The sequence below is a fragment of the Streptomyces sp. NPDC055243 genome (genome assembly GCF_044544025.1).
Lineage (GTDB): Bacteria > Actinomycetota > Actinomycetes > Streptomycetales > Streptomycetaceae > Streptomyces.
On record NZ_JBITWR010000012.1, the window covers coordinates 158378 to 247951 of the forward strand.

The following is an 89574-nucleotide window of genomic DNA, read 5'->3' on the forward strand; positions in this document are numbered from 1 at the left end:
ACAAAGACGGTCGAGGTGTGTCCGATCTTCACCCTTGCGCTCTCCCTCACACCAGGTGAATACCCACCCAACAACATCGGAAAGCGGGCGGTTGTATCGTCGAAGTGTTCAACACCCGTCAGGGCTGGCCCGACTTGCGCTTGAGTCGGTTCGCTCGACGCAGCGATCGGCAGGAGAAATGACCGTGCAGAACGAGGCTGGGGCCGACCCCGAGGGCCGCGATCTCCTGGAGGTCTGGATCGACCAGGACCTCTGTACCGGAGACGGCATCTGCGCGCAGTACGCGCCCGAGGTCTTCGAGCTGGACATCGATGGTCTGGCCTATGTGAAGAGCGGGGACGACGAGCTCCTGCAGACGCCGGGCGCCACAACGCCCGTACCGTCGCAGCTTCTGCGCGACGTCGCGGACTCGGCCAAGGAGTGCCCCGGCGACTGCATCCACGTGCGTCGCGTTTCGGACAGCGTGGAGGTCTACGGCCCCGACGCGGCCTGAGAGCGCTAACTCGTCGACGAAGAAGGGCCTGTGCCCGCCGCTGGACGGCGCACACAGGCCCTTCTTCGTGTCGTGACGGTCACACGCTGTGCGCCCCGGCCGGGGTGGACCGTGCGAACGTGCCGTCCTTCCATTGCCACTTGGCCTCGTCCTCGATGTCCGGGCAGCAGCTGGGCACGTTCGGTGACGAGTAGCCGAGGAGCGTGGCCGTGATCACGCCGTCACGTACCGCGAAGTCGCTGACGTTCTGGCGGTCCTTCGGGTCGACGAGGGTGGCGACGACCCGGGGCTTGCCCTCCGTGGCGCGCGTGACCACGTACACGCCGTCGGGCGGTGTGCCCAATCCGGCGGCGCAGTGCACCACGGCGACGGTCTCGGGTCTGCCGTCCCCGTCGAGGTCCCCGGTGGCCTTCTTCTTGACGACGGGTTTCACGCTGCCGCAGGCGATGGGGTACGTGACGGTGGCCGGATCCGGGGCCTGTACGGGAGCGGGGGCCGCCGCCGTCTTGCTGGAGGGCTCGGAGCCCGGCTGGGCGGCGTTCGCGGGGTCGGGCTGGAGGAAGGCGGAGCCCGCGACGACGGCGGCGAGCGCGGCCGCGGTGGCCAGCCAGTGGATGGGGCGGGTGGTGGTGTGTGCCAGTTCCGGGACGGCGGGGTGCTGCACGAGGAGTGTCTCCTGTGAGGGCTGTGCCGGTGGGGGAGGTGGCCAGCATCGTGCCATACCTCACAGTGCGGCGGAACACCGGGGTCGACGCCGGGTCGCTCGGCTTTTGTGAACGGAAAGGCGCCGCCGCCGAGTTCCCCGGTCGAAGGGGGAACTCGGCGGCGGCGCCTGTGCGTTCAGCGGGTGGACGCGGATGCCTGCGCGGTCGGAGCCGTCAGTCCTCAGCGCGGGGCGTGCCGCCGCCGGCGTTCGGGCCGGTGTAGTCCTCGCCGTAGGCGCCCTTGGAGGGGCGGCGGCGGCGCATGGGCGGCTCGACGCCGTCCGCGAGGCGGCGGGCGGTGAGCAGGAAGCCGGTGTGGCCGATCATGCGGTGGTCGGGGCGGACGGCGAGGCCCTCGACGTGCCAGTTGCGGATCATCGATTCCCAGGCGGTCGGCTCGTTGAAGCCGCCGATCTCGCGGATGGACTCGACGGTCCTGGCGAGCTGGGTGGTGGTCGCGACGTAGCAGCAGAGGATGCCGCCGGGGACGAGCGCCTTGGAGACGACGTCCAGGCACTCCCAGGGAGCGAGCATGTCGAGGATGACGCGGTCGACCTCGGTGTCGCTCAGGTTGTCCTGGAGGTCGCCGACGGTGAGCTGCCAGGCGGGGTGCGGGGCGCCGAAGTAGCGCTCCACGTTCTGCTGGGCGATCTCGGCGAAGTCCTCGCGGCGCTCGTACGAGTGCAGCATCCCCTCGTCGCCGATGGCGCGCAGGAGGAAGCTGCTGAGCGAGCCGGAGCCCACACCCGCCTCGACGACGCGGGCGCCGGGGAAGATGTCCGCGAAGGCCAGGATCTGCCCCGCGTCCTTGGGGTAGACCACGGCGGCGCCGCGGGGCATGGACAGGACGTAGTCGGGGAGCAGGGGGCGCAGCGCGAGGTAGGCGACGTTTCCCGTGGTGCGGACAACGCTGCCCTCGGGAGCACCGATCAGCTCGTCGTGGGGGAAGGAACCCTTGTGGGTGTGGAAGTTCTTCCCGGCCTCGAGCGTGAACGTGTAGTGGCGGCCCTTGGGGTCGGTGAGCTGTACCTGGTCCCCGACCTTGAAGGGCCCGCGTCGGCGGGCGGCACCGGTCGGTTCGGACATGTGACCAGCCTACCGGCCCCCGCGCGGGCCGTGGACCAGGGTGGGCGTCAGCTGGGGCGGGCCATCGCCTTGACGAAGGCGCGCTCCACATCGGTGGCGGAGAGCACTCCGTAGATCTCGCCTGAGGCCTCGACCACGAGGTACTCCGTGGCGGGCGTCGCCCGCAGGGTGTCCAGGAGCTCCTCGCCGGCGAGCTCGGCGGAGATCCGCATGCCTTCGGTGATGTCCTGGGCCAGGCCGCTGACGGTGACCCAGGGGCGGCGGTGCTCGGGCACGCCGACGATGGCCGCCTCGCGGACCACCGACATCGGGTCGCCGTCGGCGTCGACCACGACGAGGGCGCGGGCTCCGGCGTCGTTGGCGCGGCGCAGCGCCTCGGAGAGCGGGGTGTGGCTCTCCACGGGGACGGCGCGGCGGGTCAGGGCGCGGGCGCGGAGTTCGGGCAGGTGCTCGCGGAGGCGGGCCATGCGCAGGCTGTTGCCCGCGCCGGTCCAGATGATCGCGGCGAGGATCGCGGCGAGCAGGGCGTCGGTGACGGTGTCCATGCCGCCGATGTCCTGGGTCTCGCCGCCCAGCGCGCCGGACTGGTTGAGGATCGGCAGGCCGATCAGGACGGAGATGGCGAGCGCGCGGCCGACCCAGGCGGCGGCGACCGTGCCGCTCATGGGCTTGCCGGTGATCTTCCAGACGACGGCGCGGAGCATGCGGCCGCCGTCCAGGGGCAGGCCCGGCAGGAGGTTGAAGGCGGCGACGATGAGGTTCGAGATCATCAGCCCGGCGAGCAGGACGCCGGGCACGGTGCCGGGCTCGACGGCTTTCATGCCCGCGTAGAAGACGCCCGCGAGGACGAGGGAGAGCAGCGGCCCGACGAAGGCGAGGATGAACTCGCGTCCCGGTGTCTCGGACTCCTTCTCGATCTCCGAGACGCCGCCGAAGAACTGCAGCTGGATGCGGCGCACCGGCAGCTTGAAGCGCAGGGCGGCGACCGTGTGGGCCAGCTCGTGGACGAGCACGGAGGCGTAGAAGGCGACGGCGAAGAAGAGGGAGACCAGGTAGCGGGCGTTGCCCAGTTCGGGCAGGACGCGGTCGAGCTGGCCGCCGAAGACCCAGGTGATGAGGGCGGCGACGAGGAACCAGCTGGGCGCCACGTACACCGGCACGCCGAACGGCCGCCCCATGAGCAGCCCTCCCCCGGGGCCCTTCTGGCCCTTGGGCGGGGTCGCCTTCGGGGCGGGGCCGTGGCTGGCGTGCGCGTACTCGGGGTGCGTGTCCTGCGGGGTCTTCTCGGGCGTGTCCCGCGGAGCCTTCGTGAGGCGGTCGCCGGGCCGCGGGGGTTCGCCCGCGGGCCGCGGGGCCTCCTCGGGGGCCTGGGGCCGGACGGTGTCGTCGGCGCTGTCCGTGCCGGAGGGGCCGGAAGTGCCGGACGTGCCGGAAGTGCCGGACGTGCCCTCGGCGCCCTTCGCGCCCTCGGAACCGCCCTGCGCGGGCCTCGCCGAGTCCGCCGTGTCCACCGGACGTGGCGACTCCGGGTGGCCGGTGTCTTCTGGGGCATTCGGCCGTCGGCCGTCCGTCCCGTCGGACCGCGGCCTGCCGCTCCCGCCGCTCTCGTCCACGATGTCCCCTCGTTCGAAGCGTCCCTCGCCCCTGTCCGGCGCGGTACACGCACGATCATGCAGGGCGAGAGGGTCTGTCGTCGATGGTATGCGGCCGTTGTCGGTGGCGGGTCGTAGGGTCTGTCCTCATGGAAACAAGCACCGACGGTGGCGTGACGGCCGTGCGTCCGGCGTCCCTGTCGCCGTCGCGCGCCAGCGACTTCATGCAGTGCCCGCTGCTCTACCGGTTCCGGGTGATCGACAAGCTGCCGGAGAAGCCGAGCGAGGCGGCGACCCGCGGCACGCTGGTGCACGCCGTCCTGGAGCGGCTCTTCGACGCGCCCGCGGGCGAGCGGACCGCGCCGCGTGCCAAGGCCCTGATCCCGGGCCAGTGGGACCGCCTGCGCGAGGCCAAGCCGGAGCTGACGGAGCTGTTCGCCGACGACGAGCACGGTGAGCGGCTCACGCGCTGGCTGGCGGACGCGGAGAAGCTGGTCGAGCGGTGGTTCACCCTGGAGGACCCCACACGCCTGGAGCCCGCCGAGCGGGAGCTGTTCGTGCAGGCGGAGCTGGAGTCGGGCCTGAAGCTGCGCGGCATCATCGACCGCGTGGACGTGGCGCCCACCGGCGAGGTGCGGATCGTCGACTACAAGACGGGCAAGGCCCCCCGCCCCGAGTACTCCGAGGGCGCGCTCTTCCAGATGAAGTTCTACGCCCTGGTGGTGTGGCGCCTGAAGGGCGTGGTCCCGCGCCGCCTCCAGCTCGTCTATCTGGGCAGCGGGGACGTCATCACGTACGACCCCAGGATCGAGGACCTCCAGCAGGTCGAGCGGAAGCTGCACGCGCTGTGGGAGGCGATCACGCTCGCCACCGAGACGGGTGAGTGGCGGCCGCGGCCGACGAAGCTCTGCGGCTGGTGCGACCACCAGGCCGTATGTCCGGAATTCGGCGGGACTCCCCCGCCGTACCCCCTTGCGGTGAGGGTGCCCGAGTCCGAAGAGGGCACGCAGGGCAGAATGGCCCCGGGCTAGCGAAGGAGAGTTACGTGGCGATCCGTGTCCTACTGGTCGACGACCAGCCACTGCTGCGCACGGGGTTCCGGATGATTCTGGAGGCCGAGCAGGACGTCGCGGTCGTCGGCGAGGCCGGAGACGGCCTGCAGGCTCTCGACCAGGTGCGGGCGCTGCAGCCGGATGTGGTCCTGATGGACATCCGCATGCCGCGGATGGACGGCGTCGAGGCGACCCGGCAGATCACCGGTCCTGGCCGGGACGGTCCTGCGAAGGTCCTGGTCCTGACCACCTTCGACCTCGACGAGTACGTGGTGGAGGCGCTGCGCGCCGGTGCCAGCGGCTTCCTGCTCAAGGACGCCCCGGCGAACGAACTGGTGCAGGCGATCCGCGTGGTCGCGTCGGGCGAGGCGATGCTCGCGCCGAGCATCACACGCAGGCTCCTCGACAAGTACGCGGGGCATCTGCCCTCGGGCGACGAGCCGGTGCCGGACACCCTGCACACGCTCACCGAGCGGGAGGTCGAGGTGCTCAAGCTGGTGGCGCGCGGCCTGTCGAACGCGGAGATCGCGGCGGACCTGTTCGTGAGCGAGACGACGGTCAAGACGCACGTGGGCCATGTGCTCACGAAGTTGGGGCTGCGCGACCGGGTGCAGGCGGCCGTGTACGCGTACGAGAGCGGTCTGGTGCGGCCGGGCGCCCAGTAGGAGGCAGTGCCGGCGCAGCCGGAAGAACGACGAAGGTGGCCGTCCCTCAAAGGGGCGGCCACCTTCGGTTGTCCGTGGGATCAGGCCTTGCTGAGCTCCCAGAAGCGGAACACGGTCGACGCGTCGAGGCACGACTCCACGCCGTACACGTCGTCGGAGATGACGGCGTACTGCTTGGCCTGCCACACCGGCAGGATCGGCAGCTCGTCGGCGACGATGTCCTGGAGCTTCGCGTAGTCCTCGTCGGTCCTGGTGCGGTCGGTCTCGCCCGCGGTGCCGGGGATGATCTTCCCGGTGATCTCGCTGTTCCGGTAGCTGTTGTCGAGGACGTTGCCCTTGCCGAAGAACGGCTGCGTGAAGTTGTCGGGGTCCGGGTAGTCCGGCACCCAGCCCTTGACGTAGACGCCGTACTTGCCGGACTTGATGTCCCGCTCGTACTGGCCGAATTCGATCGACTTCACGTCGGCGTCGAAGAGGCCGCTCGCGTTGAGCTGCTTGGCGATCGCCCTCAGCTCCTGGTCGGTCGCGGGGCCGTAGCGCGAGGGCGTGGACCAGAGCGTGAGCTTGACCTTGCCGCTCAGGCCCTCCTCACGCAGGGCGGCGGCGGCCTTGGAGCGCTGCGGGCGGGCGCCGTAGGTGTCGAAGAAGGCGGTGTTGTGGCCGCCGATCCCGGCCGGGACGATCGAGTACAGCGGCGTGGCCGTGTCCCGGTAGACGTCCTTGACCAGGGCGTCCCGGTCGAGCAGGTACGCCATGGCCTTGCGGACGCCCAGCTTGCCGGCGACCGGGTCCTTCATGTTGAAGACCAGGTGCTGCACCTCGGCGCTCGTGCCCTCGACGACGTCGATGTTCTGGCTCTTGTCGGAGGTGTCCTGCTCGATGTCCGCGATGTCGTTGGCGGCGAGGCCTCGGTAGGCGATGTCGATCTGGTCGTCCAGGAGCGCCTTCTTCAGGCCCTTCTGGTCGTCGTGGAAGAACTTGAGGGTGACGCCCTTGTTCTTCACCTTGGCGGTGCCCTTGTAGTCGGGGTTGACCGAGAACACCGCCTGCTCCTTGCCGAAGGAGTCGAGCTTGTACGGTCCCGAACCCGTGGCCTCGCCGTCCCCGCGCAGGCCGTCCATGTCGTACGACGCGTGGTCGACGATGGAACCGGCGCCGGAGGCGATCTTGCTGGGGAAGGTCGCGTCGGCGTACTTGAGCTTGAAGACGACCTTCTTGGAGTTCGGCGTCTCGACGCTGTCGAGCATCGGGAACATGATCGCCGGGCCGGCCTCGTCGTTGATCTTCATCATGCGGTCGAAGGAGAACTTGACGTCCTTCGAGGTCAGCGCGTTGCCGTTGCTGAACTTCAGTCCGTCGCGCAGCGTGCACGAGAAGACCTTGGTCTCCGTGTCCGTGAAGCCGCACTCCTTGGCGGCCTCGGGCTCCGGCTCCGTGGCCCCGTTCGGGAAGCTCATCAGGGACTGGAAGACGTTGTTGAACAGGAGCCACGACCCGGGGTCGTAGCCGGACGCCGGGTCGGTGGCCAGGACGTCGTCCGACATCCCCATCACCACCGAGTCGCCGTCCTCCCCCGCTCCGCCCGTCTCCGTACCGCAGCCGGTCAGCAGGGCGGCGGCCAGCCCTCCCGTGAGGGGAAGGGCCAGCCACTGGTTACGCAATTTCACGAACGTGCCTTGTCGTTGTTGTCCATCGGTGGAGCGAAGCCCGGCGGTTCCGTGTGCCGGTGTGCGCGGAGGTCAGCCGCTCACACCGCGGCCGAGCTCCCACAGCTGCAGGTTCGAGGAGGAGTTGAGGGCCCACTCGACACCCGTGATGTCGTCGCGGGCGGCGATGTACTGCTTGCCCTGCCAGAGGGGAAGCACCGGCACGTCCTCGGCGACGATGTCCTGGATCTTCTTGATGCTCTTGGAGGCGGTGAGCCGGTCCGCCTCACGGCGCGAGTGCGGGAGCAGCTCGTCGTTGATGGTGCTGTTCACGTACGGCGAGCCGAGGATGTTGTCCTTGTCCAGGAACGGCGTGAGGAAGTTGTCGGCGTCGGGGAAGTCGGGGAACCAGCCCATCCCGTAGACGTCGTACGCGCCCTTCTGCTCGGCGGGGCGGAAGGTGTTCCAGTCGGTGCCCTTGATGGACACGTCGAACAGGCCGCTCGCGTTGAGCTGCTTCTGCAGGACCTGGAACTCCTTCTTGGTGCCCGGGCCGTAGTGGTCCGTCGTGTAGTGCAGGGTGAGCTTCACCGGGGTGCTGATGTCGGCCTTCTGGAGCACGGTTCGGGCCTTGGCCGTGCTCGGGTTGCCGTACTGGTTGAAGAACGAGTTGGTGTGGCCCGTGATCGTGGCCGGCACCAGGGAGTAGAGCGGCTCGGCCGCGTCGCCGTAGACGCCGGACGCGAGGGCGCCGCGGTCGATGAGCTGCGCCATCGCCTGACGGACCGCCTTGGACTTGACGGTGGTGGCGTCCGTGTTGAAGCCGAGGTAGCGGATCTCCAGGCCGGGCGTCTCGACCAGCTCGATGTTGTTGCCCGGGTCCGCGTCGAGCTGCTTGATCTGCTCGGGCGACATGGTGCGCGTCATCATGTCGAGGTCGCCGCTCTTGAGTGCCTCGCCCATGGCGTCGGCGGACTCGTAGGTGCGCATCTCGATCTTGTCGCTCTTGGGCTTCAACACGCCCTTGTAGTTGGGGTTCTTGGAGAACACCGTCTTGACGAGGTCGTTGCCCTCGACCTCTTGCTTGGCCGTGTAGGGGCCCGAGCCGTCCAGGTCGAAGCCGTCGCGCAGCTTGTTCTTGGCGTAGTGGTCCGAGCTGATGATGCCCGCGATGGGCGTGGCCAGCTTGTACGGGAACGTCGCGTCGGGGCTCTTGAGGTGGAAGACGACGCCCCGGTCCCCCTTGGTCTCGATCGCGTCGACGTTGGACACCATGCCGGCGGAGCCGCTGGGGTCCTTGATCTTGATGTCCCGCACCCGCTCGATGGAGAACTTCACATCGGTGGCGGTCAGCGGCTCGCCGTCGGCGAACGTCAGGCCCTTGCGCAGCGTGCACTCGTAGCGCTCGTTGCCGGTGTCGGTGAAGCCGCATCTCTCGGCGGCGTCGGGCTCCGGCTCGCCGCCGCCGCGCGGAGCGGCCATCAGCGTCTGGACCGTCTGGCGCACGACGTTCCAGGAACCCGCGTCATAGGCGTACGCCGGGTCGAAGGGGGCCGGGATCTCGGGTGAGGTGGAGAACCGGTCCGTGGTGCCGACGGTGATCGCGTCGCCTCCCCCGCCGTCGCCCGCCCCGCCGCACGCCGCGAGCGCGGGAGCGAGCAGACCTATGACGGCCGGCAGCACCAAAGTCTTACGGTTCATGCTCGTCGTTCTCCAGAGCTGTTGGTCCCGTCCGGACCGGCAACGAGGGGTGGGGGAAGTCGGTCCGTGGGGGCAGGGCGATGTTCTCGCGACGACATTAGTCCGCACCACCAGGAGGGCCGGAAGGTACCGGAGTTGACCCTCAATCACGCAGCGAAACCGGGCGCGGACGCACCGATAACCCGACACGGGAAGGTTTCGTCAGGTTCCCCTCAATCGGGACACAACGCCACTCCACAACTCACCCAAATCGGAGGCCCGGCACAGCCGTGACCGACTGTCGACCCCCTATGAAGTGGGAAAGGTCACATCTTCAACTGTTCAGCGCTTTTCAGCCATCAGGCCGTGCAGGAAGGGCAGGTTGACGTGTTCGAGGGACGGGACGACGGTCCTGCCGGACGCCGCGGCGATGGGCGCGACGGAGGGTACGGCCACGACCCGGCAGCCCGCGGCCTCGGCCGCCGCGACGCCGGTCGCGGTGTCCTCGATGACGGCACATCTGGCCGGTTCCGCGCCGACCCCGGCCGCCGCGAGGAGGTACGGGTCGGGGTGCGGCTTGGTCCGGGTCACCTCGTCGCCCGCGACCGTGAGCGCGAAGTGGTGGGCCCCGATCGACTCGAGCACCCGGTCGATGATGCGCCGGTGCGACGCGGAGACCAGTGCCATCGGCACCTCGTGCGCCGCGAGTTCGGCCAGCAGCCTGGCGGCGCCCGGCATCAGCGGCAGGGCGCGGCCGATGCGGTTCTCGAAGCCGTCGTTGAGCAGCACGGTCAGCTCGGGGACCGTGATGTCGGCGCCGGTGGACGCGATGAGGAAGCCGGCGCTGCGCGTCATGGGACCGCCGACGACGACGTCACGCCAGGCCTCGTCGAGCGTATGTCCGAGTGCGGCGAAGACCTCGACCTCCGCGTCCCACCAGAACCCCTCGGTGTCCACGAGTGTTCCGTCCATGTCGAGGAGCACCGCCTGCAGGGCGGAGCCTTCGGCCGTTCGGGTACCGAGCGCGGGAACCGTACTGGTCATCCGGGCACACCTCCATGAGGGACGAGAAGGCCGGCTGCTCCCTTTTGACGGGGGAACAACCGGCCTGCGCTGGACCGACAAGTGTACGACTTGACCGCTTAGCGCGCGTTGAAGTATTTCGCCTCGGGGTGGTGGATGACGATCGCGTCCGTGGACTGCTCCGGGTGGAGCTGGAACTCCTCGGAGAGCTGCACGCCGATCCGCTCCGGCTCCAGGAGCTCGGCGATCTTCGCGCGGTCCTCCAGGTCGGGGCAGGCGCCGTAGCCGAGCGAGAAGCGCGCACCGCGGTACTTCAGGTCGAACATGTCCTCGACGGCGTCGGGGTCCTCGCCCCCGAAGCCCAGCTCGGCGCGGACACGCGCGTGCCAGTACTCGGCGAGCGCCTCGGCCAACTGCACGGACAGGCCGTGCAGTTCGAGGTAGTCGCGGTAGGAGTCGGCGGCGAACAGCTCGGCCGTGGCCTCGCCGATCTTCGAGCCGACGGTGACGACCTGCAGGCCGACCACGTCGGTCTCCCCCGACTCCTCCGGGCGGAAGAAGTCCGCCAGGCACAGGCGCCGTCCACGGCGCTGGCGCGGGAAGGAGAAGCGGGTGCGCTCGTTGCCCTGGTCGTCCAGGATGATCAGGTCGTCGCCCTTGGAGACACAGGGGAAGTAGCCGTAGACGACGGCCGCCTCCAGCATGTTCTTGGTGTGCAGCTCGTCCAGCCAGCCGCGCAGGTGGGGGCGTCCCTCGGTCTCGACGAGCTCCTCGTAGGTGGGCCCGTCGCCCTTGCGGGCCTGCTTGAGGCCCCACTGGCCCTTGAACAGGGCGCCCTCGTCCAGCCAGGAGGCGTACTCCTTGAGCTGGATGCCCTTGACCACGCGGGTGCCCCAGAACGGCGGGGTGGGCACGGGGTTGTCGACGGAGGTGTCCGAGCGGGCGGGGCCCTCGTCCTCGGTGACCTCCACGACGGGGGTGTCCCGCTTGGGCACGCGGCGCTGCTTCAGCTCGGGGAGGGTGGCGCCGGGGACTCCGCGCTTGACCGCGATGAGGGCGTCCATCAGCCGCAGGCCCTCGAACGCGTCGCGGGCGTAGCGGACCTCGCCCTCGTAGATCTCGTGCAGGTCCTGCTCGACGTAAGCCCGGGTGAGTGCCGCGCCGCCCAGGATCACCGGGAAGTCCGCGGCCATCTTGCGCTGGTTGAGCTCCTCCAGGTTCTCCTTCATGATCACGGTCGACTTGACCAGGAGGCCCGACATGCCGATCACGTCGGCGCTGTGCTCGGCCGCGGCGTCCAGGATGGCGGCGACCGGCTGCTTGATACCGAGGTTGACCACGTTGTAGCCGTTGTTGGACAGGATGATGTCGACGAGGTTCTTGCCGATGTCGTGGACGTCGCCGCGCACGGTGGCAAGGACGATGGTGCCCTTGCCCTCGGAGTCCGACTTCTCCATGTGCGGCTCCAGGTGGGCCACCGCGGTCTTCATCACCTCGGCGGACTGCAGCACGAACGGCAGCTGCATCTGGCCGGACCCGAAGAGCTCGCCGACGACCTTCATGCCCTCGAGCAGGGTGTCGTTGACGATGTCGAGCGCCGGGCGGGTCTGAAGGGCCTCGTCCAGGTCGGCCTCCAGCCCCTTCTTCTCGCCGTCGATGATGCGGCGCTGGAGACGCTCGTCCAGCGGGAGGGCCAGGAGTTCCTCGGCCTTGCCCTCCTTCATCGACTTCATGTTGACGCCCTCGAACAGCTCCATGAGCTTCTGGAGGGGGTCGTAGCCCTCGGCGCGGCGGTCGTAGATCAGGTCGTGGGCCGCCTTGACCTGCTCCTCGTCCAGGCGCGCGATCGGCAGGATCTTGGAGGCGTGCACGATCGCCGAGTCCAGGCCCGCCTTGACGCACTCGTCCAGGAAGACGGAGTTCAGCACGACGCGGGCGGCCGGGTTGAGGCCGAAGGAGATGTTCGACAGGCCCAGGGTGGTCTGCACGTCCGGGTGGCGGCGCTTGAGCTCGCGGATCGCCTCGATGGTGGCGATGCCGTCCTTGCGGGACTCCTCCTGGCCGGTGCAGATGGTGAAGGTCAGGGTGTCGATGAGGATGTCGGCCTCATGGATGCCCCAGTTGCCGGTCAGGTCGTCGATCAGGCGCTCGGCGATGGCCACCTTGTGCTCGACGGTGCGGGCCTGGCCCTCCTCGTCGATGGTCAGCGCGATCAGCGCGGCACCGTGCTCCTTGGCAAGGGCGGTGACCTTCGCGAACCGGGACTCGGGGCCGTCCCCGTCCTCGTAGTTGACCGAGTTGATGACCGCACGGCCGCCCAGCTTCTCCAACCCGGCCTGGATGACCGGCAGTTCGGTGGAGTCCAGGACGATCGGCAGGGTGGAGGCGGTGGCGAACCGGCCGGCCAGCTCGGCCATGTCCGCGACGCCGTCGCGGCCGACGTAGTCGACGCACAGGTCGAGCATGTGGGCGCCCTCGCGGATCTGGTCGCGGGCCATCTCCACACAGTCGTCCCAGCGGCCCTCCAGCATGGCCTCGCGGAACTTCTTCGAGCCGTTGGCGTTCGTCCGCTCGCCGATCGCCATGTAGGCGGTGTCCTGGCGGAACGGCACGGTCTGGTAGAGCGAGGCGGCGCCCGGCTCGGGGTGCGGCTCGCGGCGGGTGGTCTGCACGCCGCGCACCCGCTCCACCACCTGGCGCAGGTGCTCGGGCGTGGTGCCGCAGCAGCCGCCGACCAGGGACAGGCCGTACTCACGGACGAAGGTCTCCTGGGCGTCGGCCAGCTCCGCCTCGGTCAGCGGGTAGTGGGCGCCGTTCTTGCCGAGGACCGGCAGGCCCGCGTTGGGCATGCAGGAGATCGGCACGCGCGAGTGGCGGGCCAGGTAGCGCAGGTGCTCGCTCATCTCGGCCGGGCCCGTGGCGCAGTTCAGGCCGATCATGTCGATGCCCAGCGGCTCCAGCGCGGTGAGCGCCGCGCCGATCTCCGACCCGAGCAGCATCGTGCCGGTGGTCTCCACGGTCACCGAGCAGATCAGCGGCAGGTTGGTGCCGGTGGCCTCCAGGGCGCGGCGGGCGCCCAGGATCGCGGACTTGGTCTGCAGCAGGTCCTGGGTGGTCTCCACCAGGAGGGCGTCGGCGCCGCCGGCGATCATGCCTTCGGCGTTGATCTGGTAGGCGTCGCGCAGCGTCGTGTACGGGGCGTGGCCCAGGGTCGGCAGCTTGGTGCCCGGACCCATCGAGCCGAGCACCCAGCGCTGCTGACCGGTCTTCTCGGTGAACTCGTCGGCCACCTCGCGGGCGATGCGGGCACCGGCCTCGGAGAGCTCGAAGTTCCGCTCCGGGATGTCGTACTCGCTCAGGGCCGCGAAGTTCGTGCCGAACGTGTTCGTCTCCACGCAGTCGACCCCGACCGCGAAGTACTCCTCGTGGACCGAGCGGACGATGTCCGGGCGGGTCACGTTAAGGATCTCGTTACAGCCCTCGAGGTTCTGGAAGTCCTCGAGCGTGGGGTCCTGTGCCTGGAGCATCGTGCCCATCGCACCGTCGGCCACCACCACCCGGGTGGCTAGGGCTTCACGGAGGGCATCGGCTCGGGTTCCCTGCGAGGAACCGGACGAGGGGTTAGGCAACGAGGCCATGAAAGAGCTCCCTGAGGTGCGACGGCTGTCGGCTTTGCGCTTCGGTGGAAGGCGCACTCGGTCAGGGTAGCGGGACGAAGGTCCACAGCGTGCGAGTGTTCACGAGCCGGACGCCCGGCCCTGTCGGCGGTCCCTGTGAGGGCGTGTGGTGCGGGGCGCGATGGAGAGACGGCGAGAAACGGCGGGAAACGGCGAGCAACGACGAGAAACGGCGAGAAACACCGCCTGCCGCTCTGTCGCGGGAGGTCGACAACGACCGATAGTGTTCAGCATTGTCGAACGTTGGAGTCAGAGGGGACGGAGGAAGGGGCTGCGATGGCACGGAACATCCAGTCGCTCGAGCGGGCGGCCGCGATGCTGCGGCTGCTCGCGGGCGGAGAGCGACGGCTGGGCCTCTCGGAGATCGCGTCCGCCCTTGGCCTCGCCAAGGGCACGGCCCACGGCATTCTGCGCACCCTGCAGGCGGAGGGATTCGTCGAGCAGGACTCCGCGTCGGGCCGCTATCAGCTGGGCGCCGAACTGCTGCGCCTGGGCAACAGCTACCTGGACGTGCACGAGCTGCGGGCCCGCGCCCTGGTGTGGACCGACGACCTGGCCCGCTCCAGCGGCGAGAGCGTCTACCTCGGCGTGCTGCACCAGCAGGGCGTCCTGATCGTGCACCACGTCTTCCGGCCCGACGACAGCCGCCAGGTCCTGGAGGTCGGGGCGATGCAGCCGCTGCACTCCACGGCCCTGGGCAAGGTGCTCGCCGCCTACGACCCCGTGGCGCACAGCGAGGCCGCCGAGGCCGACTGGCAGACCTTCACCACGCGCACCGTCGTGGACCCCGAAGCCTTCGAGGACATCCTCGGCGTGACCCGCGCCCGTGGGTACGCCGCCGACGTCGAGGAGACCTGGGAGGGCATCGCCTCCGTGGCCGCCCCCATCCACGACCGGCGCCGCATGCCGGTCGGTGCGGTCGGCATCACCGGCGCGGTGGAACGGGTGCAGAAGGACGGGGAGCTGCGGCCCGATCTGATCGCGGCCGTACGGGACTGCGCCCGCGCCGTGTCGCGGGACCTGGGCGCCGGGCGCTTCTAGCCCTGCGCCGCCCCCCTCCTGCCCCCTCCTGCCCGCCCCTCCTGCCCTCCGCCGCACCTCCGCCGCCCTCCACCGTCTACGCCACATGCCCCCTGCTCAACATGCAGGGGGCACTCTTCTGCGCGACCATCGATGCACGTGTTTCACCCCGTGGCGACTCCTGCCGCTATCGATAACCCGGAACGATCAATAACGATCGTGTTTTCAATAACAGAGCTCTTGACGGGCAAGTAACCCCGGGGTGAGACTCGCGTCCATCGGTCGGCATTGTCGAACACCTACCGGCATTACGCGCTAGAGTGTGACAAGGCCAAGGGCCGGCAACGACCTCACCTGAGGTCGCGAACCACCGGTGGGACCCGGGGTTCGCCTTCCCCTGGACGAAGGACAAAGGAGTCGCGGGTGTCCAGCTCCGACATCTTCATCGGCGAGACCATCGGTACCGCCATACTCATCCTGCTCGGCGGCGGCGTGTGCGCCGCCGTCACGCTCAAGGCCTCGAAGGCCAAGGACGCAGGCTGGCTCGCGATCACCTTCGGGTGGGGCTTCGCGGTGCTGACCGGCGCCTACCTGGCGGGTGGCGTGTCAGGCGCCCACCTCAACCCGGCGGTCACCGTCGGGCTCGCCATCGAGGGCGGCACCAAGTGGAGCGACGTTCCGCTCTACCTCGGTTCGCAGCTGCTCGGCGCGATCATCGGCGCGATCCTGGTCTGGCTCACGTACATGGGCCAGTTCAAGGCGCACCTCACCGACCCGTCGATCCTCGCGGCGCAGCCGGCCGACGAGGGCCTCGTCGACCAGAAGGCCGCGCCCAAGGCCGGTCCGGTGCTCGGCATCTTCTCGACCGGTCCCGAGATCCGGAACTACGCGCAGAACGTGCTGACCGAGGTCATCGCGACCGTCGTGCTGGTTCTCGCCATCCTCACCCAGGGCCTGAACGACAACGGCAACGGCATCGGCGTCCTCGGTGCGCTGATCACCGCGCTCGTCGTCGTCGGCATCGGTCTCTCGCTCGGTGGCCCCACGGGCTACGCGATCAACCCGGTCCGTGACCTGGGTCCGCGCATCGTGCACTCCCTGCTCCCGCTGCCCAACAAGGGCGGCTCGGACTGGACCTACGCATGGGTGCCGATCGTCGGCCCGCTGATCGGCGGCGCCATCGCGGGCGGTATCTACAACATCGCGTTCAAGTAGGACCGCGACAGATACCGACGACCGCCCGAGACAGACCGCCGAGCAAGAAATCAGGAGCACACCGTGACCACGGACGCACACACCGCCGGCCCCTTCATCGCGGCCATCGACCAGGGCACCACCTCGAGCCGCTGCATCGTCTTCGACAAGGACGGCCGGATCGTCTCGGTCGACCAGAAGGAGCACGAGCAGATCTTCCCGAAGCCGGGCTGGGTCGAGCACGACGCGAGCGAGATCTGGACGAACGTCCAGGAGGTCGTCGCCAGCGCCATCTCCAAGGCCGGCATCACCCACGAGGACATCAAGGCGATCGGCATCACCAACCAGCGTGAGACCACGCTGCTCTGGGACAAGAACACCGGCGAGCCGGTGCACAACGCCATCGTCTGGCAGGACACCCGCACCGACGCCCTGTGCAAGGAGCTCGGCCGCAACGTCGGCCAGGACCGCTTCCGCCGTGAGACGGGCCTGCCGCTCGCCAGCTACTTCGCCGGTCCCAAGGCCCGCTGGCTGCTCGACAACGTCGAGGGCCTGCGCGAGCGCGCCGAGGCGGGCGACATCCTCTTCGGCACCATGGACTCCTGGGTCATCTGGAACCTGACGGGCGGTGTGAACGGCGGCCGGCACGTCACCGACGTCACCAACGCCTCCCGCACCATGCTGATGAACCTGCACACCATGAAGTGGGACGAGAAGATCGCCGAGTCCATCGGCGTCCCGATGTCGATGCTCCCCGAGATCCGCTCCTCCGCCGAGGTCTACGGCGAGGTCACCGGCGGCAAGCTCGGCGACATCCTGGGCGGCATCCCCGTCGCCTCCGCGCTCGGCGACCAGCAGGCCGCCCTCTTCGGGCAGACCTGTTTCGCCAAGGGCGAGGCCAAGTCGACGTACGGCACCGGCACCTTCATGCTGATGAACACCGGTGAGTCGGCCATCAACTCCTACTCGGGCCTGCTGACCACCGTCGGCTACCAGATCGGCGACCAGAAGCCGGTCTACGCCCTCGAGGGCTCCATCGCCGTCACCGGTTCGCTGGTGCAGTGGATGCGCGACCAGATGGGCCTGATCAACTCCGCCGCCGAGATCGAGACGCTCGCGTCGTCGGTCGAGGACAACGGCGGTGCCTACTTCGTACCGGCCTTCTCCGGCCTCTTCGCCCCGTACTGGCGTTCCGACGCCCGCGGTGTGATCGCCGGTCTCACCCGGTACGTCACCAAGGCGCACATCGCGCGCGCCGTCCTGGAGGCCACGGCCTGGCAGACCCGTGAGATCACCGACGCCATGACGAAGGACTCCGGCGTCGAGCTCACGGCCCTCAAGGTCGACGGCGGCATGACCTCCAACAACCTGCTGATGCAGACGCTCTCGAACTTCCTCGACGCGCCGGTGGTGCGCCCGATGGTGGCCGAGACGACCTGCCTCGGCGCCGCCTACGCCGCCGGCCTCGCCGTCGGCTTCTGGTCCGGCACCGACGAACTGCGCGCCAACTGGCGCCGGGCGGCGGAGTGGACCCCCCGCATGGACGCGGACACCCGCGCCCGTGAGTACAAGAGCTGGCTCAAGGCCGTCGAGCGGACCATGGGCTGGATCGAGGACGAGGAGTAAAGACATGACCACCCTGCAGAGCGTCCCTGCCCTCGGGACGCATCCGGCTGCCGGTTCCAACCCGAGCCGCGCCGAGACCCGGGAGCAGCTTTCCAAGGCGACGTACGACCTCCTGGTGATCGGCGGCGGAATCCTGGGCATCTCCACCGCCTGGCATGCCGCGCAGTCGGGACTGCGGGTGGCTCTGGTGGACGCCGGTGACTTCGCCGGCGCCACCTCCTCCGCCTCCTCCAAGCTTCTCCACGGCGGTCTGCGCTACCTGCAGACCGGCGCGGTGAAGCTGGTCGCGGAGAACCACTTCGAGCGTCGCGCGGTGTCGCGCCAGGTGGCCCCCCACCTGGCGAACCCGCTCACCTTCTACCTGCCCGTCTACAAGGGCGGCCCGCACGGCGCCGCCAAGCTGGGCGCGGGCGTCTTCGCCTACTCGGCGCTCTCCGCCTTCGGCGACGGCGTCGGCCACCTGCTCAGCCCCTCGAAGGCCGCGCAGGACGTGCCGGAGCTGCGCACGGACAACCTCAAGGCCGTCGCCGTGTACGGCGACGACCAGATGAACGACTCGCGCATGGCCCTGATGACGGTCCGCGCGGCGGTCGAGGCCGGCGCCGCCGTCCTCAACCACGCCGAGGTCACGGGCCTGCGCTTCACCAAGGGCCGGGTCACGGGCGCGGAGCTCAAGGACCGCATGGACGGCACCGAGTTCGGCGTCGACGCCCGCCTGGTGCTGAACGCGACCGGACCGTGGGTCGACCACCTGCGCAAGATGGAGAACCCCGACGCGGCCCCCTCCATCCGCCTCTCCAAGGGCGCGCACCTGGTCCTCAAGCGCACCGCCCCCTGGAAGGCCGCGCTGGCCACGCCGATCGACAAGTACCGCATCACGTTCGCCCTGCCCTGGGAGGACATGCTCCTGCTCGGCACGACCGACGAGGAGTTCGAGGGCGACCCGGCGGACGTCAAGGTCACCGAGGCCGACACCGCGCAGATCCTGGACGAGGCCGCGTTCTCCATCCGCGACCAGCAGCTGTCCCGCGATCTGATCACGTACTCCTTCGCGGGCCTGCGCGTGCTGCCCGGCGGTCCCGGCGACACCTCCAAGGCCAAGCGCGAGACGGTCGTCACCGAGGGCGCGCGCGGCATGCTCTCCGTCGCGGGCGGCAAGTGGACGACCTTCCGCCACATCGGCCGTACGGTGATGAAGAAGCTGGAGTCGCTGCCGGGCCACCCGCTGGGCGACGACTACGAGCCGATCTCGCAGCTCCAGAAGCGGCTGCCGCTGCCCGGCATCGCCAACCCGCGCGCGGTCGCCCACCGGCTGCTCGTCGACGGTCCGGCGCCCGGCCCGCGCATGGCCGCCGACACCGCCAAGCACCTGGCGACGCACTACGGCTCGCTCTCCTTCGACATCGCCCGCCTTGCGAACGAGAACCCGGCGCTGGCCGAGCGCGTCTCGCCGGACGCCCCGGAGATCTGGGCGCAGGTCGTCTACGCCCGCGACCACGAGTGGGCCGAGACGGCGGACGACGTCCTTCGCCGCCGTACGACGCTGACGATCCGCGGCCTGGCCACGGACGACGTCCGCGCCAAGGTCCAGGACGTGCTCGACGGCAAGTAGTCGCACCTGGTCACGTGCTGAAGGGCGGCTCCCCGCGGGGAGCCGCCCTTCGGCGTTCGCGGGGCGGCGCGTCCCGGTGCGCCGCCATGCCGCGTACATACGCGTGCAATACGGCACCGGGAGAGTGGGACCATGAAGTTCCAGGTCCTGTCGATCATCGGCCATGCGCCGCACCCCCTGACCGGCCAACTCGCCACGTCCGCCGACCGGTTGGCCGACGTCATCGAGGTCGGCGTGGCCGCCGAGCGGCTCGGCTACGACGCGTACGCCGTGGGCGAGCGGCACGCGGGCGCCTTCCTGTCGTCCAGCCCGACGGTCGTGCTCGGCGCGCTCGCCGCACGCACCACGCGCATCAAACTGCTCACCGGCGTCACCGTCGTGGCGATCCTCGACCCGGTGCGGGTCGCCGAGGACTACGCGACGCTCGATCAGATCTCGCGCGGCCGGATCGAGTTGGTGATCGGCAAGGGTGCGGAGGCCGGGCACTTCGACCTCTTCGGGCTCGACGAGGAGCGGCAGTGGGATCTGCAGAAGGAGAAGTACGAGCTGCTCCGCCGTCTGTGGAGCGAGGAGAACGTCGACTGGGAGGGCGAGTTCAGGCCCGCCCTGAAGGACGTGACGACGGTGCCGCGCCCGTACGCGGGCCCGCCGCGCATCTGGCACGGCTCGGCGACCTCCCTCAACTCCCCCGATCTGGCGGCCAAGCACGGTGACCCGCTCTTCACCGCCAACGCCATCCAGCCGCGTGCCGCGTACGCCAGGCTGATCGCGCACTACCGCGAGCGGTTCGAGGAGTACGGGCACGATCCGGCGGACGCCCGGGTGGCGGCCGGCTCGGGCGGCCTCCTCATCGCGGACTCCGCGGAGCAGGCGGTCTCGCGCTACCGCGAGCTGTACGAGGCGAAGGTGCGCCAGACCTTCAGGCCGCATCTGGAGGGGAAGGCGGGCTACAACACCCCCTTCCGCACCATCGAGGACGCGATCGCCGACGGGCCGCAGTTCATCGGCTCCCCGCAGCAGATCATCGACAAGATCCTGGGCTACCACGAGGTGTACGGGCACGACCTGCAGTCCATCACCGTGGACGGCTTCGGCCTGGAGCGGGGCGAACAGATCGAGACGCTCCAGCGGTTCGCCGAGGAGGTCGCGCCGGTGGTGCGCGAGGCGGCGCCGTCCACGCTGTGGGACACCGTGTGACGGGTCCGGGCCGCGGGCTACGATCCGAAGACATCCCTGACCTGCCCTGGAGTGATCGATGACCCTCCTGACGACCTGGCCGGAGTCCGGCCCCGAGACCGTCGTACGCCGCACCACGGACCCCGCGGAGATCGCCGCCGCGCTCGCGCCCGTCGGCGTGCGCTACGAGCAGTGGCCGGTGCGCGAGGACGTGCCCGCCGACGCCGACAGCGACACCGTCTTCGCCGCGTACCGCACGGAGATCGCCCAGCTCAACGCCGAAGAGGGCTTCCAGACGGTCGACGTGGTCGCGCTGCACCCCAGCGACGACCCCGAGTGGCCCGAGAAGGCCAAGGCGGCCCGGCAGAAGTTCCTCGCCGAGCACACGCACGACGACGATGACGAGGTGCGGTTCTTCGTCGCCGGCTCGGGGATCTTCTATCTGCACGTGGCCGGCGAAGTGCACGCGGTCTACTGCGAGAAGGGCGACCTGCTCGGGGTGCCGCGCGGCACGACGCACTGGTTCGACATGGGCACCTCCCCCGCGTTCACGGCGATCCGCTTCTTCCACGAGGAGGACGGCTGGATCGGCACGTTCACGGGCAGCCCGATCGCCGACCGCTTCCCGGACTTCGACGCGATCCACGCGGGATACACGGGGAACGTGGCGTGAGCGTCGGGTTCGACGCGAACTCCGTGGACGCGGTGGTGCTCGACATCGAGGGCACCACGAGCGCCACGGGGTTCGTGGTGGATGTGCTGTACCCCTACGCACGCGAGCGCTTCGGTGCGCTGCTCGCCTCGCGGGGCGATGAGCCGGAGGTGGCGCGGGCGGTCGCACAGGTGCGGGAGCTCGCGGGCGAGCCGGACGCGGACGCCGTCCAGGTCGAGAAGATCCTGGGCGCATGGGTCGACGCCGATCGCAAGGCGACGCCTCTGAAGACGCTCCAGGGGATTCTCTGGGCGGAGGGCTTCGCGCGGGGCGAGCTGGTCTCGCACTTCTACCCCGAGGTGATCGACGTGCTGCGGGGCTGGGCGGCGGACGGGACGCGGTTGTACGTGTACTCGTCCGGGTCCGTCGCGGCGCAGCGGGCCTGGTTCACGTACTCGCCCGAGGGTTCCCTGCTGGAGCTCGTGCGTGGCTTCTACGACACCGAGAACGCGGGCCCCAAGCAGGAGCCGGACTCCTACCGGAGCATTTCGGCCGCGATCGGCGTCCCCGCCGGGCGCACGCTCTTCCTCTCCGACCGGCTCGGGGAGCTGGACGCGGCGCGGGACGCCGGGTGGCTGACCGTGGGGGTACGGCGGGCCGGGGAGCCCTACTTCGCCGCCGGGGTCGGCGGGCATCCGGAGGCTGCGGCCTTCGACGAGATCAGCCTTGTCAGGAACTAGGAGCATGCGATGAGTGAGACCACTGCCGCCCTCGACCTGGAGGAGGCGGGCGCCGTCCTCGCGGCCGAGGCCGCGCGCTTCGCCTCGTTCGGATGGATGCGGGGTACGTCCGGGAACCTGTCCGTGGTCCTCTCGCGTACGCCGCTTCAGCTGGCGGTGACGGCGAGCGGGCGCGACAAGGGTGAACTCACGTCCTCGGACGTGGTGTTGACGGACGCGTCCGGCGCCGCGCTGGGCGCGGGGCGCCCCTCGGCGGAGGCGGCGCTGCACGCGCGGGTGGCCGCGCTGACCGGGGCCGGGGCCGTGGTACATGTGCACACCGTCGCTTCGGTGGCCATGGGGCATCGGAAGCCGGGGGGTGTGGCGTTCTCGGACCTGGAGATGCTGAAGGGGCTCGGGCACGGGACGCACGAGGTCGCCGTGACGCTGCCGGTGATCGAGAACAGCCAGGACATGGCGGTGCTGGGGGATCGGCTGGAGGCTGCGCTCTCGCCGGGGATGCCGGCGGTGGTCGTCGCCGGGCACGGGCTCTATGTCTGGGGGGCGAACCCTCGGGAGGCGCGGCATCGCACGGAGGTCGTGGAGTGGCTGCTGGAGCTGGAGCTGACGCGGGGCTAGTTTTTCCCCAACCCCGCCCCTTCCCACAAACCCGCTCGGCGCGGGGGCCTTGGTTGCCGTCATCACCGGCTTCGCCGAGTTCGTCCTCAAACGCCGGACGGGCTGGAGGTCCAGCCCTCCGGCAACTCCCCCGCAGCGACCTCCAGCACGCCCCGCTCCGTCACCAACCCCGTCACCAGCGAACCCGGCGTCACGTCGAAGGCCGGGTTGTGGCCGCGCGAGTTCGCCGGAGCGGTGCGGACTCCCGCCCACTCCAACACCTCGTCCTCACCCCGCAGTTCGATGTGGATCTCAGCACCGGTCGCCGTCGCGAGATCCACCGTCGTCGTGGGCGCGGCCACCACGAACGGGATTCCCGCGTACGCGCACGCCAGCGCGATCCCCACCGTGCCGACCTTGTTGGCCGTGTCGCCGTTCGCCGCGATCCGGTCCGCGCCGACGATCGCCGCGTCCACCTCGCCCCGCAGGATCGAGCCCGCCGCCGCGCCGTCCGCCTGGACGAAGTGCGGGATTCCCTCCTGGGCCAGCTCCCACGCGGTGAGCCGCGCGCCCTGGAGCAGGGGGCGGGTCTCGTCGGCGTACACCGTCTCCAGGCGTCCGCGGCCGTGCAGTTCGCGGATGACGCCCAGCGCCGTGCCCCAGCCCGCGGTGGCGAGCGCACCCGTGTTGCAGTGGGTGAGAATCCGCAGCGGTCGGTCCGCGGCCACGCGCTTCAGGAGCCAGTCGGCCCCGAACGCGCCCATCGCGTGGTTCGCCTCCAGGTCCTCCCGCACGATCGCGTCCGCCTCGGCGAGGACCGCGGGCAGACCCGCGTCGATGAGCGGCGCGACCCGGTCCACGCACACCATCAGGTTCACGGCGGTGGGCCGCGCCGCCCGCACCCGCGCGATCTCCGCGTCCAGGCGTGCCCGGTCCCAGCCCTCGCGCTCGCCCTGCGCCATGGCGAGCGCGACGCCGTAGCCGCCGGCCGCGCCGATCGCGGGAGCGCCGCGGACCACGAGCCGCACGATCGCGTCGATCAGCTGGTCGACGGTGGTGACGTCGAGGCGCTCCAGCGCGTGCGGGAGCGCGGTCTGGTCGATGAGGGAGAGGGAGGGCGCGGCGCCCTCCGCGGCCGCCGTCCACGTGACAGCGCGCAGGTCCTGGCTGCTCATGTGCTCAACTCCGGGAAAATAGGGGCGTTTCAGGCCATGCGGGGAGGGGTGCCGTCACCGTACCTGACGTGCTCGAACCATATTTCGAGACGTGCGGGCGGCTGTCCGAAATCCGGTGTTACTCTCACCGCCACCCAGGACGGATCGACCCACGGTGCGAGGAGGACGGCCATGAAGACCCAGCGGATCGCTGGCTCCGTGCGCCGCCCCGCCGTGACCGACGACCGGCGAATGTGCCGCTGCCGTCGCTGTTGTCGCTGTCGCTGTTGTCGCTGAGCGACACCGCTTCGCACGTCCGACCCTCCCCGCCACCGCCTGGGCTCCCAGGCTCCTTCGAGAAGGCGCTCCCGTATGTCCCTGCGCATGCCGCTTCGCATATCCCGTCGTACGTCCCTTCGGCTGTCCTCGCTCGCGGTCGGCGCCGCCCTGCTCGCCACCGGCTGCAACGCGGCGGCGAAGAAGGGCGGTTCGGACGGTGCCGAGGGAGCCAAGGCGTTCACGCTCGTCACGCCCGACCCGGTGGCCCAGAACGAGTTCCTCAAGCTGGCCGTCAGCGGGGTGAAGTCGGCGGCGAAGGCGCAGGGCGCCGGGGAGCCGAAGGTCTTCCAGAGCAGCGACACCTCCTCGCAGCAGCAGAACGTGCAGTCGGCCGTGGACTCCGCGCCCGACGTCATCGCACTCGTCGGCTTCGAGTTCGCCGACATCGCCGCCCAGCAGGCCGAGGCGCACCCGAAGCAGCAGTTCCTGCTGGTCGACGCGTGCACGAAGAAAGCGTTCAAGAACGTCACGTGCGCGGTCTTCCGCGAGCACGAGGCGGTGTACCTCGCGGGCGCCGAGGCCGGGCTGCTCACCAAGAGCAAGAAGGTGGGCGCCGTCGACGTCCTCGACAACACGCAGTTCCGCCGCTACAGCGAGCCGTTCGCGGCCGGTGCGAAGAAGGTGCGGACGGGGGTCAAGGCCCGCACGCTCTTCGTCGGCGGGCAGTCCCCGTTCAATGACGCGGCGCGCGCCAAGGACCAGGCGGCGACGCTCGGCTCGGGCGGGGTCGACCAGGTGATGGCGGCCGCGGCGGGCGGCAACACCGGTGTCTTCCAGGCGGCGAAGGACAAGGGCTTCGAGGCGTACGGCGTCGACGCGAACCAGTGCCTGGGCAGCCCGGGGGTCGTCGTCGACAACGTACTGAAGAAGACCGATGTGGCCGTCGAGGAGGGCATCGCGCAGATCCTGAAGGGCAAGGGCGGCACCACGGTGTCGTACGGCCTCAAGGAGGGCGGCATGTCGCTGACCGGCCTCGAGCCGGGCGTCGCGGACTCCAAGTGCCTGATCGCCGACCACAAGGACGTACTGAAGCGCGTCGAGTCGCTGCGGGACGAGATCGTCACCGGGAAGCTGAAGGTCAATGACCCGGCGGCCTGAGCCCTCCACCGCCGCCCCCGCCGTCGAACTCCGCGGCATCACCAAGGAGTTCCCCGGCACCCTCGCCAACGACCGGGTGGACCTGACCGTCGCGCGCGGTGAGATCCATGCGCTGATGGGCGAGAACGGCGCGGGCAAGTCGACGCTGATGTCCGTCCTCTACGGGCTGCAACGGCCGGACGCCGGGCAGATCCTGCTCGACGGTCGCGAGGTTGCGTTCGCGAGCCCCAGCGAGGCGATCGCGGCGGGCCTTGGCATGGTGCACCAGAGCTTCAAGCTCTTCCCGTCCTTCACGGTCGCCGAGAACGTCGTGTACGCCGCCGAGCCGCGCCGTTTCGGCTTGGTGGACCGGGCTCAGGCGCTGCGGCGGGTGGGTGCGCTCGCCGAGGAGCACGGCCTCGCGGTGGACCCGGCGGCGAAGGTCGGGGACCTGCCGGTGGGGGTGCGCCAGCGCGTGGAGATCCTCAAGCTCCTCCACCGCGGCGCTCGTACGCTGATCCTCGACGAGCCGACGGCGGTCCTGACCCCGTCGGAGGCCGATGCCCTGTTCGGTGTGCTGCGCTCCCTCGCGGACGACGGGTGCACGGTCCTCCTCGTCACGCACAAGCTGCGCGAGGTGATGGAGGGCAGCGACGCGGTGACGGTCCTGCGGGACGGCCGGGTCGCGGCGCGCATGCGGACCGCCGACACCAGCGCGGACGGGATCGCCGCGGCGATGACGGGGCGTGCGGTGGAGCTGGACCGCGTGCATCCGGCGGGTGTGCCGGGCGGCGAGGTCCTTTCGGTCGATTCCCTGTCGACGGACGCGGTGCGCGGGGTCACGCTCTCGGTCCGCGCGGGCGAGATCGTGGGCGTCGCGGGAGTCGCGGGCAACGGTCAGAGTGAACTGGTCGAGGCGATCGCGGGGTTGCGTCCGCTCTCCTCGGGGCGGGTCACGCTCGCCGGGCAGGACATCACGGACGCGTCGGCCGCGGATCGCCGCGCGGCGGGGCTCGCCTACGTCCCCGAGGACCGCGTGGCGGTCGGCACGGCGCCGGCCGCGACGGTCGCGGAGAACCTGGCGATGGGCCACCACCGGGGCCACGGCCTGCTGCGTCCGTCCTGGCTGCGCGAGCACGCACGTGTCCTGATCGAGCGCTTCGGCATCAAGGCGGCCTCGACCCGTCACACGGCGGGCTCGCTGTCGGGCGGCAATCTCCAGAAACTGGTGATCGGCCGCGAACTCGCCCACGCATCCCCCCTGTTGATCGTCGAGCAGCCCACCCGGGGTGTCGACATCGGCGCCATCCAGACCATCCACGACCAGCTGATCGCCCACCGGGACGCGGGCCACGCGGTCCTCCTGGTCTCCGCCGAGCTGAGCGAGATCCGCGGCCTGTCGGACCGTGTCCTGGTGATGTACGAGGGCCGGGTGGCCGCGGAGTTCGCCCGCGAGGACGCGGACGAGCGAGCACTCGGCCTCGCCATGGCGGGCGGCGCGGCCACCGCGGCCAAGGACGCCATGGCTGCCGGAACCGGCACAGCGGGCGCCACGAACGGGCCCGACGCCGGACCGCCGGCCGCCGCCCCGACCCCCGCCGCGACTTCGGCGGCTCCGGGAGCGGCTCCGACAGCCCCGGCCGATTCCGGCGACACCGTCCCGCCTCCCCGCGAGAGCGACGATCCCGCCCCCGTGAAGGAGGCACCCTGATGGCCGCCGACACCCCCGGCACCGCCGGGGCCGTCGCCGCGCGCGTGCTGCGCGCGCCCGCCCTGCACTCCGTCGTCGCCGCCGTTCTCGTCGGGGCGCTCTTCCTCCTCGGCACCGGGGCCGATCCCCTCGGGGCGTACGGCTCCGTGGTGACCGGTGCGCTCGGGCCCGACGGCATCGGGTCCACGCTCACCACCGGGACCGGCATCATCGGGCTCGCCCTGGCGCTCGCGATCCCCATGCGGGCGGGGCTGCTCAACCTCGGCGGGGACGGGCAGCTGGTGCTCGGCGGGATCGCCGCGGCGGTGACCGGGCTCTACTCGCCGCTGCCCGCGCCGCTGACCGTCGTCGCCGCGCTGCTCGCGGGGATGGCGGCCGGTGCCGCCTACGCCGCACTCGCCGCGGTGTGCCAGAACCGGTTCGGGGTGCCGCTGCTCGTCAGCAGTCTGCTGCTCGGGTATCCGGCGATGTCCTTCGCCTCCTACCTCGCGCGCTTCCCGCTCAAGGAGGACGGGTCGAGCCTTCCGCAGACCCGGCGGATGCCCGAGGGGGTCGAGCTGCCCGCCTTCGGGTCGTCGACCGTCACCGTCGGGCTGCTCCTCGTGGCCGTAGCGGTCGCCGTCTTCGTGTTCGCCGACGCCCGGACCGCCACCGGCTACGAGATCCGCATGACGGGGCTCAATCCGCGCTTCGCCGCGTACGCGGGGGTCGACAGGCCCCGGCTCACGCTGCGGCTCATGGCGCTCTCCGGCGCGGTGGCGGGTCTCGTCGGCGCCATCGGGGTGCTGAGTTTCCCCTATCGCTTCATCGACGGGTCGCTCACCGCGGCCGGGCACACCTGGACCGGCCTGACGGCCGCGCTCCTCGCCGCCGCGGCACCCCTCGGGACCGCCCTCGCGGCACTGTTCTTCGCGGCGCTCGAAGTGGGCGGGCTGGCGATGGAGCGGACCACCGAGGCGCCGCGCGAGCTGACGCAGGTCCTCCAGGCCGTCGTCATCGTCTTCCTGTCGGCCCGGCTCAACCTGACGTGGCGACGGGCCGGGAAGAAGCCCACCGCCGAGATCGAAGTGAAGGAAGTGAGCGTGCGATGAGCGTCGACTCCGCGCTGTTCCACTCGGCGCTCCTCGCCCTCACCCCGATCCTCCTCGCCGCACTCGGCGGCGCGATCTGCGAGCGCGCGGGCGTCTTCAACATCGGCCTCGAAGGCATGATGCTGATCGGCTGCTTCAGCGGCGTGGCGGGCAGCTGGTTCACCGGGAGCGCCTGGCTCGGTGTCCTGTTCGCCGCCCTCGCCTCTGCGGCGTACTCGATGATCCTGGCCGTCGGGACGATCTCGCTGCGCGGGGACGCAGTGGTGCTCGGCGTCGCGCTCAACCTCCTGGCGGTCGGCCTGACCGGGTTCCTGCTGCGTACGGTCTTCGGCGTGCAGGGCACCTTCTCCGACCCGGAGCTGGCCGGACTCGGCGGCATCGACATCCCCTTCGTCGGGGCGGTGTTCTCCGGGCACTCCGCGCTCGTGTACCTCTCGTGGGCCGCCGTCGCCGTGGCCGCGGTGTTCCTGGCCCGCCACCCGTGGGGCCTTCGGCTGCGCGGCGTGGGCGAGGCTCCCGACGCGGCGGCGACGCTGGGGGTCAGCCCCGCCAAGTATCAGTACGCGGCCGTCCTGACGTCAGGCGTCCTGTGCGGCCTCGCGGGAGCCCAACTCGCCCTGGGCAACGTCACGTTGTTCTCCGAGAACATGACCGCAGGGCGTGGCTGGATCGCCGTGGTGGCCGTGATGCTGGGCCGCGCCCTGCCGCTCGGCGTCCTGCTCGCCGGACTGCTCTTCGGCATCGCGGAGGCCGTCGGTTTCCGCCTCCAGGGGCTCGGCATGCCGCAGCAGGCGACCGACGCCGCGCCGTATGTGGTGACATTGGCCGCCCTCTTCCTTTCCACGGCGCGCAGGCGCCGCCGCAAGTCGACGCCCCTGGCAGGAGCATCCTCATGACGACCGACGCCCGTACGCCCACCGACGCGCTGCCCATCACCCGCGTCCCCCGCACCGGCCTGCCCACCCGCGCGGTCGTCGTCGGCGACCCGGCGCGCGCCACCGCCGTCGCCGATCTCCTGGACGACGCGAAGGAGGTGTCGTACCACCGCGAGTACCGCACCTTCACCGGCAGTTGGCAGGGCACCGAGGTCGTCGTCGCCTCGCACGGCGTCGGCGCCCCCGGCGCGATCCTGCTCTTCCAGGAGCTGGCGGAGGCGGGCGTCACCACCATCCTGCGGCTCGGCACGGCGGGCGCGATCCGCCCCGGCATCCGCGACGGCGACCTGGTCATCGCGGACGCGGCGGTGCGCGACGACGGCGTGACCCAGCAGCTGATCCCCGCCGAGTACCCGGCGTTCGCGACTCCGGAGGCGGTCATCGCGCTCCAGCGCGCGGCCCGCGCGGCCGAAGCGCCGTACCACCGGGGTGTGGTGTGGACGCGGGCCGCGTTCCAGCCGGGCTTCCTGCCGCTGCCCGGCGAGGCGTACGCGGCCGCCGGGATCGCGGCCATCGAGATGGAGCTCTCGGCGCTGTACGTCTTCGCGTCCACGCACGGCCTCGTCGCGGGCGGCGCGCTCGTCGTGGACGGCGCCAACGCCGATGAACTCGTCGACGAAGCAGCCCCTTTTTCGACAGGTGGCTACAACCCGCACCGGAACGTGGTGGCCGAAGGAGTCGACCGGGGCGCCCGGATAGCCTTGGACGCTCTGCGGCTCCTGGCCGCCACGGAGCACTGAGCAGCCACCCGAACGACCTTGTGGAGAACGGAACCGATGCACCCCACTGACCTGCCGGCCCAGGACCGGGGCGGCTCCATAGATCTCCTGGTCCACGGCGGCGACGTCCTCACCGTCGACGCGTCCGGCACGATCGTGAAGGACGGCGCCGTCGCCGTGCGCGACGGCCGGATCGTCGACGTCGGCCCGGCCGAGCGGCTGCGCGCCGCCCACGAAGCCGCCGACGAGCTCGACGCCCGCGGCTGTCTCGTCCTGCCGGGCCTCATCAACACGCACACGCACCTGGCGATGACCCTGTTCCGCGGCATCGCCGACGACGTGACGCTCCAGGGCTTCCTGGCCCGCGTGATCCCGGCCGAGGCGGAGCTGCTCTCGCCGGAGACGGCGACGGCCGGCATCAAGGGCGCGATCGCGGAGTCCGTGCGCGGCGGGGTCACCGCCGCGCTCGACATGTACTGGTTCCACGAGGCGGCCGAGGCCGTGGCCCGCGACGCCGGGTGGCGCCTCCTGACGGGCCCCACGTTCATGGACGTGCCGGGCCCGCCGGACGGCCGCCCCTACGCGGAGCGGCTCGGCTGGGCGGCGGCGGACCTGGCCGCCCGCACCCCGGCGCCGGGCACCCGCCCGGTGGTCTTCGCGCACTCCGCGTACACCCTCGGCCCCGAGCAGCTGACGGCGATCAGCGCGCTGGCCCGCGAGCACGGCGCGCTGCTGCACATCCACGCGGCCGAGAACGCGGGCGAGGTGGCGATGGTCACCGAGCAGCACGGCATGCGCCCCGTGGAGCTGCTCGACTCGCTCGGCGTGCTCGGCCCGGACACGCTGCTGGCGCACGCCGTGGACCTCACGGACGCGGAGATCGAGACCATCGCGCGCACCGGCACGGCCGTCGCGCACTGCCCGGTGTCGAACCTGAAGCTGGGCTGCGGCATAGCGCGCGTCCCCGACCTGCTCGACGCGGGGGTCACGGTGGGCCTCGGCACGGACGGCGCGGTGAGTTCCAACACGCTCGACCTGCTCGGCGCGGTGAAGCTGGCGGCGCTCGTGCACAAGGCGGGCGGTGACCCGACGGCGGTCGGCGCGGAGCAGGCCGTCCGGATGGCGACCATCGAGTCCGCGCGGGCCCTGGGCCTCGGCGACCAGCTGGGCTCCCTCGAACCGGGCAAGCGCGCGGACCTGATCGTCCTCGACCTCGCACGGCCGCACCTCACGCCGCGGCACGACCCGTGGTCGATGCTGGCGTACGCGGCAGCCTCCGGTGACGTACGGGACACGGTCGTCGACGGCCGGGTCCTGATGCGGGACCGTACGCTGGTGACCATGGACGAGCGGGGCGCGCTGCGCGCCCTCCAGGACGCGGCCGACTCCGCGGCGCTTGTCCCGACGAGCACGACCAGCACCTCCGAAGTGGCAAACACCGTATGACCATCGAACCCACCCGCGGCTTCACCGGCCGCGCCCGCGCCGCCGACCGCGACCCGCGACTGCCTCCCGGGCAGTACGACGCGGCCGACGGCTGGCCCGTCCTGTCCGCCGAGGTGACGCCGACGCTCACGGCCGCGGACTGGACGTTCCGCGTGGACGGGCTCGTCGCGTCGCCGCGCACCTGGACCTGGGACGAGGCGCGGGCGCTGCCCGCGTCCGAGTACCGCGGGGACATCCACTGCGTGACCAGCTGGTCCAAGTTCGGGGTGCGCTTCGGCGGGGCGAGCCTGGACGCGTTCCTGGCCGCCGCGGGGCCGCGCACGGAGGCCACGCACGTCGTCGCGTACTCCCACACCGGCTACACCACGAACCTGCCCCTCGCCGATGTGACGGGCGGCAAGGCGTGGATCGTCTGGGAGTACGAGGACGGGGAGCTGCCTCCCGAGCACGGCGGCCCGGCGCGCCTGATCGTCCCCCATCTCTACTTCTGGAAGAGCGTGAAGTGGGTCGCGGGGCTGCGGCTCCTGGACCACGACGAGCCGGGCTTCTGGGAGCAGAACGGCTACCACCACCGGGGAAATCCCTGGCGTGAGGAGCGTTACTCCGGTGACTGAGACGGTGCACGGGACTTTCGTGCCGCCGACGCGGTTCGCCGTGCCCGGGCGGATCGCGGTGAGCAATCGCGCGGCGGCCCTCTGGCAGCGGGCCGAGGTGGTGGCCGTCCGGCGCGAGAACGCGGCCGGGACGGTGTCGAGCTTTCGTTTGAGGGTGCCCGACTGGCAGGGACATCTGCCGGGCCAGCATCTGATGCTGCGGCTCACGGCCCCGGACGGGTACGTCGCCCAGCGCCACTACTCGATCGCGTCGGCCCCGGACGAGGGCGGCGAGATCGAGCTGACCCTGGACCACGTGCCGGGCGGCGAGGTGTCCGGTCATCTGCACACGGTCGCCCGCGTGGGCGACGTGGTGGAGGTGCGGGGGCCGCTCTCCGGGTTCTTCGCGTGGCCCGGGGACCGTCCCGCGCTGCTGCTCGGGGCGGGCTCCGGCGTGGTCCCGCTGATGTCGATGCTGCGGCACTGGCGGGGGGCCGGGCGTCCGGTGCCGCTGCGGCTTCTCGTCTCGGCGCGTACGCGCGAGGATCTGATCTACGCGGAGGAGTACGGCGACGAGACCACGGTCGTCCTCACGCGGACGGAGGGCCGGCTGAGCGCCGAGCACGTGGCCCCGCTCCTTGGCCCCGCGCAGCCCGACGGGGGCTGGGAGGCGTACATCTGCGGCTCGAACGGCTTCGCGGAGCATGCGTCGCGCCTGCTGGTGGCCGGGGGCCAGCCGGTCGACCGGATCCGGATCGAGCGGTTCGGGTAGGGCGGGTCCCTGTATGTCGCCAACGCCGGACGGGCTGGAGATCCAGCCCGTCCGGCGTTTTTGGACGAACTCGGCGGAGCCGGTGATGAGGGCGGCCAATGACCCCGCGGGGCCGTTAGAGCTCCCCCGGGCTACGGCGAAACCTCCTCCAGCCGCCGCCCCGCGGTCTCCTCCGCCCCCACGGCCGCCACCACGGCCCCCACCAGCGCAACCGCCCCCAGCATCACGAACACCGTCGACACGTTCCCACCCGCGTACACGACCCCCACCACGATCGGCCCGAGAATGACCCCGAGCCGGTTCATCGCCCCGCCCACACTGCTCCCGAGCGCCCGCATCCGCGTAGGAAAGAGCTCCGGCGTGTACAGATACAGGCAGATGTTGGAGCCGAAGAAGAAGACGGCCGCGAGCGAGGTCCACACCAGGACCTGCACCGGGGTACCCGCGCCGGCCGCCGCGAGCGCCACCAGCATCACCGCCGCCCCGCCCAGACACCCGGTGATGACCTTCCGCCGTCCCAGCCGGTCCACCGTCAGCGCGGCGACCAGGCAGCCGAGCAGACCCGCACAGGACGTGACCGTCGAGTAGAGGAGCGCGTCCGAGAGGGACAGGTCGTAGCGGTTCTGGTAGATCGTCGGGAGCCAGGACGTGATCCCGTAGTTGACGAAGTAGCCGGTGAACCAGAGCACACCGATGATCAGCGTCCGGCGCCGATAGCGGCCGCTGAACAAGCCGCGCAGCCCCGAAGCGCCCTCTCCGGGAGCCGGCGCCTCCACGGGAAGCGCCTCGGCGACGGGCGGCAGCGGTTTGCCCGTGATCCGTTCGACCTCCGTCTCGATGCCGGTCATCACGGCGGCCGCCTCGTCGGCCCTGCCGTGGTCCGCGAGCCACCGCGGCGACTCGGGGACCTTGCGCTGTACGAGGATGCAGAGCAGGCCCGGCAGCGCCGCGATGGCGTACATCCAGCGCCAGCCCAGGATCGGCACCACCCAGGCGGCGACCAGCGCGCCCACGGTCAGCCCGGCCGGGAACACCAGCTCGTAGAGGAGGACGAAGCGGCCCCGCTGGTGGCTGCGGGTGATCTCGGCGATGAAGGTCGCGGCCACCGGCACCTCGCCCCCGATCGCGAGCCCCTGGACGAACCGCAGGGCCATGAACGCGTCGGGCGACGTGGAAACGGACAGGGCCAGGTTGGCGACGCTGGACAGCGCGATGCACAGCGCGATGACCTTCACGCGGCCGATCCGGTCCGCGAGCCGCCCGGAGAGCAGCGCCCCGATCAGCATGCCGATCGAGCCGACGGTGAGCAGCAGCGTGGCGGCGGACGTGCTGAGGTCCCATTCCTGGCGCAGTCCGGGCAGGGCGTAGGCGATCAGGAGCTGGTCGAAGGCCTCGAAGAAGGTGACCGCGCCCACGATGAGCCGGACGGTGACGTGCCAGCGGCACAGGGGTAGCCGTTCGAAGCGGGCGGCTATGGCGGCCCGGACCGCTCGGTCCGGGGAAGCGTCGATCGTCATGCGGGAACTCCGCTGCTGAGGGGGCGGGGATGAGCGGGGGAACGCGACGGCCACGGAGTCTGGGGAAACTCAGGCCAAGAAGCGGGTAAGCGCAAAGTTTCTAAGCGCTTAAGTTGTACCGTCCCGGCACCGGAGCGCGTCAAGAGTCTCCGCAGGGGAAATCCATGAAGACTGCCGACGGACAGCTCTTGCGCTCCAGATATTTAAGCCCTTAGATTTCTAGCGCTTACCGAAGAGCGTCTGAAGTTCGCCCGGGGCCCGTCCCTCAAGTCCCGCTCGGCAGCGCTCCGTTCGACCACGTCCCGTCCCGCCAGGAGGCCCCCATGCCCCGCATCCCAGCCGACGAAGCGCTCATCGCGGGCGAGTGGCGACGCGGCGCGGGCGCCCCGGCCGACACCGTCGACCCGGCGACGGGCCGCGTCATCGCCACCGTCCACGCGGTCTCCCCCGACGAGGTCGCCGAAGCGGCCCGGGGGGCGGCCGACGCCGCCGCCGACCCGCGCTGGCGCGACCTGCTGCCCCACCGGCGCGCCCTGCTCCTGCACCGCATCGCCGAGCTGATCGAGGAGTCCACGGACGACCTCGCGGCCCTGCAGACCACCGACACCGGCAAGGCGCTCGCCGAGACCCGCGCCCTGGTCTCCAGCGCGGCGGCCACCTTCCGCTACACGGCCGCCGCCCTGGAGACCGCCGAGGAGGCGATCACGCCGTCGCGCGGCGACTACGTGACGCTGAGCGTGTACGAGCCGATCGGCGTCGTCGGCGCGATCAACCCCTGGAACTCCCCCGTCGCCAGCGACGCGCAGAAGCTCGCCCCGGCGCTCGCGGGCGGCAACGCGGTGCTGCTCAAGCCCGCCGAGTGGACCCCGCTGGTCTCCCTCGCGCTCGGCCGCCTCATCACCCGGGCCCTGGCCGAACACGGCCTGCCCGCCGGGCTGTTGTCCGTCCTCACCGGGCGCGGCAGCCTCGTGGGCGACGCGATCGTCCGCGATCCGCGCGTCGGCAAGGTCACCTTCACCGGCGGCACGAGCACGGGCCGTACGCTCGCGCACGCCGCCGCCGAGAAGCTGATGCCGGTCTCGCTCGAACTGGGCGGCAAGTCGCCGACGGTCGTCCTCGCCGACGCCGACGTCGAGCAGGCCCTGGCCGGCGTGATGTTCGGCGTCTTCTCCTCCAGCGGCCAGTCCTGCATCGCGGGGTCACGGCTCTTCGTCGCCCGCGAGCTGTACGAGGAATTCGTCGGCGAACTGGTCGCACGGGTGCGGACGTTGCGTGTCGGGCCCGGCACCGCCCCCGACACCCAGGTCGCGCCGCTCGTCCACCACAAGCACCGGGACTCCGTCGCCGCGTACGTCGATCTCGCCCGCGAGGAAGGCGCGCGAGTGCTGTGCGGCGGGGGCGTACCGGAGGGCGCGGAGTACCGGGACGGGGCGTACTACCTGCCCACCGTCCTGGACGGGCTGCCCAACTCCTCGCGCACCTGCCAGGAGGAGATCTTCGGGCCCGTCCTGGTCGCGCTGCCCTTCGACGACGAGGACGACCTGGTGCGGCAGGCCAACTCCAGCGTCTACGGCCTGGCCTGCGGCATCTGGACCCGCGACCACCGGGCCGCCTGGCGGATCGCGCGGCGCGTCGACGCGGGCACGGTCTGGATCAACACCTACAAGCAGTTCAGCATCGCCACGCCCTTCGGCGGCATGAAGGAAAGCGGCCTCGGCCGCGAGAAGGGCCGCGACGGCATCCGCGCCTATCAGCGCCAGAAGTCCCTGTACTGGGGCGTCGCCGACGCGCCTCTCCCCTGGGCCAACTGAACCCCGTACCTCTGGAGCAGGTCATGTCCCGACCCACCGTCGACCCACCCACCATCACCCCGCCCGCCGTCGCCCGTCCCCCGATCGCCCGGCTGCGCGCCCTGCGCTCCGTCGAACTGCGCACGCCCTCCTTCACCGAGGCCGCCGACTTCTACCAGGAGGTCTGGGGCCTGGAGACCGTCGAGCTGGAGCGGGGCGCGGCGGCCTGGCTGCGCGGCACCGGCGCCGAGCACCACGCACTCCAGCTCACCCGCGCCGACCGCATCGGTCTCGGCAGGCTCTCCTTCGCGGTGGGCACGCCCGCCGAGGTCGACGAGGCCGCCCGCAGGCTCCTGGCGCGCGGCATCACGCCGGTCGCCGGGCCCGGCCCCCTCGACCAGGTGGGCGGCGGCTACGGCCTGCGCTTCACCGACCCCGAGCACCGCCTGATCGAGATCAGCGCGGAGGTCCACGCGGTCGCGCCGCGCGGCCAGGACGGAGCCGTGCCGGTCGGCGTCACGCACGCGGTGCTCAACACGGCGGACATCGACGCCTCCGTCGCCTTCTACCGCGACGTCCTCGGCCTGCGCGTCTCCGACTGGTCCGAGCACCAGATGGCGTTCCTGCGCTGCAACGCCGACCACCACTGCATCGCGTTCAATCAGGCCCGGTGGGCCTCGCTCAACCACGTGGCGTACGAGATGACCTCGGTCGACCACTTCATGCGGGGCCTGGGCCGGCTCAGGCACCACGGCATCGACCCGCAGTGGGGTCCCGGACGGCACGGCCCCGGGAACAACACCTTCTCCTACTTCACCGACCCCTCCGGACTCGTCTGCGAGTACACCTCCGAGGTCGCGCAGATCGTCGAGGACGCGTGGATCGCCCGGGTCTGGCGGCGGGTGCCCGAGCTGTCCGACCTGTGGGGAACGGCCGGTCCGCCGTCGAAGGAGATCCGCTGCCACATGGCGGGGGCGCCCGACCCCGGCCCGCTGTCCGCCCAAGACACCCCGGAGGTTCAGGCATGACGCGCGTACGCAAGGTCGGCATCGTCGGCTGGGGTGCGATCGGCCGGGTCGTCGGCACCGCACTCGCCGAACAGCGCGTCACCGGCGCCGAGTTGACGTGCCTGGTCGACAACCGTCCGCTCGGCGAGAGCGCACCCGCCCCGCAGGTCTCCTTCGACGAGGCCATGGAGCGCTGCGACCTCATCGTGGAGGCGGCGGGCCAAGGGGTCGTACGGGAATGGGGCGAGCGCGTCCTGGCCTCCGGGACCGACCTGCTGATCGCCTCGACCGGCGCCCTCACCGACGAGGAGCTCTCCAAACGGCTCCTGTCCGCCGGCCCCGGCCGGGTCTACTTCACCGGGGGCGCGGTCGGCGGGCTCGACCTGCTCCAGGCGGTGCGGTCGCTCGGCCCGCTCGACGCGGTGCGGCTCACCACCACGAAGCTGCCGTCCACGCTCGAACAGCCCTGGATGGACGCGGAGTTGCTGACCCGGATACGGACGGCCACCGGGCCGGTCGTGGTGATGTCCGGGACCGCGCGCGACGTCCCCGTGAAGTTCCCCAAGTCGACGAACGTCGCGGCCTCGGTCGCCCTCGCCGTCGGCGACCTGGACGCCGTGCGGGTCCAGGTCGTCGCCGACCCCGGCGCCCACCACACGCGGCACGTCGTCGAGGCGTCCGGGGCGCACGGCTCGTACCGCTTCGAGGTCGCGCACCTGCCGGACCCGGGCAACCCGGCGACCAGCCAGGTCGTGCCGTACGCAGTCCTGCGCAGCCTCGCGGCGCTCGCCGGGCGGACGGGGCAGATCCTGTGACGGCCGTCCGCGTCGGGGCCGGCCATGTCGAGGCCGTCCACGTCGAGGAGGCGGGCACCGCCGGGCCGCTGCTGCTCTGCCTGCACGGCATCGGCTCCTCGTCCGCCGCCTTCGCCCCGCAGCTCGCCGAGCTGTCCGCGTACGTGCGGGTGGTGGCCTGGGACGCTCCCGGGTACGCCAAGTCCGCCGATCCGGAAGGGCCGTTGGACCTGGACGGCTTCGCGGACGCGGCGGCCGGCCTCATCCGGGAGCGCGGCGCGAGCGCCCACGTCCTCGGCGTGTCGTGGGGCGGGGTGATCGCGCTGCGGCTCGCGGCCCGCCACCCCGGCCTGGTCGACTCGCTGATCGTCGCGGACTCCAGTCCGGGTTCGGGCACCGATCCCGCCAAGGCCGAGGCCATGCGGCAGCGGGCCGCCGAGCTCGCGGAGCTCGGGCCGCGGGCGTTCGCCGAGCGGCGCGGGCCCCGGCTCGTCTCGCCGGACGCGCCCCCGCGGCTCGTCCGGCGGGTCGTCGACACCATGGCCGCGTCCGTGCGCCTGCCCGGATACGCGTACGCCGCCGAGTCCATGGCGAGCGCCGATCTGCGCCCCGAGATCCCCTCGATCGGCGCGCCCGCCCTCGTCCTCTGCGGCGACCAGGACCGGGTCACCGGCGTCGAGGCCTCGCAGGCCGTCGCCGGGGCCCTGCACAAGACCGCCTACGTGATCGTCAAGGACGCCGGTCACCTGGCCAACCAGGAGCGGCCCGAGGCGTTCAACGCCTGGGTCCTCTCCCACCTCCGCATCACCGCCCGCATCCCTGAGTAGGAGCCTTCCTCATGCCTCTGACCACCACCGAGTACGACAACGGCGGCGACCTCGGCACGTACACCGACTCGCTGATCGCCACCAAGGAGTCCCGTGTCGCAGACTTCAGCACGCTGTCCTTCCAGGAGAAGGCGGGCCCGCAGTACCGCCGCGGACAGATCCGCTACGTCGGCTCCGGCGCGACCGGCAACCACGAGAACGACAGCCGCATCCTGCCCTCCGGCGGCTTCACCTTCTCCAACATGCTGCTTCCGCCCGGCGCCGAGGGCCCCGAGCACACCCACCACGACGTCGAGGAGGCCTTCTTCGTCCTGGAGGGACAGGTCAAGGTGGGTATCCACCGGGGCGCCGACGAGGTCGAGTACCGCACGCTCGGCTACCGCGACATGATCGTCGTCCCGGCGGGCGTGGCGCGCTCGCTGAAGAACGAGGGCGACACCGACGCGCTGTTCTGCGTCGTCATCGGCACGCAGAAGCCGCAGGTGCCGACGTACCCGGAGCACTCGCCGATGCACGGCGTCACCCGTGACTGAGGCGTCACCCGTGACCGACGGCCGCACCGTCGTCATCACCGGCGCGGGCCGTGGCCTGGGACTGGCCATGGCCCGCCGGGTGGGCGATGACGGCTTCCGGGTCGTCGTCGCGGAGGTGGACGCCGCGCGGGGCCGGGAGGCCGTCGCGGAACTGCGCGCGGAGGGCCTCGATGCCCACTTCGTACGGTGCGATGTGGCGGACCCGGCGTCGGTCGATGAACTGGCGGATTCCGTACGTGACTTGGGGCCGCTGTACGGCCTGGTCAACAACGCCTCGCTGGCCAACGGCGTCGGCGGCAAGGAGTTCCAGGACATCGACGTCGAGGTGTGGGACCGCCTGATGGCGGTCAACGCCCGCAGCCCGTGGCTGGTCGCCAAGGCCCTGCACCCGCTCTTCCGCTCCCCCGGGCGGATCGTCAACATCGCTTCGGACGCGGCGCTCTACGGATCACCGCGCCTGGCCCACTACATCGCCTCCAAGGGCGCGGTGATCGCGCTGACCCGGGCGATGGCGCGGGAGCTCGGCGACAAGGGGATCACCGTGAACGCGGTGGCGCCCGGCCTCACCGAGGTCGAGGCCACCGCGACGGTGCCGACCGAGCGGCACGCGCTCTACCGGGGCAACCGGGCGATCTCACGCCCGCAGCAGCCGGACGACCTCGTCGGGCTCGTCTCCTTCCTCCTCTCCGAGGAGTCCCGCTACCTGACCGGACAGGTGATCGCCGTCAACGGCGGATTCACCATGAACTGACGTACTGGAGCACTGAGTTATGGATCTGGGCCTCTCCGACCGGACCGTCCTGGTCACCGGCGGCAGCTCGGGCGTCGGCTTGGCCACGGTCCGCGCCCTGCTCGACGAGGGCGCGCGCGTCGCGACCTGCGGGCGTGACGCCGACCGCCTGGCGAAGGCGGCGGCAGGACTCGGCGGCGGCGACCGCCTCCTGACGGGCGTGTGCGACGTGCGCGACGCGGACGCCGTACGGGAGTTCACCGAGCGCGCCGCCGACACCTTCGGCTCGGTCGACGGGCTCGTCAACAACGCGGGGCAGTCCCGCATGAAGGGCCTGGACGACTCGACCGCCGAGGACTGGCGCGACGAGCTGGAGCTGAAGTTCGCCGGCGTCCTCAACCCCCTGCACGCGGCCCGGCCGCACCTGGCGGCGTCGGACGCGGCGAGCGTCGTCAACGTCAACGCGGTGCTCGCCAAGCAGCCCGAACCCCGGCTCATCACCACGAGCGCGGCCCGCGCGGGCATCCTCAACCTCTCCAAGTCCCTGGCCACCGAGCTCGCCCCGGAGGGCATCCGCGTCAACTCGGTCTGCCTGGGCCTGATCGACACCGGCCAGTGGACCCGCCGTCATGCGGCCGCCGACTCCGGTCTCAGCTACGAGGACTGGCAGGCGGAGCTCGCGGCGGACCGCGGCATCGCGCTCGGGCGCCTGGGCCGGGCGGAGGAGGTCGCGTACGCGATCGTCGCGCTGCTCTCGCCCCGCGCCTCGTACACCACCGGCACCAGCATCGACGTCTGCGGCGGCGTCGGCCGCGGCATCCTCTGAGGAGCTCACCCATGCCACCCCTGCATTACGCCACCGGCGGCGACCTCCTCGTCGCCGTCCTGCGCGAACTCGGCGTCGACACGGTCTTCGGGATCGTCAGCGTGCACAATCTGCCGCTGGTCGAGGCCGTCGACCGGGAGCTGCGCTTCGTCCCCGTCCGCCACGAGGCGACCGCCGTGAACGCCGCCGACGCCTACGGCCGGGCACGCGGCTCGCTGGGCTGTGCGCTGACCTCGACGGGCACGGGCGCGGGCAACGCGGCCGGTTCCCTGGTCGAGGCGCTGAGCGCGGGCACGTCCGTCCTGCACGTCACGGGCCAGGTGGAGGCCGAGTTCCTGGGCAGCGGCCGGGGCTTCATCCACGAGACCAAGGACCAGCTGGGCATGCTCGGCGCGGTGTCCAAGTACGCGGCGACGATCCCGTCCGCCGACACGGCGGGCCGCATCCTCCGCGAGGCGGCCCGAGCGGCTCTGACGGACCCGGGCGGCCCGGCGAGCGTGGAGTGGCCGGTGGATCTGCAGTACGCGGCACAAACGGACCCGGAAAGCTCGGGCCCGACCGCCTCAACCGCCTCGACGAGCGCGGGTCCGGCAGGCTCAACCGACCCGACGAGCGCGGGTCTGGCAGGCTCAACCGCCTCGACGGACGCAGACCCGGCAAGCTCAACCCACCTGACGGCCACCGACCCGACCGCCTCAACCGACTCGGCGGACGCAGACCCGGCAAGCTCAACCGGCTTGGCGGGCGCAGGGCTGGTGGAGGCAGCGGGCGAGCCGACCGTCGCCGCACCGGCCGTCGCCGACGCGGCCGAGGGCCCGGGCGGCAGACCGACCACCGCACCTGCGCCGTCCGGGGCACGGCGCCCCGGCCTCCCCCGGCCCACCGAAGGCGAACTCGCCGCCGCCCAGGCCCTCCTGGGCACCGCCCGGCGCCCCCTCGTCTGGGCGGGCGGCGGCGCCACCCGTGCCGGAGCCGAGCTGGCCGAGCTGCTGCACGCCACCGGCGCCGGGCTGCTCAGCTCCAACTCCGGCCGGGGTTCCGTGCCCGAGGACCACCCGCAGGTCATCGGGAACTTCGCCACCACCCCGGCCGTCCGGTCGCTCCTGGCGGACGCCGACCTGCTCCTGACCATCGGCACGCACTTCCGGTCCAACGAGACCGCCGACTACGGTCTCGCGCTCCCCGAGGCGCACGTCCAGGTCGACATCGACGCCGAGGCACTCGGCCGCGTGTACCCGGCGCGGCACGCCCTGCACGGGCACGCGCCGGACGTGCTCGCCGCCCTGCTGCCGCACGCGCGCCGTGCCGACGAGAGCTGGACGCGGCGGGTCGCCGCCGTCCGCGAGGACGTCCGCGCCACCCTGCACGACAACATCGGCCCCCAGGCCGCGATCTGCGACGCCATCCGTGCCGCGCTGCCCCGTGAGGCGGTCGTCGCCCGCGACGTGACCATCCCGTCCAGCAGCTGGGGCAACCGGCTCCTGGAGATGTACGACCCCCGCGACAACGTCTTCCCGCGCGGCGGCGGCATCGGACAGGGCCTGGGCATGGGCATCGGCGCGGCGCTCGCGCGGCCCGACGCGCCCACCGTCGTCCTCGCGGGGGACGGCGGGCTCGCCGTCCACCTGGGGGAGCTCCTCACGCTCGCCCAGGAGCGGCCCCGGCTGACCCTGATCGTCTTCAACGACGGCGGGTACGGAGTGCTCCGCAACATGCAGGACCGCTACAGCGAGCGCCGCTCGGGCGTCGACCTCGCCACGCCCGACTTCGAACTCCTCGCCAGGGCCTGCGGGTTGGCCTACGCCAGGATCGCCGCCGAGGAGCACGCACAGCCCGTGATCAGTCACGCCGTGGCCTCCGCCGGGCCGACCCTCGTCGAGGTCGACCTGGCCCGCCTCGGGCCGATGAAGAACCCGTTCACCCCGCCCGTCAAGATCCCCGGCCAGTGAGGAGGACCCCACCATGAGCGAGAGCGAACTCACCCTGCTGGTGCGCCGCATGACCTGGGAGGCGGACGGAGTCCTCTCCGTCGAGCTCGCCCACCCGGACGGCAAGCCACTGCCCGCCTGGACGCCCGGCGCGCACCTCGACCTCCACACGGGCGGGCACGTACGCCAGTACAGCCTGTGCGGCGACCCGCGGAACCTGTGCACGTACCGCATCGGTGTCCTCAACGAGGCCGCGTCGCGCGGCGGTTCACGGCACGTGCACACCAAGCTGCGCCCCGGACAGACGGTCACCGCGTCCGAGCCGCGCAACCACTTCGCACTGGAGGAAGCGCCCGGATATCTCTTCGTCGCGGGCGGCATCGGCGTCACCCCGCTCCTCGCCATGGCCCGCGAGGCCGCACGGCGCGGGGCGGACTGGCGGATGGTGTACGGCGGCCGCAACCGGGGCTCGATGGCGTTCACCGACGAACTTGCCTCTCTGGAAGGCGACTTGACCGTCGTGCCGCAGGACGAGCACGGGCACATCGACCTGGCCGCCGCGCTCGGCGGGCTGCCCGAGGGCACGCTCGTGTACTGCTGCGGCCCCGAGCCGCTGCTCGCCGCCGTGGAGGCGCTCTGTCCGGCGGACCGGCTACGCGTGGAGCGGTTCGCCGCGCCCGTCGTGGAGCGGGCCGGGGACGACTCCGCGTTCGAGGTGGAGTGCCGCGCCTCGGGCCGCACGCTCTCCATCGGCCCCGACACGTCCATCCTTCAAGCCGCCGAGGCCGCGGGCCTGAGCGTCAGCAGCTCCTGCCAGGAAGGCATCTGCGGCAGCTGCGAGACCCGCGTGCTCGACGGGACCCCTGACCACCGCGACTTCCTGCTCAGCGAGGCCGAGCACGCCGCCAACACCTCGATGATGATCTGCGTCTCGCGCTGCGCGTCCGGCCGCCTCGTCCTCGATCTGTGATTCCTCGCCCCGTGATTCCCCGATCCGTGTTTCCCCACCGGAGGCAACAGTGACCACCACCTGGCCCTACCTGGACGTCCACCAGTCCCGGACGCACGAGCCGCCCCCTTACGAGTACAAACTCGCCGCCACCCTCGAAGAGGTCTTCACCAAGGAGGGCCATGAACTCTCCGACGTCGTACGCGGCTTGAACAGTCGTCAGGTCCACGCGCCCGACGGCGCCCCGTGGACCGAAGAGTCCTTCCGTGCCGAGATGAACCGACTGGGAGCGTGACCCCGATGACCACCCTTGCCGGCCCCACCGCTTCCGCCGACCACATCTACGCCACCGGCCTGCGCAATCAGTGGCACCCCGTCGTCCCCTCGGACTTCGTCGCCCCCGGCGCCATGCGCAAGGTCACCGCGCTGGGCGAGCAGTGGCTGCTCTTCCGCCGCTCGGACGGCGCCCTGTCGATGCTCGCCGACCGCTGCCCGCACCGCGGCGCGCCCCTCTCCCTGGGGAAACACCTCGGAGACCGGGTGGCCTGCTGGTACCACGGCGTGGAGGTCGAGACCGACGGCACCGTCTCCTCCGTACCGGGCCTGCCCGGCTGCAACCTGGAGGGCAAGAAACTCGTCACATCGCTGCCCGTCCGGGAGATCGGCGGCGCGATTCTCGCGTACTTCGGCGACGAGAAACACCCGGAACCGGCCGACCTCACCCTTCCCGAGCCGCTCACCGACCCCGACGTCGACGCGATCCTCTGCTACGCGGAGTGGAACGGCCCCTGGCGGTTCGCGGTGGAGAACCTCCTCGACCCGATGCACGGCGCGTTCCTGCACCACGAGTCGCACACGATGTACGACGGCGACACCACCGCCAAGTTCCGCATCAGGGAGACGGAGCGCGGTTACTTCTTCGAGAAGACCGACCAGCGGGGCGTCAACTTCGACTGGGTCGAGCTGTGCCGCACCGGCGTGGACTGGGTGGACCTGACCATTCCGTATCCGCCTTCGGCCGGCCCCGGCGGCCCGTTCGGGATCGTCGGCATGGTCTGCCCGGTGGACGAGAACCGCACCGGCGTCTTCTTCTGGCGCTACCGCCGCGTCCAGGGGTGGCAGCGCGACACCTGGCGCTTCCTCTACAAGACCCTCATCGAGGAGCGCCACTGGCAGGTCCTCGAGCAGGACAGGGTGATGCTGGAGGCGATGCCCGCCGACGCCGACCAGCGCGAGAACCTCTACCAGCACGACCTGGGCGTGGTCCGGCTGCGCCGGATGTACCGCGCGGAGGCGGAGGCCCAGGCCGCCGGTGCGTGACCGGTCAGGCCTCCGGCTCGTGCGGTGCGTCGGAGTCGGTGATGGACCGCTCCAGCTTGGACATCAGACGGGCCAGCTGGCGGCATTCGGCCGGGGAGAGTCCGTCGAGCATCCGGCGTTCGTTGTCGAGATGCTCGACGAACACCTCGTCGATCTTGGCGAGGCCCGTCTCGGTGAGCCGTGAGTAGACGACGCGGCGGTCCTCCGCGTCGCGCTCGCGCACGATCAGGCCGTCCTTCTCCAGACGGTCGATGCGCAGCGTCACCCCGGCCGACGAGACGAGACCGGAGTCGGCGAGCTGGCCGGCCGTGAGCCGGTAGGGCGCCCCCGCCCTGCGCAGCGCGGTCAGCACGTCGAATCCGGCGACGGCGAGGCCGTGCCGCTCGATCGCGGTGGTGAGCCTGGTGTTGTAGCGCAGGAAGGTCCGGTGCAGCCGCGCGAGGACCTCAAGAGGCGCTGTGTCCAGCTCCGGCCGCTCTCTCGCCCAGTCCTCGATGATCGATGCGACCGCGTCGCGCTGGGCCCCCGCCGACTTCTTCCCGGCCATCTGCCGTAGCCTCCCTCTCGCCCGTACCGCGGTCAGTTCGGTCAGTAGGGGAAATCTTAGCCCTGAGAGAAGTACGTATTCGCCGGACCCACGTGCGCGACAGCCCAGGGACACGCCATAATCATCCGATACATCGGATGTCTTCTGTCTTGTGAGGCGAGGTCCCCATGGCTGTCACCGACGAAGCCATCGAAAAGATCAAGGGCATGATCGTCTCCGGAGCGCTGCGCCCCGGCGACCGGCTGCCCAAAGAGAGTGAACTCGCCGCCGACCTGGGCCTTTCACGCAACTCGCTGCGCGAGGCGGTGCGCGCCCTCTCGCTGATCCGCATCCTCGACGTACGTCAGGGCGACGGTACGTACGTCACCAGCCTGGACCCGCAGCTGCTGCTCGAAGCCCTGAGCTTCGTCGTCGACTTCCACCGCGACGACACGGTCCTGGAGTTCCTGGCGGTGCGCCGCATCCTGGAGCCGGCCGCAACGGCGATGGCCAGCGCCCACATCACCGAGGCCGAACTCGACGTGCTGACCTCGCAGTTGGACGCCCTGGGAGCGGCGCCCTCGGTGGAGGAGCTGGTCGCCTGCGACCTGGAGTTCCACCGCGGCATCGTGCAGTCGTCCGGCAACTCGGTGCTCTGCTCGCTGCTCGACGGCCTCTCCGGGCCCACCACCCGGGCCCGCATCTGGCGCGGCCTCACTCAGGAGGACGCCGTCAGCCGCACCCTGCACGAGCACCGCGCGATCCTCACCGCGCTGCGCGACCGCGACGCCGAGGCGGCCAGGTCGTGGGCGACGGTGCACATCGCGAGCGTGGAGCAGTGGCTGCGCACGACGCTGTGAAGCACGGCCGCGGCGGGAGTGCGCGGCCCTCCGGCGGGGCAGTGATCCGGTCATCTCGGCCCGCGCAAGGGGGCTGCGGAGGGCACCGCTGGACGCCGTAAGGTTGGGGCGTACGTAAAGGACATCGGAAGGAGGCCTGGGTGATCGAGCTCGAGGGGGTACCCGAGCTGGTCGACCCGGTCATGGTGGCCGCGTTCGAGGGCTGGAACGACGCCGGCGACGCCGCCTCCACCGCGGTCGCGCATCTCGACAAGGAGTGGAAGGGCGAGGTTTTCGCGGCGCTGGACGCCGAGGACTACTACGACTTCCAGGTGAACCGCCCCACCGTCTTCCTGGAAGGCGGCGTCCGCAAGATCACCTGGCCGACGACCCGGCTCTCGGTGATCCGCGTGGGCGGCGACAAGCCTCGTGACCTCGTGCTGGTGCGCGGGATCGAGCCGTCGATGCGCTGGCGGTCGTTCTGCAACGAGATCCTGGGCTTCGCCCACGAGCTCGGCGTGGAGCTCGTGGTCATCCTGGGCGCGCTGCTCGGCGACACCCCGCACACCCGGCCCGTCCCGGTCAGCGGCGTCACCTCCGACGCGGACCTGGCCCGCACCATGGACCTGGAGGAGACGAAGTACGAGGGTCCGACGGGCATCGTCGGCATCCTCCAGGAGGCGTGCACGCACGCGGGCGTCCCCGCGGTGAGCCTGTGGGCGGCCGTGCCGCACTACGTCTCGCAGCCGCCGAACCCGAAGGCCACGCTGGCTCTCCTGAACCGCCTCGAAGACCTCATCGGCCTGCGGATCCCGCTGGGCGATCTCGCCGAGGACGCGCGTGCCTGGCAGGTGGGCGTGGACCAGCTCGCGGCCGAGGACAGCGAGGTCGCCGAGTACGTCCAGTCCCTCGAGGAGGCCCGGGACACGGCCGAGCTGCCGGAGGCGACCGGCGAGGCGATCGCCCGCGAGTTCGAGCGCTATCTGCGGCGGCGCGACGGCGGCGGTCCTCCGCAGCCCGGCGGCCATGCCACGGAGGGCGGCGATGCGGCCCCCTACCTGCGCGACAGCTCCGGCGACCGCACCAGGCCGCCGAAGCCGCAGCCGCGCGCGGAACCGGAACCCGGATCGGGATCGGGATCGGGATCGAGTCAGGGACCGGCATCCGAAGCGGACGAAGAGAGCACCGGCGAATCCGGACCCCCTGATTCCTCCGAGGACTGACCAGAGCGTCAAGTGAAGTGGGGCGGCATCCGCAAGGGTGCCGCCCCACTTCGTTCGGTGGGTGGCCGGCGCATGGCCGACGCGCGGCCGCCGTATGGCCGGATTGAGCCGTGACATCGCCTTCCGGACGAATTGCACGGGTTTCCCTGATCGCCTTGATTTCAAACCCAGTTGGGGCAAAGGGGGTGGACGGCCGCGCGCGGCGGTAGCAGGGTGTGCCCCGGAATGCGCGGCCACAGCGCACAGCACGGCTACCTGAAGGACCGAAGGGAGCGGTGAGCGATGACCGACCAGGCAGAGCCGGCAGGGGGCCCGGGAGCCAGCGGCCCGGGACCTGACGGAGCGGGATTCACCTACCGGGCGTCCGAGCAGGAGCTGATCGTCGTCGCACGGCCCGAGGCCCGGCTGCGGGCCCAGGCCGAGGGCGTGCGCTCGGCGGCGGGCTCCGACGTATCGGCCCTGAACATGTTCCTCACCGACGAACAGCTCGCCCTGGAGCCGCTGTTCGGCAACGAGGAGCGCCTGCACTCCGCGGGCCGGCAGCACATCGACGACGGCGAGGGCAACGACGTACCGGACCTGGCGCTGTTCTACCGCGTGCGCGGCGGCGAGAGCAGGGCGCAGGAGCTGCGCTCGCGGATGGCGGCGCTGCCGGGGATCGACACGGCGTACGTCAAGCCGGGCGCCGTACCGGCGTCGCTCGGCTCGACGGACCGGCCACAGCCTCCGCCCCAGCGCCGGCCGGGCCAGTTCGGCCAGTCGGGGGCGCCCGACATCGGCGAGTCCGGGCGCCGCAAGGAAGGCGCCCCCGTCACCCCCGACTTCACCGGCCGCCAGGGCTATCTGCGCCCGGCGCCCGAGGGCGTCGACGCCCAGTGGGCGTGGCAGCGGCTCGGCGGCTCGGGCGAGGGCGTCACGGTGATCGACATCGAGGGCGCCTGGCAGCTGGGCCACGAGGACCTGACCGGCAAGCTCGCCGGCGTGGTCATCGGCACCCCCATCCAGGACGTGGCCTGGCGCAACCACGGCACCGCGGTGATCGGCGTGATCGGCGGCGACCGCAACCAGATGGGCATCACCGGCATCGCGCCCGAGGCGATGACCGCGGCGGCCTCCTTCCAGCCCCTCGGCACCGCGGCCACCATCCACGCGGCGGCGGACCGGCTCGGCCCCGGCGACATCGTGCTGATCGAACTGCACCGGCCCGGACCGCGGTTCGACTTCGAGCCGCGCGACGACCAGCGGGGCTACATCGCCCTGGAGTGGTGGCCCGACGACTACGCGGCGATCCGGTACGCCTCCGCCAAGGGCGTCATCGTCGTCGCCGCGGCGGGCAACGGCGCGGAGTCCCTGGACGACGCGGTCTACGAGCGCAGGCCCGACGAGTTCCCCGCGTGGTGGCGCAACCCCTTCAACCCCTCCAACCGGCCATCGGGCGCCGTCCTGGTCGGCGCGGGCGCGCCGCCGCCCGGCACGCACGGCCGCGATCACGGCCCGGACCGCTCGCGCCTGGCGTTCTCCAACTACGGCGCCCGCGTCGACGCGCAGGGCTGGGGCCGCGAGACCACCACGACCGGCGGCTCCTGGAACCAGCCCGGTGATCTGCAGGGCGGCGCCGACGAGATCGCCTGGTACACCGACACGTTCTCCGGCACCTCGTCCGCCTCACCGGTCGTCGTCGGCGCCCTGGCCTGTCTGCAGGGCATGCTGAAGGCCGCCGGACAGCAGCTGATGACGCCGGCCCGGGCGCGTACGATGCTGCGCTCGACGGGCTCGCCGCAGCAGGACGCACCGGGGCGCCCGGCCTCGCAGCGGATCGGCAACCGCCCCGACATCAAGTCGGCGGTCACGAACCTGCTGCCGTCGGCGGTGGGCTCGGGCCGCGCCGAACGCTACTGGGACGAGCTGCTCCCCTATCCCCCCGAGCTCCCGCCACGCCTGAGGCTGTTCGTCGCCGGGGAGTGGCGCAACCTGAACGACCCGTCGCCCGACATCCGCCAGGCGGTGCACGCCGCCTTCGCGGGCGGGCATCCCGACGTACGCGTCTGGTTCTCGGACGACGAGGTCGTCGGCCTGGTCGTCACGGGCTGAGGCATCACAACACCAACGGAAGGTGGCACCCGCATGAGCACCACCCCGTATATGAGTCCCATGCAGCAGCAGGGCCAGCAGCAAGGGCAGCAACAGGGCCAGCAGCAGGGTCCGAGCACGGCCCCTCCGCAGCAGTTCGGCCAGCAGCAGCACCAGCAGCCGTTCGGCCAGCAACAGCAGCAGCCGTTCGGGCAGCAGCAGCACTTCGGGCAGCGCCAGCAGGGCATGCAGAGCATGCAGGGGCAGCCGGGCACGCAAGGGCAGTCGGGCATGCAGCAGCAGGGTGGCCCGGGTCAGCAGTCCATGCAGCAGCTCCCGCCGCACCTGCGCCAGGAGCTCCAGCAGCTCGGCCAGCAGCAGCCGTTCCAGCAGCTCCTTCAGGAGTTCGGCCAGGAGCAGGTCCCGCAGGCCCAGGCGCCCCAGATCTCCACACAGGCGATCGCCTCGAACATCGCGACGACGTTCTGGGACGTCGTCCAGCCGCTGCCCGGCCAGGCGTCGGTGCTCTATCTGCACGTGGACGACGCCTGGCGGGCGTTCATCAACCCCAACCCGCAGACCCACGACCTGGTCCAGGAGGCCTTCGCCTTCGGCCAGCGGGTGTACGGCTACTACGACACCAACAACCCCGCCTACCTCCTGGCCGTCGTGGTCACGAAGTGACGGTCACCGCGTGAGGTGAACAGAGACGGCGCCGCCGGGCGGAGTCCTTCCCGCCCGGCGGCGCTCCCTGCCGGAGACCGGACCGCGCGCCTACGCGCAGCTGAATCTCGCCGCTGCCCAGTCGCCGTGGTCCCCGCTCTTGGAGCCGTTGGTGTCGGTCACCTTCAGCTCCACGTGCCGCGCCCCGCTCACGTCGACGTCCACCGGCACGGTCGCCGACGCGCCCGTCACCCGGGGCGAGGTCCACAGCACCTTCCCGTCGGCCTCGACCGAGAAGGCCACCTCTCCGTAGCCGTTGATCTCGTCGTCGATGCCCACGTCGGCGGTGAGCTTCGAGCACCGGCCTCCCGTGTAGACCTCGATCGCGGAGTCGGCGTGGGTGCCGATCCCCTTCTCGTACGTCTTTCCCGCGAGGGTCAGCGGGTGGCCGTCGGCGGCGCCCGACTCACCGTTGCTGCGGTCGCGTTCGGCGGGGCCGTAGCCGTTGGCCGATTTGAGCCACACCATGTCGCTCGCCCAGGTGTCGGCCGTCGGCGCCGGAGGCATGACGGCGACCGCGATCCGCTGGGTGGCCGTGCGGTCCTGGCCCGCCGCGTGGTGGCGGGCCCTGACGGTCAGCGGCTGTTCGCCCGGTGTGGCGTCCTTGGGCGGGGTGACGGCGACCTCGACGCGGCGCGTGGTGCCCGCCTTCACGCGGTCGGCGTGGGCGGTGCCCGCGCTCCAGCCGTCCGGCACGTCCAGGGTGACGTCGACGCCGGTGGCGTCCCGCGTCCCCGCCGTGACGTCGACGGCGACCTTGCCCGCCGCTCCCGCGCCGAGTTCCTGTCCCGCGGGGGCGCTCAGCGCGGCGCCCGCGCCGGGCACGGCACCGCCGACCGCGCTGGTGTCGTCGAGTTCGAGCTCGAAGGCACGGTCCGTGCGGAGCGCGGCCGTCTTCACCTTGACGACACCGCCCCGGTCGTCCCGGTCGTAGAACCAGCCCTGGGCCGCCTTCTCGTACGCGTCCTTCGAGGTGAGCCGCGGCAGCCTGTCGCCCGCCAGCTCCACGCGGCTCGGCGCGTCACCGGTGTGCAGCGTGAACGCGTACGGCCGCTCGGCCTGCTTGCCGCTGAACTCCCCCTTGCTCGCGCCGATCCGCACCCGCACGTCGCCCGCGCCGGAGCGGGGCGCTTCGACGTCGGCGCGCTGGGTGGCGTACTTGCCGGCGCGGTGCTGCCTGCTCTCGCCGTCGTCCTCGTACAGCTCGAAGGAGGACCTGCCCCGCGGGTAGATGTCCCAGGCGAGCGGGGAGTCGGCCGTGCGGTCCTTGTACGACCTGATGCCGCCGGGCCACATCGGCACGGTGGCGCCGCCCTTGACGAAGAGCGGCAGGGTGTCGAGGGGCGCGCTGTAGCCGTCGACGGTCGTCGGGCCCTGGTACGTGCGGCCGCTCCAGTAGTCGGTCCACGTCCCCTTGGGCAGATGGATGCCGTCCCGCACGGTCGTGTCCTTGTAGACGGGCGCGACGAGGAAGTCCTCGCCCGTCAGGAACTCGTACTTGGCGGCGTCGGTGGCGGCCTTCGGGTCGTCGGGGTATTCGAGGGCCAGCGGGCGCACGGCGCCGACGCCCGTCTTCGTCGCCTCGTGGCTGTGCGAGTAGAGGTAGGGCAGCAGCGACTCGTGCAGCTTCAGGTACTTGCGGTTGACGGAGGTGTAGGGCTCGCCGTGGCGGAAGGGCTGCTTGTCGGTGGCGGCCCAGCCGTCCATCGTCATCGTGACCGGCAGGAACGACTTCCACTGCAGATCACGTACGTACGTCTTGGCGCTGCCGCCGAAGATGCCGTCCACGTCACCGGTCGTGTAGGCGAGGCCGGACATGGTCGCGCCCGCGTACGTGGGGATCTGCCAGCGGATGTACTCCCAGCTGCCGCTCTGGTCGCCCGACCACTGCACCCCGCAGCGCTGGGCGCCCGACCAGCTCTCGGGGGCCCAGGTGAAGCCGCGGGCGTCGCTGTTGTCCTCGATGCCCTTGTAGGCGTCCTTGCAGCCGTCGAGCGCCTTCTTGTAGCCGTCGCCGACCCAGGCGACGTCCAGCTTGGCCACGCGCTGGCCCGCCTTGACCTGCTCGGCGATCTTGTCGAGGCCGTCCTCGGTCCACAGGCCCATCTGCATGTCGCGGTCCTGGAGGCCCTTGGCGGTCTCGGCGAGGTCTTCGTAGCCGCAGCCGTAGCCGTCGTTGACGAGCATCCAGCCGTTGGGCATGTCGTGCTTCAGATACTCGTCGGCGACCTTCAGGGAGTCCAGGGTGTGCCGCTCGCCCTGGTTGGCGTTGTGGAGGTAGCAGTCCGCGTCGCCGATCTCCAACCCGTAGAGGGGCGGCAGGAAGGGCTTGCCGGTGAGCTTCGTGTACTGGCCTATGACGTCCTTGGCGGCGTCGCCGCCGCGGCCCGCGAAGTAGTAGGCGTCGAAGCGCTGTTCCTTGGCGGTGGCCGTCACCGGCTCGGCGAAGTCATAGGTGTTGGGCGCGTACGTGTTCCGGAAGACTCCGTAGCCCTCGGAAGACAGGTAGAACGGGACGGAGTTGGGGTGTCCGCCGTCGTCCCAGTTGTAGTCGACGCTCACCTCGACCTTCTTGCCGCGGTGCGAGGTGTTGCCGCGCCCGTTCTGCATTCCGGCGCCGTAGTACTGCTCGTCGGCGCCGCGGGCCAGGCTCTGGGTGGTGGCGTCCTTCGTCCAGCTCAGGCCCTTGGACTCGGCCCAGATCTGGGTTCCGTCGGAGCGGTAGAGGGCGAAGCGCAGCGGCGACTTGTAGGCGCGCAGGGTCACCTGGGAGGTGCTCAGTTCGTAGCGGTCGCCCTTGTCGGCCCAGGTCGTCCGGGGCGGAGAACCCTGGGGCAGGACGATGTCCTTGCCGGTGGGGTCGGTGAACTCGCCGTCGGGGGCGAGTTCGAGCCGGAACGTCTCCTTCGAGACGAAACTGACGCGGGCCTCGGCCTCGCCCGCGGTGAGGCGGTAGACGGAGCCGTCGGCGGCGAAGCCGGTGACGTCCCCGACCGTGGTCGCGGTCTCGTCGGCGGCCTGCGCCGCGCCGCCACCGGGACCGGCGAACACGGCGAGGAGCCCGAGCAGGGCGGCGGCGACGGCCGCCCGTCTGAAGCGGGTGGGTGATCTCATGGCCGGAGGTCTAGCGCCTCAACGGGCTCCGGGGCCATGGACTTTGATGGGCCGCTCCTGGATTTCCGGAGCGGCCCATTCGGTGGACGGTGACTACAGCGCCACGCCGAGCAGCGCGTCGACGGCACGGGACACGACGCCGGGGGCGCCCTCTTCCGTGCCTCCCTCGGCGTCCTGGCGGGCGGCCCAGCGGTCCACGGCGGCGAGCGCCGCCGGAGCGTCCAGGTCGTTCGCGAGGGCGTCGCGCATCTCCTCGACGAGGGCGTCGGCACAGGGTCCGTCGGGACGCGAGACGGCGGCACGCCACTGGCCGAGGCGCTCCACGGCCTCGGTCAGGACGGCGTCCGTCCACTCCCAGTCCGCGCGGTAGTGGTGCGCGAGCAGCGCGAGGCGGATGGCGGCCGGGTCGGTCCCGTCCCGCCGCAGCTTCGACACGAAGACGAGGTTGCCCTTGGACTTGGACATCTTCGCGCCGTCCAGGGCGACCATGCCGGCGTGCACGTACGCCTTGGCGAAGGGGTGCTCGCCGGTGAGCGCCTGGGCGTGCGAGGCGCCCATCTCGTGGTGCGGGAAGGCGAGGTCGGAGCCGCCGCCCTGCACGTCGAAGCCCATCCCCAGGTGGTCGAGGGCGATGGCGACACACTCGATGTGCCAGCCGGGGCGCCCTTGGCCGAGCGAGGCACCGTCCCAGCTCGGCTCGCCCTCGCGGGCCGCCATCCAGAGCATCGGGTCGAGCGGGTCCTTCTTGCCCGGCCGGTCCGGGTCGCCGCCGCGCTCGGCGGAGAGCAGCTTCATCGCGGCGGCGTCGAGCCCGGACACCTCACCGAAGTGGGGGTCGGACTCCACGGAGAAGTAGACGTCGCCCTCCAGCTCGTAGGCGGCGCCCATGTCCCGGAGCCGTTCGACGAGCGGCACGATGCCGGGTATCGCCTCGACGGCTCCGATGTAGTGCTGCGGCGGGAGCAGTCGCAGGGCGGTCATGTCCTCGCGGAACAGGGCGGTCTCGCCCTCGGCGAGCTCGACCCAGTCCTTTCCGTCGCGGATGGCGCGTTCCAGGAGCGGGTCGTCCACGTCGGTCACGTTCTGGACGTAATGAACCTGCCGCTTGTTGTCGAGCCACACGCGCTGCACGAGGTCGAACGCGTTGTAGGTCGCCGCGTGACCCATGTGGGTGGCGTCGTACGGAGTGATGCCGCAGACGTAGATACGGGCGACGGGACCGGGGTCAAGGGTGACAAGACCGCCGGTCGCGGTGTCGTGGATCCGGAGGTCGCGGCCCTTGCCAGGCAGGGCGGGGACCTCAGAAGCGGGCCAGGCATGCATGCCCTGAGCCTAACCGGACGGAGCGTCCGTATACGAGTGGGGCTGCCTCAGACGCCTCAGAGCGGCGCAATCGCGCCGCCGCTCCTCCAGCCGCCCCCCGCTGTGGGCGGGCGTTCCGCAAGGGCGATGGGGGGTCTGCCCTGTTCGAGGGGGGGGTCTGCCCTGTTCGAGCGAAGCCGAGAGCCCGGGGAAAGGTGGGCACAACGCGGGAGCCGCGGGGGCACCGATGAACCGGGCGGTACACGCAGCGCCCGGCCGGGCAACGCCTACACCGGCGGCCACGGAATGGCAGGCCACTCCCCTCCGGGCACGGGATGCTTCCCGGAAGCCAGCAGCGCAGCGACCCGCGCGCGCAGCGCGTCCACCTCGGCCCCGGTGATCAGCTCCCCCAGCCGCAGGGCGAGCGGCGCGCCCCCGCCAAGACCGTCCCGCAGGGACTCGAGCACCGCCACCGCCTCGGCGGAAAGCGGCTCCCCCGCCCACCCCCACAGCAGCGTCCGCAGCTTGTCCTCGGCATTGAACGTGACCCCGTGGTCGATCCCGTACAGGCGCCCGCCCTCGGTCAGCAGATGCCCACCCTTGCGATCCGCGTTGTTGATCACGGCGTCGAGCACCGAAAGCCGCCGCAACCGCTCGTCGTCCGCGTGCACGAGAAGCGCGGTCCGCCCCTCCCCCACGTCCGCGAAGCCGATCGCCTTCCAGCCGTCACCGGGCTCCGCGCCCTCGACGAGGGCCAGCAGCTCCCCGCCGTCCTCGGAGGACTCCGGGTCCGATTCCGAGCCCTCGATCCACAGCTGGCACATGCCCTCGCCGTGCGGCCCGTCCCGCAGCACGGTCGGCGGGACCAGACCCCATCCCGTCGCCTCGGAGACCTCGTAGGCGGCCACCTCGCGCTGCGCGAGCGTCCCGTCGGGGAAATCCCACAGGGGGCGCTCCCCGGCGACCGGCTTGTACACGCAGGCGGCCTCCTGGCCCTCGTACGCGACGGTGCAGTAGAGCACCGCGTTCGAGGCCTCGCGGATCCGCCCGCGGACGGTCAGCTCGCCCCGGGTCAGCAGGTCCACGACACCGGTGGACGCGTCCACGCCGGAGGCACTCACGCGCCCCGCCGGTATCCGTTCTGCCGCGGGCATACGTGTCCTTCCGGGTCGAGCGGGAGGCTGCACAGCGGGCACGGCGGCCGCCCCGCGTTCACGACGTCGAGGGCGCGCTTGGCGAACGCGCGCGCCTGCGCCCCGGTGAGCCGGACGCGCAGCATCGGCGGCCCGTTCTCGTCGTCCTGCAGAAGCCTTTCTTCGGCCTCGGCGAGATCCTCGTCGGATTCGGCTTCCAGCTCGACCAGAGCCTGTGCCTCGACGATCATCCGCTCCTCGTCGCCGTCCCAGGCGAGCGCCATCGTGCCGACGCGGAACTCCTCCTCGACGGGCGAGTCGAGGGGCGCGCTGTCACTGACCTCGCTGGGTGCGACGACGGGGACGGGAGCATTGCCGCCACTGCGGCGCACGACCTCGTCGAGCAGCTCTTCCATGCGTTCGGCGAGCGCGGCCACCTGGGTCTTCTCCAGGGCGACGCTGGTCACCCGCACTCCGGCGGATGCCTGGAGGAAGAAGGTCCGCCGTCCGGGGAGCCCGACCGTTCCGGCCACGAAGCGTTCCGGCGGGTCGTAGAGGAACACCTGACGCGACACGTCCTGTCTCCATTGGGATCGACTGCGATTGATCATTTGCGCCTGTTCGACGCGACCACTGCACCCTACTGCGGGCGACGATCACGGTGCTCCCGCATCGCCACCCACCGCCGCGTCGCTGCCCGGCGCCTCCGCACGGGGCGCCAGCGAACCGAAGTCCCCGGTGTCCCCCAGGCGCACGAGGAAGGGCCGCAGCCGTGTGAAACGGATGGCGGTGACGGAGCAGGGCTCCACGGAGATGCGCTGGAAGAGGTCCAGGTGGAGTCCGATGGCGTCCGCGACAAGGGACTTGATGATGTCGCCGTGCGAGCACATCAGGTACACCGCGTCGGGGCCGTGGTCGCGCTCCACGCGCGCGTTCCACTCGCGTACCGCCTCGGCGGCCCGCGTCTGCATGGCCCGCATGGACTCACCGCCGGGGAAGGCCGCCGCCGACGGATGCTGCTGTACGACCTCCATGAGCGGCTCGTCGGACAGCTCGGCCAGCTTGCGGCCCGACCAGTCTCCGTAGTCGCACTCCCCGATGCGGTCCTCGGTGTGCGCCCGAAGCTCCGGCCGGGCGGCGAGCAGCGGCGCGACGGTCTCCTGGCAGCGCTGCAGCGGGCTCGTGACGACTTCGGCTAGCGGCAGGTCCGCGAGGCGTCCGGGGAGCGCGGCGGCCTGTGCGGCGCCGCGCTCGTCCAGGGCCACGCCGGGGGTCCACCCGGCGAGCAGACCCGCGGTGTTGGCGGTGGATCGTCCGTGCCGGACGAGGATCAGCGTGGGCATGCGGGCCAGCCTAAGCGGCCGACGGGGTGCGCCCCGGGCAGAGGTTAGGAAGAATGCGCTCCGTGATCGTGGACTGCGCGATGTACAGGGACGGACGCCGGACCGAGTGCGAGGCGGATTTCTCGGACGCCCTGGGCGAGGCCCGGGCCTCGGGGGACGCCTTCGTCTGGGTGGGCCTCTACGAACCGACGGAGGCGGAGTTCGACGAGGTCAGCAGCGAGTTCGGGCTGCATCCACTGGCCGTGGAGGACGCCTTGAAGGCGCATCAGCGGCCCAAGCTGGAGGTGTTCGACGACTCGCTCTTCGTGGTCCTGAAGCCGGTCGTGTACGAGCCGGACAGCGACGCCGTCTCGTCGGGCGAGGTCATGGTCTTCATCGGCGACGCCTTCGTGGTGACGGTCCGGCACGGCGAGGGCTCGCCCCTCGGTGTCGTACGCCATCGCATGGAGGCCGAGCCCGAGATGCTCATGCACGGTCCGACGTCCGTCCTGTACGCGGTGGCCGACGCCACGGTGGACCACTACCTGGACGTCGCGGGCGAGCTGCAGACCGACCTGGAGGAGCTGGAGGCGGAGGTCTTCTCGCCCGACAGCGGCGGCAGCCGCAACACGGCGTCGCGGATCTACCGGTTCAAGCGGCAGATCGTCGAGTTCCGCCGGGCCACGGGACCGTTGGCGATGCCCATGATGCGCCTCTCCGGAGCGGGCCCTTTCGCGCCCGACGTGCCCTTCGTGAAGGACACGGCCCAGCCGTTCTTCCGGGACGTCAGCGACCATCTGACGCGCGTGAACGACTGGGTGGACAGCCTCGACCGCCTGGTGTCCGACATCCTCTCGGCGCATCTGGCGCAGATGAGCGTGCGGCAGAACGACGACATGCGGAAGATCTCGGCGTGGGCGGCCATGGCGGCGGTCCCCACGATGATCGCGGGGGTCTACGGCATGAACTTCGACCACATGCCCGAGCTGCACTGGGAGTGGTCCTACCCGGCCGTGATCCTGCTGATGGTCGCGCTTGAGGTCTTCCTGTACCGGCTGTTCAAGCGCCGCGGCTGGCTCTAGCGGGCGGGGCGCGGGTCAGGCGAGTCCGGCCGCCGATGTGGCGGGCCCGCCGAGCGCGTCGCGCCGTTCGGGCATCTTCAGGGACACCATCCGCCGCCAGCCGCCGAACCGCTCGTACGCGTAGATGGCGTTGACGCCCGAGGCGAGCGCCGCGGACTTGGGCTTGGGCCAGCCCAGGATGCGGCCCATGTGGCCCATCACGGCGATGCTCACGTCCCGGTACACACGGGTCTCGGCGCGGGCGCACTCGTGCAGGGTGTCCAGGATCGTCCGCCCGTGGCCGGCGGCCGCCAGGCGCAGCAACTCCTCGTGGCAGTACGCCAGGTGGTTGTCCTCGTCGTGGCAGATCATCCTGATGGCCTTGCCGACCTCGGGGTGGTCGCCGAAGTACGTGACGAGCATGTCCATCTGGTCGGCGGCGCGCTGTTCGGTGACGCGGCTGTGCGAGAGGTAGACGACGACGTCCCGCTCGGTCAGCGGCTCCTCGCGGCGCAGCTTCTCGTGCGCGAGGCCGATGCCCTGCCGCTCCAGGAGCATGGTGTAGTCGGTCTCGGGAGGGACCGGGACGGGCTCGAGGCCGCGCTTCTTCAGAAGGGCGTTGAAGATCCGTCCGTGCTTGTCCTCGTCGGCGCCGTGCCGGGTCACCTTGGACGTGAGGGCGCGCTGGCCGTCGGGGAGGAGCGCGGCGATGCGCCCGTTCTCCCAGCCTCCCTGCGACTCCCCGCTGGCCGCGATGGAACAGAAGAGCTGGAACGACTCATCGTTGTCGAGGATCTCCTCGAAGACACTCCTGGCCGAAAGCATCACTGGCACCTCCATGCCCTCCGCGCGAACTCCGCAAAGAACAAGTCAAATGCCGTGGCGCGGGTGTGGCAACAGCTGCCGGTGGCAGCTCCGCCAAACGAAGGAGGTTTGACCCCGGACGGGGCCGTAACCGAGGGGCCGCACGACGCGTTGTGCTCCATGACGGCCGTGGCGGGGAAGACCCCCGAGCCCCCACCACGGCCGCAGAACTTCTCCCTCCGGGTTACGCCAGTCCAGCGCGCTCCAGCGCCTGCGTGCCCGCGCGCAGGGCCGCGATCCGCTCCTCCAGCGTGAAGCCGGCGGGCGCCAGCGTGAGCGTGGTGACCCCGGCGGCCGCGTAGGCCTGCATCCGCTCGGCGATCCGGTCCACGGAGCCGAGGAGCGTCGTCGAGTCGATCAGCTCGCGCGGCACGGCGGCCGCGGCGCCCTCCTTGTCGCCGGACAGGTACTTGTCCTGGATCTCGGCGGCTTCCTTCTCGTACCCCATGCGCTGGGCGAGCTGGTTGTAGAAGTTCTGCTTGCGGCTGCCCATGCCGCCCACGTAGAGGGCGGTGTACGGGCGGAACATGTCCGCGAGGGCGCTGACGTCGTCGCCCACCGCGAGCGGCACCGTCGGGACGACGTCGAAGCCCTCCATCGTCTTGCCCGCCTTCTCGCGCCCCGCGCGCAGGTGGCGGATCGCCGTCTCCTCCAGGTGCTCGGCCGAGGGGAAGATCAGCAGGGCGCCGTCGGCGATCTCGCCGGTCTGCTCCAGGTTCTTGGGGCCGATCGCGGCGACGTACAGCGGGATGTGCTCGCGCTGCGGGTGGACGGTGAGCTTGATGGGCTTGCCCGGTCCTTCCGGCAGCGGGAGCGTCCAGTGCTCGCCCTCGTAGCTGAGGCGCTCGCGCGTCATCGCCTTGCGGACGATCTCGACGTACTCGCGGGTGCGGGCCAGCGGCTTGTCGAACTTGACGCCGTACCAGCCCTCGGAGACCTGCGGTCCGGAGACGCCGAGACCCAGGCGGAAGCGCCCGCCGGAGAGCGAGTCGAGCGTGGCGGCCGTCATGGCGGTCATCGCGGGCTGCCGGGCCGGGATCTGGAAGATCGCGGACCCGATGTCGATGCGTTCGGTCTGCGCGGCCACCCAGGACAGCACCGTCGCGGCGTCCGAGCCGTAGGCCTCCGCGGCCCAGCAGACCGCGTAGCCGAGCTTGTCGGCCTCCTTGGCGACGGCGAGGTTGTCCGCGTCCATCCCCGCGCCCCAGTAGCCGAGGTTGATCCCGAGCTGCATGGCCGAATCCCCTTACTGAGCAGTAACGTCCCTGTGCCGGGGACTGTAGCGCGTGGCCCCGCGCGCCGTCAGCGGCGGGCGGACGGGTGGCCGGGTTGTCCACGGACACAGGTTTGTCCACAGCCCCTCACGCCACTGGAGCACGGCCAGTAATCTCAGCGCCCATGGAGCAGAGGCATCTCGGCCGTACCGGCCTTCGCGTGTCCCGGATCGGACTCGGCACCCTCACCTGGGGCCACACCCAGGAGAGCGATGCCGCCGATCTGTTGAAGGTGTTCTGGGAAGCCGGTGGCAACCTCGTCGACACGGCCGATGTGTACGGCGACGGCGAGGCGGAGTATCTGCTCGGCCGTCTCATAGAAAGGCTCGTGCCGCGGCGCGATCTGGTCATCGCGACGAAGGCGGGCAGCGTGCCCGACCCCGACCGCCGCTTCGACGGCTCGCGCGGTCACCTCCTCTCCGCGCTCGACGCGTCCCTGGCCCGCCTGGGCACGGAGTACGTGGATCTGTGGCAGCTGCACGCCTTCGATCCCTGGACACCCCTGGACGAGACGCTCCAGGCCCTGGACATAGCCGTGAGCAGCGGCCGGGCACGGTACGCGGGCATCTCGAACTTCTCCGGCTGGCAGCTCGCCAAGGCCGCGACCTGGCAGCTCGCGGCGCCGGGGACGCGCACCCGCCTGGCCAGTACGCAGATGGAGTACTCCCTGCTGCAGCGAGGCGTCGAGCGGGAGCTGCTGCCCGCGGCGATGGACCTGGGCGTGGGCCTGCTGCCCTCGTCGCCGCTCGGCCGCGGCGTGCTCACCGGGAAGTACCGCCACTCCACCCCGGCCGACTCGCGCGGCGGCTCCGAGCATCTGGCGCCGTTCGTCGCGCCCTACCTGGACGAGGCGGCGAGCCGCATCGTCGACGCGCTCGCCACGGCCGCGGACGGCCTCGCGGCCACGCCTCTCCACGTCGCCCTCGCGTGGGTGCGCGACCGCCCCGGAGTGACCGCGCCGATCGTCGGCGCGCGCAACGCGCAGCAGCTCACGGCCGCATTGTCAGTGGAGACCCTTAGTCTTCCTGACGAGATCTGCCAGGCGCTCGACGACGTGTCGGCGCCCGTGCACCGCTACCCCGATCAGGACTGGAGCACGCTGTGAGTACGGAGCCGGAAACCGCTGCCGCGGAGGAAGCGGAGGCCGCTGCCGCGGAGGAGACCGGGGCGGAGGCGCCCGAGACCGAGGGCGCGGCCGAACCCGACACTGCCACCGCCGGTTCCGACGGAGCGGACGACGCGGACACCGTGGCCGACGTACCTGACGACGCCGACGCCGCTGCCACCGCTGCCGTCGCCGACACAGACACCTCCGCCGATCCTGATGCCCCTGTGCCTGACGCCACCGCTTCAGACGCCACCGCTTCAGACGCCACTGCTTCTGACGCCACCGCCGAGAGCAAGGAACTCTCGGAGACCGAGGCGGAGATCGCCGCCCAGCGGGAGCTGCTCGCCCGGATCGCCGAGCGCAAGGCCGCCAAGCAGGGCCCGGTCGACGCCGGGGCCAAGCTCAGCGGCACGGCCGCCGACCTGCTGGCCGCCGTGCGCGCGGTGGAGAGCGGCGAGAAGCCGGCCGTCAGCGCCTTCCGCGAGCCCGAGCCCGCACCGCGCAGGGCGGCGCCCGAGCCCGTGCGGCGCCCGCAGCCCGTCGCGGCAGCCGCTTCGGGACCCGGCGACGAAGCCGTGGCAGCGGTCGCGGCGGTGCTCGCCGAGGGAGGGGCGCCCGCCGCCCTCGCCGCGCGGACGGCGGCGGCGCTCGGCGAAGGCGCCGATGCCCAACTGCGAGACGACCCCTGGCAGTTGCTGCGGGTCAGCGGTGTGCGCACGGAGCAGGCCGACGGGTTCGCGCGGGCGCTGCTCGGCGCGGAGTGCCGGCCCGACGACGAGCGCAGGGGGCGCGCGATCACCGCCTGGCTCCTGGAGCAGGCGGCCGTCGCGGGGCACACGGCCCTGGACGCGGCGGCGCTCACCGCCGCGCTCGGCCAGCGTTCCGTGCCCGATCCGGACGCGGCGGTGCAGAGCGCCATCGCAGAGGGCGACATCCTGGTCTTCCAGGACGCCATCGAGACACCGGGAGCTCCGGCCCCCGTGCGGGAAGAGGCCGACGGCGAGGGCGAGGAGGCCGAGGTGCCGGTCCGCGTCCTGGTCGGCCTCGAGCAGTACGCCCTCGCGGAGGAGAGCCTCGCCGACGGGCTGGCCCGGGTGATCAACTCCCTGCCCAAGGAAGAGGGTTCGGGACCGCGGGCCGCCGACTGGGAGTCCGCCGCGGCCGGGGCCGCCGGCTCCACCGCCGAGCTGATCCGCGCGGCGGCCGGCCACGGACTCGTCCTGCACACCGGCGGCGAGGCGGCACGCGCCGAGCCCGCCGCGCTGGTGGCGGCCGCGGCCGGCCTCGGCCTGCGGGCGTGGGCGGCCACGCACAGCTCCGCGGGGCGCCAGCGCGTCGCCGGGCTCACCGGCGCCGAGGAGGCGGGCGCCGCCACCGTGGCAGGGCTGCTCTCGGGGGCGGAGGGCCCCGGGCGGGACCGGGACGGAGCGCTCGCCCTCGACCTCCTGGTGGTCCTGGACGCGCCGCAGCTGGACGTGGAGAGCGCCGCCATGCTGGTGGAGTCCCTGCCGGACGGCGCCCGCCTGGTGCTGAGCGGCGACCCGGGCGTGCTGTGGTCGGCGGGCCCCGGACGGGTCTTCGCGGATCTCCTCGCGGCGCGCTGCTGCCCGCAGGTCGTCTCGCGCGTCCCGGACCCCGGGCCCATCGGGGAGCTGGTCTCCGGCATCGGCATCGGCGAGCTGAACCAGGTCGAGGCGCCGGGCAAGGAAGTCGTGATCGTCCCCGTGCGGGACGCGGGCGAGGCCGTCCACCGCACGGTGCAGCTCGTGGCGGACTCGGTGCCCCGGGCGATCGGGGTGCCCACGCAGGACACCCAGGTCATCACTCCCGGGCACGGAGGCGCCGCGGGCACGCGCGCGTTGAACACCGCGCTCAAGGAGCGGCTGAACCCCGGCCCCGGCCGGTTCGGCGGCTTCGACCCCGGCGACCGCGTCGCCCACGTCCCGGCGCCGGGTCGCACGACGCTCGGCCGGGTCCTGGGGGCCGACGCGGAGGGGCTGCGCCTGGAGTGCGACGGCGCCCCCGTGGTCGTACCGAAGGAGCAGGTGGAGCAGACGGTGCGGCACGCCTGGGCGCTCACCGCGCACCAGGCCGTGGGGCTGAGCTGGCCCGCGGCGGTCGTGGTGCTGCCCGGCGACGCGACGGCGGCCCTGAGCAGGCCCTGGGTCTACACCGCGTTCAGCCGCGGCGAGCGGCACCTGTCGGTCGTCCAGGGCGCCGAGCAGGCGCTGCCGCGCGCGGTGGCGGAGATCCCCCCGAAGGCCCGCACGACGCGCCTGCAGACCCTCCTGCGCCCCCAGGTCCCCGCCACGTCCTGAGCCGAGGGACCAACCCGCGCTTCCGGGTGGCCGCCTCGACCACCGGCCCCCGGAAGCGGCGGCGCACCGCCCGGAAGGGCCGCGACGCGCGCGCCCGCGGGATCAGCGGTCCGCGTCCAGGGGGCTCCTGTCGTCGTCGACGTCGAGGGCGTCCACCTCGTCCACCTCGTCGAGCTCGTCGAGTTCCTCAAGGACCGCCACGGCGTCGGGATCGACACGGAGACGGACGTCGGCGTCGGCATCGGCCCCCTCGTCGTCCGGGTCGTCGTCGAAGACCGCGCTGACGTCGAACCGGCACACGACCCGGTGCGGGTCCGCCTGGTCGAAGGGGGCGTCGAGCCACTCCCCCGGCTCGGCGGGCTCGTCCGCCGCGGTGACCCAGAGCGTGGAGTCGCCCTCCTCGAGGCCGAACTCCTTGTGCCGCGAGGCGATCTCGTCCGGTTCGAACTCCCCGAAGAGGACGCCGAGCGCGGCGTGCACACTGCTGCCCGCCGCCGCGGCGGGGCTGTCGCCCGCCGCGCCCTCGTCGAGGTCCGCGACCCGCTGGGCCTGTGCGAGCAGCCGCTGCGGCTCCGCCACGGCGTAGTCCCTGCGGATCAGCACGCTCAGCGCGTTCGCCTCCTCCGGGCCCTGGTACGGCGGCAGCACGTCGCTGTCCGAGCCAGGGATCTCGAAGGGGGTGACCTCGTCATAGCGGTCGTAGAGGAGCTCGTCGTACTCCTCGGCCGCCGCGGCGAGCTCGTTGAACGCTTCATAGACGGCCGGGTCGTCCTCCCCCGACCTGCGTTCGACCGCAGCAAGGTGACGGTCGAGCGCGGTCTTGACCGCCTCGGCGGCGGCGCGTACCTCGGCAGCGGTGGGCTGCGCAGCATCAGACATAGTGCAGACGCTATCCGTACCGGGCCTGTACTTGCACAATAGATGCGATGCCGGAATACGAATTTGTCGACGTGTATGTGCCGCGCGGGGTCACCCGCAAGGAAGCAACGCGCCTGCTGACGGACCACGCAGAGTACGGACACTGGGAGTTGGACCGCCTGAGCCTGCACTCGGACGGCAGCCGCAGGGTGCGGCTGAAGCGGCGGATCATCCGCCAGCTGCGGGCCACTTGGTGATGTGGGACAGCGAGAATGGAGGGTGCCCCGACCAGTCGGGACACCCTCCATTCTGCGTACCGGATCAAGCGGCGACGCGCGCGCCCCCGATCAGGCGGCCGACCGTGCCCTGCGGTACAGCACCGTTCCCGCGAGCAGAATGCCCGCGCCCACCGGCAGCACGACGCCGACCGGCAGCTCGCTGCCCGTCGACGCGAGCGTCTCCGAGCCCTTCGGCTGCGCGATGATCTGCGTCCCCGGCTGGTTCGGCACAGCCCGGTCCTCCGGCTCCGCGCCCGGCGTGCCGGGCTTGCCCGGAGTGCCCGGCTCCCCCGGCTTCCCCGGCTGCTCGGGCTTCTCCGGCGTCTGGGGGTTCTCCGGACCGCCCGGCGGCTGCTCCGGCTTCGTGGGCGGCTTCTCGCTTCCGGGCGGGGTCGCCTCGCCCGAGTCGTTGGCGCACTCGTTGCCGGTGGTCGCGTTGCCGAGACCGCCGATGGTGACGCTGTTGCCGCAGACGTTCACCGGCACGTCGACCGGCAGCTGGACGTCGTTGCCCGAACCCACACCGGGCGAGTCACTGGCGTGACCGTCCGCCGAGGACCCGCCACCCGAGGGCTTTCCGTGGCCGTGGCCGCCGCCGTCGTCGGAGGTGTTGGCGCAGTTGTTGCCCGCCGCCGGGTTGAGCACCCCGACGACGTTGACGCTGTTGCCGCAGACGTTCAACGGCACGTGAACCGGGAGCTGGACCGAGTTGCCGGACAGCACGCCCGGAGAATCCGATGCACCCCCGCGGGCGCCCGAGTCCGCTTGCGCGTATCCGCCGCTGATGGCGAGCACGCCCGTCGCGGCCGCCACCGTGATCAGGCCTTTACGAGTGACCTGTCGCATAGGTTTTCCCTGCCTTGTGACCTTCAGGAATGCGCACGCTCCTTGAGGTGCGTACGCGGAATGCCCGAAGGCCCCGGAGTGCAAGGCAAGCACTCCGGGGCCGACGGACTCAGACCCTCATGGGGTGAGGCACAGCAACGTCACTTGTTGACGCAGGTGTTGCCGAAGGCGGGGTTCAGCAGCCCGATCACGGAGACCGTGTTGCCACAGACGTTGACCGGCACGTGGATGGGCGCCTGAACGACATTGCCCGAGAGCACGCCGGGGGACTTCACGGCGGCACCCTGAGCACCGGCGTCGGCAGCAGCGATACCCGCACCCGCGAGCACGAGACCACCAGTGGCAGCCGCAGCGGCGACGATCTTCTTGATCATTATTCCTCCTTGTTGGCAATGCGATCCCAGCCGCGGACCGCACCACCTGTAACGAGGAGGGGCCATTGGGGCTACGAGCGTATGGTTCCTTTCACTCTTTTCAGTCAAGTACGCACGCGCTGACGATTATTGGAGTTTCGTTTCAGCACGTATATGCCGCGTTCCTGCCCCCATGAGGGGCGCGTGGACCGGCGTTCAGGACGCGTCGATGAACCGGTCGAGCACGCGCACCCCGAACTTGAGGCCGTCCACGGGCACCCGCTCGTCCACGCCGTGGAACATGCCCGCGAAGTCCAGCTCCGGCGGCAGCTTCAGCGGCGCGAAGCCGAAACCGCGGATGCCGAGGTCGTCGAAGGACTTGGCGTCGGTGCCCGCGGAGAGCATGTACGGAACGGCGCGGGCGATCGGGTCCTCGGCCTGGAGCGCCGTCTGCATGGCGTCGACGAGCGCGCCGTCGAAGGTGGTCTCCAGGGCCTTGTCCGCGTGCACGCCCTGGCGCTTGACGTTCGGGCCGAGAATCCGGTCCAGGTCGGCGAGGAACTCCTGCTCGTACCCCGGCAGGAAGCGGCCGTCGACGTGCGCCGTCGCCTGTCCCGGGATGACGTTGACCTTGTAGCCCGCGCCCAGCTGGGTCGGGTTGGCGGTGTTCTGCAGGGAGGCGCCGATCAGCTTGGCGATGCCGCCCAGCTTGGCGAGCGTCGCGTCCATGTTCTCCGGGTCGAGCTCGGTGCCCAGGGCATCGCCGAGTTCGTCCAGGAAGTGCCGCAGCGTCTTGGTCACCCGCACCGGGAACTTGTGCCGCCCCAACCGGCCCACGGCCTCGGACAGTTCGGTGATCGCGTTGTCCTTGTGGATCATCGAACCGTGGCCCGCCGTGCCGTCCACGGTCAGCTTCATCCAGTGCATGCCCTTCTGGGCCGTCTCGATGAGATAGAGCCGCAGGTCCTCGTTGACCTGGAAGGAGAAGCCGCCGACCTCGCTGATGGCCTCCGTGACGCCCTCGAAGAGCTCCGGGTGCTTGTCGACGAGGAAGCGCGCGCCGTACGTGCCGCCGGCCTCCTCGTCGGCCATGAAGGACACCACGATGTCGCGCGGGGGCTTGCGGCCGCTGCGCATGCGCTCACGGACGACCGCGAGGGTCATCGCGTCCATGTCCTTCATGTCGACGGCGCCGCGGCCCCACACACAGCCGTCCGCGATCTCCCCGGAGAAGGGGTGGTGCGTCCAGTCCTGGGCGTTCGCCGGTACGACGTCGAGGTGCCCGTGGATGAGCAGCGCGGGCCGGGAGCGGTCCTCGCCCGCGATGCGGGCCACCGTGGAGGCCCGGCCGGGGTGCGATTCGAAGATCTGCGGCTCGAGCCCCACCTCGGCGAGCTTCTCCGCGACGTACTCGGCGGCCTTGCGCTCCCCCGGGCCCGAGTGATCGCCGTAGTTGCTGGTGTCCATGCGGATCAGGTCGCGGCAGAGGTCGACGACCTCGTCCTCACCGGTGACGGGCCGCGACCGGTCCGCCTCGCCCGCCCTGTCGGCCCTGCTCGACTCGCTCACGATGGTTCCTCCCGCTATCGCTGCTGGTGGTCCTCTTCATCCTCCCGCGCCCACCCCTCGACACCCAAGGCCGGGCACCCGTCGTCATGCGCCGTTCACGCTGCCGGCCTGTGTGATCAGAGGCCTCCGAATGTTTGCTATGGTTTTCCACGTCGCCGCGGGAAACCGCGACAGACCACCTGGTCCGGGTGGCGGAATGGCAGACGCGCTAGCTTGAGGTGCTAGTGCCCTTTATCGGGCGTGGGGGTTCAAGTCCCCCCTCGGACACCAAGGATTGACCACCAATGCGCTGGTCGGGATCGCTCCCGGCCGGCGTTTTGCGTTGCCGGGTCGGCGGCCACCCGCAAAGCGTCCTCGGCCCGCGGTCCGGTCCGTCGTCCGGCAGTCCGGTCCGTCGTCAGTCCGGTCCCTCGGCCGTCAGTCTGCGCCGCAGCCGCCGCTCATGGGCCAGGCACCCCACCAGCGCGCCGCCGTAGACGACGAAACCCACCCCCACCAGCCAGGACTGCAGGATCAGCACGGTTCCGAACGGGCCGTACGTCACCGCGTTCGACGCGATCAGCGGCGAGAAGACGAACTGCGAGAAGATCCGCAGCCCCAGCAGCCCGATGGCCGTCGCCGCGGCCCCCGGGACCAGGGCCCGCCAGCGGACCCGGCCGCAGAGGAGCAGGCGCTGCGACCACCAGAAGAAGAAGAACGCACCGATGGCATCGCCCGCGGCGACGAGGGCGGCCTCGGCGGCGGACGACTCCTCGGGCGAGAGCGTGGTGACGAAGAGCAGCAGGCCGAAGACCAGCACGGCCAGCCAGACGACGTGCCGCCACATGGTGTGCCAGCGGGCGGGGGGCAAACGCCACACGCGTTCGTAGCCGGTCTGTACGGCGGATCCGAAGGTCACGCCGAACGCGGCCAGCGCGGCGAGGCCCAGCGCCGTGGTCCGTTGCAGCGCCCGCCCCGGCGCGCCGAACAGCCGCTCGATCTCCTCCTCCGGCACCTCGGAGGAGACCCCGAGGCCCTGCACCAGCCACCGGGCGAAGCCCTCTCCCCTCCCGAGGTCGGCCGCGGCGACCACGACGAGGAGGGGCACGAGGGTGAGGAAGCCGAGCGCCGCGAAGCCCATGGCGCGGTGCATCAGCTCCATCTCGCGCCCGCGGTTCCAGGCGAGCGCGACCGCCGAGCCCAGGAGGCGGCGGTGCAGGCGCAGGAACCACGGTCCGTGCGGCGCGGGGTCGCCGTGGTTCGGCGTACCGGATGCAGGGGGCATGGCTGATCACGTACCCGCGATCGCTCCGGGGCCAGCCCCGCGTACCGCCGAACGGGCCCGCGACCGTACGCGTGCCGGACCGGTGTCCGGGACGGGGTCGGTCAGCGGGCGGCCTCCAGGGGCGCGGCGGTGGAGCGTTCCTTGAGGTGGCGGACCAGGGCGATCAGCACGTCGCGGCTCGACTCGCGGTCCCTGGCGTCGCAGGCGACGACCGGTGTGTGCTCGGGGATGTCCAGGGCGTCCCGGATCTCCTCGACGGGATGGCTCCGGGAGTCCGGGAAGACGTTCAGGGCGATGACGAAGGGCACGCCCTGGCGCTCCATCTCCTCGATCGCCCGGAAGCTGGACGCCAGGCGTCGCGTGTCCACCAGGACGACGGCCCCCAGGGCGCCCTTGAACAGGCCGTTCCACAGGAACCAGAAGCGCTCCTGGCCCGGCGTGCCGAACAGGTACAGCACGAGCTGTTCGTTGAGGCCGATCCGCCCGAAGTCGAGGCTGACGGTCGTCTCGTTCTTCTCGGCCACCCCGGCGAGGTGGTCGACGTCGGCGCTTGCCTGGGTGAGGGTCTCCTCGGTGGTGAGCGGTTTGATGTCGCTCACGGAGCGGACCATGGTGGTCTTGCCGGTGCCGAAGCCCCCGGCGATCATCACCTTGACCGAGCGGCTCCCGGCGGCCAGTGAGCCGGCCCGCTCCGGCCGGTCCGGACGGTCAAAGCCTTTGAAGTCCACTGAGTACCTCCTCCAGGAGCGCGATGTCCGCTCCCTGACCGGGTGTGGAAGCCGGGATGGGATCACGTGCGTCGACCTGGCCCGCTTCCAGCAGGTCGGCCACGAGCACGGCGAGGATGTTGAACGGCAGTCCGAGGTGGGCGCTCAACTCGGCCACCGACAGCGGGTCTCGGCACCGGCGCAGGATCTCCCCGTGCTCGTACTGGGTGCCGGGGGCCGGGGCCGCGGTGGAGCGGGAGACGACGAGGGTCGCCACGTCGAGGCCGGCGGCCGGCCCGCCGGGACCACTGCGACCGCCGGTGAGCACGTAGTAGCGCTCAAGACCGGACGGGTCCGTGGGCCGTGGGGGGCCGGACCGGTGGGGGCCGCTCATCCAGGCTGCTCCTCCCGCCGCGCAGTGGTGCCGAGGAGTTCGCCCATCCTGCGGGACAGGTCCCTCATCTGGTGTCCGAGCAGCCCCTGGTCGAGCCCTTCCCTGGCGAGGACCCCGAGGTAGGTCTCGACCCCGGCCCGCACCACGAACAGGTGCCCGCCGTCGACCTCGATCATCGCCAGGCGCAACTGGCCGCCGTACGCGGGGAACTGGCCCGCCACCGGCTGGGCGAGCGCCTGCAGGCCCGCGACCACGGCGGCGAAGCGGTCCACGTCGTCCGGGTCGTCGGCTCCGTACGACGCGATGGCCTTGCCGTCGCTCGAAGCGACCAGCGCGAAGCGGATCTCCTGGATGCTCTCGGTCAGGTCGCGGAGCGCCCAGCTCACGTCGGATTCGTGTTGCGTCATGTGGCTAGTCGCTCTCTTCGGTGCGGGGCTCGGCGGTAAGGGGCCGGTCGGTGCGGGGCCCATCGGTGTCTCGTCCGGCGGCTGCGAAGGCCGCCATGCCGGTGAAGGACGCGTCCGGCGGCAGCACGGGCGGCAGGGCGCCCGCCGTGGTCCCTTGTTCGGCGTCGGCCCTCAGCGGGGGATCGGCGTGCTTCCTCCTGCGCCGGGGCAGACCGCCGGGCGTGGTGTCCGCGGCGGCCTCGGCCGCCGCGGTGCGTGCCGGTACCCGCTGGGCGGCCCGCCCGGCGGGCGCCTCGGCCCGGGAGGGAGTTCTGACCGCCGGTGCCGTCACGGAGTCGGCCGGAAGCTGGCTGAAGTACTTGTGCGGTACGACGACGACCACCGAGGTGCCCAGCCAGGGCGAGTCGGCGAAGGTGACCTTGATGCCGTACTTGCGGGCGAGCGTGCCGACGACGCGCAGGCCCAGGTGTGCGTCCTCGGAGAGGCCGACGAGGCCGGTGCCCGCCTCGGCGCCGTCGAGCGCCCGCATGGCCTGCTGCTTCTTCTCGTCGGTCAGGCCCTTGCCGGCGTCCTGGATCTCGATGCCGACGCCGTTGGGCACCTCCTTGCCGGAGACGACGACCGGCTCGGTGAGCGGCGAGTAGCGTGCCGCGTTGTCCAGGAGGTGGGCGAAGATCAGCGTGAGGTGGTCCACCAGACCGCCGTCGACGCCGAGTTCGGGCAGCTGGCGCAGTTGGACCCGGTCGAAGTCCTTGATGCGGCCGACGCCGCCGCGCACGACGCTGAGCAGGCGCTGCGGCTCCTGCCACTGACGTCCCGGCCGGTCCGTGCCGCCGAGGACCCCGATGCTCGCTGCCAGGCAGTCGGCGGGGCCGATCGCCTGGTCCAGCTCCATCAGGCCCTGGGCGACGGCCGGGTTCCTGCCGTGCTCGCCCTGCATCTCGTGCAGCCGCCCGCGGATCTTTCCGGTGAGTACGTGGATCCGGCTGCCGATGCTGATCACGGCCTGCTCGGCGGAGGCGCTGCGGTTGAACTCCTCCTCGACGGCGATCAGGCCGGTCCGCAGGACCTTGCGCAGTTCGAGCCTGAACTCCGGTGATATCTCGGTCTCTTGGTCGAGTGCGAGCGGCAGGAGGTCGTCGATGGCCTCGCCGCCGCGCAGGCCCTCGAAGGCGGCGGGCAGGAACTCGTCCGCCAGGCGGGCCACCAGGGCCTGCTGCCTCTCGAGGCGCCACTGCCACACACCGGCCTCGTCGACCTGGTGCGCTTCGTAGGCGGCGCGTTCGCCCTCGTACCGCCGTTCGAGGGCCGCGACGTGCTGCTGCCACTGCTGGGAGTGGTTCAGCTGCGCACTGCGTGCGTCCTCCGCGGCGCGGCTCAGCTCCTGGCGAGTGCGCAGCAGGAGGCGGACGCAGGCGGTGGCGGCCGCGGTGGCCGCGAGGCCCGCGACCGCGGTGGGTATTCGGGCCGGGTCGGAGCCGGCGGCCACGGCGGCGACGCTGCCGCCGCCGAGGCCCATCGGCAGCAGCCACCAGCTGTGCCAGGCCGCGGGTGCCCGGACAGCCGCCGGCGGCGGAGTGGCAAGTTCCATCTGATTCCTCAAACCAACGCGATCGAAGAGTGGACAACCCTGTCAAGGGTTCGCACCCATCGCATGGCGATGCCGCCGATGACGGCGGCGGCACCCCCTCGATCACCTGCGTGATCCCCCGTGCGACAGCGCGACGGCGCCGGGAGCGCGACGGACTGATATCGCGTCAACTCCCGGCGCTGCAGCGGAGCTTATCCGGTGGAGCGTGGTGGAAATCAATCTTGAGGGTGTTGGGCCCCCGCTACCCCTGGCCGTCCCACAGACCTCCGTGGCGGCGGTGCGCCGGCGTCAGACCCTGGGTGAAGTACTTGTCGTAGTACTCGTTCTCCACGTGGTGGGCCTGGAGCCAGATCCCGGGCACGTGGATCGCGTCCGTGTGCGCGGGGAAGCGGCGGTGCGTCTGGAGGATGTAGGTGCAGATGTCGCGGGCGCACTCGATCACCCGCTCCTCGTACTCACTGGCCTCGGCGAGGTAGCGCTGGCCGTAGTCCTCCCGGTAGATGCGGGTGAAGACGTCCTTGTCGCCGTAGACGCCCCCGGGGCCGAACTTCTCGCGGATCACCGCGTCCACCGCGTCGGACATCGAAGCGAACGCGGGCGGGCACGCGGCGGAGATCAGCTGCTCGCCGCCCGGCGCCTTCAGGCCCACCGGGTGCGAGCGGACGTTGGCGTACTTGGGGAGCGGGATGTGCCAGCGCCACAGGTCGGCCGGGCGCCAGCGCGGGGTGACGAAGGTGAAGCCCAGCATCCTGCCGTAGGTGCGGGAGAACTTCGGGTCGCCCAGGGCGATCTGCGGGTTGATGGACGCGTGGATCCAGCCGCCCAGGCCCATCGCCTCCGCCACCAGCATCAGGTTCTGGAGCAGCAGGTCCGCCTCGATCTGGGTGCGCAGCGGTCCCAACGCCCCGAGCGGCAGCTTGATCTGCTCGTTCAGGAAGCCGTTCTTGATCCACTTCTTCACGCCCGCGGGACGGTAGAAGTTCCGGTCGTCCACCAGGGTGGGCCGCGCCCCGTCCGGCTGGGTGAGCAGGTACATCAGGGCGTTGATGTACTGGTGGGACAGGTCGACCACCGGGAAGAGGACCGTCGTGCCCGGCAGGTTGGACAGGAAGCGGTTCGAGTCCAGGTAGGCCGGGAAGTCCCGCAGGCCCTCCGCCACGTCCAGGCGGTGGTCGAGGACCTTGACCTTGGCCTCCCGCGCGCGGGCGGTCAGGGTCACGTCGTCGAAGGGCTCCTCCGGCGCCGGGGGCAGCTTCCTCAGGTAGTAGGTGCCGGTGTCGTTGATCAGGAAGAAGTGCGTGCCCTGCGCGTTGTCGGGGCTGCCCGCCGTGCGTCCCGCCATGGTCAGGTTCGGCTTCGCCATGATCGGCTTGCCGTCCCGCGGGTCCTCGAAGGGGCGGTCGGGCATCGTGAGCCCGGTGCAGCCCGTCAGGGAGATCAGGACCGCCTCCTCCAGCTCCGTCAGCGGCTGCGGGTCGTCCTTGGAGACGTAACTCATCGAGCCCGCCGGGACGGTGGCGCCGCGGCTCACCCGGTGGGTGCGGCGGCGCCAGACCGTCTCCAGAAGGGGGCGTACGAAGAGGTCGGCGAGTCCGGGGTGGTGTCCGTCCGCCCGGCTGTCGGGTCCGCCCTCACCGGGAGGCATCGCTGCCTCCGCCCCGCATCTGCTGCACCTGCCGCCACGGCGCGAACGCGCTCGCGTCGCGCGGCAGCAGCCCCGCGAGGTCCGGGGCGTGCCGCTGGATGACGGATTTCATGCCGCCCCTGTCGACCCAGTCGATGCCCAGGGGCGTGTAGATCTCGGGGCGGTAGTCGACGGTCAGGAAGCGGTCGCTCTGCAGGCGCCGCGTGGCCATCAGGATGAAGATGCGGAAGGCGGTGTCGCTGAAGCCGAAGCCGGTCGGCGGGTTCTCGGCGAACAGGCCGACCACGGTGTCGATCTCGTCGACCGAGCTGTAGACGTCCTTGAGGCGCGCGACGGTCTCGGGATCCTGGCTCAGGTCCTCGAAGCGGGTGATGCGCGGCTTGTGCAGGCCCGCGCGGAAGTCGTTGTAGCGCGGCACGCCCCGCCTGCGGGTGCGGACCAGGTCGACGACCGACAGGTCGATGATCTCGCCGTCGCGCTCGAAGCGCTGCAGCGCGCGCGGGAAGTTGTTCAGGGTGATCGCGCCGGGGTGGGCGATGCCGAAGGAGTAGAGGGTGTCGGCCAGGCCCGTCTTGCGGATGGCGGCCTCCGCTGCGCCGCCCTGGATGTCCTGGAAGGTGAGGCTCTCCAGGCGCTGCCCGAAGTGGTGCTCGCGCATCTCGTAGTCGTCGGGGATCAGCGGGTGCATCCGGTAGACGGTGACGAAGTCCTCGGTGAGGGAGTACGGCGCCGCGTGGTGGTCCGGCAGCGTCTTGGGGATGCCGGTCAGCGAGTGGGACTCCAGGAGCCACAGGCCGAGCTTGTTCAGCCAGTTGTTGGGCGGGCCTTCCCAGTTGGTGTGCAGGCCGAGGTCGATCGCCTCGGTGGCGAGGATCGCCGGGGTCCACTCCACCGTGTGGATCTTGGCGATGAGGGCGGAGACGACCAGGCGTGCCGTGTGGTAGATGCTGTCCTCGCTCATCGCGGGGTACTCGTGGCGCAGCGCCGCGCAGACCGCGTTGTGCTCGCGGGCGAAGAGCGTGTGCATCGCGCTGAGGCCGAGCCACCAGCTCTCGTTGAAGCCGGTGAGCGGGATGCCGTTCTGGCCGGAGGGCAGATGGCCGTCCTCCAGGCGGAGGTCGGCGCTGCCGTCGGCCTCGCGCAGGAACCTGGCGGTCTGCTCGTCAGCGCCGTACACCTCGGAGCCGTCCCACCAGTGGGACGCGGTGTTGGCGAAGAGGATCGGGGGCTTGTTTCCAGGCAGCTCGATGCCCTCGTTCTCGGCGAAGCGCATCACGTTCTCGGGCGGCCCGCCGGGCGTGTTGTGCCAGGTGCTGCCGGGCGGCAGCGGCACCTCGACGGCCTTGCCGCCGACGGGGTAGCGGCGGTGGTTGACCCAGTCGTGGACCTGGAACTGGATCCAGGCGGCGGCCAGTATGTTGAGCGTGGTCGCCGGCACGAAGGTGTCGCGCTGGAGAAGTTCGCGGCTGACGGTGACCGGGTTCGGGGTGTCGAAGAGGTCGGGCCGGTAGTCCGGTTTCAGGTTGCGTCCGAAGGCCGCGCCCACGGCCCCCATGGAGGGCGCGGAGAGGTCGTTGTACGTCCCGTCGTACGACCGGGCGGTGCGCAGCCGCTCGTCGGCCGGCGTCGGCACGGGCACGGCCTTCGGCGGCGCCTCGGGGATGTCGGTGTCGATGAGGTTGAGGCGCCGCAGCGCCTTGCGCAGGAAGACCAGGTTCAGCAGGCTCGCCTCCAACGGCAGCCTGTGCCACGGCACATAGCGGTTCAGCGCGGCGAAGAACCGTCCGACGGGGATGCCCAGCACCGTGTTGCGCAGCGGCTCCTCGGTGCTGAAGCGCAGGCCCTTGCGGTGGGCGGCGCTGGCCTCGTACGCGGCCTTGCGGGCGCGGTTGAGGTTGCCGAGGGGGCGGAACGCGTCGGTGGTGTACCAGGGGTTGAAGGCGAGCTCCTCGACCCTCCCCGCCGCCGCCTGCGCCTCGGCGGTGGCCAGGTCCTGGCGCGGCACGGTGAGGCGGCCGATGGGCTCCGCGGGCGTGACGGCGTCCTTCCACTCCACCGAGCCGTCCTCGATGGGGGTGCGCTTCTCGTCCACGTACCGCTGGACGCACAGGTCGAAGGCGACGTCCGAGGTGACGAGGCGGTGGGCCAGTTCGCGGTGCAGGAAGCCGGGGTCGCGGCGCTCGGGCTTGGGCTCGGGGGCGCTGCCCACGACGGGCCGCAGGAGGTAGCGGACCGGTCCCGCGTCGCCCCAGAGGATGGCGCCGCGGCTCCAGTACGTCTCCTTGGCGAGGCTGTCGACCTTGTGCCGGGTGGCGGCCTGGATGTTGCGCCGCATGCGGGTCGCGGTGGACAGGCCGACGGCCAGCGGGAGCTTCACGAACAGGCCGAAGGCCTTCTCCAGCGTGCTGTTGGCGCCCGCCATGGCCTTGGCGAAGGCGACGAACTCGCGGGCGTCGCGGGCGTGCGACACCGGGAAGTTGGTGGCGAGCAGGTCGTGGCTCTCCTCGTCCGACACCCGCACACGCACGGCCACGCCGCGCAGGTCGGCCACGGCGTCGGGCTGCCGGGTGCCGCTGGCGTTGGAGAGCCGCACGGTCGCCGGATACTCGGCGCCGGGTTTGACGAATCCGCTGCGCAGGGCCTCGGGGATGTCGTCGTGGAAGGTGAGGCGGGCGTTCTCCACGCCGAGCGCGGACTTCGCGTGCTGGGTGCGCGCGAGGGAACCGGCATTACTTGTACGCCGGTTCTTCGCCTGGACCTTCATCAGTTCGCGGGCCAGGCGCTCGAAGAGGCGGTGCTCCGCCTCGGGGCTGCCGCCCACGTAGCGCTCGTAGGTCTGCTCGTACTCTCCGGTGTCGGCCATCAGGCATTTCCTTCGCACGCAGGCGTACGGGACGGGGGCTAGGACGCTACTGGCGGCACCGGACGGCCGCAGCGCGTGTTCCCGCCTATGTGCGGGGCGCCGCGTGGGCCTCGAACAGGCAGGCGGGCGGCGGCATTTGGGCCCGTCGGGCGCCCTGGGGCGGCCGTGCGGCGCGGCACGGGTGATCGTCCGGATGTCTCTCTGGGGTCTTCTCCCACAGCAGCCACAGGAGCCGAGCTCGCCGATGGCCGGTCCGTTACGGGTGGACGGGGGCCCGGCGCGCGCGAGTTGACTGCGGATCGGGCCGGTGGTGTGCTCACAACTCCCTTGCCGTCACCGCCCGTTCCGGGGGAAGCCATGCGGGACCAGCACGCCACGGCGCCGCCCTTCGCCGATCTGCGCCCGTACAAGGACGTCACCGGAACCGGCCCCGCGGTGGGCTTCCCGGTCTATCCCGACCTGGTGGAGCGGCTGTTGGCGGACAAGGCGCAGCCCGATCCGGACGGCGTGGTCCCGCACGCCCTGGCGACCTGCGCGGCGTACTCCTACGCGGGCACCCCCGAGGACCCCGACCCGGCGACGCTCGCCATGATCATGGCGCGGCTGGGCCTGGAGGAGAACCGCTGCCGGGTCTTCGAGCAGCGGGTGGGGGCGCTGTACATCGCGTCGGCGGCGTACCTGCTCCAGGACAAGGACCGGCGGGTGGTGATCCTCTGCTATCGCGGCACCCAGCCCGAGGACATCATCAGCATCCTCACCGACGCCGACGTACGGCCCGAGATGCTCCATGTGGACCTGGGCGGCGAGCGGTACGACGTGCACGCGGGCTTCTACCGCAACATGCGGGCCTCCCGGTATCTGGTCATGCAGGCCCTGGAGCGGGCGCTGCGCGGCGAGTCGGTCGACCCCGACGAACAGGGCACGGTGGGCGACGGCATGGAGGCGCTCTACATCACCGGGCACAGCCTGGGCGGTGCGATGGCGGCGCTGATGGGCGTCGTGCTGGCCCACGAGCCGCGGTACGCCGCCGTCGCGGAACGCCTGAAGGCCGTCTACACCTTCGGCCAGCCCATGCTCGGCGGCCCGGACCTGGCCCGCGCCTGCCATCAGGCCAGCGATCCGCGGGGCGTCCACGTGCTGCGCGACCGGCTCATCCGCTACATCTACGACCGCGATGTCGTGCCCTCGCTGCCGCCGCGCCCGGTCGGGCCCTACGCGCCCTTCGGCCGCGAGTTCCACTACCGGCATCGGCGGGGCACGGTCGACGGCGCCCTCACGCTCGCGGCCGAGGCGCTGATCGAGACGCTGTCCCTGCCGGGCGATCTGCTCGGGGGCCGGCTGCCCGCGACGGCGGGGCGCCGGGCGAAGGCGGTGGGGCGGGCCCTGGCCGATCTGGCGCGGGGGCCCGGCAGGCAGTCCGGCTGGGTCGAGGTGCGTGATCCGGCGCCGCGCTACCCGCAGATGGACAGCCTGGCGGGACTTGCGGTGGTGGCGCCCCTGGCGTTCTTCGCGGCCCGGCTCGCGCTGACCCGCAGCGTCCCGTTCACGTACTCCTTCGAGGACCACGGCCCAGGGCACTACGTGAACGCGCTGGCTCCGCCGGGGGTGATGAGCGAGTACGGGGACATCCGCTGAGACGGCGGACGGGAGGGCGGACGTCGGCGGCTAGTCGATGAACGCGCCGTCGACGTACACCCACACCCCGTCGAGCCGCTCGAAGCGGCTCCGCTCGTGCAGGGACTCCTTGCGGCCCCCGTCGGTGTAGCGGGCCCGGAACTCGACGGTGCCGGTGGTGTGGAACGCGGTGCCGTCCGCGATGTCCAGGATCTCCAGGCCGACCCAGCGCAGGCCCGGGTCGAACTCGACGCCCGGCGGCCTGGTGCGCGGGTGCCAGGTGCGCAGGAGGTACGCCTCGTCCTTGACGGCGAAGGCGCAGTAGCGGGAGCGCATCAGCTCCTCGGGCACGGTGGCCGCGACCTCGCCCCGGTGCAGCCGGCCGCAGCACTTCTCGTACGGCTCGGGGTGGCCGCAGGGGCAGGCGGTGGTCTGGGGGCGGGCGGCGCGTCGGGACATGCGGACCATTGTCCCTGTCCCGGAAGGGCGGTTCGCTACGGGGCGAGAATGTCCAGTTCGTGCAGCGCCCCCACCGCGATCTCGCGCGTCAGCTTCTCGGCCCGCACCGCGTCGCCCTCGCGCACCGCTTCCGCGAGCCGGACGTGCAGGGTGACGGCCGCCGGGTCCGGGTCCTCGAACATGACCTGGTGGTGGGTACGGCCCGCCAGGACCTCCGCGACGACGTCGCCGAGGCGGGCGAACATCTCGTTGCCCGACGCGTTCAGGACGATGCGGTGGAAGTTGATGTCGTGGAAGAGGTAGCCCTCCAGCTGCTGTCCGCGCGAGGTGGCGACCATGCCCAGTGCGCACTCGGTGAGGGCCGCGCACTGCTCGGGCGTGGCGTGCTGGGCGGCGAGCCCCGCCGCGGCCGGTTCGATCGCCGAGCGCAGGACCGTGAGGGAGCGCAGCTGGCGCGGCCGGTCGGCGCCGGCCAGACGCCACCGGATGACCTGCGGGTCGTAGACGTTCCACTCCGCGGTGGGCAGGACGGTCACGCCGACCCGGCGCCGGGACTCGACGAGGTGCATCGACTCCAGGACCCGCACCGCTTCCCGTACGACGGACCGGGACACCTCGAAGCGCTGGGAGAGCTCGTCCGTGCGCAGCACACTGCCCGGCGGGTACTCGCCGCCGGTGATGGCGGGCCCGAGGCTTTCCAGTACGCGAGCGTGCAGCCCACGGGCCTGTGCGGTCATGACGTCAGGGTATGTGGGGACCCTCGGGAACAAAAAGTCAGACTTTTGTGTCACAGACTCTTGAATTCGTCAGACCTAATGGGTTTCAGTGACGTGAACGAGCCACGGGTCTCCCCCCGGCCCGTGGCTCGTGACCGACCGATGTCGATGAAGACAGCAAGGCAGGACAGCGATGAGCACCCCCCACGTCGTCGTAGTGATGGGCGTGGCAGGAACCGGCAAGACGACGATCGGTCCCCTGCTCGCGGCACAGCTCGGCGTTCCCTACGCCGAGGGCGACGACTTCCACCCCCCGGCGAACATCGCCAAGATGTCGGCCGGGACCCCGCTGACCGACGACGACCGCTGGCCGTGGCTCGACGCCATCGGTGCCTGGGCCCACGGCAGGGCCGGGCTCGGCGGTGTGGTCAGCAGCTCCGCGCTGAAGCGCAGCTACCGCGACCGCCTGCGGGCCGCGGCTCCCGGCGTCGTCTTCGTCCACCTCACCGGCGACCGGGCCCTCATCGAGGACCGGATGTCCCACCGGCAGGGCCACTTCATGCCGACGGCCCTGCTCGACTCGCAGTTCGCCACGCTCCAGCCGCTCGGCGCGGACGAGGCGGGCGTGGCGGTCGACGTCACCGGCGGTCCGGAAGAGATCAGCGAGCGCGCCTTCCAGGCCCTGGGAGCGCTCGACCAGTAGTCCCCCGTGCACCCGAACCCCGTCGTGCACCCGAACCCCGTCTCCCCGTGAACCCCTGTCCCCCCGCACCCCCCTCCCCTGACGCACAAGGAAGCCACCGTGACCAGTCTCAGCGTTGAGATGCTGGCAGCGGACGCCGTCGAGCCGATCACCTCCGCTGGCCATGCCCAGCTGGGTATCGCCGTCCTCGCGGGCATCGCCGTCATCGTCCTGCTCATCACGAAGTTCAAGCTGCACGCCTTCTTGGCCCTGACCATCGGGTCGCTCGCCCTCGGCGCCTTCGCCGGCGCCCCGCTCGACAAGGCGATCACCAGCTTCACCGCGGGTCTCGGCTCGACGGTCGCGGGCGTGGGCGTGCTGATCGCCCTCGGCGCGATCCTGGGCAAGCTGCTCGCCGACTCCGGCGGCGCGGACCAGATCGTCGACACGATCCTCGCCAAGGCGGGCGGGCGTTCCATGCCGTGGGCGATGGTCCTGATCGCCTCGGTGATCGGGCTTCCGCTCTTCTTCGAGGTCGGCATCGTGCTGCTGATCCCGGTCGTCCTGATGGTCGCCAAGCGCGGCAACTACTCGCTGATGCGGATCGGCATCCCGGCCCTGGCCGGTCTGTCCGTGATGCACGGTCTCATTCCGCCGCACCCCGGCCCGCTGGTCGCGATCGACGCGGTGGACGCGAACCTGGGCGTCACGCTGGCCCTCGGCGTCCTCGTCGCCATCCCGACGGTGATCATCGCCGGGCCGGTCTTCTCGAAGTACGCGGCGAAGTGGGTCGATGTCCCCGCCCCCGAGAAGATGATGCCGCAGCGTCCTTCGGAGGACCTGGAAAAGCGTCCCGGGTTCGGTGTGACGGTCGCGACCGTGCTGCTGCCCGTCGTGATGATGCTGGCCAAGGCCCTGGTCGACATCATCGTCGACAACCCCGAGCACACGGTCCAGCGGGTCTTCGACGTCATCGGTTCACCGCTGATCGCGCTGCTCGCCGCGGTGATCGTAGGCATGTTCACGCTGGGCCGTGCGGCCGGCTTCACCAAGGACCGGCTCTCGACCACCGTCGAGAAGTCGCTCGCGCCGATCGCCGGTGTGCTGATGATCGTCGGTGCGGGTGGTGGCTTCAAGCAGACCCTCATCGACTCCGGTGTCGGTCAGATGGTCCTCGACATCTCCAAGGACTGGTCGATTCCGGCGCTGCTCCTTGCGTGGCTGATCGCCGTGGTGATCCGTCTCGCCACGGGGTCGGCGACGGTGGCCACCATCTCGGCCGCCGGGCTCGTGGCGCCGCTGGCCGCGGACATGTCCACCTCGCACACGGCGCTGCTGGTGCTTGCCATCGGGGCCGGTTCGCTCTTCTTCTCGCATGTGAACGATGCGGGGTTCTGGCTGGTGAAGGAGTACTTCGGGCTGGACGTGGGGCAGACGATCAAGACCTGGTCGGTCATGGAGACGATCATCTCCGTGGTCGCGGGCGGGCTGGTGCTTCTGCTGTCGCTCGTGATTTAGCGGGGTCAGGGCGGGGTTCTTCCCCGACCCCGCTCCTTCCCCCAAACCCGAAGCGCCGGACGGGGTGAAAGATTTCGGCCGGGCTGGATACTCCAGCCCGGCCGTCACCTTTCGCGGGCCCGCTACTCGCCCGGGGTCTTTGCGGCCTTCTCCAGCTGGAACGCCTCGTTGCCGAGACCGATCCGCGCGTGCGCCTCCGGCCTGGTCGAGCGCAGGAACGCGCCGTAGACCACGCCGATCACGGCCGCCAGCAGGATGATGCCGGGCAGCACCCAGCTGAGCGCCGAGTCGGGGCCCGCGCCGACCAGGACGTCGAAGTCCTTGACGGTGTAGCCCGCGATGACGAGCAGGCCGACCGCGGCGAGGGCGGACGCGGTGATGCGCCAGGCCTGGGCGCGCGCGGCCCCTCGGCGTACGAAGAAGACGATGACCGCGACGGACGCGGTGGCCATCAGGAGGATGACGCCCAGGGCGCCGATGTTGCCGCCCCAGGTGAACAGGTGCAGGACCGGCGCGGTCGGGTCGCCGAACGCGCCGTCGTCGGCCACCGCGAAGCCCACCACGACGACGACGGAGACGACCGTCTGGAGCAGCGAGCCGGTGCCGGGGGCGCCGGTGGAGGTGTTGGTCCTGCCGAACGCGGCGGGCAGCAGACCCTCGCGGCCCATGGCGAAGGCGTACCGCGCGACCACGTTGTGGAAGGAGAGGATCGCCGCGAACATGCCCGTCACGAACAGGACATGGAGTACGTCGGTGAAGGTGCCGCCGAGCCGGGACTCGGTGAGCCCGAAGAGCAGGCCGGCGCTCTGTTCCTGTGCGGCGGGGACGATGCCGGAGGGTCCGGCCGCGACGGTGAGCGCCCAGGAGCTGATCGCGAAGAAGATCGCGACGAAGCCGACGGCGAAGAACATCACGCGGGCGACGACGACCTGCGGACGGCTGGTCTCCTCGGCGTACACGGGAGCCTGCTCGAAGCCGGTGAAGGCGGCGATGCAGAAGCAGAGCGAGGTGGCGACGCCCGCGCCGGTGAGGGTGTCGGGGTTGAACGCGTGCAGGGACAGGCCTTCCTTGGCCGGGTCCGCGATGGCCGCGATGTCGAAGATGACGACGAGCGCCACCTCGATCAGCAGCAGCACGCCGAGCACGCGCGCGTTCAGGTCGATCTTCAGCCAGGCGAGCACGGCGACGACGGCGACGGTGACAAGTGCCGGTATCCACCAGGCGACTTCGACGTCGAAGTAGGTGTTGAGCAGCCCGGAGACCTCGAAGCCGAGCAGGCCGTAGAGGCCCGCCTGAAGAGCGCTGTAGGCGACGAGCGCGACCAGCGATGCGCCCGCGCCCGCGGTGCCGCCCAGGCCCCTCGATATGTACGCGTAGAAGGCGCCCGCGTTGTGGACGTGCCGGCTCATCTCGGCGTACCCGAAGCTGAACAGGCCGAGGACCACGCCGAGGATGAGGAAGAGCAGCGGCTGGCCGACGACGCCCATCACGCCGTACGTGGTGGGCATGACGCCCGCGACGACCATGAGCGGCCCGGTCGCCGCGAGCACGGAGAGCAAGAGGCCCGCCGTGCCGAGGCGGCCCGCGCGCAGCGCCGTCTCCTGGCCCTTGTACGTGCTGATCCCGCTGCCGTCGGCGGCGCCCTTGGCGGCCCTGCTCGCGGGTCTCGTGTCGCTCGTGCTGCTCGAACTGCCCGTCGCCATGGCGCGGTTGTCCTTTCGAGTGGGCCGGTTGGTGCGGTGGGTCAGGCGGAGCCGAGCGCGGCGTTGCGCGCGGCGGTGAACGCCTTGTACGGGTCCCGGTCCGGGTACGACCAGGGTTCTCGGGTCGCGTGCCGCCCGATGCGGTGGAAGAGGGCGGCCGACTCGGCCGCCCGGCCCTCGCAGAACTTGGCGTGGGCGAGGAAGTTGAGGTCGACGCGGCAGCGCGGGTGGGCCCTGGTCCCGGGCATCTCCCACTCCAGCCACCAGTCGAAGGCGGCCTTCATGACCTGGCGCGCCCTGCGGCCCGTCCAGTGCTCGGAGGCGGCCGGGTTCACGGGCTCGCTGCCCGCGGTGGCCAGGACGCGGTAGCGCTCGGCGTGCGCGATGACGGGAAGCACCGCCAACGGCGAGTCCTCGGGCGCCTGTTCGGCCGCCCAGGCGGCGAAGTCGTACACCTCGTGCAGCGGGTCCTGGCCCGCGGCGGGGCGCCGCTCGGCGAGCCTGGCCACCATCAGGTGGTGGGCGTGGTGGTGCTCGGGGTGCCGGTGGCGGACCTCGTCGAAGAGCCGGACGACGTCCTCCTCGCGGCCCAGGGAGCGCTCCAGGGTGAGCAGCGCGAGCCACGGCGTGGGGTCGGCGGGCAGCAGCGCGGCCACTTCACGGCAGGCCTCGCGGGCCTTCTCCGAGCGCCCCTTGCCGCGCAGCGCGAGGTGCACGGAGGCATAGGCGAGGAGCACGACGGCGTCGGTGCTCTCCGGCTCGGCGAGCCGCCAGTCACGGGCCCAGGCGGTGGTGGTGTGCTCCTGAGCGAGGACGTCGAAGCGGTGGCCCCTGCGGTCCCAGTCGTCGCCGGTGTCGGCGAGCAGCGCGCGGACCTCGGTCCAGCGGCCCTGGGCCAGCGCGGCGCGGGCGCCCGCGAGTTCGGCGTCGTCGAGTGCGGGGTCGAAGGCGTAGGCCGCTCGCTTGCGGGAACGGCCCAAGGGGGGTGGGGGTGGTGACACCGCGGGACTTCCTCCCCGGCGCGGCTCGCGTGCGGATGATCACGCACAGCAAAGCGGTAGGCAGCCCTCCAGTCAAGGTGTGACTACCCTGAGTGCCTTCACCAACTCGTTTCAGAATCCGCAGACTTCATCCCCCACCTGCGGAGTTGCCCGCAAGGACACGATTCGGACAAGCGGCGACGATCACGCAGCGATGCGACGAACGACCCCGTCACTCCACCGACTTGGCGGCCGCCCGGCCGGCCGCGCGCCCCGAGAAGAGGCAGCCGCCGAGGAAGGTGCCTTCGAGCGAGCGGTAGCCGTGCACTCCCCCGCCGCCGAACCCGGCGGCCTCGCCTGCCGCGTACACACCGGGAAGCGGCTGACCGCCCTCGGTCAGGACGCGCGAGGACAGGTCGGTCTCCAGGCCGCCGAGGGTCTTGCGGGTGAGGATGTTGAGCCGCACCGCGACCAGCGGGCCCGCCTTGGGGTCGAGGATGCGGTGCGGGGCGGCGGCCCTGATGAGCCGGTCGCCGAGGAACTTGCGGGCGCCGTGGATGGCGGTGACCTGGAGGTCCTTGGTGAAGGGGTTGGCGATCTCGCGGTCGCGCGCGGTGATCGTGCGGCGCAGCGCGGCCTCGTCGATGAGGGGCTCCTTGGTGAGCGCGTTCATGCCGCGCACGAGGGAGGAGAGGTCCTTCTCCACGACGAAGTCGGCGCCGTTGTCCATGAACGCCTTCACGGGGGCGGCCACGTCGGCGCGCGCCCGGTCGATGACGCCGCGCACGGACTTGCCGGTGAGGTCGGGGTTCTGCTCGGAGCCGCTGAGCGTGAACTCCTTGCCGATGATGCGCTGGTTGAGCACGAACCAGGTGTATTCGTACCCGGATTTCATGATGTGTTCCAGCGTGCCGAGGGTGTCGAAGCCGGGGAACAGCGGGACGGGCAGCCGGTCGCCGCGCGCGTCCAGCCAGAGCGAGGAGGGGCCCGGCAGGATGCGGATGCCGTGGTTGTCCCAGATGGGGTTCCAGTTCTGGATGCCCTCGGTGTAGTGCCACATGCGGTCGCGGTTGATCAGACGCGCGCCCGCCCCCTCGGTGATGCCGAGCATCCGCCCGTCGACGTGCGCGGGCACCCCGGAGACCATCCGCTGCGGCGGAGTGCCGAGCCTTTCGGGCCAGTTGGCGCGCACGAGGTCGTGGTTGCCGCCGATGCCTCCGGAGGTGACGATCACCGCCTGGGCCCGGAGCTCGAAGGACCCGGTGACCTCACGGCTGCTGGGCCTGCCGCGCTCGGCGTCGGAGGGTTCGAGGACCTCGCCGGTGACGGTGTCGACGCTGCCCGCGCTGCGGGAGAGCCCGGAGACGCGGTGGCGGAACTTGAGCTGGACGAGGCCGCGGGCGACGCCTTCGCGGACGCGGCGCTCGAAGGGGGCGACGAGACCCGGGCCCGTACCCCAGGTGATGTGGAAGCGGGGCACGGAGTTGCCGTGCCCCTGTGCGTCGTAGCCGCCGCGCTCGGCCCAGCCGACCACGGGGAAGAACCGCACGCCCTGCTCGTGCAGCCAGGAGCGCTTCTCGCCGGCCGCGAAGTCGACGTACGCCTCGGCCCATGTGCGTGGCCAGTGGTCCTCGGGGCGGTCGAAGGCGGCCGTGCCCATCCAGTCCTGGAGGGCCAGGGCGTGCGAGTCCTTGATCCGCAGCCGGCGCTGCTCCGGGGAGTCGACGAAGAAGAGCCCTCCGAAGGACCAGTGCGCCTGGCCGCCGAGCGACTGCTCGGGCTCCTGGTCGAGGAGGATGACCCGGCGGCCCGCGTCGACGAGTTCCGCGGTGGCCGCGAGCCCGGCGAGGCCCGCGCCGATCACGATGACGTCTGCGTCGTAGGCCATCGGGGGGTTCCTCCTAAGCAGGGGCTTACTGGTGAGTCAGATCCTGAGTAACCGCGGGGTCGGCGTCAACCGTCTGGCCCGGTGAACAGCGCCTCGCTTTTAATAATGGCCAGCATTACAATGGCGTCATGGCCAGGACATCAGGACCCGAGACCCGCGAGAAGCTGATCCGCGCGGGCGAGGAGGTCTTCGCCGCGCAGGGCGTGCACGGCGCGCAACTGCGCGACATCGTCCGGCTCGCCGGGCAGAGCAATCCCTCCGCCGTGCAGTACCACTTCGGCAGCCGCGCGGGCCTCCTGGACGCCGTCATGGCCGAGCGCCAGAGGCGTACGGAACAGGTGCTCACGGCCGAACTGGACGAGCGGGCGCCGGCCCCCGACCAGCTCCGCCGGCTCCTGCGCGCGCTCGTGGCCGCCGAGGCCAGCGAGCTGCGCACCGAGCGGGGCCGCCGCTGTCTGCGCATCTCCACCCAGCTCAGCCACGAGAGCGGCGTGCGCACGCGCACCCCGCACCCCACCCTGGACGGCACCGTCTACTGGGAGCTGATCGGCCGCGTGGAGGGCTGCCTCACCGACCTGCCCGAGCCGCTCCGGCTCGAACGCCTGGACCTGGCCCTCACCCTCGTCGGCGCCGCCATGGCCGACCGCGCCGGTCAGTACCTGGCCGGGACCGCCCCCCTGACCGGCGAGGAGCTGTTCCTCGCCGACCTCGTAGAGACCACCACGGCCCTGCTGCGGGCCCCAGCCGCACGGAGAGAACCATGAGCCAAGCGCACGACCTCACCGGCAGGACCGTCATCATCACCGGCGCCGCCCGCGGCCTGGGCGCCGAGGCCGCCCGCCAGGCGGTGGCCGCCGGTGCGAACGTCGTCCTGACCGACGTCCTCGACAAGGAGGGCGAGGTGACCGCCGCCGAGCTCGGCGAGCGCGCCCGTTTCGCGCACCACGACGTGACGTCGGAGGAGGACTGGCAGCGCGTCGTGGAGCTCGCGGTCACCGAGTTCGGCGGGGTGCACGGCCTGGTCAACAACGCCGGCATATCCACGGGCCAGTTCCTGGAGTCGGAGTCGGTCGAGCACTTCCGCAAGGTGCTCGACATCAACCTCACCGGCGTCTTCATCGGCATGAAGAGCGTCGTCCCGGCCATGAAGGAGGCGGGCGGCGGGTCCATCGTCAACATCTCCTCCGCGGCCGGGCTCATGGGCCTCGCGCTCACCGCCGGGTACGGCGCGTCCAAGTGGGGCGTCCGCGGGCTCACCAAGATCGGCGCCGTGGAACTCGGGACCGCCCGCATCCGCGTCAACTCCGTCCACCCGGGCATGACGTACACCCCCATGACCGCGCAGGTGGGCATCGAGAAGGGCGAGGGCAAGTACCCCAACACCCCGATGGGCCGGGTCGGCGAGCCGCACGAGATCGCGGGCGCCATGATCTTCCTGCTCTCGGACGCCGCCTCGTACGTGACCGGCGCCGAGCTCGCCGTCGACGGCGGCTGGACCGCGGGCCCCACCGTGAAGTACGTCATGGGGCAGTGAGATCGCGGTGCGGTTGGATGGTCGGCATGACGACGAACAACCGGCCCGTGCCCGACCCCAGTGAAGAGATCCTGTCCATCGTCGACGAGAACGACGAGGTCGTCGGCGAGGCCCCGCGCGGTGAGGCGTACGCGCGGGGCCTGCGCCACCGCTGCGTGTTCATCCAGGCGCGGGACGCCGAGGGCCGCGTCTTCGTGCACCGGCGCACGCCGACCAAGCTGGTCTTCCCCTCGATGTACGACATGTTCGTCGGCGGTGTCGTCGGGGCCGGCGAGTCCTACGACGACGCCGCCCTGCGCGAGGCGGAGGAGGAGCTCGGGGTCCATGGACTCCCGCGCCCCACACCGCTGTTCAAGTTCCTGTACGACGACGGCGCGGGGCACACCTGGTGGTCCCACCTCTACGAGGTGCGCTGCGACCTGCCCGTGGACCCGCAGGTCGAGGAGGTCGCCTGGCACGCCTTCCTCACCGAGGAGGAGCTCACGCAGCGGCTCGCCGAGTGGGCGTGGGTACCGGACGGGCTCGCCGCGTACGAGCGGCTGCGGGAGTTCCGTGCGGGTTAGAGCCGGTTAGGGTGCGGCGAGTGAGCAACTTCGTACAGAGCCTGCGCCTGTGGTTCGCGCCCGAGCGGATCCGCGACGAGGGCGACACCCCCGACTACCGCTTCTCGCTCGCCAACGAACGCACCTTCCTGGCCTGGCTGCGCACCGCGCTCGCCCTCATCGGCGGCGGCTTCGCGGTGGACCAGTTCCTGCCGGACCTGCGCTGGGGCTGGCGCATCGGGCTCGCGCTGGCCCTGCTGGCGGCCGGTGTGCTCAGCTCGCTGCGCGCGGTCAACCACTGGGTGCGCTGCGAGCGGGCCATGCGGCGCGGCGAGGATCTGCCGGTCTCGCGCTTCCCGACCGTCCTGAGCCTGGCCGTCGCGGTCGTGGCCCTCGCCATGGTCGTCGTCGTGCTCTTCGGGTGGGAAGGGTGACCGACCAGGACGAGGGCCGGGACGAGCCTCGGGTCCACGAGCGCGATCCGGGGCTTCAGCCGGAGCGCACGCGGCTCGCGTGGCGGCGTACGACCCTGTCCTGCACCGTCGCCGCGGTCCTCGCGGCGCGGGCCGCCCTCCAGGAGGGGGCCGGCGCCCTTTCCGTCGTCGCCTGCGCCCTCTGCCTGCTCCTGTGGCTCGGCTTCCTGGGCGTGGCGCACCGCAGGATGACCGAGCTCGCCGCCACCAACAGGCCGCTGAGGCTTCCGGCACGGGCCGCCGCGACGGCGGCGCTGTGCACGATGGCGCTCGCGGCGTGCGCGACGGCCATGGTGTTCTGAGCGTGTTCTGATCGCGGCTCGGAACAGCGCGCCCTCAGGGCTTGGCGGGCCCCTTCTCAATGCTTGGCGGGCCCGTCCTCCGTCGTCCAGTCCACCGTGACGACGATCTTGCCGCGCGTACGGCCCTCCGCGCTGAGGCGGTAGGCGTCCGCCGCCCGCTCCAGCGGGAACCTCTCGGAGACGTGGACCGTGACGACGTCCTGCTCCACGAGCTGCGTCAGGCGCTGGAGGTCGTCGGCGTCCGGACGTACGAAGCAGTAGTGGCCGCCGAGGCCGATCACCGCGCCGTCCGCGATCGACGCGAGACGGCCGCCGGGCGCCAGGAGCTCGGCGGACACCTTGAGGGTGTCGCCGCCGATCGTGTCGAAGGCCGCGTCCACGCCCTCCGGCGCGAGGGCGCGTACGCGTTCGGCGAGACCGTCGCCGTGGGCGACCGGCTCCGCGCCCAGTTCGCGCAGGTAGTCGTGGTTGCGCTCGCTCGCGGTGCCGATGACGCGGGCGCCCGCGTGCCGGGCCAGCTGGACGGCGATGGAGCCGACGCCGCCGGCCGCCGCGTGCACGAGGACGACGTCGCCCTCCGTCACCTCGAGCGTCTTGGTGATCACCTGGTAGGCGGTGAGCCCGGCGAGCGGCAGGCCCGACGCCTCCTCGAAGGTGAGGTTGCGCGGCTTGCGGGCGAGGGTGCGCACGGGGGCCGCGACGTACTCGGCGAAGGTGCCGCGCGAGAGGAAGTCCTCGCGTACGTAGCCGATGACCTCGTCGCCCACCACGTACTCCGGAACGGCGACGCCGGGCTGCACCACGACGCCCGCGACGTCCCAGCCGGGGATCACCGGGTAGACGGGGTCGAGGATGGCGTCGAGGTGCCCGCCCATGCACTTCCAGTCGACGGGGTTGACCGACGCGGCGCGGACTTTCACCAGGACGGAGTCGGGGCCGACCTTGGGGTCGCGCACATCGCCGTACTCGAGGACTTCGGGGCCGCCGTACCGGCGGTAGCTGATCGCCTTCATGGGGTCGGCTTCATGGGAGTGCCTTCGTGGCCGGGTGGTGGAAACATCGACAAGGCTTCCATATCCCCACCAAAGGGGCATTGAGTACTAGCCTGAGAGGGTCACACCCTCCCCATTACCGTTTTCGTAGCCCCGCAACGGGGTTACCGGCCTTCGGAGTTGGCATGACTACCTCCCCTTGTCGAGGACATGGCCTGGGGGGTGG

The 89574-nt window shown here is 71.4% G+C and carries 80 protein-coding genes and 1 tRNA gene; 47 read left to right on the forward strand and 34 right to left on the reverse strand.

The features are described from left to right. Window positions 1-178: 178 nt before the first annotated feature. The gene (locus tag ACIGXX_RS31050; RefSeq protein ID WP_351164991.1) at window positions 179-493 is read left to right on the forward strand and encodes a ferredoxin; all 315 of its coding nucleotides are present in this window, start codon (window positions 179-181) and stop codon (window positions 491-493) included. A 79-nt stretch (window positions 494-572) separates the two neighbouring features. Here the strand turns inward: ACIGXX_RS31050 and ACIGXX_RS31055 are convergent, their stop codons facing one another. From ACIGXX_RS31055 to ACIGXX_RS31065, 3 genes are all read right to left on the reverse strand, one after another. Continuing rightward, window positions 573-1157 (reverse strand): hypothetical protein, encoded by a 585-nt coding sequence (locus tag ACIGXX_RS31055; protein WP_399980521.1) that lies wholly within the window; start codon window positions 1155-1157, stop codon window positions 573-575. A 214-nt stretch (window positions 1158-1371) separates the two neighbouring features. After that, window positions 1372-2283: a tRNA (adenine-N1)-methyltransferase gene (locus tag ACIGXX_RS31060; RefSeq protein WP_351164993.1), complete on the reverse strand. Its 912-nt coding sequence runs from the start codon at window positions 2281-2283 to the stop codon at window positions 1372-1374. A 47-nt stretch (window positions 2284-2330) separates the two neighbouring features. Continuing rightward, on the reverse strand, window positions 2331-3896 hold the full coding sequence (locus ACIGXX_RS31065; RefSeq protein ID WP_399980525.1) for a site-2 protease family protein: 1566 nt from the start codon (window positions 3894-3896) through the stop codon (window positions 2331-2333). A gap of 128 nt (window positions 3897-4024) precedes the next feature. Here ACIGXX_RS31065 and ACIGXX_RS31070 point away from each other — a divergent pair, with 128 nt between their 5' ends. Both ACIGXX_RS31070 and ACIGXX_RS31075 read left to right on the forward strand, forming a co-directional pair. Then, on the forward strand, window positions 4025-4906 hold the full coding sequence (locus tag ACIGXX_RS31070; protein ID WP_366464608.1) for a RecB family exonuclease: 882 nt from the start codon (window positions 4025-4027) through the stop codon (window positions 4904-4906). Window positions 4907-4920: 14 nt separating this feature from the next. Further along, window positions 4921-5592: a response regulator transcription factor gene (locus tag ACIGXX_RS31075; protein WP_135332738.1), complete on the forward strand. Its 672-nt coding sequence runs from the start codon at window positions 4921-4923 to the stop codon at window positions 5590-5592. A gap of 80 nt (window positions 5593-5672) precedes the next feature. Here ACIGXX_RS31075 and ACIGXX_RS31080 read toward each other — a convergent pair whose 3' ends face one another. The 4 genes from ACIGXX_RS31080 to metH form a co-directional block, all read right to left on the reverse strand. Next, the gene (locus tag ACIGXX_RS31080; protein WP_351164997.1) at window positions 5673-7259 is read right to left on the reverse strand and encodes an ABC transporter substrate-binding protein; all 1587 of its coding nucleotides are present in this window, start codon (window positions 7257-7259) and stop codon (window positions 5673-5675) included. 72 nt (window positions 7260-7331) lie between these two features. Beyond that, on the reverse strand, window positions 7332-8939 hold the full coding sequence (locus ACIGXX_RS31085) for an ABC transporter substrate-binding protein (RefSeq protein ID WP_361463139.1): 1608 nt from the start codon (window positions 8937-8939) through the stop codon (window positions 7332-7334). Window positions 8940-9260: 321 nt separating this feature from the next. Then, window positions 9261-9962 (reverse strand): HAD family phosphatase, encoded by a 702-nt coding sequence (locus ACIGXX_RS31090; protein WP_351165000.1) that lies wholly within the window; start codon window positions 9960-9962, stop codon window positions 9261-9263. A gap of 98 nt (window positions 9963-10060) precedes the next feature. Beyond that, window positions 10061-13579: a methionine synthase gene (gene metH, locus ACIGXX_RS31095; RefSeq protein ID WP_361463135.1), complete on the reverse strand. Its 3519-nt coding sequence runs from the start codon at window positions 13577-13579 to the stop codon at window positions 10061-10063. 315 nt (window positions 13580-13894) lie between these two features. Between metH and ACIGXX_RS31100 the strand changes: the two genes are divergently transcribed. The 8 genes from ACIGXX_RS31100 (at window position 13895) to mtnB (ending at window position 22256) form a co-directional block, all read left to right on the forward strand. Further along, window positions 13895-14659 carry an IclR family transcriptional regulator gene (locus ACIGXX_RS31100; RefSeq protein ID WP_351165002.1) on the forward strand — a complete coding sequence of 255 codons (765 nt, stop codon included), beginning with the start codon at window positions 13895-13897 and terminating at the stop codon, window positions 14657-14659. A 402-nt stretch (window positions 14660-15061) separates the two neighbouring features. Beyond that, window positions 15062-15853, forward strand: a complete 792-nt coding sequence (locus ACIGXX_RS31105; RefSeq protein ID WP_351165003.1) for an MIP/aquaporin family protein — start codon at window positions 15062-15064, stop codon at window positions 15851-15853. Between the two features lie 63 nt (window positions 15854-15916). Then, window positions 15917-17458, forward strand: coding sequence for a glycerol kinase GlpK (gene glpK / locus ACIGXX_RS31110; protein ID WP_351165004.1), 1542 nt, complete (start codon window positions 15917-15919; stop codon window positions 17456-17458). Window positions 17459-17462: 4 nt separating this feature from the next. After that, the gene (locus ACIGXX_RS31115; RefSeq protein WP_351165005.1) at window positions 17463-19070 is read left to right on the forward strand and encodes a glycerol-3-phosphate dehydrogenase/oxidase; all 1608 of its coding nucleotides are present in this window, start codon (window positions 17463-17465) and stop codon (window positions 19068-19070) included. Window positions 19071-19202: 132 nt separating this feature from the next. Continuing rightward, window positions 19203-20267, forward strand: coding sequence for an LLM class flavin-dependent oxidoreductase (locus ACIGXX_RS31120; RefSeq protein WP_399980535.1), 1065 nt, complete (start codon window positions 19203-19205; stop codon window positions 20265-20267). A 58-nt stretch (window positions 20268-20325) separates the two neighbouring features. Next, window positions 20326-20919 (forward strand): cupin, encoded by a 594-nt coding sequence (locus ACIGXX_RS31125; RefSeq protein ID WP_366464612.1) that lies wholly within the window; start codon window positions 20326-20328, stop codon window positions 20917-20919. Beyond that, entirely contained in the window at window positions 20916-21638 is a 723-nt protein-coding gene (gene mtnC, locus ACIGXX_RS31130; protein ID WP_351165008.1) for an acireductone synthase, read from the forward strand. The genes ACIGXX_RS31125 and mtnC overlap by 4 nt, the downstream gene beginning before the upstream one ends. Window positions 21639-21647: 9 nt before the next feature. Next, window positions 21648-22256 carry a methylthioribulose 1-phosphate dehydratase gene (mtnB, locus tag ACIGXX_RS31135; RefSeq protein ID WP_351165009.1) on the forward strand — a complete coding sequence of 203 codons (609 nt, stop codon included), beginning with the start codon at window positions 21648-21650 and terminating at the stop codon, window positions 22254-22256. An 86-nt stretch (window positions 22257-22342) separates the two neighbouring features. On the opposite strand, the gene mtnA is transcribed toward mtnB, so the two are convergent. Beyond that, the gene (mtnA, locus tag ACIGXX_RS31140) at window positions 22343-23410 is read right to left on the reverse strand and encodes an S-methyl-5-thioribose-1-phosphate isomerase (RefSeq protein ID WP_399980541.1); all 1068 of its coding nucleotides are present in this window, start codon (window positions 23408-23410) and stop codon (window positions 22343-22345) included. Between the two features lie 363 nt (window positions 23411-23773). Here mtnA and ACIGXX_RS31145 point away from each other — a divergent pair, with 363 nt between their 5' ends. Genes ACIGXX_RS31145 through ACIGXX_RS31180 form a run of 8 tightly spaced genes read left to right on the forward strand, consistent with a single transcriptional unit; the run spans window position 23774 to window position 32072 of the window. Further along, the gene (locus ACIGXX_RS31145; protein ID WP_399980544.1) at window positions 23774-24826 is read left to right on the forward strand and encodes a BMP family ABC transporter substrate-binding protein; all 1053 of its coding nucleotides are present in this window, start codon (window positions 23774-23776) and stop codon (window positions 24824-24826) included. Beyond that, window positions 24810-26516, forward strand: coding sequence for an ABC transporter ATP-binding protein (locus ACIGXX_RS31150; RefSeq protein ID WP_399980547.1), 1707 nt, complete (start codon window positions 24810-24812; stop codon window positions 26514-26516). The genes ACIGXX_RS31145 and ACIGXX_RS31150 overlap by 17 nt, the downstream gene beginning before the upstream one ends. Continuing rightward, window positions 26516-27607 carry an ABC transporter permease gene (locus ACIGXX_RS31155; RefSeq protein WP_399980550.1) on the forward strand — a complete coding sequence of 364 codons (1092 nt, stop codon included), beginning with the start codon at window positions 26516-26518 and terminating at the stop codon, window positions 27605-27607. Before ACIGXX_RS31150 ends, ACIGXX_RS31155 begins: the two co-directional genes overlap by 1 nt. Further along, window positions 27604-28503 (forward strand): ABC transporter permease, encoded by a 900-nt coding sequence (locus ACIGXX_RS31160; RefSeq protein ID WP_366464616.1) that lies wholly within the window; start codon window positions 27604-27606, stop codon window positions 28501-28503. Before ACIGXX_RS31155 ends, ACIGXX_RS31160 begins: the two co-directional genes overlap by 4 nt. Beyond that, complete coding sequence (locus tag ACIGXX_RS31165; protein ID WP_351165016.1) at window positions 28500-29282, forward strand: purine-nucleoside phosphorylase; 783 nt, start codon at window positions 28500-28502, stop codon at window positions 29280-29282. The genes ACIGXX_RS31160 and ACIGXX_RS31165 overlap by 4 nt, the downstream gene beginning before the upstream one ends. A gap of 36 nt (window positions 29283-29318) precedes the next feature. Beyond that, window positions 29319-30707, forward strand: coding sequence for an amidohydrolase (locus tag ACIGXX_RS31170; RefSeq protein ID WP_399980555.1), 1389 nt, complete (start codon window positions 29319-29321; stop codon window positions 30705-30707). Between the two features lie 2 nt (window positions 30708-30709). Beyond that, window positions 30710-31321 (forward strand): sulfite oxidase-like oxidoreductase, encoded by a 612-nt coding sequence (locus tag ACIGXX_RS31175; RefSeq protein WP_351165155.1) that lies wholly within the window; start codon window positions 30710-30712, stop codon window positions 31319-31321. A 4-nt stretch (window positions 31322-31325) separates the two neighbouring features. Further along, window positions 31326-32072 (forward strand): ferredoxin reductase, encoded by a 747-nt coding sequence (locus ACIGXX_RS31180; protein WP_361463409.1) that lies wholly within the window; start codon window positions 31326-31328, stop codon window positions 32070-32072. A 131-nt stretch (window positions 32073-32203) separates the two neighbouring features. Here ACIGXX_RS31180 and ACIGXX_RS31185 read toward each other — a convergent pair whose 3' ends face one another. Next, entirely contained in the window at window positions 32204-33589 is a 1386-nt protein-coding gene (locus tag ACIGXX_RS31185) for an MFS transporter (protein WP_361463102.1), read from the reverse strand. Between the two features lie 323 nt (window positions 33590-33912). On the opposite strand from ACIGXX_RS31185, the gene ACIGXX_RS31190 reads away from it, so the two are divergent. The 11 genes from ACIGXX_RS31190 to ACIGXX_RS31240 are packed head-to-tail and all read left to right on the forward strand — an operon-like array spanning window position 33913 to window position 44293. Beyond that, complete coding sequence (locus ACIGXX_RS31190) at window positions 33913-35400, forward strand: aldehyde dehydrogenase (RefSeq protein ID WP_351165020.1); 1488 nt, start codon at window positions 33913-33915, stop codon at window positions 35398-35400. A 23-nt stretch (window positions 35401-35423) separates the two neighbouring features. Further along, the gene (locus ACIGXX_RS31195; RefSeq protein ID WP_399980559.1) at window positions 35424-36407 is read left to right on the forward strand and encodes a VOC family protein; all 984 of its coding nucleotides are present in this window, start codon (window positions 35424-35426) and stop codon (window positions 36405-36407) included. Then, the gene (locus tag ACIGXX_RS31200) at window positions 36404-37201 is read left to right on the forward strand and encodes an aspartate dehydrogenase domain-containing protein (RefSeq protein ID WP_351165023.1); all 798 of its coding nucleotides are present in this window, start codon (window positions 36404-36406) and stop codon (window positions 37199-37201) included. The genes ACIGXX_RS31195 and ACIGXX_RS31200 overlap by 4 nt, the downstream gene beginning before the upstream one ends. Further along, complete coding sequence (locus tag ACIGXX_RS31205) at window positions 37198-38007, forward strand: alpha/beta fold hydrolase (protein ID WP_399980563.1); 810 nt, start codon at window positions 37198-37200, stop codon at window positions 38005-38007. Before ACIGXX_RS31200 ends, ACIGXX_RS31205 begins: the two co-directional genes overlap by 4 nt. An 11-nt stretch (window positions 38008-38018) precedes the next feature. Further along, on the forward strand, window positions 38019-38540 hold the full coding sequence (locus ACIGXX_RS31210; protein ID WP_351165026.1) for a cupin domain-containing protein: 522 nt from the start codon (window positions 38019-38021) through the stop codon (window positions 38538-38540). 10 nt (window positions 38541-38550) lie between these two features. After that, window positions 38551-39291, forward strand: a complete 741-nt coding sequence (locus tag ACIGXX_RS31215) for an SDR family oxidoreductase (protein ID WP_399980566.1) — start codon at window positions 38551-38553, stop codon at window positions 39289-39291. A 19-nt stretch (window positions 39292-39310) separates the two neighbouring features. After that, a complete protein-coding gene (locus tag ACIGXX_RS31220) occupies window positions 39311-40096 on the forward strand; it encodes an SDR family oxidoreductase (protein ID WP_351165029.1) in 786 nt (261 codons plus the stop codon). An 11-nt stretch (window positions 40097-40107) separates the two neighbouring features. Continuing rightward, window positions 40108-42045, forward strand: coding sequence for a thiamine pyrophosphate-binding protein (locus ACIGXX_RS31225; RefSeq protein WP_399980571.1), 1938 nt, complete (start codon window positions 40108-40110; stop codon window positions 42043-42045). Window positions 42046-42058: 13 nt separating this feature from the next. After that, a complete protein-coding gene (locus tag ACIGXX_RS31230; RefSeq protein WP_399980574.1) occupies window positions 42059-42994 on the forward strand; it encodes a PDR/VanB family oxidoreductase in 936 nt (311 codons plus the stop codon). Window positions 42995-43043: 49 nt separating this feature from the next. Next, window positions 43044-43268, forward strand: coding sequence for a recombinase-like helix-turn-helix domain-containing protein (locus ACIGXX_RS31235; RefSeq protein ID WP_399980577.1), 225 nt, complete (start codon window positions 43044-43046; stop codon window positions 43266-43268). A gap of 5 nt (window positions 43269-43273) precedes the next feature. Continuing rightward, the gene (locus ACIGXX_RS31240; protein WP_366464959.1) at window positions 43274-44293 is read left to right on the forward strand and encodes an aromatic ring-hydroxylating dioxygenase subunit alpha; all 1020 of its coding nucleotides are present in this window, start codon (window positions 43274-43276) and stop codon (window positions 44291-44293) included. Window positions 44294-44297: 4 nt separating this feature from the next. Here ACIGXX_RS31240 and ACIGXX_RS31245 read toward each other — a convergent pair whose 3' ends face one another. Further along, window positions 44298-44840: a MarR family transcriptional regulator gene (locus tag ACIGXX_RS31245; RefSeq protein WP_351165036.1), complete on the reverse strand. Its 543-nt coding sequence runs from the start codon at window positions 44838-44840 to the stop codon at window positions 44298-44300. Window positions 44841-45007: 167 nt separating this feature from the next. Here ACIGXX_RS31245 and ACIGXX_RS31250 point away from each other — a divergent pair, with 167 nt between their 5' ends. The 4 genes from ACIGXX_RS31250 (at window position 45008) to ACIGXX_RS31265 (ending at window position 49635) form a co-directional block, all read left to right on the forward strand. Next, complete coding sequence (locus ACIGXX_RS31250; RefSeq protein WP_351165037.1) at window positions 45008-45679, forward strand: FadR/GntR family transcriptional regulator; 672 nt, start codon at window positions 45008-45010, stop codon at window positions 45677-45679. A gap of 140 nt (window positions 45680-45819) precedes the next feature. Then, window positions 45820-46881: a PAC2 family protein gene (locus ACIGXX_RS31255; RefSeq protein WP_399980583.1), complete on the forward strand. Its 1062-nt coding sequence runs from the start codon at window positions 45820-45822 to the stop codon at window positions 46879-46881. A gap of 282 nt (window positions 46882-47163) precedes the next feature. After that, window positions 47164-48972, forward strand: a complete 1809-nt coding sequence (locus ACIGXX_RS31260) for a S8 family peptidase (RefSeq protein WP_351165039.1) — start codon at window positions 47164-47166, stop codon at window positions 48970-48972. 33 nt (window positions 48973-49005) lie between these two features. Beyond that, on the forward strand, window positions 49006-49635 hold the full coding sequence (locus ACIGXX_RS31265; RefSeq protein WP_399980586.1) for a hypothetical protein: 630 nt from the start codon (window positions 49006-49008) through the stop codon (window positions 49633-49635). Between the two features lie 90 nt (window positions 49636-49725). Here ACIGXX_RS31265 and ACIGXX_RS31270 read toward each other — a convergent pair whose 3' ends face one another. The 5 genes from ACIGXX_RS31270 to ACIGXX_RS31290 all read right to left on the reverse strand — a co-directional run bounded on the left by ACIGXX_RS31270 (window position 49726) and on the right by ACIGXX_RS31290 (window position 56566). Beyond that, complete coding sequence (locus tag ACIGXX_RS31270; protein ID WP_399980589.1) at window positions 49726-52788, reverse strand: NPCBM/NEW2 domain-containing protein; 3063 nt, start codon at window positions 52786-52788, stop codon at window positions 49726-49728. 93 nt (window positions 52789-52881) lie between these two features. Next, on the reverse strand, window positions 52882-54111 hold the full coding sequence (gene mshC, locus ACIGXX_RS31275; RefSeq protein WP_399980592.1) for a cysteine--1-D-myo-inosityl 2-amino-2-deoxy-alpha-D-glucopyranoside ligase: 1230 nt from the start codon (window positions 54109-54111) through the stop codon (window positions 52882-52884). 266 nt (window positions 54112-54377) lie between these two features. Beyond that, complete coding sequence (locus ACIGXX_RS31280) at window positions 54378-55244, reverse strand: SCO1664 family protein (protein ID WP_351165043.1); 867 nt, start codon at window positions 55242-55244, stop codon at window positions 54378-54380. Then, a complete protein-coding gene (locus ACIGXX_RS31285) occupies window positions 55208-55798 on the reverse strand; it encodes a DUF3090 domain-containing protein (RefSeq protein WP_351165044.1) in 591 nt (196 codons plus the stop codon). The genes ACIGXX_RS31280 and ACIGXX_RS31285 overlap by 37 nt, the downstream gene beginning before the upstream one ends. A gap of 81 nt (window positions 55799-55879) precedes the next feature. After that, window positions 55880-56566, reverse strand: coding sequence for a histidine phosphatase family protein (locus ACIGXX_RS31290; RefSeq protein WP_351165045.1), 687 nt, complete (start codon window positions 56564-56566; stop codon window positions 55880-55882). Window positions 56567-56628: 62 nt separating this feature from the next. Here ACIGXX_RS31290 and corA point away from each other — a divergent pair, with 62 nt between their 5' ends. Beyond that, on the forward strand, window positions 56629-57627 hold the full coding sequence (corA, locus tag ACIGXX_RS31295; protein WP_361463407.1) for a magnesium/cobalt transporter CorA: 999 nt from the start codon (window positions 56629-56631) through the stop codon (window positions 57625-57627). Between the two features lie 15 nt (window positions 57628-57642). On the opposite strand, the gene ACIGXX_RS31300 is transcribed toward corA, so the two are convergent. Further along, complete coding sequence (locus ACIGXX_RS31300) at window positions 57643-58431, reverse strand: ferritin-like domain-containing protein (RefSeq protein WP_361463062.1); 789 nt, start codon at window positions 58429-58431, stop codon at window positions 57643-57645. A 223-nt stretch (window positions 58432-58654) separates the two neighbouring features. Beyond that, complete coding sequence (locus tag ACIGXX_RS31305) at window positions 58655-59704, reverse strand: LLM class F420-dependent oxidoreductase (protein ID WP_351165047.1); 1050 nt, start codon at window positions 59702-59704, stop codon at window positions 58655-58657. A gap of 164 nt (window positions 59705-59868) precedes the next feature. Between ACIGXX_RS31305 and ACIGXX_RS31310 the strand changes: the two genes are divergently transcribed. Continuing rightward, window positions 59869-60849, forward strand: coding sequence for an aldo/keto reductase (locus tag ACIGXX_RS31310; protein ID WP_351165048.1), 981 nt, complete (start codon window positions 59869-59871; stop codon window positions 60847-60849). Next, the gene (locus ACIGXX_RS31315; RefSeq protein WP_399980599.1) at window positions 60846-63170 is read left to right on the forward strand and encodes a helix-hairpin-helix domain-containing protein; all 2325 of its coding nucleotides are present in this window, start codon (window positions 60846-60848) and stop codon (window positions 63168-63170) included. Before ACIGXX_RS31310 ends, ACIGXX_RS31315 begins: the two co-directional genes overlap by 4 nt. Window positions 63171-63272: 102 nt before the next feature. Here ACIGXX_RS31315 and ACIGXX_RS31320 read toward each other — a convergent pair whose 3' ends face one another. After that, window positions 63273-64049 carry a hypothetical protein gene (locus tag ACIGXX_RS31320; protein WP_399980602.1) on the reverse strand — a complete coding sequence of 259 codons (777 nt, stop codon included), beginning with the start codon at window positions 64047-64049 and terminating at the stop codon, window positions 63273-63275. Window positions 64050-64096: 47 nt separating this feature from the next. On the opposite strand from ACIGXX_RS31320, the gene ACIGXX_RS31325 reads away from it, so the two are divergent. Next, on the forward strand, window positions 64097-64285 hold the full coding sequence (locus ACIGXX_RS31325) for a DUF5703 family protein (RefSeq protein WP_055544534.1): 189 nt from the start codon (window positions 64097-64099) through the stop codon (window positions 64283-64285). Between the two features lie 90 nt (window positions 64286-64375). Here the strand turns inward: ACIGXX_RS31325 and ACIGXX_RS31330 are convergent, their stop codons facing one another. From ACIGXX_RS31330 to ACIGXX_RS31340, 3 genes are all read right to left on the reverse strand, one after another. Then, complete coding sequence (locus ACIGXX_RS31330) at window positions 64376-65152, reverse strand: chaplin family protein (protein WP_383818078.1); 777 nt, start codon at window positions 65150-65152, stop codon at window positions 64376-64378. Between the two features lie 140 nt (window positions 65153-65292). Continuing rightward, window positions 65293-65526 (reverse strand): chaplin ChpH, encoded by a 234-nt coding sequence (chpH, locus tag ACIGXX_RS31335; protein ID WP_351165052.1) that lies wholly within the window; start codon window positions 65524-65526, stop codon window positions 65293-65295. Between the two features lie 195 nt (window positions 65527-65721). Beyond that, entirely contained in the window at window positions 65722-67074 is a 1353-nt protein-coding gene (locus ACIGXX_RS31340; RefSeq protein WP_399980607.1) for a M20/M25/M40 family metallo-hydrolase, read from the reverse strand. Between the two features lie 182 nt (window positions 67075-67256). On the opposite strand from ACIGXX_RS31340, the gene ACIGXX_RS31345 reads away from it, so the two are divergent. Further along, window positions 67257-67344 (forward strand) — tRNA-Leu (locus ACIGXX_RS31345). A gap of 127 nt (window positions 67345-67471) precedes the next feature. Here the strand turns inward: ACIGXX_RS31345 and ACIGXX_RS31350 are convergent. From ACIGXX_RS31350 to ACIGXX_RS31380, 7 genes are all read right to left on the reverse strand, one after another. After that, the gene (locus ACIGXX_RS31350) at window positions 67472-68338 is read right to left on the reverse strand and encodes a YhjD/YihY/BrkB family envelope integrity protein (RefSeq protein ID WP_351165054.1); all 867 of its coding nucleotides are present in this window, start codon (window positions 68336-68338) and stop codon (window positions 67472-67474) included. A gap of 101 nt (window positions 68339-68439) precedes the next feature. Next, a complete protein-coding gene (locus tag ACIGXX_RS31355; protein ID WP_351165056.1) occupies window positions 68440-69066 on the reverse strand; it encodes an ATP/GTP-binding protein in 627 nt (208 codons plus the stop codon). Then, window positions 69047-69439: a DUF742 domain-containing protein gene (locus ACIGXX_RS31360; protein WP_351165057.1), complete on the reverse strand. Its 393-nt coding sequence runs from the start codon at window positions 69437-69439 to the stop codon at window positions 69047-69049. The genes ACIGXX_RS31355 and ACIGXX_RS31360 overlap by 20 nt, the downstream gene beginning before the upstream one ends. Beyond that, on the reverse strand, window positions 69436-69846 hold the full coding sequence (locus ACIGXX_RS31365; protein WP_351165059.1) for a roadblock/LC7 domain-containing protein: 411 nt from the start codon (window positions 69844-69846) through the stop codon (window positions 69436-69438). Before ACIGXX_RS31365 ends, ACIGXX_RS31360 begins: the two co-directional genes overlap by 4 nt. A 4-nt stretch (window positions 69847-69850) precedes the next feature. Beyond that, a complete protein-coding gene (locus ACIGXX_RS31370) occupies window positions 69851-71437 on the reverse strand; it encodes an ATP-binding protein (protein ID WP_399980613.1) in 1587 nt (528 codons plus the stop codon). 241 nt (window positions 71438-71678) lie between these two features. Further along, complete coding sequence (locus tag ACIGXX_RS31375; protein ID WP_399980616.1) at window positions 71679-73082, reverse strand: hypothetical protein; 1404 nt, start codon at window positions 73080-73082, stop codon at window positions 71679-71681. Then, complete coding sequence (locus tag ACIGXX_RS31380; RefSeq protein ID WP_361463039.1) at window positions 73069-75945, reverse strand: peroxidase family protein; 2877 nt, start codon at window positions 75943-75945, stop codon at window positions 73069-73071. The genes ACIGXX_RS31375 and ACIGXX_RS31380 overlap by 14 nt, the downstream gene beginning before the upstream one ends. 357 nt (window positions 75946-76302) lie before the next feature. Here ACIGXX_RS31380 and ACIGXX_RS31385 point away from each other — a divergent pair, with 357 nt between their 5' ends. Further along, window positions 76303-77580 carry a lipase family protein gene (locus ACIGXX_RS31385; protein WP_399980620.1) on the forward strand — a complete coding sequence of 426 codons (1278 nt, stop codon included), beginning with the start codon at window positions 76303-76305 and terminating at the stop codon, window positions 77578-77580. A gap of 30 nt (window positions 77581-77610) precedes the next feature. Here ACIGXX_RS31385 and ACIGXX_RS31390 read toward each other — a convergent pair whose 3' ends face one another. Both ACIGXX_RS31390 and ACIGXX_RS31395 read right to left on the reverse strand, forming a co-directional pair. Beyond that, window positions 77611-78018: a YchJ family metal-binding protein gene (locus ACIGXX_RS31390; RefSeq protein ID WP_351165067.1), complete on the reverse strand. Its 408-nt coding sequence runs from the start codon at window positions 78016-78018 to the stop codon at window positions 77611-77613. Between the two features lie 35 nt (window positions 78019-78053). Continuing rightward, window positions 78054-78755 (reverse strand): FCD domain-containing protein, encoded by a 702-nt coding sequence (locus ACIGXX_RS31395; protein WP_361463033.1) that lies wholly within the window; start codon window positions 78753-78755, stop codon window positions 78054-78056. Between the two features lie 172 nt (window positions 78756-78927). Between ACIGXX_RS31395 and ACIGXX_RS31400 the strand changes: the two genes are divergently transcribed. Both ACIGXX_RS31400 and ACIGXX_RS31405 read left to right on the forward strand, forming a co-directional pair. Continuing rightward, window positions 78928-79437, forward strand: coding sequence for a gluconokinase (locus ACIGXX_RS31400; protein WP_351165070.1), 510 nt, complete (start codon window positions 78928-78930; stop codon window positions 79435-79437). A gap of 99 nt (window positions 79438-79536) precedes the next feature. Further along, the gene (locus ACIGXX_RS31405; RefSeq protein WP_351165072.1) at window positions 79537-80934 is read left to right on the forward strand and encodes a gluconate:H+ symporter; all 1398 of its coding nucleotides are present in this window, start codon (window positions 79537-79539) and stop codon (window positions 80932-80934) included. Between the two features lie 122 nt (window positions 80935-81056). Here the strand turns inward: ACIGXX_RS31405 and ACIGXX_RS31410 are convergent, their stop codons facing one another. From ACIGXX_RS31410 to ACIGXX_RS31420, 3 genes are all read right to left on the reverse strand, one after another. Beyond that, complete coding sequence (locus ACIGXX_RS31410) at window positions 81057-82637, reverse strand: APC family permease (protein WP_351165073.1); 1581 nt, start codon at window positions 82635-82637, stop codon at window positions 81057-81059. Window positions 82638-82678: 41 nt separating this feature from the next. Further along, window positions 82679-83638 carry a hypothetical protein gene (locus tag ACIGXX_RS31415; RefSeq protein ID WP_351165074.1) on the reverse strand — a complete coding sequence of 320 codons (960 nt, stop codon included), beginning with the start codon at window positions 83636-83638 and terminating at the stop codon, window positions 82679-82681. A 211-nt stretch (window positions 83639-83849) separates the two neighbouring features. After that, window positions 83850-85505, reverse strand: a complete 1656-nt coding sequence (locus tag ACIGXX_RS31420) for an FAD-binding dehydrogenase (RefSeq protein WP_351165076.1) — start codon at window positions 85503-85505, stop codon at window positions 83850-83852. Window positions 85506-85633: 128 nt separating this feature from the next. Here ACIGXX_RS31420 and ACIGXX_RS31425 point away from each other — a divergent pair, with 128 nt between their 5' ends. From ACIGXX_RS31425 to ACIGXX_RS31445, 5 genes are read left to right on the forward strand one after another with little or no spacing between them, the layout of a single operon-like run. Continuing rightward, a complete protein-coding gene (locus ACIGXX_RS31425; RefSeq protein WP_361463026.1) occupies window positions 85634-86269 on the forward strand; it encodes a TetR family transcriptional regulator in 636 nt (211 codons plus the stop codon). Beyond that, on the forward strand, window positions 86266-87039 hold the full coding sequence (locus ACIGXX_RS31430; RefSeq protein WP_351165078.1) for a glucose 1-dehydrogenase: 774 nt from the start codon (window positions 86266-86268) through the stop codon (window positions 87037-87039). Before ACIGXX_RS31425 ends, ACIGXX_RS31430 begins: the two co-directional genes overlap by 4 nt. A gap of 26 nt (window positions 87040-87065) precedes the next feature. After that, entirely contained in the window at window positions 87066-87602 is a 537-nt protein-coding gene (locus ACIGXX_RS31435; protein ID WP_399980630.1) for an NUDIX hydrolase, read from the forward strand. A gap of 20 nt (window positions 87603-87622) precedes the next feature. Next, window positions 87623-88015, forward strand: a complete 393-nt coding sequence (locus ACIGXX_RS31440) for a YidH family protein (RefSeq protein ID WP_190082673.1) — start codon at window positions 87623-87625, stop codon at window positions 88013-88015. After that, window positions 88012-88356: a DUF202 domain-containing protein gene (locus ACIGXX_RS31445; RefSeq protein ID WP_351165081.1), complete on the forward strand. Its 345-nt coding sequence runs from the start codon at window positions 88012-88014 to the stop codon at window positions 88354-88356. The genes ACIGXX_RS31440 and ACIGXX_RS31445 overlap by 4 nt, the downstream gene beginning before the upstream one ends. A gap of 56 nt (window positions 88357-88412) precedes the next feature. Here the strand turns inward: ACIGXX_RS31445 and ACIGXX_RS31450 are convergent, their stop codons facing one another. Next, window positions 88413-89369 (reverse strand): NADP-dependent oxidoreductase, encoded by a 957-nt coding sequence (locus ACIGXX_RS31450; RefSeq protein ID WP_351165082.1) that lies wholly within the window; start codon window positions 89367-89369, stop codon window positions 88413-88415. Window positions 89370-89574: the final 205 nt, after the last annotated feature.

Coding starts and splice junctions, on each gene's coding strand:
- chpH (WP_351165052.1), bottom strand. CDS start 65,526: ATGATCAAGAAGATCGTCGCCGCTGCGGCTGCCACTGGTGGTCTCGTG.
- ACIGXX_RS31170 (WP_399980555.1), top strand. CDS start 29,319: ATGCACCCCACTGACCTGCCGGCCCAGGACCGGGGCGGCTCCATAGAT.
- ACIGXX_RS31260 (WP_351165039.1), top strand. CDS start 47,164: ATGACCGACCAGGCAGAGCCGGCAGGGGGCCCGGGAGCCAGCGGCCCG.
- ACIGXX_RS31245 (WP_351165036.1), bottom strand. CDS start 44,840: ATGGCCGGGAAGAAGTCGGCGGGGGCCCAGCGCGACGCGGTCGCATCG.
- ACIGXX_RS31330 (WP_383818078.1), bottom strand. CDS start 65,152: ATGCGACAGGTCACTCGTAAAGGCCTGATCACGGTGGCGGCCGCGACG.
- ACIGXX_RS31390 (WP_351165067.1), bottom strand. CDS start 78,018: ATGTCCCGACGCGCCGCCCGCCCCCAGACCACCGCCTGCCCCTGCGGC.
- ACIGXX_RS31150 (WP_399980547.1), top strand. CDS start 24,810: ATGACCCGGCGGCCTGAGCCCTCCACCGCCGCCCCCGCCGTCGAACTC.
- ACIGXX_RS31120 (WP_399980535.1), top strand. CDS start 19,203: ATGAAGTTCCAGGTCCTGTCGATCATCGGCCATGCGCCGCACCCCCTG.
- ACIGXX_RS31380 (WP_361463039.1), bottom strand. CDS start 75,945: ATGGCCGACACCGGAGAGTACGAGCAGACCTACGAGCGCTACGTGGGC.
- ACIGXX_RS31410 (WP_351165073.1), bottom strand. CDS start 82,637: ATGGCGACGGGCAGTTCGAGCAGCACGAGCGACACGAGACCCGCGAGC.
- ACIGXX_RS31115 (WP_351165005.1), top strand. CDS start 17,463: ATGACCACCCTGCAGAGCGTCCCTGCCCTCGGGACGCATCCGGCTGCC.
- ACIGXX_RS31160 (WP_366464616.1), top strand. CDS start 27,604: ATGAGCGTCGACTCCGCGCTGTTCCACTCGGCGCTCCTCGCCCTCACC.
- ACIGXX_RS31100 (WP_351165002.1), top strand. CDS start 13,895: ATGGCACGGAACATCCAGTCGCTCGAGCGGGCGGCCGCGATGCTGCGG.
- ACIGXX_RS31190 (WP_351165020.1), top strand. CDS start 33,913: ATGCCCCGCATCCCAGCCGACGAAGCGCTCATCGCGGGCGAGTGGCGA.
- ACIGXX_RS31155 (WP_399980550.1), top strand. CDS start 26,516: ATGGCCGCCGACACCCCCGGCACCGCCGGGGCCGTCGCCGCGCGCGTG.
- ACIGXX_RS31085 (WP_361463139.1), bottom strand. CDS start 8,939: ATGAACCGTAAGACTTTGGTGCTGCCGGCCGTCATAGGTCTGCTCGCT.
- ACIGXX_RS31200 (WP_351165023.1), top strand. CDS start 36,404: ATGACGCGCGTACGCAAGGTCGGCATCGTCGGCTGGGGTGCGATCGGC.
- ACIGXX_RS31290 (WP_351165045.1), bottom strand. CDS start 56,566: ATGCCCACGCTGATCCTCGTCCGGCACGGACGATCCACCGCCAACACC.
- ACIGXX_RS31430 (WP_351165078.1), top strand. CDS start 86,266: ATGAGCCAAGCGCACGACCTCACCGGCAGGACCGTCATCATCACCGGC.
- ACIGXX_RS31450 (WP_351165082.1), bottom strand. CDS start 89,369: ATGAAGGCGATCAGCTACCGCCGGTACGGCGGCCCCGAAGTCCTCGAG.
- ACIGXX_RS31375 (WP_399980616.1), bottom strand. CDS start 73,082: ATGCCTCCCGGTGAGGGCGGACCCGACAGCCGGGCGGACGGACACCAC.
- ACIGXX_RS31145 (WP_399980544.1), top strand. CDS start 23,774: ATGCCGCTTCGCATATCCCGTCGTACGTCCCTTCGGCTGTCCTCGCTC.
- ACIGXX_RS31325 (WP_055544534.1), top strand. CDS start 64,097: ATGCCGGAATACGAATTTGTCGACGTGTATGTGCCGCGCGGGGTCACC.
- ACIGXX_RS31300 (WP_361463062.1), bottom strand. CDS start 58,431: ATGCTTTCGGCCAGGAGTGTCTTCGAGGAGATCCTCGACAACGATGAG.
- ACIGXX_RS31270 (WP_399980589.1), bottom strand. CDS start 52,788: ATGAGATCACCCACCCGCTTCAGACGGGCGGCCGTCGCCGCCGCCCTG.
- ACIGXX_RS31350 (WP_351165054.1), bottom strand. CDS start 68,338: ATGCCCCCTGCATCCGGTACGCCGAACCACGGCGACCCCGCGCCGCAC.
- ACIGXX_RS31385 (WP_399980620.1), top strand. CDS start 76,303: ATGCGGGACCAGCACGCCACGGCGCCGCCCTTCGCCGATCTGCGCCCG.
- ACIGXX_RS31265 (WP_399980586.1), top strand. CDS start 49,006: ATGAGCACCACCCCGTATATGAGTCCCATGCAGCAGCAGGGCCAGCAG.
- ACIGXX_RS31305 (WP_351165047.1), bottom strand. CDS start 59,704: ATGCAGCTCGGGATCAACCTCGGCTACTGGGGCGCGGGGATGGACGCG.
- ACIGXX_RS31225 (WP_399980571.1), top strand. CDS start 40,108: ATGCCACCCCTGCATTACGCCACCGGCGGCGACCTCCTCGTCGCCGTC.
- mtnA (WP_399980541.1), bottom strand. CDS start 23,410: ATGAGCAGCCAGGACCTGCGCGCTGTCACGTGGACGGCGGCCGCGGAG.
- ACIGXX_RS31250 (WP_351165037.1), top strand. CDS start 45,008: ATGGCTGTCACCGACGAAGCCATCGAAAAGATCAAGGGCATGATCGTC.
- mtnB (WP_351165009.1), top strand. CDS start 21,648: ATGAGTGAGACCACTGCCGCCCTCGACCTGGAGGAGGCGGGCGCCGTC.
- ACIGXX_RS31280 (WP_351165043.1), bottom strand. CDS start 55,244: ATGCCCGCGGCAGAACGGATACCGGCGGGGCGCGTGAGTGCCTCCGGC.
- ACIGXX_RS31210 (WP_351165026.1), top strand. CDS start 38,019: ATGCCTCTGACCACCACCGAGTACGACAACGGCGGCGACCTCGGCACG.
- ACIGXX_RS31070 (WP_366464608.1), top strand. CDS start 4,025: ATGGAAACAAGCACCGACGGTGGCGTGACGGCCGTGCGTCCGGCGTCC.
- ACIGXX_RS31240 (WP_366464959.1), top strand. CDS start 43,274: ATGACCACCCTTGCCGGCCCCACCGCTTCCGCCGACCACATCTACGCC.
- ACIGXX_RS31420 (WP_351165076.1), bottom strand. CDS start 85,505: ATGGCCTACGACGCAGACGTCATCGTGATCGGCGCGGGCCTCGCCGGG.
- ACIGXX_RS31060 (WP_351164993.1), bottom strand. CDS start 2,283: ATGTCCGAACCGACCGGTGCCGCCCGCCGACGCGGGCCCTTCAAGGTC.
- ACIGXX_RS31050 (WP_351164991.1), top strand. CDS start 179: ATGACCGTGCAGAACGAGGCTGGGGCCGACCCCGAGGGCCGCGATCTC.
- ACIGXX_RS31310 (WP_351165048.1), top strand. CDS start 59,869: ATGGAGCAGAGGCATCTCGGCCGTACCGGCCTTCGCGTGTCCCGGATC.
- ACIGXX_RS31425 (WP_361463026.1), top strand. CDS start 85,634: ATGGCCAGGACATCAGGACCCGAGACCCGCGAGAAGCTGATCCGCGCG.
- ACIGXX_RS31185 (WP_361463102.1), bottom strand. CDS start 33,589: ATGACGATCGACGCTTCCCCGGACCGAGCGGTCCGGGCCGCCATAGCC.
- ACIGXX_RS31090 (WP_351165000.1), bottom strand. CDS start 9,962: ATGACCAGTACGGTTCCCGCGCTCGGTACCCGAACGGCCGAAGGCTCC.
- mshC (WP_399980592.1), bottom strand. CDS start 54,111: ATGCATGCCTGGCCCGCTTCTGAGGTCCCCGCCCTGCCTGGCAAGGGC.
- ACIGXX_RS31370 (WP_399980613.1), bottom strand. CDS start 71,437: ATGGAACTTGCCACTCCGCCGCCGGCGGCTGTCCGGGCACCCGCGGCC.
- ACIGXX_RS31195 (WP_399980559.1), top strand. CDS start 35,424: ATGTCCCGACCCACCGTCGACCCACCCACCATCACCCCGCCCGCCGTC.
- ACIGXX_RS31395 (WP_361463033.1), bottom strand. CDS start 78,755: ATGACCGCACAGGCCCGTGGGCTGCACGCTCGCGTACTGGAAAGCCTC.
- ACIGXX_RS31435 (WP_399980630.1), top strand. CDS start 87,066: ATGACGACGAACAACCGGCCCGTGCCCGACCCCAGTGAAGAGATCCTG.
- ACIGXX_RS31320 (WP_399980602.1), bottom strand. CDS start 64,049: ATGTCTGATGCTGCGCAGCCCACCGCTGCCGAGGTACGCGCCGCCGCC.
- ACIGXX_RS31220 (WP_351165029.1), top strand. CDS start 39,311: ATGGATCTGGGCCTCTCCGACCGGACCGTCCTGGTCACCGGCGGCAGC.
- ACIGXX_RS31360 (WP_351165057.1), bottom strand. CDS start 69,439: ATGAGCGGCCCCCACCGGTCCGGCCCCCCACGGCCCACGGACCCGTCC.
- ACIGXX_RS31365 (WP_351165059.1), bottom strand. CDS start 69,846: ATGACGCAACACGAATCCGACGTGAGCTGGGCGCTCCGCGACCTGACC.
- metH (WP_361463135.1), bottom strand. CDS start 13,579: ATGGCCTCGTTGCCTAACCCCTCGTCCGGTTCCTCGCAGGGAACCCGA.
- ACIGXX_RS31230 (WP_399980574.1), top strand. CDS start 42,059: ATGAGCGAGAGCGAACTCACCCTGCTGGTGCGCCGCATGACCTGGGAG.
- ACIGXX_RS31400 (WP_351165070.1), top strand. CDS start 78,928: ATGAGCACCCCCCACGTCGTCGTAGTGATGGGCGTGGCAGGAACCGGC.
- ACIGXX_RS31125 (WP_366464612.1), top strand. CDS start 20,326: ATGACCCTCCTGACGACCTGGCCGGAGTCCGGCCCCGAGACCGTCGTA.
- ACIGXX_RS31165 (WP_351165016.1), top strand. CDS start 28,500: ATGACGACCGACGCCCGTACGCCCACCGACGCGCTGCCCATCACCCGC.